Here is a 115,343-nt window from a genome sequence, read left to right on the forward strand (position 1 = left end):
CGCCGAATTGCAAACCGAAATCGAATGCCTGCGGGCGCTGGTCTATCAGGCCACCGAGCAATACATCAAAGGTCAGGACGTCACGCGTCTGGCGTCGATGGCCAAACTCAAGGCCGGGCGGCTGGGCCGCGAAGTCAGCGACAGTTGCCTGCAATATTGGGGCGGCATGGGCTTCATGTGGGACAACCCGGTGGCCCGCGCTTACCGCGATGTGCGGCTGGTGTCGATTGGCGGCGGCGCCGACGAAATCATGCTGGGGATCATTTGCAAACTCATGGGCATCCTGCCGGGGAAAAAGAAATGAGCACCCTGCCGGTTTGTCAGACGTTACTGCTCGAATCGCATAACGGCGTGCTGCACATTACCCTCAACCGCCCGGAAAGCCGCAACGCCATGAGCCTGCTGATGGTCGCCGAACTGCGCGCGGTGTTGTTGGCTGTGCGCGACGACCGTGCGATTCGGGCCTTGGTGATCGGCGGTGCCGGTGGACATTTCTGTGCCGGTGGCGACATCAAGGACATGGCCAACGCCCGTGCTCAGGGCGCGGGCGCCTATCGCGATCTGAACCGCGCGTTCGGCGCGCTGCTGCAAGAGGTGCAACATGCGCCGCAAGTGGTGATCACCGTGCTGCACGGCGCGGTGCTGGGCGGCGGTTTGGGGCTGGCCTGCGTCAGCGATGTCGCCCTGGCGGATCACCAGGCGCAATTCGGCCTGCCGGAAACCAGCCTCGGCGTGCTGCCCGCGCAGATTGCGCCGTTTGTGGTTCAACGCATCGGTTTGACTCAGGCCCGGCGCTTGGCGCTGACGGCGGCGCGGTTCGATGGCACCCAGGCGCGGCGCATGGGGCTGGTGCATTTTGTCGAGCATGACGCGCAAGCCTTGGCCGAGCGTCTCGGTGAAATTCTGGCCCATGTGCTGTGCTGCGCACCGGGGGCCAATGCGACGACCAAAAAGTTGTTGCTGGCAAGTGCCGGACAGCCTTCGGGGGCGCTGCTGGATGAAGCGGCCGAGTGGTTCAGCGAAGCGGTGACCGGGACGGAAGGCATTGAGGGCACGATGGCTTTTGTGCAAAAGCGTAAACCGGGGTGGGCCATTTAAAAGCATCGCTGGCAAGCCAGCGCCTACAAGGGTCTGCGTCGTTCACAACCCCTGTAGGAGCTGGCTTGCCAGCGATGAGGCCATCACTTTCACCGCAATCCCAAGGGAATAAACCATGCCCGCCCTGAAAAAAATCCTGATCGCCAATCGCGGTGAAATCGCCTGCCGTATCCAGAGCACCGCCCAAGCGTTGGGCTATCGCACCGTCGCCGTCTTCAGCGATGCAGACGCCAACGCCCTGCACGTGCAAATGGCCGACGAAGCCGTCAACATCGGCCCGCCCCCGGTGCAGCAGTCGTACCTGAACATCCCGGCCATCCTCGACGCCGCCCGACGCACCGGTGCCGATTCGATCCACCCCGGCTACGGCTTCCTTTCGGAAAACGCCGAATTCGCCCGCGCCTGCCACCACGCCGGCCTCACCTTCATCGGCCCCAGCCCCGAAGCCATCGAATTGATGGGCAGCAAACGCCTGTCGAAACTCGCCATGCTCGAGGCCAATGTGCCCTGCATCAAAGGCTATCAAGGCACCGCGCAGGACGACGCGACCCTGAGCCGCGAAGCCGAGCGCATCGGCTTTCCGCTGATGATCAAGGCCAGTGCCGGCGGTGGTGGGCGCGGTATGCGTCTGGTGCACGACGCCGGGGAATTGCTCGCGCAGATTCGCACCGCGCGCTCCGAGGCATTGCACGGGTTTGGCAGTGACGAACTGATCCTCGAACAAGCGCTGATCGACCCGCGTCACGTTGAGGTTCAGCTGTTCGGCGACCAACACGGCAACCTGATCTACCTCGGCGAACGCGACTGTTCGATCCAGCGCCGCCATCAGAAAGTCATCGAAGAAGCGCCCTGCCCGGTGATGACCGCCGAACTGCGTCAGGCAATGGGCGAAGCGGCGCTCAAGGCCGGTCGCGCAGTGAATTATGTGGGTGCTGGCACTGTGGAGTTTCTGCTGGATGCACACGGAAAATTCTACTTTCTGGAAATGAACACGCGGTTGCAGGTGGAACACCCGGTGACCGAACTGATCACCGGCCTCGACCTGGTGGCGTGGCAGTTGCACGTTGCCGAAGGTCTGCCGTTGCCGCTGCGTCAGGAACAGGTGCACCTCAACGGCCACGCCATGGAAGTGCGCCTGTATGCCGAAGACCCGACCCAGGAATTTCTCCCGCAGACCGGACGCATCACCACCTGGGAACCGGCCATGCAGAGCGGAGCGCGGATCGACCATGGGCTGATCGAAGGTCAACACGTCAGCCCGTTCTATGACCCGATGCTGGGCAAGATCATCGCCCACGGCGCCACCCGTGAAGAAGCCCGGCGCAAGTTGTTGCGCGCGGTGCAGGACAGTGTGCTGCTGGGCCTGCCGAGCAATCAGCGCTTGCTCGCCAGCCTGCTGGAACATCCACGCTTCATCAGTGGTGAGTTCAGCACCGGGTTCATCCCGACGCATTTCGCCGACCATCCTTGTTTGCATCCGCATAACCCGAGCGCTGAAGAACTGGCGATTGCGGCGGCGCTGTTCTATCAGGCTTCAGCACAGGTTCATCCCGCCGCGCTGGCCGGTTGGCGCAACAACGCCAGTGTGCCGCTGCACTATCGCATCGGCCTGGAGGATCGGGACTGGCCGGTGCAATTGAACGCGGTACCAGGCGAACCGTACCGGATTGAAGTCGCGACTCAGGCCCTCGTACTGAACCTCATCCAGTGCGACGGACGCTGGGTCACTCTGGAGATCGACGGCATCCGCCAGCGTCAGGCCTATCGTCTGGAGGCCGGACAACTCTGCCTGTTCACCCGCCCCGGCAGCCTGCGTCTGGAGGACCGCACGCAAGCGCTGGTCAACGGACAGGCCAGCATCAGCTCCGGCACGCTGAAGGCGCCGATGGACGGCGCCATCGTCGACGTGCTGGTCGCGGAAGGCAGCCCGGTCCGTAAAGGCCAACTGCTGGTAGTGCTGGAAGCAATGAAAATGGAGCATCCGCTCAAGTCCGGCATCGACGGCGTGCTCAAACGCTTGCAAGTCAGGGTCGGCGATCAGGTAAAAAATCGGCAGATTTTGTTGGAGGTCGAATAAGCCGCTAGGCGGATCCGTCGGGTTTGGCTACGCTCAAGCCCTATCAGGATGCGGATACCGGGAAACCTTCAATGCCTCACTGGCTGGTGATTGATCTGGAAGCCACCACCGATGAGGGTGGCTGGCCAGTTACGGAAATGGAAATCATCGAAATCGGCGCCACGCTGGTGGACCGAAAAGGGCGTGAGCAGGACCATTTCCAGCGCTTCGTGCGACCGTTGCGACGGCCCCTGCTCACGTCGTTTTGTCGCGAGCTGACCCACATCACCCAGGCCAATATCGACTCCGCGCAGCCGTTGACCGAAGTCTGGACGGCCTTCGAACGCTGGCTCGCGCAGCATCACTCACGCCTGGAAGGCTGGGCCAGTTGGGGCGATTACGACCGCAAACAACTGTTGCAGGAATGGCAGAAGTTGCAACTCGACAGCCAACTGAGCCGCGTTCCACACATGAACCTCAAGCAACGCTTTGCCAAGGCCCGGCGGCTGGAACGCCCGCTGGGGCTCAACGGCGCCCTGCAACTGGCCGGCATGCAGTTCACCGGCCAGCAGCACCGGGCGCTGGAGGATGCGCGCAATACAGCGCGTCTGTTACCGCTGATTCTCCCGCTCTAGAGAGGTGACGGCGCCAAGGGCCTTGTGCATACTGGCCGGCCCTTTTTAGCCCTTTTCGAGGAATCGCCCATGTTTAAAGTCAACGAGTACTTCGACGGCACCGTCAAGTCGATCGCCTTTGGCACCGCTGAAGGTCCGGCGACCATTGGCGTCATGGCTCCGGGCGAATACGAATTCGGCACCAGCCAGCGTGAAATCATGCACGTGGTGACCGGCGCCCTGACCGTGAAACTGCCAGACAGCACCGACTGGGAAACTTTCGCCGCCGGCAGCCAGTTCAACGTGCCAGCCAACAGCAAGTTCCAACTGAAAGTGGCCGGCGACACCGCTTACCTGTGCGAATACCGCGGCTAAAACCGCGGGTTTTCATAGCGCAAAAAAATGCCCGTGTCCTTTTGGATACGGGCATTTTTCATTCCAGGGCGCTTACTCCAGGATCGTGACCGGCATGCCGACTTCGAGTTGGCCGTTGCCGTCATTGACCAGATTCTGGCCAAACATCGCACCGTCTTCCTGGGCACGATACTTCTGCAAGGTTGCGAGCGGCTCACGATCATCGCTACGTTCGCCGGTTTGCGGATCGATGGTGGTAAGAATGCAACGCGAGCACGACTTGACCACGCGGAACTCGACGTCGCCGATACGGATGCGCTTCCAGCCATCCTCGGCATAGGCTTCGCTGCCCTCGATCACCAGATTCGGTCGAAAACGCAGCATCTCCAACGAACGCCCGACTCTTTGCGAAAGATCTTCAAGGGACGCCTGCCCGATCAGCAGCAACGGGAAGCCATCGGCAAAGGCCACCTTGTCGTCGTCCTTGCCATACCCTGACTGAGTGGTCCGTGCGCGATCAACCGGCACTTGCACCAGGCGAGTCGGCTTGCCAATGAACTCACTGACCCAGGCCCCGGCCGCATCGCCGGCATCAGGCACACGCAAGGTGTCGCGCCAGATAGTCACGCCACGCAGTTCAGCGTCGCTGGCAGGCAAGGCAATATCGATCGGCGTATGACCGGGAGCGCTGAGAGTCAAGCCGCCTTGGGTATTCCACAACGCCGATAGCTGACTCATCTGCGCCACCGCACGCTGAGTCAGGAAGCGCCCGCTGGCCTCGTCCACCAGCATCCAGCGTCGATCCCCGTCCAGCCCCAGTTTGTCGAGACTGACCTGTTGCAGGGGCTCGCCTTTGCCGGATTTCAACGGATAACGATAAAGCGCGCTCAGACGCAGCATGACCAGCTCCCTGGAGGACAAAAACGCCACCCTATACGAGCTTGATCGGCGAATCAAAGATCAAAATCCCTTGTAGGAGAAAGCTTGCTCGCTCCTGCAAGGAGTGCTGTGTATTCACGCAGGCACTTCGTCGAGCATCAGGCGCTGACGCACCACGTCGACCAGTTTGTCCGGCTGGAACTTGGAGAGGAAGTTATCGCAGCCAACCTTCTTGACCATCGAGTCGTTGAAACTGCCGGACAACGAGGTGTGCAATACCACATAGAGTCCGCGCAGACGCGGATCGTTGCGGATCTCGGTGGTCAGGCGATAGCCGTCCATTTCCGGCATCTCGGCGTCGGTGAAGATCATCAGCAGTTTGTCGGTCATGTTCACGCCGGTATCCGCCCAGCCTTTGAGCATGTTCAGCGCTTTCAAGCCATCGCTGGCAATGTGCATCTTCACGCCCAACTGGCCGAGGGTGTCGCGCAACTGCGAGAGCGCCACGTTGGAGTCGTCCACCAGCAGCACCTCACGGCCACGGGCGCGCTCCAGCACCGGATCGTCGAGCTTGTCGCGGGACACCTTGGCGTTGTACGGAACGATTTCGGCGAGGACTTTTTCGACGTCGATAATCTCCACCAACTGGTCATCGACCTTGCTGATGGCCGTCAGGTAGTGCTGGCGGCCGGCGCTGGTCGGCGGCGGCAGGATGGCTTCCCAGTTCATGTTGACGATGCGGTCCACACCACCGACGAGGAACGCCTGCACCGAACGGTTGTATTCGGTGACGATGATCGTGCTGGTAGGGCTTGGCACCAGCGGACGCATGCCGATCGCCTGGGACAGGTCGATCACCGGCAACGTCTGCCCGCGCAAGTTGACCACGCCGCAGACAAACGGATGGCGCTGGGGCATCAGGGTCAGTTTCGGCAGTTGCAGCACTTCCTGCACTTTGAAAACGTTGATCGCGAACAATTGCCGCCCGGCCAAGCGGAACATGAGAATTTCCAGGCGATTCTCACCCACCAGTTGCGTGCGTTGGTCTACCGTGTCGAGAATGCCGGCCATCAATGACTCCTGGTCTTGTTCTGATGAATTCACTAAAGAGGGTTATCGGCTGTTTTTTCCGGACCTTGACCCCGATGCAAAATGCCATGCTCAGGCATTGATGTCACATTAACATCATGCTTTACTGACGCCATCACCTCATCTGCTTCATTCCCTGCGGCGAGACCACGTTTCGTCCGTTAGGTTCCCGCGCGTAAGGGATTCCCCTAGTAACAATCAGGCCCAACCTGATATTCGCAATATCCAATAGCCATTAATGTGACGCCATTCTCATTGCATGAACGGAGTCAGGCTTTTGTGTGCGATCGCAGGTCAGTGGCCATCCACCCTCTCGAACTCGTCAGCCTGCAGACAGCCGGGCTGGAGCGCGATCTCACGACGCCACGGCAACGCCATGGCGCTGATCATCTTCGCCGACACACACAACATTCCCTCACTTGACATGACGTTGTGGAGATAAGCATGCCGAACGACCGTAAAGAGTGGGCCCAACGGCTTCCGGAGTTTCTCGTCGAAGCTGAAACGCTCCTGGCCAAATCCGAGGAATGCCTGAGTCATTTGCAACTGATCAGCAATGACAACGACGCCATCGAATGCATGCTCAGTACTCTGCTCAAGTTGGCCAGCAAGGCCGATGCCCTCGCCCTGGTCGCCGTTTCGGAGTTTTCGCTGCACATTCACGGCTTGCTGAACCATGCCCAAAACCATGTCGACCTGCACGCTCAGGCGCTGGATGCCTTGAAAGACTGCTTCACATTGATAGCCTGGCAACTCGAACTGATCGATCAGACCACTGGCCAACTCAGTCTCGATGACACTGAACAGTCCTCGTTGATCGCAGCCTTTGCCTACCAGGTCGGTCAAAACCAGTTTCAGCCACCGGTTAATTCAAAACCGTTCCGACTCGTTTCCTTTTCGGATCGACAAGCTTAATTTCACCCGCCAACTACACCGTGGTTCGTATTCATATTGCCAAGGTGCCATTTTGTAACTTGAGCACGCTCATGTCGCAATTGAATACTTCATACCTGCCAGCGACAGCCCGATACAAATAACTATTTCCCGCCGAACTTTTCATTGTGGAACAACCGTCCAAAATCTCTTTTTCCTGACTGTATAGACATATATACCGAACGCGACCAACGGTATGTTAAGTGGTATTATGCCGACCATTAGTTGACGTCAATTAATGGCAGAGTGACTCAGACAGAGACCCGTCAGTCAATTGGACCGGTCTGCCCGCAGCGAACATCCATTGGCTCCATCCGCTATGTACGCCAGCCTCAAGTCAATCACCATGTGGCCCCCTTCCCGAGTAAACGCACGTCGGTTCACGCTTTTGCTGTGTACCTGCTCGGCGCTCGGCAGTCTGCTGATCTATGGCCTGTCCACGCGGTTGCCGCTAAGTCTGCTGGTGCTCAATTTTGCAGCGCTGACATGCGTCTGGGTGCAACATCGCCTCTCGCGCAAGTCGATAAAGTTCGAGCCTCAAGAGCTTGCCGACCGCTTATTGAAGGTTCAGGAGAACGAACGCCACCGGCTGAGTCGTGAACTGCATGACGATATTGGTCAGTTATTGACGGCGGCAAAACTTCAAAGTGAATGGCTTAAACGCCGAATGCCTGAAGAACTGCAAGAGCAATGCGTAGCGCTCTGCGACACCTTGGAAGAAACACTGACCAAAGTGCGTGACGTATCGGCCATCCTCAACCCCAGACAGCTGACCAGTCTCGGGCTGGAAGCCAGTCTGCGTGCACATTTGCTCAAGACACTGGGCAACACGCCGGTGCACTGGAGCCTGGAATGCCATTCACGCTTGACCGGCATCCCCGAAGAAATGGCGGTGGCCGCCTTCCGAATCACTCAGGAAGCGGTGACCAACATACTGCGTCACGCCGAGGCGAAAAACCTGTTGGTCCGCCTGCAACGCCAGCCTCAAGGCTTGACGCTGTTGATCAGCGATGACGGCCTGGGTTTCGCGCCGGCGACGGATCCGGGTCGTGAGGGCCAGCGCGGAATGGCCGGGATGTTGGAACGTATCGATCAGTTGGGCGGCACACTCAGCGTCACCAGCGAACCGGGCAAAGGCACTCAAATCGAAGCTCTCTTCCCCTGGGCGCCACGTGCGCTCGAACGGGCCAGTACGAATAAGGTTATGCGTTGACTTGTAACTTACTTCTGGTGGATGACCACTCGCTTATCAGGGCTGGCGTGCGCGCTCTGGTGCTGGATATTCCGGGCTATGCCGTCATCGGCGAGGCCAATGACGGTTCGCAGCTGCTCGAAATGGTTGAGCAGCTGTCTCCAGACATCGTGCTGCTGGATATTTCCATGAAGGAAACCGGTGGCCTTGAAGCCTTGCAACGCCTCAAGCGCGTACGCCCGCAAAGCAAGGTGCTGATTCTGTCGATGCACACCGATCCGGCGCTCATCATGCAGGCTCTGGAATCCGGCGCCCATGGTTACCTGCTCAAGGACACCACGGCCACCGAACTCGAACATGCCCTGGATGCCTTGCGTAATAACGAGCGTTACCTGAGCCCGGCCATTGCCCATACGGTCATCAACCAGGCACTGACCCGGAACCAGAAACATCAGCCTGAACCCGCCGACTCGCACAACCTGACGGCACGTCAGTTGGAAATCCTGCGGCTGATTGTTCGCGGAAAATCCACCCGGGAAATCGCCAACGGACTGGGCTTGAGCATCAAGACGGTCGAAACCCACCGCTCGCAAATCATGAAGCGTTTGCAGATTTACGACGTGGCAGGCCTGGTATTATTCGCCGTGCGCGAGCAGATCATCAGCCTGGACGATTGATCGTTGCCGGAACGCTCAGCAGCGGCGAGCCCTCAGGCAAATGCACCCACAGTGCTGCCGGGCGCGCCGAGAAGCGAAGGCTGTCGCCTTGCAGTGGTTCACCATCGAGATTGATGTAAAGACCTTCCGAGACCTTGATTTCGACCCATGGCAAACGGGCACGCACAAACATGCTGTCGATCCCGAAGCCATCGGCGAGCAAGCTTTTCAACGTACCGACCACTTCCTGCGGTGCAGGCAGAATGCTGATATCCAGCAGACCGTCGTCCGCCAGCGCCTGCGGGCACAGCACGTGACCACCGCCCGCTTGGCGGCCATTGCCGATGCCCAGAGCCAACAGCTCGCCACTCCACTGAAAATCCGGGCCATGCAGCTCGCCATAGGCCGCATGCAATTCACTGAAACGTGATAAACCCGTGAACAGGTAGGCCGCGCCACCGAGCACTTTCTTCAAGTCCTCGGAGGTATTTGCCGTGACCTGACTGCCGAAGCCGCCCGTGGCCATGTTCAGAAACACCTGCCCACCGACCTCCCCCAGATCGATGGCCCGCGGTTCAGTGTCCAGAAGATTCAAAGCTTGGGCGGGTTCCAGAGGCACGCCGGCAGCACGTGCGAAATCATTGGCGGTTCCCAACGGCATCAGCACCAGACTGGCCTGTGTCGACTGCGCAGCCATGGCCTCGGCAATATCACGCAACGTTCCGTCACCGCCCCCAGCGATGACCTGCCTGTAACCCGCCGCCAGCGCCTCATCCACCAGGCGCTGTGCGTCACCGGCCTCCCAAGTCAATCGAACAGCCAACTCCCAACCTTGTGCGCGCTTACCTTCGACCGCCGCACGGACCTCCTCATTGACCGCCTGCTTGCCATGCAGAATCAACAGCGCCTTGCGTTCGCTCATTGTGATCACTCCCATGTTTGCATTCCGTATGGGGGATGTTGACCGCGATGCACACCATAAAAGTCGCAGGAAACTGAATTATTTCAAGGAGCCGCAGATTGAGGTCCTACAAGGTGGGATTTTTTCTTACAAAACCTGAGGAATCGGCTCAATTGACCGACCCGTTTGATTGGTACACCTTGGTGCCTGCGGTTTATCAGTCATCAGCAGGAACTACAGGGACGTACCATGCAAACCCATGACATCAGGCTACCGGGCATTGCGGTTGCACCGCTCGCAGAAAGGCGGGCCAAACAGCGAGCCGAATTCAATGACAACGCAAAATCCACTGGAGAAATTGAAATGGAATCTCGCGTCGTTGAACTGGAAACGCACCTCGAATACATCCGAAGAGACATGGATGAAATCCGTAGTGACGTCAAATCGATCAAACACAGGCTTGCCTATTCAGCGGGTGGAACAGCCGTGATACTCGGCCTTCTGGGCTGGATCGCCAACAGTCGTTTCGACCAGCTCGTAGCACTCGTCGTACATTAAGCGTCAGCCATGAAGGCAAAACCAGGCTTGATCAACCGGGTTCGCGTGGCCCGCGTGAAGCGGGTATCAGCCCAATACTTCGCTCAGCGGGATGAAATACACACTGTCACCTTCGATCAGCGTGCGATCCTCCAGCACTTCAACCAGACCATCGGCCCAGGCTGCACTGCGCAGTACACCTGAACTCTGATTTTTGTAAATGATTGCCCGGCCGTTTTCCAGACGTCCACGCAAGTACTCGCGCCGACTGCCGGCTTTGGGCCAGGCAAACCCTGCCGGCACCTGAAATTTCAGCGGTTCAACCACTTTCACGCCCTGGCGGCGCAAAAGATAGGGCCTTGCCAACAAGGCAAAGGTCACCAGGGTCGACGCCGGGTTGCCGGGCAATCCGATCACTGGAACCCCACGAAAATGTCCGAAGGTCAGCGGTTTTCCCGGTTTGATAGCGAGTTTCCACAATGTCAGCTCGCCCTCTTCCCGTAAGGCAATGCCCAGAAAATCAGCCTCACCCACCGACACGCCACCGGTCGAGAGAATCAGGTCGACGTCTGTCAAACTGGCAAGACGGGCACGAGTGGTCTCGAGGTTATCTGGAAGAATACCGGCGTCGATCACTTCACAACCCAAACGCTGCAACCAGCTACAGAGCAACACACGATTGCTGTTGTAGATCTGGCCAGGCCCCAGCGCCTGACCCGGTTCAACCAATTCATCACCGGTGGACAATACGGCGACACGAACTTTGCGAATCACCTCCAGCTCTGCGCATCCCAGTGATGCAGCCAAGCCCAGCTCAATCGACCCAAGGCGGGTACCCGCTGGCAGAATCAATTCACCGACGGTGGTTTCCTGGCCTTGTGGGCGGATGTTTTGTCCTGGCGCCAAGCCTTCGGTGAAACGGACTCGTTCATCCGCCTGGACTTCGGCGTTTTCCTGCATCTCGACGCAGTCGGCCCCAGCAGGAACCGGCGCACCGGTGAAGATTCGCGCGCAGGTGCCGGGCGTCAAAGGCTCCGGAGCGTTGCCTGCAAAAATCTTTTGGCTGACCACCAACGGCACTCCCGTCCAGTCGGCCGTGCGCAAGGCATAACCATCCATTGCACTGTTGGGCCATGGAGGAAGATCAAGCGTCGAGACCAGGTCGTCGGCCAGAACACGGCCCTCAACCTGCGCCAGGGGCAAGCGCTCACGCTCACGAATCGGCGTGGCTTCCGCCATTTCCAGCAAGCGCGCCAGTGCCGCTTCGACAGCCAAGAGGCTGCCCGTCTTGCCTGGCTTACCCACGGGATTCACAGGGTGCCGCCTGTTTCAGATGAGGGACGAAATTGCATGGGCGATGCCGCGAATCCAGTTGCTCGGCAAGAATACCGTCCCAACCGGTTCGCACTGCGTTGGTCGAGCCGGGCAAGCAGCAGACCAGCGTGCCATTGGCCAAGCCGGCCAAGGCGCGGGACTGAACAGTGGAGGTGCCAATATCCGCCACCGATATCTGCCGAAAAAGCTCGCCAAAACCATCGACCTGTTTGTCCAGCAGGCAGCTCACCGCTTCAGGCGTGCTGTCGCGCCCGGTGAATCCCGTGCCGCCCGTGATCAGAACAACTTGCACCACATCATCGGCAATCCAGTTGGCGACTTGCGCGCGGATTTTGTAGAGGTCATCTTTGAGCAGGACCCGAGAGGCCAGGTTATGGCCAGCAGCGCTCAAGCGGTCAACGAAGACCTGGCCTGACGTGTCAGTTTCCAGAGTACGGGTATCGCTGACAGTCAGCACCGCGATGTTGAGCGGTGCGAAAGGTACATCAGCCTTGGCTTTCATAGGCTCGTCCAGTTGTAGGAGAAACAGCCCGGTGTTATATCACAGCGCCTCCTTTTTTCGCCGCCCCCATGGAGACCTGCCATGACCTCGAATACACATTTGCCACCCTGCTCCATTCTGCTCCTGGCGGGGGGGCGCGGCCAACGCATGGGCGGTCAGGACAAAGGGCTGATAGAGTGGCACGGCGAACCCCTGATCGCGTATCTGCATCGCAAGACCCGACCGTTGAGCGATGACCTGATCATCTCCTGCAACAGGAACCTGGAAAAGTATGCGCCCTACGCCGACCAGTTGGTCCATGACGACGCAGGCGATTTCCCCGGTCCGTTGGCCGGCATGCGTGCTGGCCTGAGGGCTGCTCGTCATGCACATCTGCTGGTATTGCCTTGTGACGTACCCCGCATCGATGCCGCGCTGCTCCACAGCATGCGCGAAACCGCCAGCCAGCATCCGGACAAACCGCTGATGCTGCGCCATGGCGAACACTGGGAACCCTTGCTGTGCATCATTCCGGCGACCCTGCGCGAAGCGTTCGACAGTGCCTGGAATGAAGGCGAACGCAGCCCGGGGCGTCTCATGCGCAAACTGGGTGCTACGGCGCTGCAGTGCCCCGACAACGATCCGCGCCTGGCCAACCTCAATACACCGGAACTGTTAAGTGCCCACAACACTGTGTCAGACTGACACGAGAATGAACTTGCGCGTGTCGCCAACGTCTCAAGCTCAGTTACTAAAAGAATTCACATTCGGAGACACACTCATGACTCAACGGACCCTCGCCGCTTTCATGCTCGCACTCGGCCTCGCTACCCTTGCCGGTTGCGCATCGCCTGCAGTGATCACCTTGAATGATGGTCGCGAAATCCAGGCTGTCGACGCGCCAAAATACGATGAAGAATCGGGTTTCTACGAATTTGAACAGTTGGACGGTAAACAAACCCGCGTCAATAAGGACCAAGTTCGTACCGTCAAAGAGCTGTAATTTTTGCGCCACCCACCGGATACAGAAAAGCCCGCTTTATGCGGGCTTTTTCATGGCTGAAGATCGGCCATCACCATTGCAGGGTGATAGCGCTTTCGAAGTTTCTTTCCTCTCCCGTTACCGGGTCCACAAACCGTAGCCCTTGTGCGAGCAACTTCAAGGGATTGGCATAGTCATCTTCGACGTCCTTGAGCACCTGCGGGTAGAACGGATCATTGCAGATGCTGGCACCCAAAGCCGTCATGTGCACTCGCAACTGATGCTTCTTGCCTGTCACCGGGTAAAGCGCATATCGCCAGAGATCACCGTTCTTCTCCCTGACCTCGACAGCCGTCTCGGTGTTGCAGGCGCCCGGCCCCTCCTGCATGCGGAAGAAAGGCTCGCCATCAACGAGCCGACTCTTATGGACCAAGGGAAAGGCCAGTTCCGGCAATCCCTTGGCAATGGCCTCGTAGCGCTTTTCAATCTGCCGCGTTGGAAACAACGACTGATACGCGGAGCGGCTCTGAGGGTTGGCTGAAAACAGCACAAGCCCCGCCGTATGCCGATCAATGCGATGCAACGGCACCAGATGCGGGTTATCCAGCCGACGGATCAACCGCCGCAACAGCGTCTGCTCGACATATTCACCGGCCGGCGTCACAGGCAGGAAATGCGGCTTGTCTGCCACCACCAGGTGCTCGTCCGCGTACAGAATCGACTCGATTACAGGGATCGGCTTTTCGTCCGGCACTTCCCGAAAATAGTGAATCCGCAGGCCTTCCTTGTAAGGAAGATCAAGGGCGATTGGCGCACCGTGCCCATCGAGGACACGACCCCGGGCGATTCGATCCAGCCATTGCTCGCGACCGATGGCGCTGAAGTGTTCGCACAGGCAATCGAGTACGGTCTGCCACGGGCCAGGCGGCAAGTAGAGCGTACTGGCCTGGCTGTGTGCAGCAGAAAAAGTTGAAGTGGACATACGGAAGTTCTGACCCTCATTGCAGGGCGGCATTATCCAACAGTGGCCGAACCGAACCTAGCAGAGAATCCTCAGGCCGGGATCGACTGCGTGCGCGCCGCCGCTTCGGTGAACTCCTTGAGCCAGCGCAACACATCGACCGCTTCCCAGCGCCCCGGATCATAAATCGCGTACAACAAGCCCTGATAGCCCACGACATCCAGCTGCCGGTGATAACCCGCGCGCTGGAACAGCGCTTCGATTTCGGCGAAACAGGTATTGAAATGCAGCTTGTTGAACGGGGTCTTACCTTCCGTGACCAGGCCATCCAGACGCAATTCGATGACGGCCTCACGCACTACGTCCACCGACATCCGGTTCACGCTGTTCTTCAATTGTTCGACATTGACCAAGATTCATCCCTCTGACTTCCGGGATCGCCTGCCTGAATCCGCAACAAAGAGAACACGACAGGAGATCGGCATAACTGTATGCACATACAGTAACCGAATAACCTCAATTGCGCCAATGACCGAAACGGGAACAGCGACGGGTGGGAATCTCGAAACCTGTCGAGGTCAGCGCAGAAACGCCACGACCTGGTCGGCACTGAATGGCCAGCCCAGATCAGCGCCGGTATCGACTCGCCGTAACACTGGAATACGCAGGCTGTAAGCTTCGAACCATGATTCATCGTCAGCGATATCCACCAGTTCGACCAGCAGACCGCGCTCGACAAACTCCATCAGCATAGCTTCGGCCACTTCGCAGAGATGGCACCCAAGGGTGCCGAAAAGCTGACATTCAGGAAGCATGATCACTAGACCCGGTAATGTGAACGCTTATTCTAGGCCCGCTATCAGGAGCAGTCGAGCCAATGACTCAGACGCCCAGGCAACGGCGCATTTCAAAGTTTTTCGGCAACTCCCTGACTTAAATCATTCAAGCACAATGTCGTTTACGCGATGCTCGCGGCTTTTTTGCCTCTACGCTTGAGTAACTCGCGCCCTGACCGGAGTTTTTTGTGTTCGCCAACCTGTTGATCATCCTCGCCTCCTCCCTGGTGGTCATTGCACTGTTCCAGCGCCTGCGCCTGCCACCGGTGCTGGGTTACCTGTGCGTGGGGTTGATGATCGGACCGACCGCATTCAACTGGGTCCATGAAAGCGAGGAGTTGCCTGACCTCGCCGAGCTGGGCGTGGTGTTCCTGCTGTTCTCCCTCGGGCTGGAGTTTTCCCTGACAAAAATGCTCGCGTTGCGCCACGTCGTGTTCCGGCTGGGCGGCCTGCAAGTACTGGTCACGGCGCTACTGCTCGGGGGGTTACTGATGTTGCTCGGAATGTCGGTAACCCCTGCGCTGCTGCTCGGCGCCGGTCTGTCACTGTCTTCCACCGCTATTGTCAGCAAGGAGCTGGGCAGTCTCGGTGAGATTTTCAGCAGTCACGGCCAGAATGCCATTGCGGTGCTGCTGTTTCAGGACGTCGTGGCGGTGTTGCTGCTGACCCTGGTGCCGGCGTTCGCCGGCAATAGCGATCAGCCTTGGTATTGGGCGCTGCCTCTGACGCTGGGCAAGACCGTTGTGCTATTCGTCGGGCTGTTGCTGACCAGTCGCTGGTTGCTGCCGCGCCTGTTCCATGAAGTGGCGGCGGCGCGCTCCGCCGAGCTGTTTGTGCTGCTCGCGCTGGTCATTGTGTTGCTGACCGCCTGGCTGACTCACCTGCTCGGTCTCTCCCCTGCCCTGGGGGCGTTTCTCGCCGGCATGCTGCTGGGGGAAAGCCATTATCGCCATCAAATCGAAGCCGATATCCGTCCGTTTCGCGACATTCTGCTCGGGGTGTTTTTCGTCAGCATCGGCATGTTGATCGACTTGCAGTTATTCGCCAGCCACGGCCTGCTGATCCTTGGTCTGACCCTTGGTCTGCTGCTGATCAAAGGCTGCGTGGTCGCGCTGTTGGCCAAATGGCACGGCAGCGATGGCGAGACCGCCTGGCGCAGCGGTCTGGCTTTGGCCCAGGGCGGCGAGTTCTGTTTTGCGCTGATGGCGCTGATGCAACAAAACAAACTGATGCCCGCAGATTTTGGTGGCTTGCTGCTGGCCGCGACCTTTTGTTCGATGCTGGTCACGCCGGTGCTGCTGCGCGCGGCGCCTCGCATCGCAACACGTCTGCATCGCAAGCCCAACGAAGAGGCAAAACTCGAGGAAATCAGTGCGCTCAATGCCGGGCTGAACGGCCATGTGGTGATTTGTGGCTACGGCCGGGTCGGTCAGTCTATCGGCCGTTTTCTTCGGCATGCGCAACAACCCTACATCGCGCTGGACAACGATCCGGTACGTGTTCAGGAGGCGGCCGTTGGTGAAAGCTGCGTGCACTATGGCGACTCGCGTCGTGGTGAGTTGCTGGTCGCCGTCGGCCTGGAGCGCGCCAGGCTGCTGGTGATCGCCGTGGACCAGACCGACATCGCGCTGCTGATCCTCAAAGAGGCTCGCCGGTTTAACCCGAGCGTGCCGATCCTGGTCCGCACGCGGGACGACAGCCAACTGACCGAGTTGAAAGAGGCCGGCGCGAGCGAGGTTGTGCCCGAGTTGCTGGAATCCAGCCTGATGCTCGCCTCCCACGCGCTGATCATGCTGGGCTTGCCCGGGCAGCAGGTGCAGGACCGGGTCGATCTGGTCCGACGTGACCGTTATCGTATGCTGCACGGTTTTTATCCCGGTGCCGACGATGAGGAAACCTGACTCAGTCCTGACTCACGGCGCCGATCTTGTGCACCGACAAGTCCGCACCGTAATACTCTTCTTCCTGACTCAGGCGCAGACCATGGAACGCCTTGATCACGCCATACACCGTGAAGCCACCGGCCAGCGCCACGACGACTCCCAGCGTGGTTCCGATCAACTGACTGATCAGGCTCACCCCACCCAGACCACCCAATGCACTCTGACCGAAAATGCCGCAGGCGATTCCGCCCCAGACACCGCACAGACCATGCAATGGCCACACACCCAATACGTCATCGATGTGCCATTTGCCCTGGGCGGCGGTAAAGCACCAGACAAACAGCGCCCCGGCGATGGCGCCGGTGGCCAGCGCGCCAACCGGGTGCATCAGATCGGAACCGGCGCAGATCGCCACCAGCCCGGCCAGTGGGCCGTTATGCAGAAAGCCCGGGTCATTGCGTCCGGCGATCAGTGCCGCCACGGTGCCGCCAACCATGGCCATCAACGAGTTCACCGCGACCAACCCGCTGACGCCCTGCAAGGTTTGCGCGCTCATCACGTTAAAACCGAACCAGCCCACAATGAGAATCCACGACCCCAGGGCCAGGAAGGGAATGCTCGAAGGTGCGAACGCCACCAGGCGTCCATCGCGATAGCGACCTTGCCTCGGCCCGAGCAACAACACTGCCGCCAGCGCCAGCCAGCCACCCATGGCATGGACCACCACCGAGCCGGCGAAATCATGGAAACTGGCGCCAAAGTGCGCCAGCAACCAGGCCTGCAAGCCAAAGTTGCCGTTCCAGATCATGCCCTCGAAAAAGGGATAGATGAACGCCACGATCAACGCCGTCGCACACAACTGCGGAACGAACCGGGCGCGTTCGGCGATGCCGCCGGAAATGATCGCCGGTATCGCTGCGGCAAACGTCAGCAGAAAGAAAAACTTAACCAGGCCATAGCCATGATCGGCATTGATCACCGCCGCCGGTTGCATGAAGGTGACCCCGTAGGAAATCCAGTAGCCTATAAAGAAGTAGGCAAGGGTCGAAATGGCGAAGTCGCTGAGGATCTTCGACAAGGCGTTGACCTGGTTCTTTTGTCGAACCGTGCCGACTTCGAGAAAGGCGAAACCGGCGTGCATGGCCAAGACCATGACGGCGCCGATCAGAATGAACAACGTGTTGGAGCTATGGACCAGACTGTCCACAGCGCTTTGCAGATTTTCCATGGAATTGGCAGACCTGAAGGCTAAAAAAGCACCAAAGCAGTTCGCGCAGACAATTCATGCACCAAGTTGCAACTTCGCCAGATCAATCCATTGATCCCGATGAGCCACTTTGGCGCACAAGGTTGGAACCTTTGCGCGAGTTTTAATTATTTGAGATAAGGTTTCGCTCGATTCTTGCCCAGCAACAGCGCAAACACGCGGGCTGACGCACCACGACATAGCAAAAGTTGTACCAGTCATTTGTACTGAACCTTCGCGCAAGGCTCATACTCGAACGCAACAGAAGCCACTTACGGAGATCACCAATGGCCAGCATCAAGGCAAAGACTGCTCAAGAAATCCTGATGAACGACTTTCAGACTTTGGTCAGCGACACCGAGCGGTTACTGGAACACACCGCCACATTGGCCGGCGATCAGGCGGATGAGTTGCGCGAACAGATCCACGACAGCCTGCTGCGTGCACGCGAAACCTTGAAACTGACTGAAGACTCTCTGCGCGAACGCGGCAAGGCCGCCGTCACCGCCACTGAAGACTATGTTCAGGCCAACCCATGGCAATCGGTCGGGATCGCGGCCGGCGTGGGTTTCCTGATTGGTCTGCTGGCAACCCGGCGCTGATTATGGCGATCGGCGAATCCGGCTCGTCCGCGACGGGCCCAAGCTCCTCACCGCGGCGCCTGGGTGCCGCTTTCCTCGGCCTGCTGCACAGCCATGTCGAATTGTTCGGCATCGAATTGCAAGAGCAAAAAGCCCGCACCGTCAGCCTGTTGCTGTTCGCAGGCCTGGCGCTGGTGTTTGCCTTGTTGTTGCTGGTGGGGTTGTCGACGCTGGTGTTGATCCTGTTTTGGGACACCTATCGTCTGCCCGCCATCATCGGTCTCTGCGTGTTCTACACCCTCGCAGCCATCTTCTGTGCGATGCGTTTGCGAGCAGCGATTTTCGATGAGTCCTCGCCCTTCCATGGCACCCTGGAAGAACTCGCCAACGATCGGGAGCGCCTGCTGCCATGAGCCTGCCTGAACTGCCTCACAACAGCTCACGCACGGAAATGCGCAAGGCGCTGATCCGCCTGCGCATGGAAATGCATCGCCAGGAAATCCGTCACGAATCCGCGCAACTGCTGCAACCCTTGCAACGTGTGCGCGGGATGACGCAAAACCTGCAAGACGGCTTCGGCATCAAACATGCCCCACTCTGGGGCGTGGCGGCCGTGACCCTGCTGGGCTTTTTGACTGGCAAGGGCGCCAAGAGCGGTGGCGCAAGCAGCCTGACTCGCCTGGTTCGTCTAGGCACCACGCTGGGGCCGCTGATCAAGCTGGTTCTGCAAGGCAACTCGCGCAAACACTGAAGCCACTATCTGGCTGCATTCTTGCAACATCGCCGGGATGAACCTCTTTATCGAGGGGTTCAAACCTGCGCGTCTATCGGGCCATCAGGTTTCATCCAGAACAAGACCTTACTAAGGAGGCCTCGTGATCGACGGGCAACCGCTCGCCTGCTTTCAGCCGTTCATCGATACCGCCACCGGCCGTATCGCCGGCGTCGAAGCACTGGGCCGACTGCGTCAGGCCGACGGTCAATTGGCGTCGGTGGGCCCACTGTTCGCCGACCCGAGGACTCCCGCCATCGCCCTGCGTCGTCTGGATCGCCAGATCCGCGATAACGCCCTGAGCCGTTTGCATGACGCGCCCTCAGAGTGGTTTCTCAGCCTGAACATGTCACCACGCTGGATCAGCCGCTTGCGCCCGGACCAAGCCTTGCCGAGCCTCAAGCAACTGAGCCGGCATGGCGTCGACCCGCAGCGAATCGTTTTCGAAATCACCGAACTGGGCGGCGACATCCAGCGTCTGGCCGACGTGGTAGCGAGATACCGGCTCGCCGGCGCGCGAATTGCCATCGATGATTTCGGTGCCGGTTACTCGCAGCTCGATCGCGTACTGGCCCTGCAACCGGACATTCTCAAGCTCGACATGCGCCTGTTCCAGGCCGCTGCGTTGGGTGGTCCCAGCAGCGACGTGGTCAAGGCACTGGCGCAAATGGCAGAGAAAACCGGCTGCTGGATCATCGCCGAAGGCGTGGAAACCGATGCCCAACTGAATTTTGCCCTGGAGTGCGGATCGCGCTATGTGCAGGGTTTTCTGTTCGCCCGCGCGCAAGCGGACTTCTTCGCCGCAGACGCCTTCGTCGAGCGCTTCGCCCAGTTGCGTCAGCGCTACGTACAGCAAAAACTGGCTGAGCGCGGTCGCCTGATGATCATGCGCCAGCAACTGTGCGAGTTGATGGCGATTCTGCAAGCCTGGGCCCAGGCCCACGCGCCGCTAAGCGCCTTGCCACAACTGGACGCCTTTCCCTGGCTATTGCGTTTCTATCAATGCGATCGCCATGGCACCCAACTGACACCCAACCTTGAGTGGCGCAACAACGGCTGGGAAGCCGACAATCGCTACCTGGGCCACAACTGGTCATGGCGCCCGTACTTCTATCATCTGCTGGCGGAGGGTTGGGGTGAGCGCCGGCTGACGCTGTCCAATACTTACCGCGACGCCACCAGCAACCAGTACTGCCTCACCGCCGGGCAGTTTTTCGCCAACGGCGAGCGACTGCTGCTCATCGATATCGACGCCGCGGGGCTGTAGGAGCCGCGCTTGCTCGCGATGCCGGCAGTTCATTCGATATTGCAATGCCTGACACGCCGTCATCACCGGCAAGCCGTGATCCTACAGCTGTGTGTATGTTTTTCCCTTGCAGGCCATGACGCGAACCGGGAAGCTTAAGGCATCAGTCACTTGACGGAGAGATACAGCCTTGGATTGGCAAACCCTGCTCACCCGCGAACGCCTCGGAAAGCCTCTGCACAGCCCGGAAGAACTCGGCCGTAGCCCTTTCCACAAAGACCACGACCGCATCATTTTCTCGGGAGCGTTTCGCCGCCTCGGACGCAAGACCCAAGTCCATCCGGTCACCAGCAACGATCACATCCACACACGCCTGACCCACTCGCTGGAGGTCAGTTGTGTCGGCCGCTCGCTGGGCATGCGCGTCGGCGAAACCATCCGCAGCGCGCTGCCCGACTGGTGCGAACCCAGTGACCTGGGCATGGTGGTGCAATCGGCTTGCCTGGCCCACGACATCGGCAACCCGCCCTTCGGTCACTCCGGCGAAGACGCGATCCGCCACTGGTTCCAACAGGCTGCCGGCCGCGGTTGGCTGGATGCGATGAGCGAAGCCGAACGCAATGACTTCCTCAACTTCGAGGGCAATGCCCAAGGTTTCCGGGTGCTCACCCAGCTTGAGTACCATCAGTTCGATGGCGGTACCCGGCTGACCTACGCCACGCTGGGTACTTACCTGAAATACCCATGGACGGCCATGCACGCCGACTCGCTGGGTTACAAGAAGCACAAGTTCGGCTGCTACCAGAGTGAACTGCCGCTGCTGGAGCAGATCGCTCATAAACTCGGCCTGCCGCAACTCGAAGAGCAGCGCTGGGCCCGTCATCCGCTGGTCTATCTGATGGAGGCCGCCGATGACATCTGCTACGCGCTGATCGATCTGGAAGACGGCCTGGAAATGGAGTTGCTGGAGTACGCGGAAGTCGAGTCCCTGTTACTGGACCTGGTCGGCGACGATCTGCCGGAAACCTATCGCCAACTCGGCCCGCGGGATTCGCGGCGACGCAAACTGGCGATCCTGCGCGGCAAAGCCATCGAGCACCTGACCAACGCCGCTGCCCGGGCCTTTGTCGAGCAACAGGACGCGTTGCTGGCCGGCACATTGCCCGGAGATCTGGTGGAGCACATGCACGGTCCGGCCAAGCGCTGCGTACTGAATGCCAAGGACATGGCGCGCAAGAAAATCTTTCAGGACAAGCGCAAGACCCTGCACGAAATCGGTGCCTATACCACGCTGGAAATCCTCCTCAACGCCTTCTGCGGCGCAGCGCTGGAGCAGCACAACGGGCGCACGCCTTCATTCAAGAGCCGTCGCATCCTCGATCTGCTGGGTAACAACGCGCCAGACCCTCACGGGCCGTTGCACACGTCGTTCCTGCGCATGATTGACTTCATCGCCGGCATGACCGACAGCTATGCCAGCGAAATGGCCCTGGAGATGACCGGTCGATCGAGCCACTGATGAGAGCAGGTTGATCAGCTATTACTCAGTCTGAAATGGCTGATCAGCCTCAAAACGTCCAAAGGCACTCAACCTCCGCTGAATCGCCCTACACCTCACGTCGAGCAAGCTGATCGATTGCTCGTCCTACTCACGAAATAATCACGCGTCCAGAGACGAAGCGTGAGTAATCCCATGTTCAAAGACGACCTGCGCATCCTGCTGGTGGAAGACCACCCCTTTCAACTCAGGGCGACTCAGTTTCTGCTTGAAAGTTATGGCTTCACCCAACTCACCACCACCGACAGTGCCAAAGGCGCGTTGCAACTAATGCTCAAGGCCACACAACCGTTCGATATTCTATTGTGCGATCAATGTTTGCCCGACCTTCTCGGACTTGATCTTGTCCAGTTCGCCAGTCATCGCGGGATGATCAGGCAGGCCATACTGCTAAGCAGCCTGAGTTGCACAGAACTTGATGAACTTGAGAAAACAGCCAACGAACAGCGACTGCCCTTACTTGGCTATTTGATTAAACCGTTGAAACAATCAGAATTCAGAAATTTATTGACCTTGGCACCATTGTAAAAAATTGCAAAACTGCAAAACCTGTTTATCTATACGCAACTTGAAAACAACAAACAAAAAACTTCCAACAGCCTGACTAACCACACGCAACTTCCAGCCATCCTCATCAAAAACCTAGTTGATTCGTAGCCTCTTTCCTCTTCATTTGTAGGACTATTCCTATATTGCTGCTTGAGGTCCGTCAGTTCATGCGTCCCCTTAACTATCTGAGCTAAGGTGCGCGCTTTATTTGAGCTCGCATGGGATTTGATTATGAACTCCGTTTTTATTGTCGACGATCACCCCGTCATCCGCCTCGCCGTCCGAATGTTGCTGGAGCACGAAGGCTACAAAGTCGTCGGCGAAACCGACAATGGGGTCGATGCCATGCAGATGGTTCGCGAATGCATGCCCGACCTGGTCATTCTCGACATCAGCATTCCGAAACTGGACGGTCTCGAAGTTCTCGCCCGTTTCAACGCAATGAGTACACCGCTGAAAACACTGGTATTAACTGCACAGTGCCCGACACTTTTCGGCATTCGCTGCATGCAATCCGGTGCTTCAGGTTATGTATGCAAACAAGAAGACCTGAGTGAACTGGTAAGTGCTATCAAAGCAGTATTGTCCGGATACAACTACTTCCCGAGTCAGGCCTTGAACCCTGTCCGCGGTGATGAGGTGCGTTGCGCGGAACTGGAACTTTTCAAGTCAGTCAACGACCGAGAGCTGATGGTATTGCAACTTTTTGCCCAAGGCCGCACCAACAAGGAAATTGCCAAGGGCATGTTTCTCAGCAACAAGACTGTCAGCACCTACAAAAAAACGACTCATGCAAAAACTCAAAGCCAAATCCCTGGTTGAACTCATCGAGATGGCAAAACGTAACGCACTAGTGTGAGACACAGGATGCCAAGTCGCATAAAGGATTATCTGCTACTCATGGCCACCGGTTTATGCCTGACCACCTCAGTGCCTGCCGCACAGCCTGCCAGCGAGCACTACAATCTGCTCAGTCGTTCAACGGCCGGACATCTGGACGTCCAACTGGATCAATCACAACAACAATGGATAACGAGTAAACGGCAACTGATTCTCGGCACGTCAGCGCCGGACTACCCGCCTTTCGACCTGACCGTCAGCGGCCAGGACTACGAAGGTTTCACCGCCGACTACGCGGGTATCCTCGGCAAGACCATCGGTTTGCCGATCAAGGTGCAGCGCTTCGCGTCCCGGGGGGCTGCGATCAAGGCACTCGAAAAAGGCGAGGTCGATTTGCTCGGCACCGCCAATGGCTTCGAGGCTCACAACGCCGACATTGTGCTTTCCACCCCCTATGCCGTGGACCAACCGGTTCTGGTGACGCGAGAAGGAGAAACCCGACCCCTGACCGATGGCCTCGCCGGCCTGCGGCTGAGCATGGTGTATCACTATTTGCCGCTGGAGGAAGTCAGGGCCCTGTATCCCAAAGCCATCATCACGTCTTACCCGTCCTACCAGAATGCAATCAATGCCGTGGCTTTCGACCAGGCCGACGTCTTCCTCGGAGACACCATCTCGACCCATTACATGATCAACAAGGGTTACCTGAACAATATCCGCATGGCCAACTTCGGCAAACACGAAGCCCATGGTTTCAGTTTTGCCGTGCACAAAAACAACCCGGAACTGCTCGCAATCATCAACGCCATGCTCATGGCCATCCCGGCCGGCGAGCGGGTAAACATCGCCGAACGCTGGAGTGCCGGCAGCGACATTCTGCTCACCGACCAGAAACTGCAGCTCACCCACCTCGAAGAACGCTGGCTGGCGCAACATCCTTTAGTGCGCGTGGTGGTCAATGAAGCCTATGCGCCGCTGACGTTTTTCGACAGTGATGGCAACTTTCGCGGCGTTACCGCAGACCTCCTCGAACTAATCAGATTGCGTACCGGTCTGCGCTTCGACATCCGTCGCAGCCGAAGCGACGACGAGATGATCAAACAGATCAAAGACCATCAAGCCGACGTAATCGCCGCACTGCTCCCCAGCGCCGAACGTGAAACGACCCTGAACTTCACCCGCCCCTATCTGCAAAATTCCTTCGTGCTGCTGACGCGCAAAGCCGCCGACAGCCCGACCAACCTTGAGCAACTCCAAGACAAGCGCCTGACCATCGCCCAAGGCAACCCACTGCTCGATTACCTGCGCCGTGAGTTCCCGCGGATCAAGCTGATTGAAACGCCGGACACATTCAGCGCGGTAGAATTGCTCGCCGACGGCAAAGCAGAAGGTGCGGTGAACTCACTGGTGATCGCCAACTACTTCATGTCATCGCGGCTCTTCGAGCACACTCTTCAGATCAGCACCACCATCGGCACCCGGCAGGCCGCGTTCTCCCTGGCGACCGGGAAAGATGCCAAAGAACTCAACGCCATCCTCAACAAGGCGCTGCTGAGCATCGCACCGGAAGAGCTTGGCATCATCAACAGCCGCTGGCGTGGCTATTCGGCGTCGTCGCAAAGTACCTGGCGCAACTACCAACGATTGTTCTATCAGATCCTTATCGGTGCCGGCGTGCTGCTGCTGATTTCCGCTGCCTGGAACGCTTATATGCGTCGCCAGATCAAACAACGTCAGGTGGCCGAGCGTGCGTTGAACGATCAATTGCGCGAACGGCGGCAACTGTTCGACGAGCTGCGCTGTGCGAAAGATCGCGCCGATGAAGCCAATCGGGCCAAAAGCACGTTCCTGGCGACCATGAGCCATGAGATCCGCACCCCGATGAATGCAGTCATCGGCATGCTCGAACTGACGCTGAAGCGCATTGATCGCAACCACCCGGACCGCCCGGCCATTGACGTCGCGTACAACTCGGCGAAGGACCTGCTGGCACTGATCGGGGACATTCTCGACATCGCCCGTATCGAATCCGGGCGCCTGAGCCTGAGCCCGGAACGTGTCAATCCGAGTGAAATCGTAAGCTCGGTGGTACGGATCTTCGATGGGCTGGCTCGCCAGAAAAACCTCGATCTGCGGCTGGAGTTCAACCCAGCCAACCCGCCCGTCGGAGTCCTGCTGGACCCGATGCGCTTCAAACAGGTGCTGTCGAATCTGGTCAGCAACGCTATCAAGTTCACGGAGCAAGGCGAGGTCAGAATCACCGTTGAGTTGCTCCCGAGCACCGAACCCGAGCACATCCGGATGTTGTTGCAAGTGGAGGACAGCGGCATCGGCATCAGCGAAGAGGATCAGCAACGGCTGTTCGAACCTTTCGCCCAGGCCAATGACAACGGGCAGTCTGGCAGAGGCGCCGGGCTGGGTCTGGTGATCAGCCGGAGCCTATGCGAAATGATGGGCGGCAGTCTGCATTTGAGCAGTCAACCCGGGGTAGGCACGCAGGTTCAGGTTTCGTTGCACCTGGCCACCCTGCCCGTTGAACAGGTGCCGAAAGCCGCCGAAGTGCCCATCCACACGACGACGCCGTTGAACGTCCTGGTGGTCGACGATCACCCGGCCAATCGCTTGCTGATGTGTCAGCAACTGGAATTTATGGGGCATCGATTCAGCGTCGCAGAAGAGGGCGAAGCAGGACTGGAGGCATGGAAAACCGGGCTGTTCGATCTGGTGATTGTCGATTGCAACATGCCTATCATGAACGGCTACGAGCTGACCCGCGCCATTCGCCGCCATGAACAGCACTCGATGCCACCGCCCTGCACCATTCTCGGTTTTACCGCCAACGCACAACCCGAAGAAATTCTGCGCTGCAAACAAGCCGGGATGGACGACTGCCTGTTCAAGCCATTGACGCTGACCGCGTTGAGCGAATGGGTGGCAGGTATCAAACCGCCCGCTCGCGATCCCGCCTTCAGTCTGCAAGGGCTGCACCTGTTGACCGGTGGCAATCCGCTGATGGACCGGCGATTGTTGACCGAGCTGCTGAGCAGTAACCGCCAGGACCTGCAAGCGCTCCGGGCGCTGTCGCGGTCAAAAGACCCGCAGGCATTTCTCGATGTTGCCCACAAAATCAAGGGCGCCGCGCGCATCGTCCAGGCCACCCGCTTGATGGACAGCTGTGAGGCGCTCGAACAGGTCTGCCATGGCGCCTTCCATCACGACGAAGTGGCTGAATGCAGCAAAGCCATGGAGCGCACCATGCTCGAACTGGAGCAGGCATTGCAGCAACAAATTGGGCAAAACGACAAAAGCAGAATGACGGAGCCTTAACTATGCTTGGTCGCTGAGCAGTGTGTTAAACATCATGGAGAGACGCCGCAATGCCCAGCCCACTGCGCCCGGACCAACGGCGATTGCCCCTGCACGTCCATATCAGCGTGATGTTCACCCTCCTCTTGCTACTGACTGGCGTGGTGCTGGGCATTTTCAATTATCGGCAAACCACGCGAATCATTCTTTCCAGCAGTGAAAAGCTCTTCGAACGCATCGAGCAGGACGTCCGCCAGGACCTGCACGCCACTTATGAGCCTATTCGCCATCTGTTGAGCCTGTTGGTGTACAACCCCGCCGCCCAGGCGCCTGACCTGGAGCAGCGCCTGGCATTGCTCAAACCCTTCAGCCAGTCGCTCAAGGACAATCCTGACCTGGCCTCGCTGTATCTGGGCTACGACAACGGGGATTTCTTCATGGTTCGCCCCCTGCGAACCGCCGCCCTGAAATCGCTGCTTGAGGCCCCGGAGACTGCGGCTTATCAAGTCTGGAGCATTGAGCAAAACGGCGGCCCGCTGCATTCCCAATCATTGTTTTTCGATCAGGACCTGAACCTCGTCAGCCGTCAGGAAAACCTCGACGACACCTACGATCCGCGTACCCGCGCCTGGTTCTCCAGCGCTCGCCACGACAGTGATCAGATCACCACCGAGCCCTACCTCTTTTTCTCCACCCACCATGTTGGCACCACCCTCGCCCGGCGCAGCGGCGAGCACGCCATCATGGGCGCCGACCTGACCCTGGCGGAGCTGTCCGCGACGCTGGCCAAACACGTTGTCACCCCCAGTACCGAAATCGTGCTGTTCGATGCCCAGGGCAACGCCATCGCTTATCCCGACAGCAGCAAACTGATCGTCGACGATCAGACCGCGCGCCTGAGCAAGGCCGCCGACCTGAGTCCCGGCCTCGGCGCATTGCTGAACAATCCACCCACTGGCAACCGGCTGAAGGCCGCCGGTCGGCAGTGGATCGTCGCCCGCAGCAGCCTGCAGGAAGGGGGTCCGCAGGGACTGCAGCTGGCGCTGCTGGTGCCGGAAGACGAATTGCTTGCCGATGCTTACCGCATGCGCTGGCAAGGCGCGCTGATTACGCTGGCCACGTTGCTGCTGTGCCTGCCCTTGGGCTGGTTGACCTCGAGAATTCTGGTCAAGCCCCTGCGTGCACTGGTGCAGGAAGCCGATGCGATTCGCAGTTTCAATTTCAATTTTCCGGCCTCCCGTCACTCTCCGGTGCTCGAAGTCGACCAACTGAGCGTGTCGATGGTGCGCATGAAAGACACCCTGGCCAGTTTTTTCCAGATCACCGACAGCCTGAGCGCCGAAACCCGGTTTGCGCCCTTGCTGGAACGGGTGTTGTTCGAAACCGTAAAAATCGGCCAGGCCCAGGCAGGCCTGATCTATCTACGGCACAATGACGGCGATCGCATGGAGCCCCACGGTCTGGTCATCAACGACATTTCACAGGCATTGCCCCCGTTCGACATTCGCGGCCACGAACTCCAGGATCCGCAGAGCCCTGCCTGGCTGCAGAAACTGTCGCATGCCGACAATGTGGTCATCAGTCTCGGTTTCGAACAGGTGGGGGATTTGCAGAAAGTGTTGCTGGCGATGGAATGCCCACGGGTGCATCTGATCGGCATCCGCCTGCACAATCGCCATAACGAAACCGTGGGCCTGCTGATCTTGCTATTGGCGGACAGTGGCGATCAACGTGATCTGGAGAAGCTTCGTCCGGATCGTATCGCGTTCCTTCAAGCCGTGTCCGGCGCGGCCGCAGTGAGTATTGAAAGTCAGCGCCTGCAAACCAAACAGAAACAGCTGCTGGACGCGTTCATTCAACTGCTGGCCGGCGCAATAGACGCGAAAAGCCCCTACACCGGCGGCCATTGCCAGCGAGTGCCAGCGCTGACATTGATGCTCGCCCAGGCTGCCGCGGCCAGCCAAGACCCGGCCTTCAGCGGTTATCAACCAACCGAGGACGAGTGGGAGGCGCTGCATATCGCCGCCTGGCTACATGACTGCGGCAAGGTCACCACCCCGGAATACGTGGTCGATAAAGCCACCAAGCTGGAAACCCTGAACGACCGCATCCACGAAATCCGCACCCGCTTTGAAGTGCTCAAGCGCGATGCCTGGATCAATTACTGGCAAGCCATTGCTCTGGGCGGTGACGAGCGACCTCTGGCGGAACTGCGCAATGCGACCCTGGCGGCGCTGGACGATGATTTCGCGTTTGTTGCCCGCTGCAATCTGGGCGGCGAGGCGATGGCCGAGTCCGACCTGCAACGCCTGCGTAACCTGGCCCAGCTTACCTGGACCCGAACCCTCGATGACCGGCTGGGCGTTTCCTGGGAAGAGAACCGGCGACAGGCGCAAACATCGGCGCCGACCCTGCCGGTGAGCGAGCCGCTACTGGCGGACAAACCGGAGCACCTGTTCGAACGCGCCGAAGGCGAGCTGATTCCCGAAGACAATCCCTGGGGTTTCAAACTCGATGTGCCCCGCTACAAGTACAACCGGGGCGAGCTCTACAATTTGAGCATCGCCCGAGGCACGCTGACGCGCGAGGAGCGTTACATCATCAATCACCACATGGTGCAGACGATCCTGATGCTCAGCCACCTGCCGTTCCCCAGCCACCTCAACAACGTCGCGGAGATTGCTGGCGGCCACCACGAAAAAATGGACGGCACCGGTTATCCCAAACAGTTGAAGCGCGAGGAAATGAGCCTGCCGGCGCGGATGATGGCGATTGCCGATATTTTCGAAGCGCTGACCGCCGCCGATCGCCCCTACAAGAAAGCCAAGTCATTGAGCGAAGCGCTGGGCATCATGGCCACCATGTGCCGTGACGCCCACATCGACCCGGAACTGTTCGGACTGTTCATCAACGCCGAAATCTACCGGCAATACGCCGAGCGATTTCTCGACCCACAACAGATCGATGCCGTAGACCCGCCGGGCCTGCTGGCCAAGGCAGGCTTGCGGGCGTAATCAGCAATCGGTCAGGCGCAGGAAGATGGCCGCCAGTTTTTCAATCCCGGCTTGATCATGTTCGGTGAAGCGCGCCAGTTTCGGGCTGTCGAGGTCCAGCACGCCGATCAGGCGGCCGTCCTTGACCAGCGGCACGACCAGCTCGCTGTTCGACGCGCTGTCGCAGGCGATGTGCCCGGGAAAGGCATGCACGTCTTCGACCAACTGAGTCTGCAACGTCGCCGCCGCTGCCCCGCACACACCACGACCGAACGGAATGCGCACGCAGGCGATCTGCCCCTGGAACGGGCCCAGCACCAGCTCTTCGTTGCGGTTGAGGTAGAAACCAGCCCAATTCAAATCATCGAGCTGGTTGTACAGGAACGCCGAAAACTGCGCGGCGTTGGCGATGAAATCGCGCTCGTCCGCCAGCAAGGATTCCAGCTGTGCGTGCAACATGCCGTAGCCTTCGAGGCCTTGGCCGCTTTGTTGTAAATCGATCATGCCTTGTGCTCCAACAGCTTCAGCCCGACCCAGTAGCGGGCAAATTGATAGGCGCAACGCCCGTTGCGATTACCCCGGCCGGTGGCCCAGCGCACCGCGAGGATGTCCAGTTCTTCGTCACGCTGCCACTTCAGGCCGGCCTTGTCGGCCAGTTGACTGATCCAGTGCTCGACCACATTGAGGAAGTGTTCCTGCGTAAACGGATAGAACGACAGCCACAGGCCGAAACGGTCCGACAACGCGATCTTGTCTTCCACGGCCTCGCTGGGATGCAGCTCGCCGTCGACCCTTTTCCAGTTTTCGTTATCGCTTTCCTTTTCCGGCACCAGGTGGCGACGGTTGGAGGTGGCGTACAGCAAGACGTTGTCCGGCGCCTGTTCGAGGGACCCGTCGAGCACGCTCTTGAGCACGCGATAGTCGCCCTCGCCCGCCTCGAACGACAGGTCATCGCAGAACAGCACGAAACGCTGGGGCAGTTTGGCGATTTGCTCGACCACTCGCGGCAAGTCGGCCAGGTGATCGCGTTCAATCTCGATCAGGCGCAGACCGGTCTTGGCGTGTTCGGATAATAATGCGCGCACCAGCGACGATTTACCGGTGCCACGCGAACCCCAGAGCAACGCGTGGTTGGCCGGCATGCCGTCGAGGAATTGTTGAGTGTTTCGCCCCAGTTGCTCAACCTGACGGTCCACACCGATCAGGTCGGACAACCGCGTGTCAAGGCTGACCTGCAGCGGCAGCAGAAAACCGCTGCGCCCCTCACGCTGCCAGCGCGCGGCCAGGCAATGGGTCCAGTCGATGGCTTGCCGAGGTGCGGGCAAGAGCGGTTCGATACGGGCCAGAACGGCATCGGCGCGTTCAAGAAAAGCATTCAATCGGGAATCCACGTCTTCTCCTCGGGCACGTTCACAGTAATGATGGCACTACAGCGACGAAAGACAGCATTCAGTGACCTGTTCATCCCGTGCACAAGGGCTCGCGAGAACATCGGTATCCATGCATGATCGACTATGCTTGAGCAGCGAAGGGAAACGGAAGTGGTTCGACACCCCATGGATATCAAATTCACCAACCGGCTGTCCTACAAGCAAGCCCGGCTTACCGTGCTGGTCGGTTTCATTCTGGGCACGCTGCTCAGCCTGCTGCAAATAGGCATCGATTATGCCAGTGAAGACGCCTCCATCAACCGTGAAATAGTGTCTTTGCTGGAAATCAGCCATAACCCCGCTTCGCGCATCGCCTACAACATCGACGCCGAACTCGCCCAGGAACTGACCCTGGGCCTGCTGCGCTCGCCGGCGATCATCGCGGCGCAATTGACCGACAACAACGGTACGGTGCTGGCCAGTGTCAAGCGCCCGCCATCGCAGAGCGGCTATCGGGTCATCAGCGACTCCCTGTTCGGAGCCAACCGAGCGTTCGAGGACCGGTTGTATCTGGATCACTTGCCGAACGAATCCCTCGGCACCTTGCGCCTGGAAGTCGACACCTATTCTTTCGGCAACCGCTTCCTGCGCCGGGCTGAAGTGACCTTGCTCAATGGCTTTGCCCGCAGCCTGATTCTGACCGGCATCCTGCTGGCGCTGTTCTACGTCATGCTGACCAAACCGCTGGTGCGGGTTATCCGCGAACTCAGCAGCCGCGATCCGCGCAGCGTCGAACCGACCTGGCTGGAGTACCCGAGCGGGCATGAAAACGATGAGATCGGCGTGCTGGTCAAGGTTGCCAACCAGCAATTCGAGAACATTGCCACCGAAATCCAACAGCGGCGCAACGCCGAAAACCGTCTGACCGACTACCTCGGGCAACTGGAAAACATCGTGTCGGCCCGCACCGCCGAACTCAAGGCGATCAACAACCGGCTCAGCCAGTCCAACCAGGAACTGGAAGTTGCGCGCAGCACCGCCCTGGACATGGCCGAGGCACGCTCGGTATTCCTCGCCAACATGAGCCACGAAATCCGCACGCCCCTTAATGGTTTGCTGGGCATGATCGCGCTGTCCCTCGACGGCCCGCTCAATGCCGAGCAACAGCAACAACTGTCCATCGCCCATGACTCGGGCAAAGTGCTGGTGGAGCTGCTCAACGATATTCTCGACCTGTCGAAATTCGACGCCGGTCAGCTCGAACTTGAACACATTCCGTTCGACCTCGGCTCGCTGATCGAGGACACCGCCAACCTGCTGTCGCAGAACGCGGCGCCAAGCGTCGAACTGACGTGCCTGATCGAACCGACATTCCCGGCGCTGGTGCTCGGTGACCCGACCCGGGTCCGGCAGATCGTCAGTAACCTGTTGTCCAATGCCCTCAAATTCACCCGTTTCGGTCGGGTCGATGTGCGCCTGTCGACGTTCGAAGACGGCGTCAGAATCGAAGTCTGCGACACCGGCATCGGCATCGCCCAGGACGCTCAGGTCAAGATTTTCCAGCCATTCACCCAGGCTGGCGCCGGTATTACCCGCCAGTTTGGCGGCACCGGGCTGGGGCTGGCGCTGACGTACAACCTGTGCGAAGCCATGCAGGGGCGGCTCACCATCAGCTCGGAAGCGGGTTTCGGCAGCCAGTTCTGCGCCGATCTGCCGCTGCCGTGCCACACCCGCGCCTTTGCCCCGGCCACGTTGCGCGGCAAGGTGATCGCGATCACCGCCGCCACCAGCGGCCTCGCGGAACTGTTGAAGAATCTGTTAACGGGTTGGGGGCTCGATTATCAGCAGCGTTCGATCGATGACGCGATGATCGGTTTGAAGCCCGACGTGGTCATCACCGATTGTCCGGAATGCCTGTTTCGCCTGCGCCCCCTTTGTCCCGTACCGATTCTGCTGGTAACCGCTTATGGCAGTTTCATGCCCAGCGAACAGGCCAGCGCCCTGGCACCGTTACAACAACAGGCCCGGCCTCTGGCGCGCAATGCGCTGTACCAGACACTGCGGCGAGTGTTGCAGCCGGAAATCAACACCATCAATGATGCACGACTGGAGGCGCTCACTCCCCAACGGCGCGGACGGGTGTTGCTGGTGGAGGACAATCCGGTCAATCAATTGGTGGCCAAGGGCATGCTCGGAAAACTCGGCTGCGAGGTGATTGTCGCCGCTCACGGCGGCGAGGCCCTGGATCAGTTGGAGCAAAGCGAGTTCGATCTGGTGCTGATGGACTGCAACATGCCGGTGATGGACGGCTACGAGGCCAGTCGGCAAATCCGTCGCAGCGGGCGCTGGCCGCAATTGCCCATCGTCGCCCTGACCGCCAACGCCATGTCCGAAGAACGCGAACGCTGCCGTGCGGCGGGCATGAGCGATTACCTGGCCAAACCTTTCCGTCGGGAAGAACTGGCCGCCCTGCTGGATGTGTGGATGCCTGCTACGACAGTGCCTTGATTTGTCCCAACAAGTGATCAAGCCCCTCGCGCAGATCATTCAAACGATCCAGATCGACTCCGCTGTCACACAACAGTCGGGCTTTGAGCGGCCCGACCTGATCGCGCAAAGCCTTGCCCGCTGGCGACAGGCTCAGGTGCACTTCACGCTCATCCCGCGCTGAACGCTGGCGCTGCACCAGTTGCAGTTGCTCAAGACGCTTGAGCAGCGGCGTCAACGTGCCGGAATCCAGCGCCAGGCGCTCGCCCAACGCCTTGACCGTCGGCTGCTCCGGTGCTGCCTCCTGCCATTCCCACAAGACCAGCATCGCCAGGTATTGCGGGTACGTCAGGCCAAGTTGATCGAGCATCGGCTTGTAAGCGCGGATCACCGCTCGGGAAGCGGCGTACAGCTTGAAGCAGAGCTGGCTGTCGAGTTTCAGGGAATCGACGGACAAGGTATTCATTTGAGCAGGGCTTCGATCTCGCGGCTGAGGTCCTGCGGTTTGGTCGCCGGAGCGAAGCGCTTGACCAATTGGCCGTCCTTGCCGATCAGGAACTTGGTGAAGTTCCATTTGATGCCCTGAGAACCCAGGACACCCGGCGCACGTTTTTTCAGCTGCACGAACAGCGGATGGGCGCTGGCACCGTTGACGTCGATCTTTTTGAACAACGGAAAGCTGACCCCGAAGTTCAGTTCACAGAACTCGGAAATCGCGCCTTCATTGCCCGGCTCCTGCTTGCCGAACTGGTTGCACGGGAAGCCGAGCACCACCAGCCCTTGATCCTTGTAGGTCTGCCACAGTTCTTCCAGACCTTTGTACTGCGGGGTGAAGCCGCATTTACTCGCAGTATTGACCACCAGAACGGCTTTGCCGGCGTAATCCGCCAGGGTCTTTTGCTCACCCTTGATGGTGGTGCAGGGGATGCTCAGCAGGTTGTCACTCATGATCTGGACTCTTGAATGAAAAAAGATGAGGTAAACATAGCGAGCAATTGAATTGCGTGCAATTTAATTAATCGATCGTTCATCACGCCACGTGAAGTGTAGGAGCTGGCTTGCCAGCGATGACGTCCTCAAGCGCATCGAAATATTCGAAGGCCTCATCGCTGGCAAGCCAGCTCCTACAAGGATTGCGGTGAACCGACCAATGCGCAGGTTACGAACGTGGCACCAGGTCCAGGCACACCGAATTGATGCAATACCGCAGGCCGGTCGGCGGCGGGCCATCGGGGAACACATGCCCCAGGTGTGCATCGCATTTGGCGCAGACCACTTCGGTGCGGATCATGCCGTGGCTGACGTCTCGAATCTCGACCATGGCGCTGTCGCCGATCGGCGCGTAGAAGCTAGGCCAGCCGCAGCCGGAATCGAACTTGGTCTTGGCGTCGAACAGCGGCTCTTTGCAGCAGATGCAGTGGTAAACACCGTCGACCTTGCTGTCGTTGTATTTGCCGGAGAACGGCCGTTCGGTGCCCTTGAGACGGCAAACGTTGTACTGCTCCGGATCGAGCATCGCCCGCCATTCTTCCAGGGTTCTTTCCAACTTATCCATCATCACACCTCAGCAGCTGAAAAAGCCCGATCTGTACCTTTTCCACGGATCGGGCGGCACGTATGATTGCGCCTCGTCAAACGCCAGTCTGGCAGCCAGACCACGCGCATTCAAACGGATTTATGGGTGCCGCCTCTCAAGGCGCCAGGCCTGTGCGAATACGCAGGATTCCCAGTACGGTAGTTCTTACACCGCCTGGATCGTTCATTTTCGGGAACACATCGCCATGCAGGTCAGCAAATCGAACAAGCTCGCCAACGTCTGCTACGACATTCGCGGCCCAGTGCTCAAGCACGCCAAACGCCTGGAAGAGGAAGGCCATCGCATCCTCAAGCTGAACATCGGCAACCCGGCGCCTTTTGGTTTCGAAGCGCCGGATGAAATCCTCCAGGACGTGATCCGCAACCTGCCGACCGCTCAGGGCTACAGCGATTCCAAAGGCCTGTTCAGTGCGCGTAAAGCCGTCATGCAGTACTACCAGCAAAAGCAGGTGGAAGGCGTCGGCATTGAAGACATTTACCTGGGCAATGGCGTTTCCGAGCTGATCGTGATGTCGATGCAAGCGCTGCTCAACAACGGCGACGAAGTGTTGGTCCCGGCTCCCGACTATCCGCTGTGGACCGCTGCCGTGAGCCTGTCGGGCGGCAATCCGGTGCATTACCTGTGCGACGAGCAGGCCAACTGGTGGCCGGACCTGGCCGACATCAAGGCCAAGATCACCCCGAATACCAAAGCGCTGGTGATCATCAACCCGAACAACCCGACCGGTGCGGTGTACTCGAAAGAAGTCCTGCTGGGCATGCTGGAACTGGCCCGTCAGCACAACCTGGTGGTTTTTTCCGACGAGATCTACGACAAGATCCTGTACGACGATGCCGTGCACATCTGCACCGCCTCCCTGGCGCCAGACCTGCTGTGCCTGACCTTCAATGGTCTATCCAAATCTTATCGCGTGGCCGGTTTCCGTTCCGGATGGATCGCCATTTCCGGTCCGAAACACCACGCGCAAAGCTACATCGAAGGCATCGACATGCTGGCGAACATGCGCCTGTGTGCCAACGTGCCGAGCCAGCATGCGATCCAGACCGCGCTCGGGGGTTATCAGAGCATCAACGATCTGGTATTGCCGCAAGGTCGCCTGCTGGAACAACGCAACCGCACCTGGGAATTGCTCAACGACATTCCCGGTGTGAGCTGCGTCAAGCCGATGGGCGCGCTGTATGCGTTCCCGCGCATCGACCCGAAGGTCTGCCCGATTCACAATGACGAGAAATTCGTGCTCGACCTGCTGCTGTCGGAAAAGCTGCTGGTGGTTCAAGGCACCGCTTTCAACTGGCCATGGCCGGACCACTTCCGCGTCGTGACCCTGCCGCGCGTCGACGACCTGGACATGGCCATCGGACGAATCGGCAACTTCCTCAAATCCTATCGCCAGTAATCGGTCTGGCCGCGTGCGACTTTCCTACGAAAGTCGCACGCGGATTAATTCAGCAACATTTCTTTAAGCCTCGCCGGGCATCCCCACTGCAATCGCTGAGCGGGAGCAGGTTTCGTGAGCGCGTCCAACAATGACGGGCCCCGCGACGCGAATCGGCTGACAAACGCTTCCCCTGTCCACGTCGGAAATGCCCTGCAAGCGGCTAGACTATTGCTGTAGGACACAGTTTGAAATAGTCACCCGGTTGAATAGCCCGTTGCGGCACCTTATATACCCCGCAGTACGCTACATCTTTAGCAAAAGGAGATTTTTACAACCATGATGCGCATCCTGCTGTTTTTGGCCACTAACCTGGCGGTCGTGCTGATTGCCAGCATCACCCTGAGCCTTTTCGGCTTCAACGGGTTCATGACGGCCAATGGGGTTGATCTCAACCTCAATCAGCTGCTGATTTTCTGTGCGGTCTTTGGTTTCGCCGGTTCCCTGTTCTCGCTGTTCATCTCCAAGTGGATGGCGAAGATGAGCACCAGCACCCAAATCATCACCCAGCCGCGCACACGCCACGAGCAATGGCTGCTGCAAACGGTCGAGCAACTGTCTCGCGAAGCCGGGATCAAGATGCCGGAAGTCGGGATTTTCCCGGCCTACGAGGCGAACGCCTTCGCCACTGGCTGGAACAAGAACGACGCGCTGGTCGCGGTCAGCCAGGGCTTGCTCGAGCGATTCTCACCGGATGAAGTAAAAGCCGTTCTGGCCCACGAAATCGGCCACGTGGCCAATGGCGACATGGTCACTCTGGCGCTGATCCAGGGCGTGGTGAACACCTTCGTCATGTTCTTCGCGCGGATCATCGGCAACTTTGTCGACAAAGTGATCTTCAAGAACGAAGAAGGCCAGGGCATCGCCTACTACATCGCGACCATCTTCGCCGAACTGGTGCTGGGTATCCTGGCCAGCTCCATCGTCATGTGGTTCTCGCGCAAACGCGAATTCCGTGCTGACGAAGCCGGTGCACGCCTGGCGGGCACCAACGCGATGATTGGCGCACTGCAACGCTTGCGCGCGGAACAAGGGCTGCCGGTGCATATGCCGGACACCCTGAACGCTTTCGGCATCAACGGTGGCATCAAACAGGGGTTCGCCCGCATGTTCATGAGCCACCCGCCGCTGGAAGAGCGCATCGACGCATTGCGTCGTCGGGGCTGAGAGGTTCCGCACTAAAGAAAAGGCCCGCAGCGATGCGGGCCTTTTTTTGTCTGTCTGAATTGTGTGGTGCTTACTCTGACAGTACAAACAACACACGTTTATCGGCTGGAAACCCGATAAACCCGCTCCTCAAGTCGCGTCACGCCGCTCTCGATAAACTTCCAGCTCTCACCCAGGACATCCTGGTCTTCCAGAATCTTCAGCGACCACACCGCGCCGAACAACCGTTGCACTTCATCATCAAGCACGGCAAACGGCGGCCCGTCTTTTTGCGCCTGGTCGTAATCCAGCGTGATCAAAAGCCCCAAAGAGTCTTTCGGCAGAATCCGGATCAGGTGAGCCGCATATTGCTCTCGCATCTTCGGTGGCAAGGCAATCAACGCTGCGCGGTCGTACAGTGCGCTGCAATCGGCAACATCGCCGGCAGTCAAGGCGAAGAAATCACCACACCAGATCTCGATCGAACCCGCCCGATACACGGTAAAAGGCCCTTGATCGCTGACATCCGGGTCAAATTGGTGCTCATGGAAAAAGTCTTCCACTGCTTTTTCCGACAACTCGACACCCAACACTTCGTGACCGCATTTCGCCAGCCATAGCAAATCCAGGCTTTTCCCACATAACGGCACCAGTACGCGCGCCCCTTCCTCTAGGCCCAACTGAGGCCAGTACCGTTGCAGATATGGATTCACTTCCGGCAGATGAAAGCCTATCTGATTCGACGTCCACCGCTTGTGCCAAAACTCCGGCTGCATAAATAACCCCGAAAATTCGATCAAAACACCCTAAAACTTATATTAGATTTAGATCAATGATCTGACTGAAGATGGACCCATCTTACTCTCAGGAGCTCATTCATGTTCCCCAGCCTTTATATCTCTCATGGCTCACCCATGCTGGCACTCGAACCCGGCGCGAGCGGGCCGGCCCTCGCACGCCTGGCCGCCGAGTTGCCTAAGCCCCGGGCCATCGTGATTGTTTCCGCGCATTGGGAAAGCAATGAGCTGTTGGTCAGCGGCAACCCAAAGCCTGAAACCTGGCATGACTTCGGCGGCTTTCCAAAGGCGTTGTTCGAAGTGCAATACCCTGCGCCCGGCGATCCGCAACTGGCGACAGAGGTTGTCGAGCGGCTGAACGCCGCCGATCTGCCCGCGCGCATCGACACCAGGCGACCATTCGACCACGGTGTCTGGGTGCCGTTGTCGTTGATGTATCCGCAGGCCGATATCCCGGTGGTGCAAGTGTCGTTGCCCACACGCGGCGGTCCTGCGCTGCAAACCCGCGTCGGCCAAGCCCTGAGCAGCTTGCGCGAACACGGCGTGCTGTTGATCGGCTCGGGCAGCATCACCCACAACCTGCGCGAACTGGACTGGCACGCCGGCCCGGAAAGCGTCGAACCGTGGGCAAAGGTGTTTCGCGACTGGATGATCGAGAAACTTGAAGCCAACGACGAAGCCGCGCTTCATGACTATCGCCAGCAAGCACCGAACGCCGTGCGCAACCACCCGAGCGATGAACATCTGTTGCCACTGTACTTTGCCCGCGGTGCCGGCGGCGCCTTCAGTGTCAGCCACCAGGGATTCACCATGGGCGCCCTGGGCATGGACATTTACCGCTTCGGATAATGAAAAAATCGAGACCGGCGGCGGCCAGGCTCAGACCACATCAACGCCGACATGAATCGCATCATGTCGCCAAAACTCCAGGTCACAATCGATCAACCGCTCATGTTGATCGTAATTGACCCTGGCAATGCGCAATCCCGGGCTCCCGACCGACACCCGTAACGCCGCCGCCGCATCCACCGACAAGGCTGTCGGCACGATCTCGAAACGCACTCGCCCGTAGTGCAAGTCGTAATGCCGCGCGTACAGCTCGGTGATCGACTGATTCAGATCAAACTCGAGAATCCCCGGGAAATACTGCGGGTTGAGGTAGTGCTCCACGTACAGCACCAGTCGCTCATCAATTCGCCGCGCGCGGCAGATCTGAATCACGCTCGACAACGCCGGCAACTGCAACCAGGCACAGACCGCCGCCGAAGCAGGTTGCAAGCGTGCCGAAATCACCTCCGTGGACGGCACCCGCCCCTGAGCGCTGACCATCGCGTGAAAGTGGCTGCGTTGCATCAGGTTGTAAGCCAGGCGCGGTGGCGACACGAACCAGCCTCGGCGTTCTTCGCGATAAATCTGCCCTTGGGCCTCCAACTGCAGCAACGCTTCGCGCACGGTAATGCGCGTGGTACCAAACAACTCACTGAGCTTGCGCTCCGCCGGCAACTTGCTACCGGGCGCCAGCAGCCCGTGATCGAGCTGCTCCTGAAGAACCTGCCCGATGGCTGTCACCGCTTTGGTTGTCTCGATGCGCATCAACGTTACCTATCTGGACTAGACCAGCACTGTTTCGGGGCGAAACCGTCATTTGAAACGGCTCCATCAGCTTTCTGCAAGCCTAGGCACTGCAGATGACTGGCAGATGACAAAGGCGCCGAACGGTTCGGTCAGGTGCCTGCAATTTCATGGCCAAGTCCTTTCTTATCAGCTCGTTAGCCATGGTCTACGCTTATCCCGAACCCTGAGCGTTGTTGCACAAAAAATAGAGGAGGACCACTGGTCGACATCAAAATGTCATCAGCGGCGCCTAAATTGGCTCAGGTATTGCTGACCTAGACCAACACCACCGCAATCGCAGCGTTGAAAACGCCCAAAGGAGCTTCGGAATGAAACAGCTTTTCCTGGCATCACTGTTAGGCTCGACCATTGCCATGTGCACCGCCGCCATGGCGGCTGATGATTTGAAAACCCTCGAAGCCGCTGCGAAAGCGGAAGGTGAGGTCAACAGTGTCGGCATGCCCGACAACTGGGCCAACTGGAAAGGCACCTGGGATGACCTGGCCAAGAACTACGGCCTGAAACACATCGACACCGACATGAGCTCGGCCCAGGAAATCGCCAAGTTCAAAGCTGAAAAAGACAACGCCACCGCCGACATCGGCGACGTCGGTGCAGCGTTCGGTCCGATTGCGGTCAAGCAGGACGTTGTCCAGCCTTACAAGCCAAGCACTTGGGACCAGATCCCGAGTTGGGCGAAGGATAAGGATGGCAACTGGGCACTGGCCTACACCGGCACCATCGCGTTCATCATCAACAACAAGCTGCTGCATGGTTCGGATGCACCGACCAAATGGGCTGATCTGAAGACCGGTAAATACAAGATTTCCATCGGTGACGTCAGCACCGCCGCACAAGCCGCCAACGGTGTCCTGGCGGCAGCCCTTGCCAACGGTGGCGATGAGAAGAACCTTCAGCCGGCGTTGTTGCTGTTCGCCGACATCGCCAAGCAAGGTCGCCTGTCCATGGCCAACCCGACGATTGCCACCATGGAAAAGGGCGAGATCGAAGTCGGTGTGGTCTGGGACTTCAACGGTCTGAGCTACAAGGCCAAGATGGCGAACCCGGATGACTACACCGTCCTGATCCCTTCCGACGGCTCGGTGATTTCCGGTTACACCACCATCATCAACAAATACGCCAAGCACCCGAACGCCGCCAAACTGGCACGCGAATACATCTTCAGCGACGCCGGCCAGATCAACCTGGCGCGCGGCAACGCGCGTCCGATTCGCGCCGAGCACCTGAAGTTGCCAGCCGATGTTCAGGCTCAGTTACTGCCTAACGAGCAGTACAAGGGTGTGACGCCGATCAAGGACGCGGATGCGTGGGAAAAAACTTCCAAGGCCCTTCCTCAGAAGTGGAACGAAGAAGTCATCGTCGAGATGAAGTAACACCCGTGTAGGAGCCGGCTTGCTGGCGATTGCATCACCGCGGTGCTCGGACAAACCGCGGCGTATGGATCGACAGCAAGCAGGCTCCTACAAATGTTATCGATCCACCTGTTTCGCGGAGTTCCGCCCCTATGAAGCACAACGTCATCCTGGTCGTGCTCGACGGTCTCAATTACGCGGTTGCGCGCCACGCCATGGGGCACCTGCAGGCTTATGTTGGCGCAGGACGCGCGGCGCTCTACAAACTGGAGTGCGAATTGCCAGCCCTGTCCCGCCCGCTGTATGAATGCATCCTGACCGGCGTCCCGCCGATCGACAGTGGCATCGTCCACAACAACGTCTCGCGCCTGTCCAATCAGCGCAGCATCTATCACTACGCTACTGACGCCGGACTGAAGACTGCCGCTGCGGCCTATCACTGGGTCAGCGAGCTGTATAACCGTGCGCCGTTTGTGCCCGCCCGGGACCGTCACACCGACTCCCCCGATTTGCCGATCCAGCACGGACATTTCTACTGGAGCGACCATTACCCGGATTCGCATCTGTTCGCCGACGCGGAAAACCTGCGCCTGCGCCACGCACCGAATTTCCTGCTGGTGCACCCCATGAACATCGACGACGCCGGGCACAAGCACGGCCTCGACACACCGCAATACCGCAACAGCGCCCGCTCGGCGGACATCATCCTCGCCGACTACCTGCAAGGCTGGCTCGACGCCGGTTACCAGGTGCTGGTGACCGCTGACCACGGCATGAACAATGACCGCTCCCACAACGGCCTGCTGCCGGAAGAGCGCGAAGTGCCGCTGTTCGTGCTCGGTGACGCCTTCAGCTTCAACGCCAACGCTGCACCGAAACAGACAGACATCTGCGGCACCGTCTGCGAACTGCTGGGCGTAGCCCACGACAAACCAGTGTGCCGGGAGTTGCTCAAGTGAATGCCATGACTCGCGGCAAATGGCTGGCGGCCTTGTGCCTGGTGCCCTTCGCGCTGTTCTTTATCGTGTTCGAGATCGCCCCACTGGTATGGGTGATGATCAACAGCCTGCAATCGGAAGAGTTCGGCTGGGGCCTGGCCAACTTCACCAAGATCTTCAATTCGAAGTTCTATCTGCAGGCGATCCAGTACAGCCTCGAGATCAGTTTCTGGTCCAGTGTGTTCGGGATCATCATCGCCGTACTCGGCGCCTACTCCCTGCGTCGGGTCGACTCGAAGCTGCGCAACTTCGTCAACGCCTTCGCCAACATGACCAGCAACTTCTCCGGCGTCCCTTTGGCTTTCGCGTTCATCATCCTGCTGGGTTTCAACGGCAGCATTACCATCATGCTCAAGCAGGCCGGGATCATTCAGGACTTCAACCTGTACTCGAAAACCGGGCTGATCATTCTCTACACCTACTTCCAGATTCCCCTGGGCGTGCTGCTGCTCTACCCGGCCTTCGACGCCCTGCGCGAAGACTGGCGTGAGTCCGCCGAACTGCTCGGCGCCAGCGGCTGGCAATTCTGGCGACACATCGGTTTGCCGGTGCTGACGCCTGCGCTGCTCGGCACGTTTGTGATCCTGCTGGCCAACGCCCTCGGCGCCTACGCCACGGTGTACGCCCTGACCACCGGCAACTTCAACGTGCTGACGATCCGTATTGCAGCGATGGTCTCCGGCGACATTTCCCTGGACCCGAACCTGGCCAGTGCCCTGGCCGTGGTGCTGGTGGCGTTGATGACCCTGGTGACCGTCGTGCATCAGCTGCTGTTGAAGAGGAGTTACCATGTCTCGCGCTGAATTGGGCCCCGCAGGTGTGTACCACCGCGTCGTGGTGTACCTGCTGTTTGCCATTCTGTTACTTCCGCTGGTCGGCACCTTTATCTACTCGATTTCCAGCAGTTGGTCGGCAACCATTCTGCCCAGCGGTTTCAGCATCAAATGGTACGTGCAGCTGTGGAGCGATCCGCGTTTCTTGAGTGCTTTCGGCCAATCGCTGCTGGTCTGCGTCGGCTCGCTGATCCTGGCGGTGGTGTTGATTCTGCCGCTGCTGTTCGTGGTGCATTACCACTTCCCGAAACTCGATGCGCTGATGAACATTCTGATCCTGCTGCCCTTCGCGGTGCCGCCAGTGGTGTCGTCGGTGGGGTTGTTGCAGCTCTACGGGTCGGGGCCGTTCGCGATGGTCGGCACGCCTTGGATTCTGATCGGCTGCTATTTCACTGTGGCGCTGCCGTTCATGTACCGCGCGATCACCAACAACCTGCAAGCGATTAACCTGCGCGACCTGATGGACGCCGCCCAACTGCTCGGTGCCAGCACCTGGCAAGCGGCGTTCCTGGTGGTATTGCCGAACCTGCGCAAGGGTTTGATGGTGGCGCTGCTGCTGTCGTTCTCCTTCCTGTTCGGTGAGTTCGTATTCGCCAACATCCTCGTCGGCACCCGTTACGAAACCCTGCAGGTCTTCCTCAACAACATGCGCAACAGCAGCGGCCATTTCACCAGTGCGCTGGTGATTTCCTATTTCTTCTTTGTGCTGGTTCTGACCTGGGCGGCCAATATCTTGAACAAGGACAAAAGCGAATGAGCTATGTCAGCGTCCAACATCTGCAGAAAAACTACGCCGGCACCACGGTGTTCAGCGACATCAACTGCGAAATCCGGAAGGGTGAATTCGTCACCCTCCTCGGCCCGTCCGGTTGCGGAAAATCCACGCTATTGCGTTGCATCGCCGGGCTCACATCGGTGGATGGCGGCAAGATCCTGCTCGATGGACACGATCTCGTACCACTGAGCCCGCAGAAACGCGGGATCGGCATGGTGTTCCAAAGCTATGCGCTGTTCCCCAACATGACCGTGGAGCAGAACGTCGCCTTCGGTTTGCGCATGCAGAAGGTCAACAGCGACGACAGCCAGAAGCGCGTTGCCGAAGTGTTGAAACTGGTGGAGCTCAACGATTTCGCCGCCCGTTATCCGCACCAACTGTCCGGCGGCCAATGCCAGCGAGTCGCCCTCGCCCGCTCATTGGTGACTCGTCCACGTCTGTTATTGCTGGACGAACCGCTGTCGGCCCTCGATGCGCGGATTCGCAAGCACTTGCGCGAACAGATCCGCCAGATCCAGCGTGAGCTCGGCCTGACTACGATCTTCGTCACACACGATCAGGAAGAAGCGCTGACTATGTCTGACCGGATTTTCCTGATGAATCAGGGAAAAATCGTACAGAGCGGCGACGCCGAAACCCTGTACACCGCGCCCGTGGATGTTTTTGCCGCCGGCTTCATCGGCAACTACAACCTGCTGGACGCCGACAGCGCCACGAAACTGCTGCAACGACCGATCACCCATCGCCTGGCGATTCGCCCGGAAGCCATCGAACTGAGCCTGAATGGCGAGCTCGACGCACAAGTGCGCAGCCATAGCCTGCTGGGCAACGTGATTCGCTATCGGGTTGAAGCTCGCGGCGTGGAATTGGTGGTGGATGTGCTCAACCGCTCGGCGGCCGATCTGCACCCCGATGGTCAGCGCTTGGCGCTTTCCATCGATCCGTCGGCCCTGTGTGAGGTAGCCTGATGACTTTGCTGATGTTGAAGAGAGAACTGCACTGATGGCCCTGGCAATTTTTGATCTGGACGAAACCCTGATCCACGGCGACTGCGCCACCCTCTGGAGCGAACAGATGGGCCGGCTGGGCTGGGTCGACCCCGAATCGTTCATGCGTCAGAACAACGAACTGATGGACGCTTACAGCCACGGCAAGTTGCGCATGGAGGACTACATGACCTTCAGCCTGGAGCCGATGATCGGGCGCACACCCGAAGAGGTCGAGCATCTGGTAGGGCCGTGGGTGGAAGACTTCATCGAGCCGATCATCTTCAGCGACGCGACCAAAACCATCGCGGCCCATCGCAAGGCCGGTGACCGGATTCTGGTGATTTCGGCGTCGGGTACGCACTTGGTCAGGCCGATTGCTGACCGTTTGGGCATCGACGAGATTCTGGGCATCGAGCTGGAAGTGTTGCATGGGGTTTATAGCGGCCACACCGTCGGCACGCTGACTTACCGTGAAGGCAAGATCACACGTTTGCTGGAGTGGATGGATGCAGAAGAGGAAAACCTGGAGGGCGCAAGTTTCTATTCCGACTCGCGTAACGATTTGCCGCTGCTGCTGAAGGTAGATTTCCCACACGTGGTGAACCCGGATCCGGTGTTGCTCGAACACGCCGAAAAAGCCGGCTGGCCAATCCATACCTGGAAATAACGCAGAACCCTGCAGGAGCGAGCTTGCTCGCGATGGGCGTGCACGATAACGCGGCAAACCCGACACACCACGGCGTTATCAGGTTCATCGCGAGCAAGCTCGTTCCTACAAAGGTCAGGTCAGGCTTTCATCGATCACCAACACCAACTTCCCCGCCACCTTGTTCGTCGCCAACTCGGCAAACGCCGCTTCGGCATCCTTGATCGGAAAAGTCTTCGCCAACTGGGGGCTCAATCGCCCCTCGGCAAACAACGGCCAGACATGCTGGCTCAGATCACTGAACAGATCCGCCTTGAACTGATCGTCCCGGCTGCGCAAGGTCGAACCCAGCAACTGCACGCGTTTGGCCAGTACCTGTGCCAGATCCAGTTTTGCCTCACGGCCGCCCATCAGGCCGATCAGCACCCAACGCCCATCACGGGCCAGCAGCTTCAGATTCAGCGCGGCGTAGTGACCGCCGACCGGGTCGAGAATCACATCGAACGGCCCCAGGTCGCTCAAGCTGTCCAGATCGTCGGTGCGCACCACGCCACCCTGTGCGCCCAGCGCTTCGCAATAGACCAGACGCTCGGCAGAACCGACGCTGACCCAGCACGGGTTGCCAAACGCCTTGCACAGCTGAATGGCAGCTGAACCGATTCCACTTGCTCCGGCGTGCAGAAGAACTTTCTCACCCGGTTTGAGCGCAGCCAGTTGAAACAAATTCAGCCAAACGGTCGCATAGACTTCGGGTAGCGCTGCCGCTTCGGCCAGGGACAACCCTTCGGGGACCGGCAGTACATGCCGTCCGTCGACAACCACCTCTTCGGCCATCCCGCCCCCGGCCAGCAAGGCGCATACCCGATCACCGACCTGCCAGGACGAGCCCGGGCCGACCTCACTGATCACCCCGGAACACTCAAGACCCAACACCTGACTGGCCCCCGGCGGTGGCGGATAAAGGCCCGCCTTCTGTAACAAATCGGCGCGATTGAGGCCCGCTGCCGCCACACGAATGCGAACTTGTCCTACATCGCACGTGGGACCGGGCTCTTCAACCCACTCCACCTGACCGTCAACGCCTTGCAATGCTTTCACAGTGCCTCCATAGTGAGTCTGGACTGAGCCCGAAGCTGTAGCGCCGGGCTTTTTGCATTATGCGACCGGCCCTTGTGGAACCGGCGACTTCAAAGACGGCCTAATATGCGTTATCAATTGTCCCCGCGTCGAATCAGCATGAAGCATCTGTTCCCCAGCACCGCCCTCGCCCTATTTATTGGTATCGGCCTGATGCCGATGTCGAGCAATACGTTCGCAGCCAATAGCTGGGACAAGCTTCAGCCAGATCGTGACGAAGTGATCGCCAGTCTGAATGTCGTCGAGTTGCTCAAGCGTCACCATTACAGCAAGCCGCCACTCGACGACGCGCGCTCCGTAATTATCTACGACAGCTACCTCAAGCTGCTGGACCCGTCGCGCAGCTACTTCATGGCCAGCGACATTGCCGAATTCGACAAGTGGAAAACCCAGTTCGACGACTTCCTCAAAAGCGGCGACCTCAACGCCGGGTTCACCATCTACAAGCGCTACCTGGACCGCGTAAAAGCGCGTCTGGACTTTGCCCTTGCGGAGCTGAACAAAGGCGTCGACAAAATCGACTTCAACACCAAGGAAACCTTGCTGATAGATCGCAAGGACGCACCTTGGCTCAAATCCACCGCAGAACTCGATGAGCTGTGGCGCAAACGCGTCAAGGACGAAGTCCTGCGGATGAAGATTGCCGGCAAGGACTCCAAGCAGATTCAGGAAACCCTGACCAAGCGCTACAAGAACCAATTGACGCGCCTGGATCAGACCCGTCCAGAAGACATCTTCCAGGCGTACATCAACACCTTCGCCATGTCCTACGACCCGCACACCAATTACCTGTCGCCGGATAACGCGGAGAATTTCGACATCAACATGAGCCTGTCCCTCGAAGGCATTGGCGCCGTGTTGCAGAGCGACAACGATCAGGTAAAAATCGTGCGCCTGGTGCCTGCCGGCCCGGCCGACAAGACCAAGCAGGTCGCACCGGCCGACAAGATCATCGGCGTTGCCCAGGGCAACAAAGAGATGGTCGACGTAGTCGGCTGGCGCCTCGACGAAGTGGTCAAGCTGATCCGTGGTCCGAAAGGCACCGTGGTGCGTCTGGAAGTCATCCCGGCCAACAATGCGCCGAACGACCAGACCACCAAGATCGTGCCGATCACTCGTGAAGCGGTGAAGCTTGAAGATCAGGCGGTGAAAAAGTCGGTCCTCAACCTGAAACAGGATGGCAAGGACTACAAGCTCGGCGTCATCGAGATCCCGGCTTTCTACCTCGACTTCAAGGCGTTCCGTGCTGGCGATCCGGACTACAAGAGCACCACGCGCGACGTCAAGAAACTGCTGACCGAGTTGCAGAAAGACAAGGTCGACGGCGTGGTCATCGACCTGCGCAACAACGGCGGCGGTTCCCTGCAGGAAGCCACCGAGCTGACCAGTCTGTTCATCGACAAGGGGCCAACCGTACTCGTGCGTAACGCCGATGGCCGGGTCGATGTACTCGAAGATGAAAACCCTGGCGCGTTCTATAAAGGCCCGATGGCGTTGCTGGTCAACCGCTTGTCCGCCTCGGCTTCGGAAATTTTTGCCGGCGCCATGCAGGACTACCACCGCGCGTTGATCATTGGCGGCCAGACCTTTGGCAAAGGCACCGTGCAAACCATTCAGCCGCTGAACCATGGCGAACTGAAACTGACCCTGGCCAAGTTCTACCGGGTTTCCGGCCAGAGCACCCAGCATCAGGGCGTACTGCCGGACATCGATTATCCGTCGATCATCGACACCAAGGAAATCGGCGAGAGCGCCCTGCCGGAAGCCATGCCGTGGGACACCATCCGCGCGGCGATCAAGCCGGCGACCGATCCGTTCAAACCGTACATTGCTCAGCTCAAGTCCGAGCATGACGTACGGTCGGCCAAGGACGCGGAGTTCGTGTTCATCCGCGACAAACTGGACCTGGCGCAGAAACTGATGGCAGAAAAAACCGTCAGCCTCAATGAAGCCGAACGTCGTGCACAACACGCCGATATCGAAGCCAAGCAACTGGCGATGGAAAACATCCGCCGCAAGGCCAAGGGCGAAGAGCCGCTCAAAGAGCTGAAGAAAGAAGACGAAGACGCCCTCGCGGCCGATCCGGACAAAACCAAACCAGAAGACGATGCCTATCTGAGCGAGACCGGTCGGATTCTGTTGGACTACCTGAAACTCAACACCGCGGTTGCCAAGCACTAAGTTGTTACAAGCAAGATGATGGCAATTTAATGCTGACGCCCCCTGGCGTCATCAAACAGTCATCATTCTGTCGTGAAATACAGGACTGAGCGCTTCGGCTCTCAGTCCTTTTTTTTCGCCAGAGATCGCCATGACCACTACCGAACAGCTGAGTGCGTTGAGTTCAATACTGACTCAAAGCGGTTTGCACAGCCTGTTCCAGCCAATCATTTCGCTCTCCGAACGGCGCATTGTCGGTTACGAAGCCCTCAGCCGCGGCCCCTCTAACAGCCCGCTGCACTCGCCCATTGCCTTGTTCGCCGTCGCCCGCCAGGCCGGCCGCTTGAACGAACTGGAAATTGCCTGCCGCGAGAGCGCTTGCCGTCGCTTCAATGAACAGCAACTGCCGGGCAAGCTCTTTCTCAACGTGTCGCCGGAATCGCTGCTCGAAGCGGCTCACCAACCGGGTAGAACCCTGCAACTGCTGCAAGATTTTGGCATACCGCCCAGCCAGGTGGTCATCGAACTGACGGAACAGACGCCGACCGACGACTTTCAACTACTGCAAAACGCGCTGCACCACTATCGGGCGATGGGTTTTTCCATTGCACTGGACGATTTGGGCGCCGGGTATTCGAGCCTGCGCCTGTGGTCCGAGCTGCGGCCGGACTTTGTGAAGATCGATCGGCACTTCATCGACGGTATCCATCAGGATGCACTCAAACGTGAATTTGTCGGATCCATCATGCAAATCGCCAAAGCCTCGCGGGCACAAGTGATTGCAGAAGGTATCGAGCTGCCCGAGGAACTCGCGGTGTTGACCGATATGGGCGTCGACCTGGTCCAGGGTTATTTGCTCTGCCGTCCTCAAGAGCATCCGCCAAGGGATGCACGAAACCTGATGCCCAAACAGGACAGCTCTGCCGTGGCGCTGAACGACGAAGGCAGTGACCTCAGCGCTCTTTTGATTGATCAGCCAGCGGTCGCACGCGATACGCCGACGGCGACGGTTCTGGAAGCTTTCCGGCGCCAGGCCAACCTCAACTCTTTGGCAGTACTCGATGAGCAAGGCCAGCCCTGCGGCATCGTCCATCGGCATTCGCTGTCGGACGCCCTGCTCAAACCCTTTGCCACCGACCTGTTCGCCCGCAAGCCCATCAGCCGTTTGATGAACGACGACTTTCTCGCCGTCGAAATGAGCCAGTCGCTGCAACAAGTCAGCCGCCTGATCACCAGCCGCGCCCGGCAGCGCATCGAGGAAGACTTTATCATCACCCTCAACGGCGGTTATCTGGGCTTGGGTCGGGTCATCGACGTACTGAAGCTGATTACCGAACTGAAAATCCAGCAAGCCCGTTACGCCAACCCGCTGACCCTGCTACCGGGCAACGTGCCGATCCAGCAATGCCTGACGCGCCTACTGCAACAGCAAAGGGAATCGGTGATCTGCTACGTGGACATCGACAGCTTTAAGCCCTTCAACGACATCTACGGCTACGGCCGCGGGGACGAAGTCCTGCTGTGCCTGGCGCAATGTCTGAATGATCGCGTCGACCCGTCCCGCGACTTTGTCGGCCATATCGGCGGTGATGACTTTTTGCTGGTGCTTGGCCCGGAAGACTGGCGCAAACGCCTGACCCAGTTGCTCGACGATTTCCAGAGCCAGTGCCGGCGCTTCTACCGCAGCGAACATCTGGAGGCCGGCTGCTTCATTGCCCCAAACCGCCAGGGTGTGCGGCAGGAATTTCCCCTGTTATCGCTGTCGATCGGTGTGGTGCATTTGCATCCACAGGCCTGTGGACAACTCGATGCGAGCCTGTTGGCGGAGATGGCGTCGCAGGCCAAGCACCACGCGAAGAATGTATCGGGGTATAGCGTACATGTGATTGATAGTTTGGCGGTGCTGGGGCGAGAGGATGAATTGCTGGTCGGGCAGCAGTGATTGAGCGGCCGCCTTCGCGGGCAAGCCACTAATTATCTGAGGGACCACGAGACGCCAATTCTTTCAGTTTGATCTCAGCCAACGGATGTCCAGCCTTGGCAGCCATCGCCCAAAACCGAGCCGCTTCATCCGGATCCGGCGCTTTGCTCGCCGTCCCGGCCAGGCAGATCACGCCCACCTGATACGCCGCCTTGCCATCGCCCGCCAACGCCGCCAGACGCAACAACCGGACACCTTCCTCACGTGCCCCAAGGCCAACGCCGCGAAAGGTCAGGATATGGCCATAGAAGCTCTGGGCACCAACATCACCCAGATTCGCCATGCGCGCGAACTGACCCTCGAGCCATTTCCAGCCACGAGGCTGGCGCACAAACCATGACCAGTGAAACAGCCTACGGGCCAACCAGTAAGAGGCCCGTGCCTTGAGTCGTAAAAACACTCAGGCTTCCGCCGATTCGGGGTATTCGTATTCGAAGACTCGCACCACTTCCGAGGCATGCCACGAGGCGGCGGCGACGCCATCGGACGGACCGGAGAAACGCCCCAGGCGCTCGACACATTCAAAGAAACCGGTACGCGGCAGGCGACTTGCGCCCTGGCTGATCACCAGCGAGCTGCGCAGTGGCTGCTCGGCCTTGGCGTCCAGTGCGGCCAAGTGTTCAAGGGCCGCGGTCAGGGTTTGCATGGCCGGCGTCGGCAATTGCAGACGCTCCAGCAACGCGCGGTAGGTCAGCAGATGACGCTGGCGGCGCGCCTGATCCAGCTCGCCCAGCAACCCGTCCCAATGTTGACGACTGATGCGTACGCTCACGATTCATCCCTCCACCCTGGCACCGTCAATTCCCAGGCCAGGCTGCGGCGAATCGCTGCGTCGGGTTGACGCTCGCCACTTTCGATCAAGGCCAGATAAGACGGGCTGATGCCTACCGTGCGGGCCAGCGCCTCGATGGCGATGCCCTTCCCTTCGCGCAAACTGCGTAGTTGATCCAGACCCGGAAGAATCTGGTCTGGTGTTGCCGCGTGACGCTCCGGGGCGACCCGCGACGGTTGCTGATCGATACCTGCTGCTTTGAGTAGAGCCTGATACTGAGCCCACGGAACAACCGCATACTCGGGCTCGCCTTCGCGTGTGATTATCTGAATATCCATGACTTCCCCGTAGGACAACGACACTTAGCGAGTCGGCGCTTTTCCTTAGAAGTGTAATCCTAACAGCGGCCAAGGTCGCGAGGGTATGAATATAGGGATGATCCTGAATCGACTCAGGTTTTTTTCGGGCCCTGCAACTGAAGTTGCTCTGGGGTATCGGGCAGTCGCTCGACCACCGCGAGTTTCTCCGGCAACTGCCGATTGCGCCAGGCGCGGAAAGCGTTAAGTTCGTCATCCAGAACCTTCATCAGCCAGGCGAGAACCGCGATGTCATCGAGCATGCCGAACACCGGAATGAAATCCGGAATCGCATCCACCGGGCTCAGAAAGTACATCAGGCCTGCCACCACCGAGATCAGCGCTTTAGGGCTGATGGTCCGGTATTCGCCACGCCAGTAGGCCAGGCATAGCGCCTGCAACAGACGCAGGTCCTCTTTGAGCTTGCCCAAACGGTTGCCCTGGCTGGCGCCTTTGCTGGCCACCGCGAACAACAGCGTTGGCAATCGTCCACGGGCAAGCAGACGTCCGGCCAATGGCAAGAAACGAGCGAAATTCCAGGGTGCTTTCATCATTCCTCCCACTGAAATGTTATCCACACAAATTGTGGATAACCTTGTGAACAGAGCTGCATTTCACCGCTGAAAGCCCCGTCTCATAAGGGCTCAACTCAGATCGGGCGTTTTTTACTCACATAAAAAAAACCCAAGATTTCATTGACTTGGCGCTCCGGCGCGGCTAGCGCAGGCCCCCTCAATGGCTATGACTTCAACCTGCAACATCCGTTCGCTTTGTTTACCCTCGCCGGACTCCAGATGCAACAACGCCCCGCATAAGCGAGGCGTTGTTGTCAGGACGGACGCTAATTACTTGGCAGCGTCGTCTTGTTTTGCCGGATCCTTGATCGCCAGCAGCTCCAGGTCGAATACCAGCACCGAGTTGGCTGGAATCGCCGGGCTTGGGCTTTGGGCGCCGTAAGCCAGTTCGCTAGGGATGTACAGTTTGTACTTCTCGCCAACGTGCATCAGTTGCAGACCTTCGACCCAACCCGGAATCACGCCGCTGACCGGCAGATCGATCGGGCTGCCACGCTCGACAGAGCTGTCGAACACGGTGCCGTTGGTCAGGGTGCCGGTGTAGTGAACAGTCACCACGTCAGTCGGCTTAGGCTGTGCGCCATCAGCTTTCTTGACCACTTCATATTGCAGGCCCGAAGCAGTGGTGGTGACACCGGCTTTCTTGGCGTTGTCTTCGAGGAATTTCTTGCCGGCGGCTGCCGACTCTTCACTCATTTTGGCCATACGCTCTTCAGCACGCTTCTGCAGTGCTGCGAAGGCCTCGACCAACTCGTCATCCTTCAGCTTCTGTTCTTTCTTGCCGACGGCATCTTCGATGCCCTGGGCAACGGCTTTGGAGTCCAGATCATCCATGCCTTCCTGAGCCAGGCTCTTGCCCATGTTCAGGCCAATCCCGTAGGAAGCTTTTTGCGCCGGGGTTTTCAGCTCTACGCTGGTCTGCGAGTCACAACCCGCAAGTACCAGGCTAACCAGGGCCACCGCCGCCGCCAACCGATGCTGTTTCATGCTATTTCCTTGTTCATGCGCCTAAAGGGCAATCGAGTAAAGCCGCGAGCTTATCAGGCGGCCACGACCAATGGCTACCGGCATGAGAGCAGGAAACTTCTGATAAGTTCAGGTGTTTTAACGCATTTCCGGAATCGGATGATGAAGCTTCTGTCATCTTCGTCGCACAGCGACAACAGACTCGCCCCACAACAACTGACGTAATGGCCACTTGCCCGCCGATTGCAGCTGAGGCATAAGAGAGCGACAAATCGACAAGGATGTTTAACTTGCGCCTCTTTTATCGCTTGCTGGTTCTGATCTTTGCGCTGCTGGGCCTGGGCCTGGCCGTGATTCTGTATTACGTCGCCAACCCGAAACTGCCGAGCTGGCCGCCTGTACAACAGGTGCATTACCTGGAGCAATGGAGCGCGGCCGACCGCCAGACCTACTACTTCACACCCCAGGGCACTCAGGTCAAAGGCTTGCGCTACGACTGGTTCAACGCGCTCGAACTGCCCTTTTCGCAACAACGGTTTGCTGCACCGGACTACCTCGCGCGCTTCGGTTTTCTGATCGACCCCAGTCAAAAAGCCACGCCGAACAACCCCGGTAACCTGCCCGTGGGTTTCGCCCGCCATCAAAACCCCGGCAGCCAGGAGCAGTTTCTGGACATCACCTGCGCCGCGTGCCACACCGGCGAATTGCGCTTGAACGGTCAAGCGATCCGCATCGATGGTGGTTCGGCGCAGCATGTTCTGCCATCCAGCGTTCCTACACTGCGCGGCGGCAGTTTCGGACAAGCGTTGGTCGCCAGTCTGACCTCGACTTACTACAACCCGTGGAAATTCGAACGATTCGCCCGCAACGTGCTGGGCCAGAATTACGACGCAGAGCATCAACAACTGCGCAAAGACTTCAAAACATCTCTCGATACGTTCCTGAAAGTAGCCTGGAACGACACTCACCGAGGGCTCTACCCGACCGAGGAAGGCCCTGGCCGCACCGACGCGTTCGGGCGCATTGCCAACGCCAGTTTCGGCGACGCAATTTCACCCGCCAACTATCGAGTGGCCAACGCGCCGGTCGACTATCCACAACTGTGGGACATGTGGACCTTCGATTGGGTGCAGTGGAACGGTTCGGCACAGCAGCCAATGGCTCGCAATATCGGTGAGGCCCTGGGGGTAGGCGCTACGCTGAATTTCTTCGACAGCAACGGGCAGCCACTCACGGGCGACAACCGTTATCCGTCCAGCGTGCGGGTGCGTGATTTGCACCAGATCGAAGAAACCCTGCAACGACTCAAACCGCCGGCCTGGCCGGAGGAGTTGCTGGGCGCGGTCGACAAGCCCTTGGCCGCCAAAGGTCGCGCACTGTTCACAGAGAACTGCGCAGGCTGCCACGTTCCGCGGACTACCCAGGAAGGCGAGCGATGGGTGCAGCAGTTACACATGCTGCCCGTTGACGTCATCGGCACTGATCCGACGGCGGCGGACAACATCGCCAACCACCGTTTCGACCTGACCGCACTGCAATGGGACCCGAGGGAGTTGGCACAGTTGGACGTGAAGCTGCACCCGACACCTGAAGAGCCGCTGGACCTGAGTCAGCTTTCGGTGGCCAAGGGACTGGCCTACGTCACGGCATTCGTCGAGGACCGGGCTTACCGGGAGTCCAAGGTCACAGCAGCGGAGAAGCCCCGGCTCGACGGCTTCGGCCTGCCGATCGGCGTTCGTGAAAAAGCGGCCTACAAGGCTCGACCACTATCAGGCGTATGGGCGACCGCACCGTTTCTGCACAACGGCTCGGTGCCGAGTATCTATCAATTGCTCTCGCCCCAGGACGAACGCGCAGCCACCTTCTACAAAGGCACGTTCGAGTACGACCCGAAACACTTGGGCTATCGCACCGAAGCCTTCACCAACGGCTTCCTGTTCGATACGCGCATTACCGGCAACCACAACAGCGGCCATGAGTTCCGCGCTGGCAAGCGCAGCAACGGGGTAATTGGCCGTCTGTTGCAACCCGAGGAACGCTGGGCGCTGCTGGAATACCTTAAAGTGCTGGGCGGCCCGCTGGAGGCGCAATTGCCATGATCATGACCACCTTCAAGAAGGACTTGCCGATGTTTGCCCGGATCTGGCTGTGGCTGGGTCGCCTGCTCGGCAAAACTCTGCTGGTTCTGCTGGGCATCGGCTTGCTTGGCTGGGCGCTGGCCACCGCCTGGTTTGCCTGGCAGCACCGTGGGCCGGTCTCGGCACTGGAGCAGATTCCGGATGGCGAAGCCGCCATGACCCAGGACGTGATCCAGACCGCCGTACGGATTGTCGATCAACACCGTGAAAGCACTCGCTATTTGCGTGACGCGCATGCCAAGGCCCATGGCTGCGTGAAGGCCGAGGTGCAGGTGTTGCCGGATCTGGCGGCAGAGTTGCGTCAAGGTGTGTTCAGTGAGCCGGGCAAGACCTGGCAAGCGACGATGCGCCTGTCCAACGGCAATGCTTACCCGCAATTCGACAGCATCCGCGATGCACGGGGCATGGCGATCAAACTGCTCGATGTGCCAGGCAAACAACTGCTCAGCGATCAACAGCGTCGCGGCGAGCAGGACTTCGTGATGTTCAGCCATCCAAACTTCTTTGTCAGCGATGTCTCCGAATACCGTCAGAATGTCGCTGCCCAGGCGGACGGCAAGAAGGTGATGGCGTTCTTTCCGGGCTGGGACCCGCGTACTTGGCAGGTTCGTCATCTGTTTATTGCCTTGGCGACGCTTTCTCCACCACCACCGAGCCCGACCCAGACGACGTACTTTTCGGTTTCGCCCTACAAGTTCGGTGAGACCAATGCCAAGTTTCGGGTCATGCCCGACCCGGTGAACTGCCCGACCTACGCCCTGCCCGCGCAAAACCAGAAGTTGCCGAACTTTCTGCGCAATGCGCTGAACCAGCAACTGTCGACCGATCGGGTGCCCGCCTGTTTTGTCCTGCAAATCCAGCAGCAAGATGCAGGCAAGTACATGCCGATCGAAGACACCAGCGTTGAATGGAAGGAAAGCGACGCGCCTTTCCAGACGGTGGCGCGGATCAATGTGCCAGCTCAGGACTTCGACACGCCAGCGTTGAACCTGCAATGCGACAACCAGTCGTTCAATCCCTGGTTCGGTGTTGAGGCCCATCGCCCGATTGGCGGCATCAACCGCTTGCGCAAAGCTGTTTACGAGGCAGTCAGCGATTACCGACACAGCCGAAACGCCGAACAGTAAGCAGGCACAAACGAAAAAAGCGACCGGAAGGTCGCTTTTTCAGTGGAAGCCAGTAAAAAAGCCAAACCCCAGACAGCAAAAAGCCCGCTTAAAGCGGGCTTTTCCGTGGTGACCTGGCGTTCAGCATTCCAGGCTACCGAATATGGCGCAGCGGACGGGACTCGAACCCGCGACCCCCGGCGTGACAGGCCGATATTCTAACCGACTGAACTACCGCTGCGCGTAGCGTTGAAAGTAAATGGTGGGTGATGACGGGATCGAACCGCCGACATTCTGCTTGTAAGGCAGACGCTCTCCCAGCTGAGCTAATCACCCTTTACCTTCGTTGCGGGGCGCATTGTGCCACAGATTTTCATAACATGTTGATTTAATTGAAAAATAATCCAAATAAATCTGAAAACCAGTGAAACGATGCATCCAGCAGGAACTTGAGGCAGAAAAAAACCCGCGTTAGCGGGCTTTTCCATGGTGACCTGGCGTTCAGCGTTCCAGGTTACCGAATATGGCGCAGCGGACGGGACTCGAACCCGCGACCCCCGGCGTGACAGGCCGGTATTCTAACCGACTGAACTACCGCTGCGCGTAACACTTGAAGCGAATGGTGGGTGATGACGGGATCGAACCGCCGACATTCTGCTTGTAAGGCAGACGCTCTCCCAGCTGAGCTAATCACCCTTCACTTTCGGTGTGGCGCGCATTCTACGGAGCGACCTCACCTCTGGCAAGCACTTTTTTAAATAATTTTTTCAGGCCTTCCAAAGGCTTAGAGAAGGGTTGGCCTATGGCGCCACGAAGAGAATAATGCCCCACTTTGTATAAAGGAGAGACTCGCCCCATGTGGTTCAAAAACCTGCTTATCTATCGCCTGACCCAAGATCTGCCTTTTGATGCCGAGGCGTTGGAAACTGCACTGGCCACCAAACTGGCGCGTTCATGTGCAAGCCAGGAGTTGACCACCTACGGTTTCGTCGCGCCTTTCGGCAAGGGCGAAGATGCGCCCCTGGTGCACGTCAGCGGCGACTTCCTGCTGATCTCCGCGCGTAAAGAAGAACGCATCCTGCCGGGCAGCGTCGTGCGTGACGCCGTGAAGGAAAAGGTCGAAGAGATAGAAGCCGAACAAATGCGCAAGGTCTACAAAAAGGAACGCGACCAGATCAAGGATGAAATCATCCAGGCCTTCCTGCCGCGCGCCTTTATCCGTCGCTCATCGACCTTTGCAGCCATTGCACCGAAGCAAGGGCTGATTCTGGTCAACTCGGCAAGCCCGAAACGAGCCGAAGACCTGCTGTCGACCCTGCGTGAGGTGATCGGCACCCTCCCGGTGCGTCCGCTGACCGTGAAGATGTCCCCGACCGCCACCATGACGGAATGGGTCACCACTCAGAAAGCCGCGGATGACTTCTTTGTGCTGGACGAGTGCGAACTGCGCGACACCCACGAAGACGGCGGCATCGTACGTTGCAAGCGTCAGGACCTGACCAGCGAAGAAATCCAGTTGCACCTGAGCACCGGCAAAGTGGTCACTCAGCTGTCGCTGGCCTGGCAGGACAAGCTGTCTTTCGTCCTCGATGACAAGATGGTGGTCAAACGCCTGAAGTTCGAAGACCTGCTGCAGGATCAGGCGGAGCAGGACGGCGGCGAAGAAGCCCTCGGCCAGCTGGATGCCAGTTTCACTCTGATGATGCTGACCTTCGGCGATTTCCTCCCTGCGCTGGTTGAAGCGTTGGGCGGTGAAGAGACTCCGCAGGGGATCTAAAACCTTGTGATCGCTACTGCACTGTAGGTGCGGACTTGCTAGGGGTGGCGTTCCGACGATGGTGTGTCAGTCGACACCCATTTGTCTGACACTCCATCGCTGGCAAGCCAGCTCCTACAGGATTTTTGCAGTTCTTATAAAAAGGATCAGGCCATGCGTGCACTGGCTGCATTGAGTCGTTTTGTCGGCAATACCTTCGCTTACTGGGTTCTGATTTTCGCCGTCGTGGCCTTCCTGCAACCGGCGTGGTTCCTCGGCCTGAAAGGTGCCATCGTTCCGCTGCTGGGGCTGGTGATGTTCGGCATGGGCCTGACCCTCAAGCTCGAAGACTTCGCCGAAGTCGCTCGCCATCCGTGGCGCGTGGCGCTGGGCGTAGTTGCGCATTTTGTGATCATGCCCGGTGTGGCGTGGTTGCTCTGCCAGGTGTTCCATCTACCGCCGGAAATCGCCGTCGGTGTCATCCTGGTCGGTTGCTGCCCAAGCGGCACCTCATCAAACGTCATGACCTGGCTGGCCCGTGGCGACCTGGCGCTGTCGGTAGCCATCGCCGCCGTCACCACCCTCCTCGCTCCACTGCTGACGCCAGCGCTGATCTGGCTGCTCGCCTCGGCCTGGCTGCCGGTGTCCTTCATGGAGTTGTTCTGGTCGATCCTGCAAGTAGTGCTGCTGCCGATCGTGCTCGGCGTGGTCGCTCAGCGCCTGCTCGGTGACCGGGTTCGCCACGCGGTGGACGTGTTGCCGCTGGTTTCTGTTATCAGCATCGTGATCATCGTCACGGCTGTCGTGGCTGCCAGCCAGGCGAAGATCTCCGAGTCCGGCCTGTTGATCATGGCGGTGGTGATGCTGCACAACAGCTTCGGCTATCTGCTGGGGTACTTCACCGGACGGCTGTTCAAGTTGCCACTGGCCCAGCGTAAATCCCTGGCGCTGGAGGTCGGCATGCAAAACTCCGGTTTGGGCGCAGCGCTCGCCAGTGCGCACTTCTCGCCGCTGGCCGCGGTGCCGAGCGCGTTGTTCAGTGTGTGGCACAACATTTCCGGGGCGCTGCTCTCGACGTATTTCCGCCGGATGAGCGAGAAAGAAGATCGGGAAACCGCGGCCCGGCAAGTGACTGAATAAGCGGCAAACTTGATCCCCGGGTTAATGATTGGCACCATACTTCGCAACGCGAGGACGACCTCGCGGCTCGATCGAGTCATTAATCTGGGGACGACCCCGTCAATCGATGGAGGTCTCTCATGTCCTGGATCATTCTGTTTTTCGCCGGCCTGTTTGAAGTGGGCTGGGCTGTCGGGCTGAAATACACCGATGGTTTCAGCCGTCCTCTCCCAACTGCGTTGACGGTTGCCGCGATGGCCATCAGCCTTGGCCTGCTCGGCCTGGCGATGAAGGAATTACCCTTGGGCACGGCCTATGCGATCTGGACCGGCGTCGGTGCCGTGGGCACGGTCATCGCCGGGATCATCCTGTTTGGTGAGTCGATGGCACTGTTCAGGCTGGCCAGCGTGGCATTGATCATTGCCGGGTTGATTGGACTGAAAGTCAGCGCCTGACAGCTTGAGGCCAATACGACAAAGCCCGCATCCTCTATCGCTAAACGATAGAGGACGCGGGCTTTTTCAATGGTGACTGTCAGCTTTCGGCCAATGCCCTGCGCTCACGCGCGACCGGCGCCTTTTCCGAATGCTCAAGCTGGATGCAACGCTCCAGGAACAGATACATGTAGTCGTAGCTTTTGCACACGGCCCCGCGCAATTCAGCCTGCAGTGACTTGCTCGGGTTCAGCCCCGCCAACGTGCAGATGATTTCCAGCGCTTCCCACGGATGGGCGTCATCATACTGGGCATGCATCTTCAGCCACTTCATGGCCCGCTTGCGATCTTCTTCGGGGAACGATGCCGCATAGATGCCATTGGAACAGACCAGCGCCGACCACTCGCCGGTCGCGCCTTCAATGGCGTAATTGGTGGCGGCAATGGCAACGATCAGCGAGTCCGCCGAACTGGTGTGCCAGCACCAATGACTCAAGGCGTGAAGTTCAGGAGCCACCTTTTGCGCCTGCAGATCTTCCAGGCTGACACCGTGCGCACGGCTCCAGTGCACCCAGTAATCGGCATGGTTCAATTCCACCCGGATGTTGCGCATCAACCATCGGCGCGCCATATCCTCGCCAGGATGGCGGGCAAAACGGGTCTTGGTCAGGTTCTGGGCCATATACAACGCGAACTGTTCGACCACCGGCCAGCCACCAATCAGGTAGTGACGCATGGTTTTGGCGCTGAGCTTGTTGTCTCGCATGCGCCTGTACAGTTCGTGTTCGACAACCCGGCGTTTACTCTCGCTGCAATCCTGGATCAGTTGCTGAGCCCAGGCGGGATAACTTGCAGCTTCCATGAGGGGGCCGGTTCTGTTGAATGTGTCGATCACTGTCGGGTTCCTTTTGATTGTGATTGTAAGGATCAGCAAGAGATTTCAACGGAACGTGCCAGGCGCCTTGAACAACAACGGCTGAGGCCTGGCAGGACGACTTTGTAAACTATCGCAGGTAAACAGATGCGGGCGCTCAATCACATACCCTTGAGCGTAATCCACCCCGATCTCAAGCAATGCCTGCTCGATCTGGGGTGTTTCAACAAACTCGGCAATCGTACGCTTACCCATTACATGCCCGATGTGATTGATCACTTCGACCATGGCGCGGTTAATCGGGTCGTCCAGCATATCCTTTACGAAACTCCCGTCGATCTTCAGGAAGTCTACAGGCAAATGTTTCAAATAGGCGAATGAGGACATACCGGCGCAAAAGTCATCCAACGAAAAGAGACAACCTAAGCCTTTGAGTTCATTAATAAATCTAATTGCACTTCCAAGATTGGAAATAGCGCTGGTTTCAGTAATTTCAAAACAAATCATTTCAGGCGGTATGGAATAAGTTACGAACTGTTGACGCAGGAAGTCCAGGAACGCCTCATCTCCGATAGTTGTGCCTGACAGATTAATCGCACACATCGCCAACGGACCTTTATGTTTCTCCGCTATACATTGGGCAATGATCTTGAAAACATTCTGCACAACCCAACGATCTAGCGAAGTCATCAGGCCATAACGTTCCGCCGCCGGAATAAAACTGTCGGGCAATATCATGCGGCCGGCTTCGTCATGCAGGCGCAACAGGATTTCGATATGCCCGCCGCCCGTTTCGACATGACCCAAGGCTGCAATTTCCTGGGCATACAGACAAAAGCGGTTCTCTTCCAAGGCCATGTGCAAGCGCTGCACCCAGGCCATTTCGCCAAAGCGCAGGGACAGTTCCGAGTCATCGGCGTGATAGACCTGAACCCGATTGCGGCCCTTTTCCTTGGCCATGTAGCAGGCCATGTCGGCGGCGCGCAGCGATGTTTCGAGGGTGGTCGGGTGCTGATTGATATGCACCAGCCCGATGCTCACGGTGGTCACGAACGGCCGGCCTTTCCAGACGAAGTGCAGGTTCTGCACCGTCTGCCGCAGGCCCTCGGCGATTTTCTCCGCGGCTTCCGGTGCACAATTCTCCAGCAGGATGCCAAATTCGTCGCCACCCAGGCGGGCCAGGGTATCGCCTTCGCGCAAACCGGACTGCAGCAGCGCACAAATGTGCCGCAACAATTCGTCTCCCGCCGCGTGACCGCAGGTGTCGTTGACCAGTTTGAACTGATCCAGGTCGAGGAACATCAGAGCATGGCGCCCCGCCTGCCGCGTCAGGTGATGCAGCACCTGTTCCAACCGATATTCGAATTCGCGGCGGTTGGCGAGGCCGGTCAAGGCGTCATGGGTCGCCTGCCAGGACAAATTGGCAATGTATTGCCGCTCCTGAGTCATGTCATGCAAGACCAGCACAGTACCGCTGACCTTGCCGGCATTACGGATAGGTGCACCGACCAGCGTGACCGAAACCGTGCTGCCATCCAGCCGTTGAATCAATTTGGAATGCTCGCTGCCACCACTGAGCTGACCGCTCAGGATGTACTCGATCAGCGTAAAGCCATCGGCCTGGGCGTTTTCGTCCAGCAGATTGAACAGCGCAGCCAGGGGCAAACCTGTCGCCTGCTCGGCCTTCCAGTGCGTCAACGCCTCGGCGGCGGGGTTCATGTAGGCAATTGCGCCGTCGACATTGGTGGTGATCACGCCATCGCCAATCGATTGCAGGGTGATCTGTGCCCGCTCCTTCTCCAACTGCAACGCGTCAGCGAACGCATGGCGCTGTTTGAGCAGTTTGTGCGTGCGCATCAGGGCCAGGACAATCAAGCCCAGAGCGGTGGCGAGGTTGATCACCAACAACAGCCGCAGGATCCTCCGCGAGCCTTCGCCCAAGGCATCGCTGAAAGCCTTCGCCGCCGGTGTCACATTTTCGTTGATGACAAATATCTGATCTTTCCAGCGCTTGATATCGGCATCGGTGGCCTGGCCGGTGATGACGCGCTGTTGCATCTCCCGCGCAATGTCATCGAGTTGCACCATATAAGCGTCGCCCACCCTCCAGAGGTCAATGGCCTTCTGGTGGTAACTGAAGTGCCTGAAATTCAGGTACAGCCAGATCACACTATTGACGTCATCCGGGTGGTTGCCGCCCTTGAGGACCGCCATGCGCGCGGCGTCGATATTCGGCGGCTGATCATCCAGCGCCACACGCAACTCATGGCCCCCCTGAGGCACGGCAATCGCGTTCTGGTATTTGTTGAATATCGTCTCGTCGTGACTGTCGGCGTAGAGATTGAGGTAATAGATGGCGTCTTTCTGACCCTTGGACCAGAGGCTTTCACCGGCAACATAGCCGCGCACCGCCGAAAGTACATAAAGGCTGACGCCGCCCAGCAAGGCCTGAAACAGCACGACGGCGATAAATGGCCAGACAATGCCCAACAACCGTGGAGTTCCGAGAGTCCGCGTTCGATTCATGAGGTCCCTTGTTTTAGCACTGCCCGATCATCATCCAACGTGATCGCTATAGCTAGACTAGGGTGCGTTCTCGATCCCGGCAAGCGGGAAGCCCTTTCTATGGGCAAGTGCAGGTAAATAACTGTTTTCAGAGAGATGTGGACGCACCTCGCGCGACACTTCCCCGAAAAAACGCCATCACATAACTATGTACCGCCCCCTCTTGCTCATTTTCTCTTGAAATCGGTCCACGGCTCCATTGCGTTGAGCGATGCGCCAATCCACTGACATTTAAGAGAAGTTCTCAAATGCAAACACCAGAATATTCCGAAACCATGAAATACGAAGGCGTTCTATCGGACTACAACGCCCTACTCGCCTATCTAAAAAAGCCAGAAAGTTCAACAGCCGATTTTGAAAAAATATTAATCCCCCCGGGCACTCACTCCCCGCTTTTACAATTTAGCGCCCAGGGACGCGCACTCTTGCAACCCCTCCTGACGGACCCAGGGTACCGCGCACATTGCCTGAACTCAGGTAATGACCCGGTCACACTGGAGTTGACGGTAAAAGATGATGCAGTGAAGTATGAAATCCTCACGACAGACAAAAAACGCAAATCGATTCTGAACCTCCCCACCCAACAACTTAAATTTGAACACGACAACAACGGCAACCCGGTGCTTGTCACAAGTGCTCCGAAATGGCTCAACCTGATGACTGCCATCAACCAGGATGCAATAAAAATCGGGGGAATCATTCGGGCCGACGGCGCAGTCAAGCTGGTGCAGATGACTACTTACTACGGAATTCTCCCCTGGCACGCGGGAAACGCAAACGAACATCTCGCGGCAATCCACGCACTGGAAGAGAAACTCGCTCGACATACGTTGCGACTGGACAGTGGCCTTGATATCAACGTGTTGAATCGCGCGCCCACCCCTGCGGACCGAAAAATCCTCAGACGCCTGCACCAAAACAATCTGACCGCTTCAATGACAATGGACGCACTGATCACCCAACTTAGAAACAGGGACATCAACGACATCGTCAAACGATTCCTTCCTCCAACGGAAACTTCGCTGTTTAGTCACCTTGAAAAAAATGCACTTCCCAGAACCACTACCGAGCAAGCCCGAGCGACACCCACCGTATTTCTTGAAAAAATCTTGCGTTCTGCCGAGTCCGTGCGCCTGGGTAACGCTTTACTGAAAGGTCTGAAATGGTATGGCGGCAATACAGACGAAGACAGCTCACCTGAAATCCGGATAAAACTGGTCAGCAAAGCGATCCGTTTATGGACAGCAGTGGCGCACGATAACAAGCCTGAAGATATCGCCGGCTACCCTTGGCAGCAGCGTTCAAACTGGGGAAAGAGTTACCAGACTATCTGGGCCGCATTCGAACAACATTTAAGGGAATCCAAACGAGCGTCGTCAATGACGGAGTCAATCTTGCTCGCTCGTCTGTTCCAACCTGAGTTTCCGAGGGAATTCCAGGTTCCCCATATCCCGCCCGACCTGACTTACAGAAGCTCGGTTGTGTGGGTGAACTTCGTTCATGGCGTAACGCTTGCAGATGCCATGGCACCAGACTTGATCCAGCGCCTGTCCTTCCAGCAACTCGTGGATCTCCCACTTCAGCAGTCGATGCAAGCGACTTCGCAAGAGCTGGGGCTTATAGCGTTGGCTCGAATGCCCCCAGCCCTGGAATGGGCAATCACCAACGGCGTGATTCTTGAGAGGCGCGACTCGGATTACACGTCTGAGGAAAAAGCCCAATCCATAAAAGCACTCGACGAGCAAACAGACGCCTTGAAAAAGGCCATTATTCAACTGGACGTCAGTTATCCCGAAAGAAAGGTCATCGCCGAGCAAGAAATCAAAAAATACTTCAGAGACGCGTTGCAACTAAACGCTGAAGGAAAACTGGTACAACCCTTTTTATTGGCGTCCTCCGTGTTCATCTCCGACGGGCGAAAATTGATCGAGGACTTTGGAGACATCGATGCGGGCGGTGTCCTTCAAACACCGCCTCTAAAAGACAAGGCGTACTCCTTCCTGGATGTTTATACGTCAGGAGGACTGACCCCAGAAAGAAACTGGTTCATAACAATGAAGGACGGGATACGCAAAACATCCCACCGAATCAGCATCAACAGTGATCGCACGGTAAAAACCACAGCCCCGTGGCTTCCCCCAACAGTGACGCAAAAACCCTTGCCGGATATCGGAAAACTATTTGAATCAGCATTCAAAAACCACCTTGATCTGAGCAAGAGCGCGTATCAAACACTGCTAAAAAGTCAGCTTTCTTCGCTCCCCCATGATGATCGACAAGGCATCGAGCTGGGAGAAGTAAAGATCTACACCTTGAGGAGGTCCACCGATGAAATCGCGTTTGACGAGGAGACGCCGGACATCACGCGACCACTGCGGCTTCGCATGGGCTTCATTCTAAAAATCACTTATGAGTCCAACGTTGCCTATTACGAATGTTTACCAAGAGCCGGCATCATTCGAAAGCGCACGGATTTTTCATCAGCCATGCTTAATGGAGTTCATCAAGCTCGCGAGGTCCAAGGGACGATCTTTGGGGAGGCCAATATCATCAAGGTGATACGCGGCAAACGTGTTCCATTTGATTGGGAGGCTCATGAGAGGGGTAGTTTCCCAAGAGAGAAAGCGGAGTGCACGGCCATCATTGACCAGTTTGGTAAAACATTTACGGCTGCCCCCGACCAAGCTTCGCCCCCCACCGCAACGTTTTCCCGTGCCGCTGAACTTGCCCACTACATCGCCAACAATCTTTTCTTTTTTGACGAAGAATTGCTTGGTAAAGCGGCGAAAGGCGAAACCGGGATTGAACACGCCGCTACCCGCCCTCATTGGCTGGATTCGGTCAAAGGATTCATACCGTTCTGGGGCGGTATCAGCGACCTGCTGTCAGGCGACCCGAAAAAAACGATATGGGCCGTTTTTGGCTTGATTGTCGATGTCGTCTCGTTTGCCTTTCCGCTGGGAAAATTTGTCTCCGGATCAATGAAACTGGTTTCCGCAGCAGTCCGGTCTGGCGTAAGCGCTGCACTTCCCGAGTTCGGTTCACTTTTTCAGAAGCTGACCCTTTCACTCGTACAAAACACAATTCCGTTTTACGGCCTCCCGACCCTGGGTTTCCGGCTCGCACGGGGGTCAATAAAAGGTTTGTACACCGGTGTGAAGAGTGTGCTTAGGCCTGCGTACAAAAGCATTCGGACAGCTGCGGGCAGAACCGCCAGCCACAGCTTTATCGATGGCTTTGCCCACGTGGATAATCCGGGTCGCTGGCGTCCTTTGGTGGAGGGTGATCAATTAGCAAGCTTCAAGGGGTTGCACGACGTACCGGTGCGCAACGTTGCGTCCGCAGGCAGGTCCGACTACCGCTTTGTCGACCCATTGTCGGCAAAACCTTTCGGCCCGGCATTGCGACCCTACTCAAACGAGTTTTCGTTAGGGAAATCCCGCTACGGCACGCTGGAAAAAACCAACCAGCATGTCACCGTCGAGCTCCCCGAAAACACGCGCGTAAGGGAGGTACTTGAAGTGGACGGCCGAACAACGCTGTTCGTCGATGACGTACCGTACCGACTGAAGGGCGACACGCTGCACCGTGCGGACTTGATTGACCCGAGCGATTCGCTGAAGTCGATACCTTGCCGACCGCAACGCGCCCCGGGAGAGATGTGCACGACCCGCTATGTGACGCGAGACCCGGCCCCGGTACCCGCACTGGGCACGTTCGATGAAACCAAGGGATGGGCCACCTGGTTCGGCGATAGTATTTACACACCAGGCGCTGCCGGCGCCCCACTGACAAAGGCTTCGTTGGCCACTCACACAACACTCGACGCGACGATGGAGTTCCGCAAAGGCATTTACGGGCGGGTCAAAATCAGCGTCACGGAAAAGGGTGTGACCGATACTTTCCACTCCGGAGCCATCATCGCCGACTCAATCGACGGTTCGAAACAGTATGTTTTCACACGTCTTGATGCAGGGGATTTTTTCGTTGCCGAGCTGGCGAAAGGGCAAAGCCTGGGTGAGGCACTGGTCTTCAAGCAAGCGTCAACCTTGCCGGCCGAACTGCGGGAGGAGTTGTTGGTGGTGTACACCGGCTCGTTGAATTCCAACAACATGGCGAGGATTTATGGTGTGGATCGGGTTGAGCGCGCGCTAAACACGATGGAAGAGATCGCCATACCAATAGGTGGCCATGCCAACCCACCCGATACGCTCAAATTGATCAAGGTCGATACCAGCCCAGGCGAGGCGGCCCTGTTCGATCACTCGACTCGCATGATTGTCACCCAGCTGCCGAAAGGTGCAACAAGCTGGTCGCGCAGCAAGGTCGCATCAGAAGCCTTCCGTCAAAGAACCGTGGAAATTTTCGATGCATTGTTCCTTGAGCCGAGCATCGTGCTGAAAAATGCCGACAGCGCATTGAGGATCGACAGCACGATGCAAAAGCTTCACAAGCTTATCCCTCGTCACCAGCGCTCGTTCAATGCCAGAAACATCGCTTATGCCGAAGTAGTCACCAGCACCGGGACGCGGGAAGTTTATGTAAGTGTTTCGGGAGCACAGGGGGCGACGGGATATCTGCCTTTGTTCAGACAAAATCTTGGCGCAGATCAGGTCAAGGTCGGCGCAACGACCTACTTCAATGTTGATATGAACAAAGATTTTCCCAGCACATCACTCCATGTGTCTGATGAAGGCAAATTACTCGCTGTGCCAGAGACAATAAAAGATATTGAAAGCTATCGTCCGACACTGACTCTCAAGCCCACGTCACTGGACAGCGAAAGCAAGTTGATCAGCGTGATTCGCGAAAAATACCCCGATCCCGGATCGATCGAAACGGTTAACGTCGCCACCACCATGCCACCCTGCGAATCCTGTGCGGTTGTAATCAAGGAATTCGGTTTCGACGGTGGTGAAAATGCGCTGAACGTCCTGTGGCACTGATCTAGTGTTGTTGCAAATGCCCATACAGCTTGGCGTACAAACCACCCTCGGCAATCAGTTGCTGATGGTCGCCATCCTCGGCAATCTGCCCGCCGTCAAACACCAGCACCCGGTCGGCTTGCTTCACGGCTGACAAGCGGTGCGCAATGATCAGGGTGGTGCGGTGACTCAGGAACCGCGCCAATGCCTGGTGCAGGTTGTATTCGGTGGCGGCATCCAGTGCTGAAGTAGCCTCGTCGAGGATCACCACTTTCGGTTCGGCCAGCACCATTCGGGCGATTGCCAGGCGTTGGCGCTGACCGCCAGACAAGCGCACGCCGGACCGACCGACGATGCTGTCCAGGCCGTTGGGCAATTCCCGAACCGTGTTGTGCAGTTGCGCAATTTCCAGTGCCTGCCAGCAAGCTTCGTCGCTGCGCTCACGGCCCATGGTCAGGTTGGCGCGGATGGTGTCGTTGAACAGCGCCGGGTGTTGCAGGACCACGGCGACGTTTTCCCGCACCGTTTCCAGACCGATATCCTGTTGCGTCGAACCGCCGAAGCGGATCGTCCCGGCCAGCGGTGTGTACAAGCCCAACAGCAACTGCACCAACGTACTTTTGCCACCGCCGCTGGCGCCGACAATCGCGACTTTTTCACCGGGAGCGATCGACAGGTTCATCTGATTCAAGACCAGCTCGTCGCCGTAACCGAAACTCAATCCCTGGACTTCGATACCCACGGTTTCGCGACCGTGGAACGGGTCGACCCCGCCCGGGTACTCAGGCTCGTCGGCCCGGGCCAGCAGCTCGTTGATCCGCGACAGCGCGCCACCCGCCGCGTAATAAGCGTATTGCAGATTCAGCAGCTGTTCCACCGGACCGATCATGAACCACAGATAGCTGAACACCGCGAGCATCTGGCCAATGGACAGGTCGGAAAACAGCACGGTGAGCATCGCCGCAGCGCGGAAAATGTCGATGCCGAACTGGAAGAGCAAACCGCTGGCCCGGTTCGAGGCATCTGTTTTCCACTGCGAAGTCACCGCGTAATCGCGTACCTCACGCGCACGCTGGCCGAGGCGCCCGAGGAAAAAGCCCTGACGGTTGCCAGCGCGCACTTCCTGGATGGAATCGAGTGTTTCGGTTAACGCTTGAGTGAAGCGCGAAGTGCTGTCGTTCTCGAGTCTCTTCAGGTGTTTGACCCGCTTGCCCAGCAGCACCGTGGCGTAGATCACCAACGGGTTGAACAGCATGATCAGCAGCGCCAGCTTCCAGTGCATCCAGATCAGAATGCTCGCGGTACCGACCAGGGTCAGCATGGCGACGAGGAAACGGCTGAGGGTTTCGCCGACGAATTTGTCCACCGTGTCCAGATCGGTGACCAGGTGTGTGGTCACCGTGCCGCTGCCCAGGCTTTCGTATTCACCCAAGGAGATGCGCTTGAGGCGTTCGATCAGCCGCAGGCGAATGCGGTACACGATGTCTTTGGCCAATGCCGCGAACAACTTTGCCTGCACCACGTTGAACAGCAAGGCACCGCAGCGCAGTAACAAGGTCACCAGCAGCATCAGGCCGATGTACCCCGCCGCTTTCTGCCAGCCTTCGGGCAGTGCGTGGTTCATGACTTTCAGCGCGGCGTCGCCGTGGCCCAGCAGCACTTCATCGACCAGCAACGGCAAGAGCAAGGGAATCGGCACGCTGCACAAGGTCGCCAGCACGGCCACGCCGTTGGCGATCCACAGGGCTTTTTTGTGATGCAGGGCCAGGCGGCGGATTTCCGCCCAGCTCAGACGGTCGACACGGGGAGCGGTTGGAGCGTCGTCGGGTAGATCATGCACAGGCAGCGCGCTCCAGCCAGCGGCCGAGCAGCGGTGACAGGACGCTGAGAGGCTGATAGCCATTGGTCAACAACGCCAATTGACCATCGCGCTCGGCCAGCAAGGTGGGGAACCCGGCGATGCCGAGGTCCTGCACCCAAGTGAAATCGGCCGCTGTCGCAGCATGTTGATCGGCGCGGTCGAACGCAGCCGCGAACTCGATGCGCGGCAGACCGGCCTGCTCCGCCAGCTCCACCAGCACACTGGCGTGGGTGACATCGCGCCCTTCTGCGTAAAACGCATGCTGGATCAGACCGAGCAGTTTCCACGCACAATCCGGTGCCAGGCTGCGCGCCGTCACCAACGCCCGACAGGCGGGTTCGGTGTCGTACACAAAGCCTTCGGGCAATGCGCCTTCGGTCTTGAAGGGTTGGCCGGTGGCCTCGGTGACCGCCTGCCAATGTTCAAGAATGTAGCGTCGGGTGGTCGGCTCCAACGCCGAACCACTGCCGGTGCGCAAGCCGCCCACTACCAAATGCACATCCACCCCCGCCGCCTGCGCCTGTTCGACCAGCGCATTGGCCACCGGCGCAAAGCCCCAGCACCAGGAACACATCGGGTCCATCACATAGAGCAGGCGGCGTGCAGACATGGTTCAAGCCTCGGAAGGGGTTTGCTTGTAGTTGTAGCCGATCGGGTGAGGCATGTTGCGGGCCTTGGCCAGTTCGATCTGCTTCTGCCGATCGATGGCACTGCGACGGGTTTTCTCGCTCAGCTTATCCCAGCAATGCGGGCAACTGATGCCGGCCACGTAGTGCTCGGACGCGCGGTCTTCGACACTGACCGGTGTACGACAGGCGTGACATTGATCGTAGTCACCTTCGCTAAGGTCATGACGCACAGTCACGCGGTTATCGAAGACGAAGCAGTCGCCCTGCCATTTGGTTTCTTCCTGCGGCACCTCTTCGAGGTACTTCAGAATGCCGCCCTTGAGGTGATAGACCTCATCGAAACCCTGGCTGAGCATGTAGCTCGAAGCCTTTTCGCAACGAATGCCGCCGGTGCAGAACATCGCGACTTTCTTGTGCACGGCCGGGTCGAAGTTGGCTTTGATGTAGTCGGGGAATTCGCGAAAACTGGTGGTCTTCGGATCGATGGCGCCTTCGAAAGTGCCGATCGAGACTTCGTAGTCGTTGCGCGTGTCGATCAGCAGCACTTCCGGATCGCTGATCAGCGCGTTCCAGTTCTCTGGATCAACGTAGGTGCCGACCTTTTTGTTCGGGTCCACGCCTTCGACGCCAAGGGTGACGATTTCTTTCTTGAGTTTGATTTTGGTGCGGTAGAACGGCTGCTCGTCGCAGTACGACTCTTTGTGGTCGATGTCGTCCATGCGCGGATCGTTCTTGAGCCAGGCCATCAGCCCGTCAATGCCTTCGCGGCTGCCGGAGACGGTGCCATTGATGCCTTCTTCGGCGATCAGCAGCGTGCCTTTGATGCCGTTGTCGACCATCGCCTGCTGCAGGGGCTCGCGCAGGTCGACGTAGTTTTCCAGGGTGACGAACTTATACAGTGCCGCCACGACAATCTGTTGTGTCATGGGTGATTCTCCAGGTGGCTACCCTCGTAAGGGGTGAACCGGATTCAAAAAAAACGCGCCGGGTAAGCGGCGCGTTGCGGATTCTAGCAAAAAACCGAGGGTTAATGCTTGCTGCCGCCAGCACAGGTCGGCGAGGCCGGGGCTGCGTCGATCTGTGCCCATTCCTCAGGCGTGTAGGTATGCAGCGCCAACGCATGAAACTCGCCCATCAGCTCGCCGAGCGTGCCGTAGACTTTCTGATGACGCTTGACGCGGTTAAGCCCCTCGAACTGCTGGCTGACCACCACGGCCTTGTAATGGGTCTGCAACCCACGACTGTGCATATGGCTTTCATCCAGCACTTGCAGGTGCTCGGGCTGTAACAGGCCCAGCGTCGATTCGATGCGTTGTTGCATGGTCATACCGAGCTCCGCTTAAGGCTTTTTCTTGGCAGCAGGAGCAGCGGCGCCGGCTTTAGGATCCAGCTCGTTGGTCATGTCAGCCAACAGTTTGTTGACCACAGGCACGGCGCTTTCCAGCTTGGCTTGGGTCATCTGGGCCGATTGCTGAGTCAGCTGCGGCATTTTTTCCAGGACTTTCTTGCCCAGTGGCGACTGGTAGAACGCGACCAGGTCTTTGAGCTCGGACTCGCTGAAGTTGGTGGTGTACAGCTTGACCATGTCCGGCTTCAGCTTGTTCCAGCCAATGGCTGCGTCCAGAGCGGCGTTGGCCTTGGCCTGGTAGGTTTCCAGCAAGGCTTTTTTCGATTCAGGGGCTTTGGTCTGTTCAAAGCGCTGAGCGAACATTTGCTGCACTTGCATGTACACCGGAGTGCCCAATTTGTCAGCGTGCGCCAGGGTCAGGAAAGCTTCGGCACTGGCGTTGTGGCTGGCGGTATCGGCAAAAACAGGGCCGCTGGCGCAAACCAGTGCAACCGCGGTACAGATGGCACGAAGACGAGTCATCGAGTTTCCTTTTCTAGCAGACGAGGTAAAACCCCAAGGGCGTCCATTCTGCGCCTAAAAAAGTGTGTCGCTCAACCCCAAGCCTTGTCGGGCCTGATTTAGAGGGGTTGAATGGTCATAAATCCAGACCGATGGAACCACGGCCGGTGATCACGGCCTAAACTGCGCTATCAGACCGACAGGAGTGTGCATGATGAGCCGTATCGAAACCGACAGCCTTGGCCAGGTGGAAGTGCCGGATGAGGCCTACTGGGGCGCTCAGACGCAACGCTCACTGATTAACTTCGCCATCGGCAACGAGCGAATGCCGCTGGCTATGCTGCATGGTCTGGCGCTGATCAAGAAAGCCGCGGCGCGGGTCAATGACCGTAACGGCGACCTGCCCGCCGACATCGCCCGGTTGATCGAACAGGCCGCCGACGAAGTGCTCGATGGCAGCCACGACGACCAGTTCCCGCTGGTGGTGTGGCAGACCGGCAGCGGCACCCAAAGCAACATGAACGTCAACGAAGTGATCGCCGGGCGTGCCAACGAACTCGCCGGCAACCCGCGCGGCGGCAAGTCGCCGGTGCACCCCAACGATCACGTCAACCGCTCGCAGAGCTCCAACGACTGCTTCCCCACCGCGATGCACATCGCCGCCGTGCAGGCTGTGCAACAGCATTTGCTGCCGGCGATCAGCGAGCTGTCGGGAGGTTTGGCCGAGTTATCTGCGCGGCACATGAAACTGGTGAAGACCGGCCGCACCCACATGATGGATGCGACGCCGATCACTTTCGGTCAGGAACTCTCGGCGTTTATTGCGCAACTGGACTATGCCGAGCGGGCGATCCGCAGCGCCCTGCCCGCCGTGTGTGAACTGGCCCAGGGCGGCACCGCGGTCGGCACCGGGCTGAACTCACCACACGGTTTTGGCGAAGCGATCGCCTCCGAGCTGGCCGCGCTGTCCGGTTTGCCGTTTGTCACCGCACCGAACAAATTCGCCGCACTGGCGGGCCATGAACCGCTGACCACATTGTCCGGCGCGCTGAAAACCCTCGCCGTGACCCTGATGAAAATCGCCAACGACTTGCGCCTTCTGGGCTCCGGGCCGCGTGCCGGTTTTGCCGAAGTGAAACTGCCGGCCAACGAACCCGGCAGTTCGATCATGCCCGGCAAGGTCAACCCGACCCAATGCGAAGCCCTGTCGATGCTCGCGTGTCAGGTGCTGGGCAACGACGTGGCCATCGGGTTCGCCGCGAGTCAGGGCCATCTGCAACTGAACGTGTTCAAACCGGTGATCATCCATAACCTGCTGCAATCGATCCGTTTGCTCGGCGATGGCTGCAGCAACTTCCAGCAGCATTGCATCGCCGGCCTGGAGCCGGATGCCGAGAAAATGGCTGAGCATCTGGAACGTGGATTGATGCTGGTGACGGCGCTTAACCCGCATATCGGCTATGACAAGTCGGCGGAGATTGCCAAGAAGGCGTATGCCGAAGGGCTGACGTTGCGGGAGGCGGCGTTGCAGTTGGGGTATCTGACCGATGAGCAGTTTGATGCGTGGGTAAGGCCGGAGAATATGCTGGAGGCCGGGGCCAAGGGCTGAGTTTTTTAACGCCTGTCAGTCAGTCATCGCCGGCGAGCCCGCTCCCACCGGTTTTGGGTCGCTCACAGATAGTGTGACAGACACAAAACCTATGGGAGCGGGCTTGGTCTGGGCGGCATTCCGACGATGAACGATAACGCGGTCTAACTGGCCGCCATCCGAACCTTCCGCGCCTTTAGCCCCGCAATCAACGACGGCCCCAACGCCACCAGCGCCGACCCCAATACCACCAGCACCGCCCCGCCATACCCCAGACCATTGATCGTCTCGGCATGCACATACTCGGGCCACAACCAGGCGGCCATGGCCACCGCCGCGAACGTCACCAACGGCGTGATCGCCAGCGTCGCGCTCACCCGCGAGGCTTCCCAGTGCGCCAGCGCTTCGGCAAACGCGCCATACGCAATCAGGGTGTTCATGCAGCATGCCAGCAACAGCCAGCCTTGCAGCGGACTCAGTTGCAGCGCTTCCAGCGGATGCACCCACGGCGTCAGCAGCAACCCGCAGAACAGGTAAATCACCATCATCACCTGCAACGAATTCCACACCGTCAGCAATTGCTTCTGCCCCAGGGCGTAGAAGGTCCAGACCGTGGACGCCAACAACACCAAGAGCACGCCCGCGGTGTAGTCGGTCAGCGAGGTGAGCAACTCAGCCAGGCGCTGATTGAAAAACAGCCCGAAACCGATCAGCAGCACCAGCAGGCCAATCCCCTGCCCCACGCTGAAGCGTTCCTTGAACACAAACAGGCTGGCGATCAGCAACATGATCGGGCCCATCTGCACCACCAGCTGCGCGGTGCCGGGGCTGAGCAGGTTCAAGCCCATCAAATACAGGACGTAGTTGCCCACCAGACCAAGCACCGCCATCAACACCAGCCAGCCACCGCGCGGGCCAAGCACTTTGCGGCTCGGCAGGCGTCGGGTCGCCGCCAGGTAAATGAACAGGCAGCCGCCGGACACCATCAGGCGAAACCAGGTGACGGTGACCGGGTCCATCACCAGCAGCACTTGCTTGAGTTTGATCGGCAGGATTCCCCACAACAACGCGGTCAACAAGGCAAGGGACAGACCATAAACCCAGCGACCCGATGAAATGTGCATGCGTACCCCAAAGCCCGATGGCAAGAATCATCATTCTAGGCTCAGCGCCGGCCAGCACACAGGGACAGTTGACGGCGGGCCGCGAATGAAACTGTGCAGGTCGCACCATTAAATTGGCGATGTGCCGCTGATCGGCTGGCCAGGCGTTGCAAGTGGTTCATGCATAAGCTCATTGGATCCGCCAACAGCATCCCCCTCAGGAGACTGCCATGTACGGCATGCGCGCCCAGGACAACGCCCCCGCCACGCACTTTCGCTGTGACCGGATGTGTCGGGTGAATGGAGAGTTGTATTTCAGCACCCGGGAAAACACGCTGGAGGGGCCGTTTGAAAACCAGGAAGCGGCTGCGCGGGAGATTGAGGCTTATATTGCGCGGATGCAGCTATTGAGCGCCAGTCGATAGGCCGAGGCGCCTGCATCGCGGGCAAGCCCGCTCCCACAGTGATCTTCGGTGTTCACAATTTTTGTGCCCATCAAAAAACCTGTGGGAGCGGGCTTGCCCGCGATAGCAATTTGAGATTCACCAAAAATCTCAAGGCTTTTAGCGCACCGCTTCAAACAACCCGGTCGCGCCCATCCCGCCCCCCACACACATGGTCACAACACCGTAACGCAAATTCCGTCGCTGCAATTCCCGCACAAGATGCCCGACCTGACGCGAACCGGTCATACCGAACGGGTGGCCAATGGAAATCGAGCCGCCATTGACGTTGTACTTGTCGTTATCAATCCCCAGCCGGTTGCGGCTGTACAGGCATTGCGAGGCGAACGCTTCGTTGAGTTCCCACAGGTCGATGTCGGCCACCTGCAACCCCTTGGCCTTGAGCAACTTCGGCACCGAGAACACCGGGCCGATGCCCATTTCATCTGGCTCGCAACCCGCCACGGTGAAACCACGGAAGAACGCCTTCGGCTTCAACCCCAATTCCAGCGCTTTTTCCAGGCTCATCACCAAGGTCATGGACGCACCGTCGGACAGCTGCGACGAGTTGCCCGCCGTCACCGAACCGTCCTCGGCAAACACCGGTTTCAACCCCGCCAGACTTTCCAGGGTCGTGTCCGGACGGTTGCAGTCGTCGCGATCAACGACGCCATCAAGGATCTGCACTTGGCCGGAGGCCTTGTCTTCAACCCGATACTTCACCGCCATCGGTACGATTTCGTCGTCGAACAGCCCGGTGGCCTGCGCCTGAGCGGTGCGCTGCTGACTTTGCAACGCGTACAGGTCCTGTTCTTCACGGCTGACGTTGTAACGACGCGCAACGATTTCGGCAGTCTGGCCCATGGGGAAGTAGATGCCCGGCACCTGCTCCTTCAGCAGCGGGTTGATCAGGTTGTCGGTGTTGACGCTTTTCATGGTCAGGCTGATGGATTCGACGCCACCGGCGACGATGATGTCGCTGCAGCCCGAAGCGATCTGGTTGGCGGCGATGGCAATCGCCTGCAAGCCCGATGAGCAGAAACGGTTGAGGGTCATGCCGGCGGTGCCGGTGCCCAGACGCGAGAGCACCGCAACGTTGCGACCGATGTTGTAGCCCTGGGCGCCTTCGTTGGAGCCGGCGCCGACGATGCAATCCTCGACGCTGGCCGGGTCAATGCCCGAGCGCGCCAGCAGCGCATTGACGCAGTGAGCCGCCATGTCGTCCGGACGGGTCTGGTTGAACTTGCCGCGAAAGGACTTGGCCAGGCCGGTCCGCACGCTGTCGACGATCACCACTTCACGCATGGCATACCTCATTATTGTTGTCGGTTGAGAGTGGAACGAGCATAAGTCCACCCGTAACCGGTCGCGACAATCATTCACCCCGCGTATGCGTCACCATCGGCTCACTTCTTCAACTTTTTCAGCTTTTTCTCGTGCTTGTCGGACTTTTCGAACGCCGCTTCCAGCGCCTGGTTGAGCGTGCGCAAAACCTTGACCCGCGCCCAGCGCTTGTCGTTGGCTTCCACCAGCGTCCAAGGGGAAATTTCGGTGCTGGTACGGTCGACCATGTCGCCGACTGCAGCGCGATAGGCATCCCACTTTTCGCGATTGCGCCAGTCATCTTCGGTGATCTTGAAGCGCTTGAAGGGGATCTGCTCGCGTTCTTCGAAGCGCTCCAGTTGCGTCTGTTTATCGATGGCCAGCCAGAACTTGACCACGATCACACCGGCATCGGCGATCTGCTCTTCGAAATCGTTGATCTCACTGTAAGCGCGCAGCCAGTCGGCCGGACTGCAAAAGCCTTCGATACGCTCCACCAGCACCCGGCCATACCAGGAACGGTCGAACACGGTGAATTTGGACCGCGCCGGAATATGCCGCCAGAACCGCCACAGGTACGGATGTGCCCTCTCTTCTTCGGTGGGCGCGGCGATCGGCACGATGCTGTATTGCCGAGGATCGAGCGCGGCGGCCACCCGACGAATCGCCCCGCCTTTGCCCGCCGCATCGTTGCCTTCAAACACGGCGATCAAGGCGTGCTGGCGCATGCGCTTGTCGCGCATCAACCCGGAAAAACGCGCCTGCTCAGTGATCAGTTGCTCTTCGTAGTCTTCCTTCTCCAAGTGTTGGCTCAGGTCGAGGCTGTCGAGCAAGGTCACCCGATCGACGCTACTGGCCAATGGCGCGGCGCTGACTTTATCCGGGTGAATCTTCGGTCTTTTCAAGGCTTCTTGCAGGCCGTCAAGCAGAATCCTGCCGACCGCCAGGCTGCGATAGCGCGGGTCCATCCCGGCGATCACATGCCACGGCGCATAGTCGCGGCTGGTGCGGCGCAGAATGCGTTCGCCGTACTTGACGAACTTGTCGTAAGTCTCCGATTGCTGCCAGTCCAGCGGGCTGATGCGCCAGCTGTGCAACGGGTCGTCGGCCAGGGCCTTGAGGCGGTCCTTCATTTGCTTCTTGGAGAGGTGGAACCAGAACTTGAAGATCAGCGCGCCTTCGTCGCACAACATCTTCTCCAGGCGTTCGGCACCGTTGATGCTCTGATCGAGCCGGGGATCCTTGATCACGCCATGAACCCGCCCCTGCAACATCTGGCTGTACCAGTTACCGAAAAAAATCCCCATGCGCCCTGTGGCCGGCAGCATCCGCCAGTAGCGCCAGGCCGGTGGTCGCGCCAGTTCTTCGTCGGTCTGCTGATCGAACGTGCGCACCTCGATCAGTCGCGGGTCCATCCATTCATTGAGCAACTTCACCGTCTCGCCCTTGCCGGCGCCTTCGATGCCGTTGATCAAAACAATCACCGGAAAGCGTTTTTGCTGCTGCAGTTCGAACTGCGCCTCGAGCAACGCTTCACGCAGCGCCGGCACTTCGGCTTCATAGGTTTCTTTGTCGATGACGTGACCGATTTCGGCAGATTCGAACATTGAACAGCTCCTTCCAGGATTGAACAAGACTAGCGGATAGACCTCTCCTGTGTGGGAGAAATCCCATTTTCACTGCCCGGCCCGTTCCGCACGTTGCCATGGATCAAGCAGCGACTCGGCGATCGGCTAGAATGGCCGCCTTGCCGTTGCCGAGCCTGCCATGAAACCTGTATTGCCCCACGCCCAGCTCGACTGGGACGACCAAGGGCTCCCGCGCTCGCGGGTGTTCGATGATGTGTATTTTTCCGACCTGTCCGGGCTGGATGAAACCCGCTACGTCTTCCTCGAACAGAATGCGCTGCGTGAACGTTTTGCGGCGTTGCCGGTAGGCGGGAGGCTGGTGATTGGCGAGACCGGTTTTGGTACCGGGTTGAATTTCCTCTGCGCCTGGCAGTTGTTCGAGCAGCACGCGGTGGCCGGTGCGCGGTTGCATTTTGTCAGTGTCGAAAAGTACCCGCTGAGCCTGCCCGACTTGCAGCGGGCGCTGGCCTTGTGGCCGGAGCTCAAGCCGTTTGCCGATCAACTGTTGGCGCAATACGTGGCAATTCATCAAGGCTTTCAGCGTCTGGTTCTGGACCACGGGCGCATCACCCTGACGCTGCTGATTGGCGATGCGCTAGAACAGTTGCCACAACTGGACGCGCAGATCGATGCGTGGTTTCTCGACGGTTTCGCCCCAGCGAAAAACCCCGACATGTGGACCGCCGAACTGTTTGCCGAACTGGCCCGACTGGCGGCGCCCGGCTCGACCATCAGCACCTTCACCAGCACCGGGTGGGTGCGTCGTCTGTTGAATGGCGCAGGCTTCAAGATGAAGCGCACGCCCGGCATCGGCCACAAATGGGAAATCCTGCGCGGAGTGTTCCTCGGCTGGCCTGAGGAAGTTCCGGTGCCCGCCGTGGCTAAACCATGGTTCGCGCGCCCGATGCCACTAAAAGGTGAACGTCGTGCCCTGGTGATCGGCGCCGGCCTCGCCGGTTGCGCGACGGCCGCCAGCCTGGCCGCACGGGGTTGGCAAGTCAGTCTGCTGGAGCGTCACGCAGCAGTGGCGCAGGAAGCCTCGGGCAATCCTCAAGGGGTTTTGTACCTCAAGCTTTCCGCACATGGCACCGCATTGTCGCAATTGATCGTCAGTGGTTTCGGCCACACCCGACGCGTGCTTGAGCATTTGCATCGAGGTCTCGACTGGGACGATTGCGGTGTGTTGCAACTGGCGTTCAATGCCAAGGAAGCGCAGCGTCAGGGGCAATTGGCCGCGGCGTTTCCCGAGGACTTGCTGCACACGCTCGATCGAGCGCAGGCCGAGATCCGTGCCGGTATCGCGCTGCAATCGGGTGGCCTGTTCTACCCCGAAGGCGGCTGGGTGCATCCGCCCGCCCTGTGCCAATGGCAAGCTGCGCACCCGAACATACAGGTCCTGACCCATCACGAGGTGCTGGAGTTGCGTCGAGCGCACGGGCACTGGCAAGCCCTGGATGGCGAAACCGTGCTGGCCGATGCCCCGGTGGTGGTGCTGGCCGGCGCCGCCGAGATCAAGCGTTTCTCCTACAGCTGCGAACTGCCGCTCAAACGCATTCGTGGACAAATCACTCGGCTGCCACAGACGCCTGAAAGCCAGGCGCTGGGCACTGTCGTCTGCGCCGAAGGTTATGTCGCTCCAGCGCGTTTGGGTGAACACACCTTGGGCGCCAGTTTCGATTTCAACTCCGATGACCTGACCCCTACCGCTGCCGAACATGCAGGCAATCTGCTGATGCTCGAAGAAATCTCGGTCGACCTGGTCGCTCGGCTCGGCACGAATGCATTGCAGCCTGAAGCACTTGAAGGGCGCGCAGCGTTTCGTTGCACCAGCCCGGATTACTTGCCGATTGTCGGTCCACTGGCCGACGGTCAGGCGTTCGCCGACGCCTACAGCGCCTTGAGCAAGGATGCCCGGCAAACCCCGGACGTCCCATGCCCATGGCTGGACGGCCTGTACGTCAACAGCGGCCACGGTTCCCGAGGTTTGATCACCGCTCCGTTGTCAGGCGAGTTGCTGGCGGCGTGGCTGGATAACGAGCCGCTGCCCTTGCCCAGAGCCGTCGCCGAGGCATGTCATCCGAACCGCTTTGCCTTGCGACGGCTGATTCGGGGCAAGGCCTGAGGCGCTCAATCCAGCGCGAAGCAAGTCCTTGACTCGTCAGCCGTCATGGCCGCCTCGGTCAGACGCGTCAGCAAAGCCGTCTCGGCTTGCTTCAACTCATCGGCGATACCGTCAACCTGCGGACGATAGTCCGCGCCAAGTGTCGCCTCATTTTCGAAGGCTGTTTCCATCCGCACGTGAAAGGGTGCCGTCAGGTCGGTGAACTGTTGGCCATGATGCTGTCGCAAAAAGTCGCTCCAGAACGTGCGGCCACTGATGTAAGTCGATAGTTCAGGTGAGACTTCTGCGGCGATGACCTTGTTGTAGGCAACCTCCAGATCATTTGCTTTGACGCCACTGAGCGATGCATAACGCATGTGCCGGGGCTGGCCGACCAGTTCGAGCCGGTCGGCCAGGCCGGTGCGATAAGCCAGCTCCACTTCCACCGCATCGAGCGCAGGATTGGCCTGGGCCTGTTCCCGGGCAATTCGGCCAAGATAATCCAGACGGAACAGGCTTCGCCCAAGTCTCAACAGCCGAGCAGCCTGATCATGGGCATTCGCGGACTGCCGAACCACCCTGTCGATCTCGACGGCGACCTCAAGATTGCTGAAGATCGTCGCCGCGTGATCAGCGCAGTTGGCTTTCACTGCCATCGACAGCAATTGAGTGCATAACGCCGAGTCCGTCCGAGTCGCCTCAATGACACTCCAGACGCGCCGGGTCATGTCTTCGTTCACAAAGCGGCTATCCGCCGAGCTCCCGACTTCTGCCAGCAGTTCAAAGAATTCTTTCGAACGGGGTTCGTTCTTCAGCGCCAGCCATGCACGATTACGACTGGCATAGATCTCTTCAGCCGGTTTTGGCATCCACAGGTCTCGAGCCCTTTGATCATTGAGCACCACAGTTTCATTCTGCAGCAGCCCCATCCCGATCCCCGTGCGGCTCCGGTAGGCCTCCAGACTCGTTCGGCTCGTCGCGGAGATGGGGTTATGGCGCAGGTTGATCGCCAGCGCGAATCGCTGAGGAAGCTGGAACAGCCATTGGGGCAACTCCCGAATCTGGTTTCCTCGCAGGTCCACGAAGTCCAGATATGGCAAGCGGGAAAGCCCGACAGGCAGTTCCGTCGCGTGTGTATCGCGCAGCAGCAGTTCTTTCAGATTGAGCATTTTGCTGACATCAATCGTGGCTCCCAAGCGATTGCCGCTCAGCCCCAACGTGCGCAAATTGCGCATGTCGGCCAGTTTGCGCAAGGTGTGTTCAGTCAGTTGAAGCTGATTACCCTGCAGGCTTAAGTACTGGAGGTCGGGCATGTACGACAGCGCCTCAGGCAATCGTGTGAGTTGATTGCGGTCCAGTTCCAGAGTGACCAGCCCTTTGAACGGTCTAAGGAAATACGCCAGCTCATCGCCCGCCTGCATGTCCCTGATTGAAAGGCGGCGCACATGCGCGACATCCGGTTCGGTCAGCGTTGGCAATGGGCCTACAGGGTTGTGCTCCAGCGCGAGCGTTGTAGAAGGCGGGTTTTGCCGAGCGACCCGGCGCCAGCAGTTTTCGATGGCATTGGCCACCTGACGACGGCTGACCCGGATATCGTTGAGCGCCCCCGGTAGCGTCTTCATTTGCGCTTCATCGTCACGCCAGGTGTGCAACACGCCGAGCAGTTTCTTCAGTTGCTGCTGCAGCTCCTTGATGCGATTCACCCGCTGCATCTGGGTGGTGCCGGCGTTGTCGAGAAACGACGAAACCTGAGCATCCGTGAACAGCGGATAGAGCTTTCTGACTTGACGAATCAAGCCCCTTGCATAAGTGCCCGCAGCGGGAGGATCCGCCTGGACACAGGCAGTAAGGTGTTGGGGTGTATCACTGCGCTCCCCCCGTAACACCCGCCGGGTACGCGCCGGATCGTCAGCGGCGGCCCTCAACAGCCGTGATCGTAATGTCGGGACATCCGGCGTATTGTCGCCGGTGAGATGTGTGCGGGCGCTGTCAGGCAATGCATCCAGTATCGACTGAAGCAGGGTCTCGCTTGTCAGCGTGGAAGACACATTGCCGTTGGTTTGGGTGACCTTGTACCCGCTGGACGTCTTGACAATCACCTCGCGCGACGGCGCATCCGCTTCGCCCACGCTCTCCAGCAAGGTGCCGGTCGCTGAACCCTGTCGCACTTCTAGTCGACAGCGGTCATCCCAGCCTTGCACCCTGTCCATCAACCCGAGCGTCAGTCTGTCGGTGTCGGCATTCGCCAGTTGCGGCAGATGCAACCCGGTGAGCGCACGGTCCTGCCTGATCAGCGCCTGTGCCTCACTGACCTGCCGAGCGAGATCCATTCCGAGGATCTTGCGGTCACGCAGAAAGCTGCGATCGCTGCCAGAGGCGTTATCCAGCAATTCCTGACAGACCTGCGTGGGAAGGTCTGCGGCGTGTTCGCGCAGGATCGCCACGTCACCAGTGGCGGTGCCGTCCCAGGTTTTATAGAGCCACTGAAACAGCGGCTGGCGATTGCGCTTGAGCGTTGCCGCGATCTTCTTTGCCAGCAACTGCGATTTCGATTCAGTGGTCGTGCGACCCACGATGCCCTCCACTTCTGCCGGATAGAGGCCATTGATGACGGCATCGAGCAGTGTCCCCGACTCCAGATCCGACTCAGAGACCTGCACGCTGTTGACGTCATCATCGTGTGACGCGGTTTCGGGGAAGCGGGAAACGACCAGGCCCTCCTCGTCGCGCACTTCAATGAAGCGCTCGACCGGCCAGCCGCGCAGCCTCGGCAGCGTATGCAGTTGCTCCTGAATGAAGTTCTTGTTCGCGGTCTCTCCCCGTTCCATTGCCGCGACCATCGCGGTGATGCGCCGGTCAATCCTGAAACGCTCGACACAATCATTCAGCCGCTGCGGTAGCTTGAGGTGGCTTTCATGCAACTGGTGCAACGTGTCAGGCGTCATGTCGGTGATGTCGGCAATCGCTTCCAGATCACTGCCGAGATCGCTCAGGCGCGGGTCCGTGCGCCCCAACGCATAGGCGCCGTCGCGCCACTCGTGCGCATGCTCATAGACATGCCGCCAGCCACCGTCCAAATGTCGCTCGACGGCAGGCGCAAAGGCGTCAGTGCGCACAGGATGATTGAGGGTCCATGCCGATCCCGCGGCGTTACGGGTGACGCGATAGGTCGCGCCCTCCATGACGATCGACGTCTGTCCGGCATGCCGGTAAAGCTCTTGCGAATCAGGTTGCATGCCGACTGGCAGTGTCGCGGTCTGTTTGTAAGGAGCAAGGTCGGGCTTCCACAGTTTTCTTTGACCATCAGCGCGATTGATGGCTACGAAACCGTCGAAAAACACCTCCTGCTCCTTCGCGCCCTTACCGATAGCTGTCGCGATGATTTTTCCACCGACGGCAAACGCTGCCAGCTGCGCGACGTTTTCCACGACCCTCAGCAAATGGCCCAACGCCTCGGCCCGCTCGCCGTGTGTCCAGTCAGCCACACCTTCATAGACCTCACTGACGATGTCGACGACCGCCGCAGCCAGCATGAATTGGCCGATCACCGGTACGAAAAAAGCGGCTGCGTTCAACAGCAGAAGCCCACCTTCGAGCAATGCCTGAAGGGTTTTTTCCCGCTGTTGCTCATCGACGTCTTCTGTCGGCACGGCAAGTACTCGTGCGTCTTTTTGAGTCTTACTGACAAAATCACTGAAGAAAAAATCGCCAAGGCAAGTGCTGACGGGAGCAGCAGCGAGCGCGCCCAAGGTCTTGCCCTTGTCAAACCGGGTAAAAAACCCGGTTTTGTCGTGGCCATGCAGGTACTGCTCTGCGAAAGATTTTCGGTAGCTTTTGCTTTGCAAATGGAGGGTCAGGTAGACCTTGAACTCATCCAGCGAGGCGTATTCATACAGCGGTCGTCGGGGTTCGTTCGGCATGTAAACCACACACCGGGCCTTCGGCGCGGTATCGATGGAGACTTTGCTAAACACCAGGGCGCCCCAGATGCAGGTGTCATGAATCATCAAGCCCTGCCAATGCACCGGCCCGCCATCAAACAGCGCGCCTCTGGTTTGAGCTGCCGGGAGATCCTGATCGATCACACTCAGCAGCATGGTGTAGACCGCAGGCGTGATGTTCTTTTTCAGGGAGGCCATGTGGAGGGCGACTCGCATGTCCAGCACCTTCAACCGCTGGATGTCCGCGACGCTGGCCCGATCATCGACAGGCGCACCCCTTGCGGGTCTGGCCGGCAATGCCAAGGCCTCGTCGATATGGCGCTGATAGCGGGCACCGAGGTCGAGTTCACGACACAGTGCAGCGAATTTTTCAGGGCTTGTTTCAGGGCCTGATTGGGCCTGTTCATTGATTCGTATTACCGAGTCCGGAATACCGCCGCTCCTCGCTTCCGCAGAGGTGAAGTTCTCCATGGCCGCCTGGAGCAGGCTGCGCGAGGTGGTGGTTTCTTTATCCTTGCCGCCAAGGACCGGGAGCACCCCTGTTGAGGTGTAGATTTTTTTGGTGATGTCCAGCGTGTCCCGCTCGACGTCGAAATCGATCGTCCATTTGCCCTTGAGGAACCCGGTCAGTTGCTCTTTGCAGAACTCGTCCAGCGGCTTGAGCTTTTTGAGCGCCTCCGTGACTTTGCCTTGGGCAACAAAAGACTGCTCGAACGCAGCCTTCAGCGCCTGCACCCCATTCAGATCCGCCGTCGCCAACCATTGCGGAACAGACACTTGCAGCACCTGCGCTTTGTCCAGGTCGCCGGTGTGCTCCAACAACGCTTCGAGGCGTTGTGCCGATGTCATGGGCACCGTCACGGGGGCGGCTTTGGAAGTCGTAGCCAACATGAGCAATATCCTTATTGCGTTGAGAGGCCCTCAGTTTATGAAGCTCGACAGGCATTTAATAATTCGAATAACGGGTCGAACGGGCGTGCATCCCAACAGCTACTCGTATGTATCACAGCAATAATTACCACCACCGCAATGCACATTTCTGCCTTGGCTGCCGTTCCCCCGGCAGCGTCTGCTTATTACTTATCGATCTAAAACTCCCACGATCCCAGCGGGTCAGTTTCTGAGTACCCGTCGTTTTAGCCGGGTATCGATTGACCCTCCCCAACGGAAAAACCGGTAAGGACTTTATGTGCGGATTAGCTGGCGAGTTACGCTTTGATCATCAACCTGCGGACCTTGCAGCCGTTGAACGAATCACCCATCACCTGGCGCCTCGCGGCCCTGACGCGTGGGGTTTTCATAGCCAGGGGCCGATTGCCCTGGGCCATCGTCGCCTGAAAATCATGGACCTGTCGGACGGCTCGGCGCAGCCGATGGTCGACAATCAACTGGGCCTGTCCCTGGCCTTCAACGGCGCGATCTACAACTTCCCGGAACTGCGCACCGAGCTCGAAAGCCTCGGTTACGCCTTCTATTCCGGCGGCGACACCGAAGTGCTGCTCAAGGGCTATCACGCCTGGGGCGAAGCGCTGTTACCCAAGCTCAACGGCATGTTCGCCTTCGCCATCTGGGAGCGCGACGCCAAGCGCCTGTTCATCGCCCGCGACCGTCTCGGCGTAAAGCCGCTGTACCTGTCGCGAACCGGCCAGCGCCTGCGCTTCGCTTCCGCTTTGCCGGCGTTGCTCAAGGGCGGCGACATCAACCCGATCCTCGACCCGGTGGCGCTCAATCATTATCTGAACTTCCACGCGGTGGTCCCGGCGCCGCGCACCTTGCTGGCCGGCATCGAAAAGCTGCCACCCGCCACCTGGATGCGCATCGAAGCGGACGGCACCACCGAGCAGAAAACCTGGTGGACCCTGCCCTACGGCCCACACGCCGACGAGCTCAATCTGACCCTCGAAGACTGGCGCGACCGCGTACTCGACAGCACCCGCGATGCCGTAGCGATTCGCCAACGGGCGGCCGTGGACGTCGGCGTGCTGCTGTCGGGCGGTGTCGACTCGAGCATGCTCGTCGGTCTGTTGCGTGAGGTTGGCGTGGAAAACCTGTCGACCTTCTCCATCGGTTTCCAGGATGCCGGCGGCGAACGCGGTGACGAGTTCCAGTATTCGGACCTGATCGCCAAACACTACAACACGCAACACCATCAACTGCGCATCGACGAAAAGGAGATCATCGAGCAACTGCCCGCAGCCTTCCGCGCGATGAGCGAGCCGATGGTCAGCCATGACTGCATCGCGTTCTATCTGTTGTCCCGCGAAGTGGCCAAGCACTGCAAAGTGGTGCAAAGCGGCCAGGGTGCCGACGAACTGTTCGCCGGCTATCACTGGTATCCGCAGGTCGATGGCGCGGCCGATCCGTACGCGGCGTACCGAGAGGCGTTTTTTGACCGCAGCTACGAGGATTACGCCGCCACCGTGCAACCGAAATGGCTGACCGCGAATGACGCCGCCGGCGACTTCGTGAAGGAACATTTCGCACAACCCGGCGCCGATGCGGCGGTGGACAAAGCCTTGCGTCTGGACAGCACGGTGATGCTGGTGGACGACCCGGTCAAACGCGTCGACAACATGACCATGGCCTGGGGCCTGGAGGCGCGCACGCCGTTTCTCGACTATCGCCTGGTGGAATTGTCAGCACGGGTGCCGGGCAAATTCAAACTGCCGGACGGCGGCAAGCAGGTGCTGAAAGAAGCCGCGCGATTGGTGATTCCGAGCGAAGTCATCGACCGCAAGAAAGGCTACTTCCCGGTGCCAGGCCTCAAACACTTACAGGGCGACACGCTGAACTGGGTGCGCGAACTGCTGCTGGACCCGAGCCAGGATCGCGGCCTGTTCAACCCAGCGATGCTCGACCGCCTGCTGACCGATCCACAAGGCCAATTGACCCCGTTGCGCGGCTCCAAGCTGTGGCAACTGGCGGCGCTGAACCTGTGGCTCAGTGAACAAGGAATCTGATCGATGAAACCTCACGCCACGGCGTATAGCCAACGCCTGTTGCGCGGTCAGGCGCCCTCTTACGAACGCTTGCAGGCGCGTCTGGCCGAAGACGGCAGTGAACTGGGCGCCGCACCGATTGCCGTGCATTGCGGCTGGGGCCGGTTGTTGATCGGGCATACATTCCCCGATCCGGCCAGCCTCGCCCAGGAATTGCTCAATGAGCAGCCGGGCGAGCGCGACATCGCCCTGTATGTCGCCGCGCCCCAGCAAGTGCTAGGGCTGGAGCCGGCACAACTGTTTCTTGATCCGTCGGATACCTTGCGGTTGTGGTTCAGCGATTACCGTCAGGCGACCCGCGTGTTTCGCGGCTTTCGCATTCGTCGTGCGCAAAGCGATGCCGACTGGCAGGCGATCAATCAGTTGTATCAGGCACGCGGCATGTTGCCGATCGATGCCAGCCTGCTGACCCCGCGTCATCAGGGCGGCCCCGTGTACTGGCTGGCCGAAGACGAGGACAGCGGCGCGATCATCGGCAGCGTCATGGGCCTCAATCATCACAAGGCATTCAACGATCCGGAAAACGGCAGCAGCCTCTGGTGCCTGGCGGTCGATCCACACTGTTCGCGGCCCGGCGTTGGTGAAGTGTTGGTGCGGCATCTGATCGAACACTTCATGAGCCGTGGGCTGAGTTACCTGGACCTGTCCGTGCTGCACGACAATCTCCAGGCAAAAAGTCTTTACGCCAAGCTCGGTTTTCGCAACCTGTCGACCTTTGCGATCAAACGCAAGAACGGCATCAATCAACCGTTGTTTCTCGGCCCCGGTCCTGAAGCCGAGTTCAACCCCTACGCGCGGATCATCGTCGAGGAAGCCCATCGTCGCGGCATCGATGTGCAGGTCGATGATGCCGAGGCCGGGATGTTTACCCTCAGCCACGGTGGGCGGCGAGTGCGTTGCCGTGAGTCGCTGAGTGACCTGACCAGCGCCATCAGCATGAGCCTGTGTCAGGACAAAAGCCTGACGCACAAGGTGTTGAAGGCGGCCGGGCTGAATCTGCCGACCCAGCAACTGGCCGGCAACGCCGATGACAATCTGGCGTTTCTCGACGAGCACGAGCGGGTGGTGGTCAAACCGCTGGATGGCGAGCAGGGGCAAGGGGTGGCGGTGGATTTGCGGACCATCGAAGACGTCCAGCTAGCCATTGAATCAGCCCGCCAGTTCGACAGCCGCGTGCTGCTGGAAAGCTTTCACGAAGGCCTCGACCTGCGGATTCTGGTGATCGGGTTTGAGGTGGTGGCGGCGGCGATTCGTCGGCCGGCCGAAGTGGTGGGCGACGGTCAGCATTCCATCGGAGCGCTGATCGAAGCCCAGAGTCGCCGACGTCAGGCGGCCACCAGCGGTGAAAGCAAAATCCCGCTGGACCACGAGACCGAACGCACTGTGCAGACAGCGGGTTACGACTACAGCAGCATTCTGCCGGCCGGTGAGCATTTGTTCGTACGGCGTACGGCGAATCTTCATACCGGCGGTGTGCTGGAAGATGTCACGGCGATCCTGCATCCGACACTGGTGGACGCAGCCGTGCGCGCGGCGCGGGCGCTGGACATTCCGATGGTCGGGCTCGACCTGATGGTGCTCGCGGCGGATCAAGCGCAGTACGTGTTTATCGAAGCCAATGAACGCGCCGGTCTGGCCAACCATGAACCGCAGCCGACGGCCGAACGGTTTGTGGATCTGTTGTTTCCGCACAGTCAGCCAGCGGTTTCTTAGTGATGCGGTGCCTGTTGGGCCGCCATCGCTGGCAAGCCAGCGCCTACAAGTCATGCGACAACCCTGTAGGAGCTAGCTTGCCAGCGATAGCGGCCTGACAGGCAACACACACCTTCTTTTCTCTCATCGAAACCATCGATGTTCGTGACTCATCAGGAGTTTCCATGACCCGTAAAATTCCGGAACCGGACCTCAACTATCTACAAAAAGTCTTGCTGGAAATGCTCGCCATTCCCAGCCCCACCGGCTTCACCGACACCATCGTGCGCTACGTCGCCGAGCGGCTTGAAGAGCTGGGCATTCCTTTCGAGATGACCCGCCGTGGCACCATCCGCGCCACGCTCAAAGGCAAGAAAAACAGCCCCGACCGCGCCGTCTCCGCCCACCTCGACACCATCGGCGCCGCCGTTCGCGCAGTGAAAGACAACGGTCGCCTGACCCTGGCACCGGTCGGCTGCTGGTCCAGCCGTTTTGCCGAGGGCAGCCGCGTCAGCCTGTTTACCGACAACGGCGTGATCCGTGGCAGCGTGTTGCCGTTGATGGCGTCCGGGCATGCGTTCAACACGGCAGTGGACGAGATGCCGATCAGTTGGGATCACATCGAACTGCGCCTCGACGCGTACTGCGCGACCCGCGCCGACTGCGATTCGCTGGGGATCAGCGTTGGCGATTTCGTCGCGTTCGACCCGCTGCCGGAGTTCACCGAAAGCGGCCACATCAGCGCCCGGCACCTCGACGACAAGGCCGGTGTTGCCGCGTTGCTGGCGGCGCTGAAAGCGATCGTCGACAGTGGCGAAGAACTGATGATCGACTGCCATCCGCTGTTCACCATCACCGAGGAAACCGGCAGCGGCGCGGCGGCGGCATTACCGTGGGACGTCAGCGAATTCGTCGGCATCGACATTGCGCCGGTCGCGCCCGGCCAGCATTCCAGCGAACACGCGGTCAGCGTGGCGATGCAGGATTCCGGCGGGCCTTACGACTATCACTTGTCTCGGCACCTGCTGCGGCTGGCCAGCGACAACGAGTTGCCGGTGCGTCGCGACCTGTTTCGCTACTACTTCAGTGACGCGCATTCGGCGGTCACCGCCGGCCATGACATTCGCACCGCCCTGCTCGCCTTCGGCTGCGACGCGACTCACGGCTACGAACGCACCCACATCGACAGCCTCGCAGCGCTCAGTCGCCTGCTCGGCGCCTACATCCTCAGCCCGCCAGTGTTCGCCAGCGATGCGCAGCCGGCCAAGGGATCGTTGGACCGGTTCAGTCATCAGATCGAACATGACACGCAGATGGAAAGCGATACGCGGGTGCCGTCGGTGGACAGTCTGGTGGGGCAACGGTCCGATAGCTGATCCGGATTTTTGGTTGTCAGACAGATCGCCATCGCCGGCAAGCCAGCTCCTACAGGAGTTGTGTCGTACAAAATACTCCGAACGACACAACTCCTGTAGGAGCTGGCTTGCCGGCGATGGCGACGGCTCAGTCAACCCATCATTCCCAGGCTAGCCGCAACCGCCCATTCGCCGTAGCATCGCGCCATTGTTTAGCCGAGGTGCCTATGCTGATTCCCCACGACCAACTTGAAGTCGACACCCTGACCCGCCTGATCGAGGATTTCGTGACCCGTGACGGCACCGACAACGGCGATGACACGCCGCTGGAAACCCGCGTATTGCGGGTACGCCAGGCCTTGACCAAAGGTCAGGCGCTGATTGTCTTCGACCCGGAAAGCGAGCAATGCCAGTTGATGCTCAAGCACGACGTGCCCAAGCATCTGTTCGACTGACGCCTTCATCGCCCTTTGGTTTTTTCCAGTTTGACCTGGATGCGCTTGTAGACTTCGGCCCGGTGCACATTGACGCTCTGCGGCGCTTCGACGCCAAAGCGCACGGTGTTGCCGCTGACGCCGACAATACGCACCGAAATCTCGTCACCGATGGAAATCATTTCGCCCACAACGCGGCTGAGTACAAGCATGGCATTCGTCCTTCAGGGTTATCGAACCCTGAAGATGCCCGGCGCCCGACGGGCCTTCAATGCGACGAGCGCAAAACAGTCCCGCCCTACAGCACAAGACGAACACCTCTTAAGGAAACGTCTTACAAACTGTGGTTTTGCCTCAGGAGGCGGAGAAACGCGGGCCGAACAGGATGATGCTTGCGCCGATCACACACAACGCCACGCCGATCCAGTCCGAGCCGAGCGGACGAATCCGTTCGACCACCGCCAGCCAGCCAATCGACGCAATGATGTAGATGCCACCGTAGGCGGCATAAGCACGCCCCGCATAGCTCGCCTCGACACGGGTCAGCAGCAACGCGAACAAGGTCAGGCTGAGCAGCGCCGGCACCACCCACCAGACGCTTTTGCCTTGACGCAGCCACATCCAGAAGGCAAAGCAGCCGGCGATTTCAAACAGCGCGGCAAGAAAAAACCACAGGTAATTGAGCATGCGAACGTCTCGTGAGGCTGACCGATTGCGGCCACCCTAACGACGACGTTGTACGCGGGCAAGTTCAGCCTGCGGTTTGTTTGGCCTTGGCGCGCATTTTATCGGCCATGAGGGTCATTTCGTTGTAGAGCAGTTGCGGGTTCTTCTGCTTGAGCGCCCAGGCCATACGGCCCTGTTCGTGGGGCAAGATCATGAATTCGCCGGCGGCGACGTGCTGATAGATGTAGTCGGCAATGTCCGTCGCACTAATCGGCGAACTTTCCAGCAACTTGCCAACCTGCGCTTTCATGGCAGGCGTCGGACCACGGAAAGAGTCCAGCAGGTTGGTCTGGAAGAACGACGGGCACACCACATGAACACCGATTTCCTGGTGCGCCAGTTCGATCAGCAGGCTTTCGGACAACGCCACCACACCGGCCTTGGCCACGTTGTAGTTGCTCATGGCCGGGCCTTGCATCAAAGCCGCCATCGACGCGATGTTGATGATCTTGCCTTTGCTTTTTTCCAGCAGCGGCAAGAACGCCTTGCACCCCTTGACCACGCCCATCAGGTTGATCGCGATCTGCCAGTCCCAGTCTTCCAGGGACAGTTCGCTGAAGAACCCGCCCGAGGCGACACCGGCGTTGTTGACGATGACATCGATGCCGCCGAGTTTGACTTCACAGGCCTGGGCGAACGCGGTCAACTGACTGTAATCGCGCACATCGCACCGCTGGATAAAACCGTCACCGCCGGCTTCGCGAACCAGTTTCAGGGTTTCCTGCAGACCAGGCTCGCTGACATCGGACAAGGCCAGTTGCCAGCCTTCACGCGCCCAGCGCAGCGCGATTTCGCGACCCAGGCCCGAGCCCGCGCCAGTGATCATCATGCGATTTTGCATAGCAAACAGCCTTGTTGTTCCGGGGAAGATGCATCGAGTGTAGCGAAGGACATTGCCCGACCCACGCTCCATCAGATTGCTGAATGGCGCGAGCAAACCGCGAGCGCGCCTGAACCCACTAGCCCCCTGAGAACGAAATAAGCCTTTCTTCGAAAAACATTAAAAAAACTTGGAATTTTCTTTCATGTACAACAGTCGGATTTTGTAAGCAGCTCGGGTTAATTGCAGTCCAGCTGACAATTAATCACCCGAAAATTCCAGAACACTTCCAACAAGGAAATAGACATGGGCACAATTCTAATTATTATTTTGATCCTCCTGCTGGTAGGTGGTCTGCCGGTCTTCCCTCACTCCAGAAGTTGGGGTTATGGCCCGTCGGGTATCATCGGCGTGGTGTTGGTGGTGCTGTTGATTCTGCTGTTACTCGGCAAAATATAAAGAGCTGACAGGCAAAAAAAAGAGGCCCTTGAAGGGCCTCTTTTTTATTGCGTCAACTTTCAGTCCGGCTTGCCGTCAACGACACCGGCGGTGTTGTCGATCAGGCTCTTGGTTGCCGTTTGCAGGAACGCTTCGAGCTTGAGTTTCAGCTCGGCAGTACGCGGGGCATCCGGAACGATCTCGGCGTGAGGCGTTGCGCCCAGTTCGTACTGGTACATCTTCGGCGCCATTTCCTTTTCTTTCGGCAAGACCAGAATCTGATCGGCCGTGATAATGGCAGTGGTCTGTTCGCTACCCGACGGTTTGATCACGCCAAAACCGGTGTCGCCTTCCGGCAGGTCAAGCAGGTCACGCCCCCAGCACTGATGACGCACTTCGCCACCGATACGACCCATGATAGTCGGCACGATGTCGATCTGAGTGCCCACCGTGTGGTCAAGTTTGCCGAATTTTTCCTGGATGCCCGGTGCGATCATCAGCATCGGCACGTTGAAGCGGCCGAGGTCCATTTCGGTGATCTGGCGCTCGTTGCCGAAACCGTGGTCGCCGACGATGACAAACAGGGTTTCCTTGAAGTAAGGCTCCTTGCGGGCCTTTTCAAAGAACTGGCCGAGTGCCCAGTCCGCGTAACGCATGGCGGTCAAATGCTCGTTCAGACTGCCACGATCGGTCACGCGCTCGACCGGCAATGGCGTCGGCAAGGCATAGGGTGTGTGGTTGGACAGGGTTTGCAGCAAGGCATAGAACGGCTTGCCGTTTTCCCGCGCCTTGAGCTCGACCAGGCCTCGGTCGAACATGTCCTGATCGGACACGCCCCAGGTCGGATCGGAGAACACCGGGTTGACGAAGTCGTTACGACCGATGAAGTTGGTCATGCCTTGGTTGCTGAAGAAGCCAGACTGGTTGTCCCAGGCGAAGTCACCGTTGTAGACGTACACATCGTCATACTTACGCGCACTGAGCAATTGCGGGAGGCCGGACAATTTGTGGCTGCCTTCCGGGGTCTGCATCAAGTATTCGAAACCCGGCAGGTTCGGGAAGCAGGCCATGGTGGCGAACATACCCTGGTGGGTGTGAGTGCCGTTGGAGAAGAACCGGTCGAACAACAAGCCTTCCTTCGACAACTTGTCGAGGTACGGCGTGATGTTGCCCGGTGCGCCGAGAGCGCCGACCGAGTGACCGGCCATGCTTTCCATCAGGATGACGACGACGTTCTTGATCGGCAGGGTCTTGTCGGCTGGCGGCGTGTAATCGCGACGCACCGCTGCGGTCTCGGCATCCACCAGTTTGTCGTTCGGCATCACCAGCATGTCACGCACGATTTGCTGGGCTTGCGGCTGCGGCAGTGTGGCTTTCCAGATGTTGTCGCGATCTTCCGACATCCGGCTCTTGGCTGCCGCAACCAGCGACAGGGTACCGTTGAGGCCCAACTGGTTGGCGAAGTTGGAGTCAGTGGTGTAGACGTCACCCCAACGCAGCGGCGGGCCTTGACGCAGAGTGCCACGAGCCGCGACCACGCAGATCATCAGGCACACCACGAACACCATGATGCGCGCATACCACGGGGCGATCTGACGCGTGCCGATGCTGCCGCCGCTGAAGGGGCCGCGAGGACGGGTGGCGCGGTCGGCGCCCTTGAACGCCAAGGTCAGGATCAAGGTGCCCACAGCCCAGGCCAGCAGGTAGCGCACCACCGGGAATCCGTACCAGAGCATGCTCATGACGGTTTTCGGGTCTTCCTTTACATACTGGAAGACCAGGCCGTTGAGGCGCTGGTGGAACTCGCGGTAGAAGTCCATTTCCATCAGGCCGAGGAACAGCGCGATGCTCGAAGCAATGGTCAGCCAGAAACGGAAGAATCCGCGAGCCGCCATGGCCCGGGCACTGAACAGTGCCAGCAGCAATGGAATGCTGAGGTAGACCACCAAGCGCAAGTCGAAACGCAGGCCGTTGGCGAATGCTTCGAGAAAGGTCGAGGCCGGGGTGTCGAGGATCATCTCGCGGTTGTAGACCAGCAGCGCGACGCGCAGCAGGCTGAACATGACCATCATGACCAGGGCACACAACAGCGTGTAGGCCAGATGCGATTTGACGGTCGGTTGCAGCAGGCGACTAGAAGCTCGCTGCTGACTCAGGGCGTCCGGGATTGCCATGTCGTTTTAGGACCCATTGGAAGTTGAAGTTTCAAAATTACGGCTGCGCCTTGCCCTCTGTTGGCCAGTTCTCGGCCCCGGGGTTTGCGCGGTGCGCAAATGTTGCACGATCAACCGCGGCATTGCCATTGATTACTGCCTGACAATGTTGGCGCGGGCGAATTGTCTTGGAGACTTTGTGAAAATTTTGTGCAACGCATATTCGGAAACACAATAAAGCCCCCCAAACTCTAAAAGTTGAATGTGCTCATATCCGGTTATGCGGTAACGGCAACGGCAACGGCAACGGCAACGGCCATTTCAGCGAACCCTTGACTGGGGTGTTACACGATCAACTGTAGGAGCTGGCTTGCCGGCGATAGCGGTGGGTCAGCCAACCTGTTTATTGAATGGACGGACGCCAGCGCCGGCAAGCCAGCTCCTACAGGGAACTGCCAGGCCGGGCGGCGTTGCGTTTTTCCAAGTGGCCCGCTGGAAGAGCGGAACCATAAGTCGCCGAGCCCCCAACAACGGAGGTACACCCATCAAACACACCGCCTCACCCAAAAAAATGCCCCGATCAAGTCAGGGCGTTTTATAAAAGGAACGGGGCGATTATTTCTCGGCGCGTTCTTTCAGAGCTTTCAAAGTATTGAACGGCGCATCAACCACAAACTTGTTGGCAATCATCGAAGGCACGCTACCACCTGGCTCGGTGTGTACCTGATAAGTCACTTCAACCTGATCACCCTTGGGCACCAACTTCCAGAAACCCTCGACCTTGACGACCCGCACAAAACCTTTTTCTTCTGGAATGTACTTCGGTACGCCCTCGAGCTTGCGGGTCAGGCTGCCATCCGCGCCTTCGGTGGTCGTGATGTGCAACACCGAATCACGCGCGGTCACTGGCCATGGAGTATTGAACTGGGTGTAGGTCCAGCTCTGATCGCCTTCGTGCTTGAGTAGCTTCTGCTGTTTGCATTCGTGAATCCACGAGCACGCGCCCGCCACGTCTTCCTGGAGCGCGCGCAATTTGGCCATGGTGGTTTTCATCAGGGTAACGCCCTGATAAGCCTTGTAGTCAGAGCCGGCCACTTCACTCAAGGACACTTTGATGCCGTCTTCGTTCTTGGCCACCTTCCAGTCTTCGGCCTGTGCGGCGGCAGTCGCCAGCAAAACCGTCAAACCACACAGCACAGCCATTCGATGCAGCGAACCCATAGTCTTATTCCTTATTGTTGAAGTTCCGTTCGTAGAACACATCACGCCGCCGTCATCTGCTCCCACCATCCCAGCAATTTGATCGCCTCGTCACTGCTGCTTCCGCAGACTTCAACGTCGGCCTCGAACGCCGAACAAACGGCAGGACGCTCCGGGTTGCCGAAAATATTGCACAGGTTTTCGACAGAAAGTTGTACGCAACGTTCTCCGGCGGCTTTGCCATTGGGCATGCCGGGAATCGGTGAACTGATGGAAGGGGCAATGCAACAGGCGCCACAGCCTTCACGGCATTTCATGACGACGAGCTCCTCGCGACGGGTGATGTGTTAAAGGACGGGGCACAGAGTAACCGCTAAAACAGTTGTTTTAAATTACCTGCTACCGGGTTTTTACGCTCAAACCAGCGTGACTGACCAGTCTCCGACAAAGCGTCTGGCCTGCGGGTCACGCCAAGGAAGGATTTACTGCTTGAACTCGAATTCCAGCGCCGCGCCATCGACGTCCCGACGCTCTTCGTTACGCAGTTGCAACTTCATTTCGTTGCTGATCAGTCGCCCGTTGAGCTGAAAAGGAGAGCTGCCGGCCTTCTCTCCAAACATTTTTGGCAACACGGCGTCGTGCCGGGGCAGCGCGACTGTACCGATCGGCTTCAACTCTTCGGCCATGTCCTCGGGCAAGCTCAAATCCAGGTCAGCCGAAGGCAGCTTGGTTTTCACCACTTCGCTGGCCGATTTCGATTTTGAGGCAACGGGCGGACGTTTTTTCAGCACAGCCGCTTTCTTTTTGACCGGCGTGGCTTTCTTTGTCGGTGCCGGTTTTTTCGACGTCGCGCTGGCCGCCGGTTTTTCCTGAGCGGATGCCGCCATGACGCCTTCCGAGTTGAAGGTCAACAACAGGCAGATCGACAACCAGGCGGCAGGAAAAATCGGTTTCATGGACCCAACGGGGATAACGGCATTATCGGCAGAGGGCATATGCTCGCTTGTTGGACGCAACATGACAAGCTCGGGCAGGGATTACCCGCCCGCCCCCTCACATTCCGCCGGCCATCTCCTGGCAGAGCTGGGTAGCCAGCATGCCCAGGGTCATCAACGCACGCTCGGCCTCGCGATTCCAGGGAATGCCGCAGTTCAGCCGAATGCAGTGATTGAACTGCTCGGTGTTACTGAAAATCAGCCCCGGCGCAATGCTGATGCCTTGCTGCAACGCTCGCACATGAAGTTCTTGTGTATTGACCCGTCCCGGCAGACTCACCCACAGAATGAAGCCGCCGGTAGGCCGGGTCATCTGCGTGCCTTCCGGAAAATACTGCTGCACCGCGAGCTGGAAAGCGCTGAGGTTCTTGCGGTACTCCTGACGGATGAAGCGCAAATGCCGGTCGTAACCGCCATTTTCCAGATACGCCGCAATCCCCATCTGCGTGACGCTGCAAGCCGAATGCGTGCTGAAGGTCTGCAAGCGCTGGATTTCCTGCTGGTACTTGCCGGCAATCATCCAGCCAATCCGCACACCCGGGGACAGGGTCTTGGAGAAGCTTGAGCAGTAGATCACCCGATCCAGCCGGTCGTAGGCCTTGAGTGCCTTGGTGCGGCCCTGCTCGAACATCAGTTCGCCGTAGATGTCGTCTTCGACCACCTGAATATCGAAATCCGAGGCCAGGCGCAGCAGTTGTTTCTGCCGCTCTTCGGGCATGGTGCCGCCCAGCGGATTGCTCAGGCGCGTGGTCAGCACCAGTGCTTTGATCGACCACTGATTCGCTGCCAGTTGCAGGGCTTCCAGGCTCATGCCGGTCGCCGGATCGCTAGGGATTTCGATGACTTTCAGGCCCAGCAGATCGGCCAGTTGCAGCAAACCGTAATAGGTCGGCGACTCGGCGGCGATCAGGTCGCCCGGCCGGGTCAGAACGCGCAGGGACATCTGCAGGGCATCGACGCAGCCGTGGGTGATCACCACTTCCGACGGATCGACCACCACGCCGGCATCGCGCATGCGAATCGCCACTTGCCGCCGCAACGGTTCAAAACCGGGGCTGAACATGTAGCTGAATGCCCGTGGGCTATGGAATCGGGTGACTTTGGCCAACTGCTGATGCAGCGCTCGCACTGGCAGGTAATCGACGCTCGGTACCGCCGCGCCCAGGGGAAACACGCCCTCGCGACGGGATTCGACCAACACTTGTTGAATGATGCTGCTGCGAGTGACCAGGCCGGGCCGTTCGACCCGGGCGATGTCCGGTGTCGGCGCAGTCAGGGCCGGCGTCTGATGCACGTAGTAACCCGACTGCGGCCGGGCACGGATCAGCCCCTGATCCTCGAGATTGGCATACGCCTGCAACACCGTTGCATGGCTGACATTGAGCTGCGAGCTCATCTTGCGCACCGAAGGCACGCGCTCCCCCGGTTGATAGACACCACGACGGATGTCTTCGGCCAGTTGTTGAGCAATACGTTGGTAGAGCAAAAGATTGGTCATGACGCAGCACTCGATTTCACGGGCATTTTATTCTTGTGTGAAACAATACCGGAACAGTTTAGAAGTGTACGGGGACAGTTGCCACATTAGTCGACCGTACAGTGCAGTGTCAGCAAAATCTGTACTGCTATTTATGAAGAATGTGGGGGAATTGGCAGACACAAAAAAACCCGGCGCTGTCTGGCAGGCCGGGTTTTCCAGTGACGCAGCCCTTAGCGGGCAGCGCCGAGCTGGCCTTTTTCGTCGGAGAACACAATTTCCACCCGACGGTTCTGCGCCCGCCCCCGTTCAGAGGCATTCGCGTCCACCGGGTATTCGTCACCATAACCTTCGACCTGGATACGCTTGTCGTCGATGCCCAGATCCATCAGCACGTCGGCCACCGATTGCGCACGGTCACGGGACAGTTTGAGGTTTTCCTGCTTGCCGCCGGTGCTGTCGGCGTAGCCTTCGATGCGCACGACGCGCTTGGGATTGAGCTGCAGGAACTGCACGATCTTCAATACCACGCGGTTCGCCGAGTTTTTCAGCTCCGCTTCGCCGGTATCGAACAGCACATCGCCGAGGGTCATCACCAGGCCACGATCAGTCTGAGTCGTCGCCAGCGCAACAATCTGTTCTTCGAGCCACTTGCCTTGCTGCTGCACACTCAGCAGTTTGGATTCGCGCAGGGCCAGTTGCAGCCGCTGACGCTCCAGTTCGAGCTTGGCCGCGCGCTCTTCGTTGAGTACCTGGTTGGTGTGCTCCCGAGCGATTTCGCTGTAGCGCTGGCTCAGGTAGGCGTAATGCACCACGTCGGATCCGCTGCCCCAGTAGCTGGACAGGCGATCGGCGCGGGCCAGGGATTCACCGGCACGGATCACGTCTTTCGGCGCGATTCGCAGCACGTTGGAATCTTCTTTCACCTTCTGAAAGTCGGCACCCGCTTCTTGCAACGCGGCTTCACTGTGCTGACCAGCGCAGCCATAGAGGCTGGCACAGCCCAGGAGGATCAACCCGCCGATAGCTTTGGACGTAAGGTTCATTGGGCATCTCCCACTTGCTTGCGCAATCGAGTGATGCGGGTGTTGAGAAGATCCAGCTTCTCTTCACTTTTGAGCGTCAGGACCTTGGCTTCGGCCAGACGAGCGTCCAGTTCGGCCTGTTCGGCGCGCATGCGTGCATGTTTGTAAGACTGATCGGCCATATCACCTTGGGCACGGGCGAATTTTTCTTCGGCCAGTTTCATTTCCGGCACATCGTCCGCGGTGGCACCCACGGCTTTGGCTTGCACGAGTACCTGTTCGGTCAGGCGTATTTGTTCATTCGGCGCCGGATCGGCTGCACAACCCGCCAGAGCCAGAACGGCCAGGGCAGCGAAAAGAGGTCGAATACTCACTAAAAATCCCTACTGTTTTGGGGTACTGACGGGTTGTTGCGGCGGCTGCTGTTGCTGCGCTTTCCAGCGCTCGATGTTACGTTGGAGCACGGCTTCCGTCAGTCCGGACGCGGGCAATTCTGTCATCTTTTTGGCCAGCTGTCCGCGCAACCACGGATCGTTGCAGGCAGAGTTATGGGAAACCGCGAGGAACAGGCCGGGTTTGTCGACCGGTTGTGAGCGCGCGACGAGGTCATTGGCCATGCTCAGGGCCTGCGCGGCCGCCATGCCCGAATAGCGTCCAGCAAGGACAAATTCCACTTCCCCCAACAGCAATTTCTGAAAAGCCTGGGTCAGGTTTGGCGTGCGTACGAGGGTCAATTGCTGCTCAGCGAACGTACCAAATGCCGGGGTCATTCGAGATTTTTCCGACAACGCGCCGGGATGACCGTGAAGGTCCTGCGTCTGGTTGTAAACCAGTGGCGAGTCTTTTCGGGTCCAGACCAGGTAATCGTTTTCCAGCAACGGCGGATGAATGTAATCCAGGGTGTCCGGTTCACTGACCGTCAACGGTGCGTCGGCCAGCATGTCCATGCGCCCACTGCGCACTTCCTCCAGCGCCTGAGCGCGTTTCCCTGCATAGAGCATCTCGACTTTGATGCCCAACTGCCCTGCTACTTGTTGCAACAGGTCGGCACTGGCACCGATCAGGTGCTTGGGGTTTTGCGGGTCTTGCCACAGATACGGCGGCGCATCCGGGCTACCGGTGACCACCAGGCGTTCGCACTTGCCTGCCGCAGTGGACAGCGTTGGCAACAGCGTCAAACCCAGCAGCAATGACCAGCGATACACAGGGTGCAGATCCATGGCGACAATCTCCCACTCAAATCCTGAACAAAAAAAAGCCCGACCAAATGGTCGGGCTCTTTATAGGTCAAGCGGCTGGATTAGACCAGCTTCTCGAACTCAGGGATGGCTTCGAACAGGTCCGCCACCAGGCCGTAATCGGCCACCTGGAAGATCGGCGCTTCTTCGTCCTTGTTGATCGCAACGATCACCTTGGAGTCTTTCATGCCGGCCAGGTGCTGGATCGCACCGGAGATACCGACCGCGATGTACAGCTGTGGAGCAACGATCTTGCCGGTCTGACCGACCTGCATGTCGTTGGGTACAAAACCTGCGTCAACCGCGGCGCGGGAAGCACCAACAGCAGCGCCCAGCTTGTCGGCCAGGGCGTACAGGTGTTTGAAGTTGTCGCCGTTCTGCATGCCACGACCGCCGGAAACGACGATTTTGGCAGCGGTCAGTTCCGGACGATCGGACTTGGCCAGTTCTTCACCGACGAAGCTCGACGTGCCGGCGTTGTGCGCAGCAGCAACGGCTTCAACGGCAGCCGAACCACCTTCAGCGGCAACCGGGTCGAAACCGGTGGCACGCACGGTGATCACTTTGACCGCAGCGTTCGACTGAACGGTAGCGATGGCGTTACCGGCGTAGATCGGGCGCTTGAAGGTGTCAGCGCTTTCAACCGAGATGATCTCGGATATCTGGTCAACGTCCAGCTGAGCGGCAACGCGCGGCAGGATGTTTTTGCCGTTGGAAGTCGCGGCAGCCAGTATGTGGCTGTATCCAGCGCCCAGCTCGGCAACCAATGGCGCAACATTTTCCGGCAGTTGGTGAGCGTAGGCAGCGTTGTCAGCCACCAGCACTTTAGCCACGCCAGCGATTTTCGCAGCGGCTTCAGCCACGGCGCCAGCGCCCTGACCGGCAACCAGCACGTGGACGTCGCCGCCGATTTTGGCAGCAGCGGCCACGGTGTTCAGCGTGGCCGGGGCCAGCACTTTGTTGTCGTGTTCAGCAATAACCAAGATAGTCATTTAGATTACCTTCGCTTCGTTTTTCAGTTTCTCGACCAGTTCAGCCACCGATTTGACCTTGATACCCGCGCTGCGTGCAGCTGGCGCTTCGACTTTCACGGTCTTGTTGGTGGAGGCGGTGGAAACGCCCAAAGCGTCCGGAGTCAGCACTTCGAGAGGCTTCTTCTTGGCTTTCATGATGTTTGGCAGGGACGCGTAGCGCGGCTCGTTCAAACGCAGGTCGGTGGTGACGATGGCCGGCAGTTTCAGGGAAACTGTCTGCGCGCCGCCGTCGATTTCGCGGGTCACGGCAACCGAGTCGCCGGTCACTTCGACTTTCGAAGCGAAGGTGCCCTGACCGTAGCCGCTCAATGCAGCGAGCATTTGGCCAGTCTGGTTGTTGTCGCTGTCGATGGCTTGTTTGCCGAGGATCACCAGCTGAGGCTGTTCCTTGTCGACAACGGCTTTGAGCAGCTTGGCAACGGCCAGGGAAGTCAGATCTTCAGCGGATTCGACGAGGATGGCGCGGTCGGCACCCAGAGCCAGCGCGGTGCGCAGTTGCTCTTGAGCGGTGGACGGGCCGATGGAGACGACGACGATTTCAGTCGCAACGCCTTTCTCTTTCAGGCGTACGGCTTCTTCCACTGCGATTTCGCAGAACGGGTTCATCGACATCTTGACGTTGGCGAGGTCGACGCCGGAATTGTCCGCCTTGACGCGAACCTTGACGTTGTAATCCACAACGCGTTTGACAGCTACAAGAACCTTCATGGATTCCTCGTTACTCTCCGGTGAAAAGAAAGTCGCCTAGGCGAACCTGGCGGTTGATGCTCATCGGGCGCAAGGGCACCTCTAAAAACGCCGGCATAAGTCTCAAGTGACCATCGCTCATGATGTTGATGACCGTTCGTCAGTGGTGACCGACAAGTCATTCAATATCGCGGCGTGTAGACTGCGCGCCATCACTGCGCCGCGCATCACCTTGTACTGCCATCGCCCTGTCTTTAGAGGTGCTCTTGAAACCAACAGTCAGCCTACGGCGAGCGCAAAACCGACCGTATCTTGACCGGAACGCCTATTCCGGTCAATACGGCAAAATGGCCAGTCATAAGCCGCGTGACTTTGATTTCTCTGGCTTTGAGCCGATTCAAACAAACGTTTGTATTGGACGCTAAGAGTGGTGTAGATATAATGCGCCACCCAAAGAGAAAGGTGGTTCATCGATTGTCCTCTTCCTGCCTCGCGCAGGATTTCATGGATGCGACACCAAACCTCCAATTAGAAAAAAAACTGTTGAGCCTTGAGTAGGAGATAACCTGTGGAACGCGAATACATGGAATTCGACGTGGTCATCGTCGGTGCCGGCCCCGCTGGTCTTTCCGCCGCCTGCCGTTTGAAGCAGAAGGCTGCTGAAGCCGGTAAGGAAATCAGCGTCTGCGTGGTCGAAAAAGGCTCCGAAGTGGGTGCTCACATCCTGTCCGGTGCCGTGTTCGAACCACGCGCCCTGAACGAATTGTTCCCGGACTGGAAAGAACTTGGCGCGCCGCTGAATACGCCGGTCACACGCGATGACATCTTCGTGCTGAAAAACGCCGAGAGCGCGCAAAAGATTCCTGACCTCTTTGTGCCCAAGACCATGCACAACGAAGGCAACTACATCATCTCCCTCGGCAACCTGTGCCGCTGGCTGGCCCAACAGGCCGAAAACCTGGGCGTGGAAATCTACCCCGGCTTCGCCGCTCAGGAAGCACTGTTCGACGAGAACGGCGTAGTGCGCGGGATCATCACCGGCGATCTGGGTGTTGACCGCGAAGGTAACCCAAAAGAAGGCCTGTATACCCCGGGCATGGAACTGCGTGGCAAGTACACGCTGTTCGCCGAAGGTTGCCGTGGCCACATCGGCAAGCAGTTGATCAAGCGCTTCAACCTCGACAGCGATGCCGACGCCCAGCACTACGGTATCGGCCTGAAGGAAATCTGGGAAATCGACCCGGCCAAGCATCAGCCAGGCCTGGTGGTGCACACCGCCGGCTGGCCGCTGGACATCATGGGCACCGAGAACACCGGTGGCTCCTTCCTCTATCACCTGGAAAACAATCAGGTGGTGGTCGGTCTGATCGTCGACCTTTCCTACAGCAACACCTACCTGTCGCCGTTCGACGAGTTCCAGCGCCTCAAGCATCACCCGGTGCTCAAGCAATACCTGGAAGGCGGCAAGCGCATCAGTTACGGCGCCCGCGCCATCTGCAAGGGCGGCCTGAACTCGCTGCCGAAAATGGTCTTCAAGGGCGGTGCGCTGATCGGTTGCGACCTCGGAACCCTGAACTTCGCCAAGATCAAAGGCAGCCACACCGCGATGAAGTCCGGCATGCTCGCCGCTGAATCCGTGGCCGAAGCGCTGTTCGCTGAAAAGGACGGCACCGAAGAACTGACCACTTACGTCGACGCCTTCAAGAAGAGCTGGCTCTACGACGAACTGTTCGCCAGCCGCAACTTCGGCCCGGCGATCCACAAGTTCGGCGCAATCGTTGGTGGTGGTTTCAACTGGCTCGACCAGAACATCTTCGGCGGCAAACTGCCGTTCACCTTGCACGACACCAAGCCGGATTACGCTTGCTTGAAGCTGGCAGCCGACTGCAAGAAGATCGACTACCCGAAACCGGACGGCAAGATCAGCTTCGACAAGCTCAGCTCGGTGTTCATCTCCGGTACCAACCACGAAGAAGAGCAGCCTTGTCACTTGAAGCTGACCGACCCGAGCATCCCGATCAGCAAGAACCTGCCGCTGTACGATGAACCCGCCCAGCGTTACTGCCCGGCTGGCGTGTATGAGGTGGTGACCAAGGAAGACGGCGAGAAGCGTTTCCAGATCAACGCCCAGAACTGCGTTCACTGCAAGACCTGCGACATCAAGGACCCTGCACAGAACATCACCTGGGTGGCGCCGGAAGGTGCTGGCGGCCCGACTTACCCGAACATGTAAGTTGAATCGCTGAACAACAAGGCTCCCGAAATGGGGGCCTTTTTGTTGCCTGCAGATTTTGTTGACTGGAATGCCGCCTTCGTTGGCAAGCCAGCTCCTACAGGATCTCGTTTCACCCCTATCCTTGTAGGAGCTGGCTTGCCAGCGATCACCGCGAAGCGGTGCCTGGCATCAGGCAGCGCGCTCATCCCCAGGATTACGCTCAAAGTAGCGCTTGTACTCGCGACTGAACTGCGACGTGCTCTGATACCCGACCCGATGCGCCACCTGCGCCACACCCAATCCTTCCGCCACCAGCAACGTCTGCGCCTTGAGCAAGCGCAAGCGCTTCAGATACTGCACCGGCGACAACAACGTGCTGCGCTTGAAATGCTCATGAAAGGTCGACGCACTCATGTTCGCGCAACTGGCCAGGGTCTCGACGTTCAAGGGTTCGGCGTAGTGCGCATGCAGATGACTGATCGACGCCGCGACACGGGCGAACTGCCCCTGCTGCTCCACCAGCGCACGCAATACATCCGCTTGCGGCCCGCGCAACGCGACGAACAACAACTCGCGCAAGTGTGACGGCCCCATGATCCGCGCTTCCAGTGGATCGTGCAGACAACGCAACAGCCGTTCCACGCAGCCGCGCATACCGTCGTCAAGCACCACCGAGGTCATCGACTCCGGCGTCTGCGCCGCAATGTGCCGACCCGGCGCCAGCCCCATGGCCAGCACCAGTTCCCCCAGCAACACGCGGTCGATGGCCACGGAAACCCCGAGCAGCGGCGCATTCGGCGCGGCAAAGGTTTCGCACTCGAACGGCACCGGCAACGCCTGGATCAGGTAATGCCCGGCGCCGTATTCCATAGTCCGCGGCCCCAGATACGCCAGTTTGCTGCCTTGAGCGATGATCATCAGGCTCGGTTCATAAATATGCGGGCCCCGCGCAACATCGCAACTCGCGCGCAAGACTTGCACACCGGGCAACGCGGTCTGAGTGAAACCATCGCGGGTCGCCAGTGGCTCAATCAGCGAAACCAGCGTGGCATTGGCATCGAGATGACGGGTCAGCAACATGAGAGCTCTTCACAAAAAAAATCACGGAAAAAGGGATGAAAGCATCATCGCAGGTCTGATCGCCCATTTGACCAAACGAACGCCGATGCCGGAGGAATAGGCATGACACCCGGAGGAATCGCCATGGCCGCGCAAAGGTGCGGCGCCCAGAATGCGCCACCTCACCTGTCACTGCTTTTGCGAGGCCCACCATGTACACCGCCATCGGATACGCCGCCCAGTCGGCCACCACTCCCCTTGCCCCGGTAAAATTCGAACGCCGCAGCCCACGCGCCGACGACGTAGCAATCGAAATTCTGTACTGCGGCGTCTGCCATTCCGACATCCATCAGGCACGCAACGAGTGGGGCATTGCCGTTTACCCGCTGATGCCCGGCCACGAGATCGTAGGCAAAGTTACCGCCATCGGTGCGAATGTCACACGGCATAACGTCGGCGATTTGGTCGGCGTCGGTTGCATGGTCGACTCTTGCCGTAGCTGCGAAGCCTGCCAGGCCAATCTCGAGCAGTATTGCCTCGAAGGTCCGACCATGACCTACGCCACACCGGACCGCGTGGATGGCAGCAACACCATGGGCGGTTACTCCGACAGCATCGTGGTCAGCGAGCACTTTGTAGTGCGCATCCCGGAAAAACTTGCACTGGCCAGTGCCGCGCCGATCCTCTGCGCCGGCATCACCACCTACTCGCCGCTCAAGCACTACGGCGTCAAGGCTGGTGACAAGGTCGGAATTCTCGGCATGGGCGGCCTCGGCCACATGGGCATCAAGTTTGCCAAGGCAATGGGCGCGGAAGTCACACTGTTCACCCGCTCGGCGAGCAAGGCTGAAGAAGGTCGTCGTCAGGGTGCGGACCATGTGATCGTGTCCACCGATGCCGAACAAATGAAGGCTGCGGCGGGGTATTTCGACTTCCTGCTGGACACCATTCCGGTACAGCACGACCTTAATCCCTACCTCGACACCCTGCGTTTCGACGGTGTGCACATACTCGTGGGTTTGATTGAACCGGTTGATCCACCGGTCCACGCGGCAAAACTGGTGTTGGGCCGTCGCGTGCTGGCCGGCTCACTGATCGGCGGCATCGCAGAAACCCAGGAAGTGCTGGATTTCTGCGCCGAGCACAACATCACTTGTGACATTGAAATGCTCGACATCCGCCAGATCAACGAAGCTTACGCCCGCATGATTGCCGGTGACGTTAAGTACCGCTTCGTCATCGACATGGCGACGCTGAAAGTCTGATCAGACCTTAGCGCCAAGCTCTGCCGACAGCCGCGCTGTGACCCCTTTGATCAGGGGAATCAGCTCGGCCATTTTTTCCAGCGGCATGTACGGCACGGTGCTGGCGATGCTGATACCGGCAACGATGCGCTTGCTCGCATCACGGATCGGCGCCGCCACGCAGCGGATCGACGGTTCGTTGTCTTCCAGATCGAAGGCGTAACCACCCGCCACGTACTCGACCATGCGCTGCTGAAACTGCTCCCAGGATTGCTCCGGGTGCTGCGGCCAGAACTGATTTTTCCCACCTGCAGGCAGGCTGACTTCGTACAGCCGTTGCCATTCTTCCTGCGTGTCATCGAGCATCAGCGCCTTGCCGATCCCGGTGCGCGCCAACGGCATGCGGTGGCCGACCCGTGAGCGCATTTCCGGGCCATTGCGCCCCGGATTCTTGTGCAGGTACAGCACCTCGTCGCCCTCGCGAATCGCCAGGTGAATGGTGTCGCCGGTCAACGCCGACAACTCATCCAGATATGGCCCGGCCAACGTCACCAGCGGCAGTTCCTCGCGCGCCTGAAAGCCCAACTCGATCAGCTTCGGCCCCAACAGATACCCGACTTGCGGCACCACGCGCAGATAACGCTCGTCCACCAGGCAACTGGCCAGACGATGGGTGGTGCTGCGCGTCGTACCGATCAGCCGGGCGATTTCCTTGAGATCGCGGGCGCCACTGGCCACAGCCTGAACCACACCCAGACCGCGAAGCAGGGTCTGGGTGCCGGTCGGCGCGGCGTCCTTGGCGATTTTTGGGGCGTCTTCCTGCATATCCAGCCTTTACCGTTGAGCGAGGGAACGGGCGGCATTATGGTCGCCCGACGGCTGCGACTACAACTTGATACGCTCGACCTTCCCGACCAGCAGAATGTAGGAAAGCGCACCGATCAACGCCAGAACCGAGATGTAGGTGATCGCCGGAGCGAACGAATCACCGGTGGCGAGGAAACCGATGACAATCGGCGTGGTGATCGCCGACAGGTTGCCGATGAAATTAAACACGCCGCCGGTCAGCCCCAACAAGCGGGCCGGTGCCAGCGTTGAAACCAGCGACCAAGTGATCGAAGCCAACCCGTTACCGAAGAACGCCAACGCGAGGAAGGCAATCACCAGTGGCGTCGACTCGACGAAGTTGGCGCCGATGATCGAGGTGGAAATCAGCAAACCACCAATGATCGGCAGCTTGCGGGCGAAACCCACCGTGTAACCGCGACGGATCAGGAAGTCGGAAAAGAACCCGGAACAGAGCACGCCGACGAAAGCCGCGAGAAACGGCAACGACGCCAGCAGGCCGGACTTGATGAAGTCCATGCCGCGATATTTCACCAGGTAGGTCGGGAACCACGTCAGGAAAAACCACAACGTCGAGTTGAGGCAGAACTGACCGAGGTAGATGCCCCACAACTTGCGTTTGGTCAGGACGATGCCGAGGTCGGTCCAGCTGAATTTCGCCTTGATCTTCGCTTGCTCAGCCTGGATATCCACCAGCCCGCCACCTTCGCGGATCAGGTCGATTTCGGCGTCATTGGCGCCTTTGAAATCCCGTGGCTCGCGATACACCGCGTACCAGATCACCGCCCAGAGAATGCCCACCGCACCGGTGCTGACAAACACCATGTGCCAGCCAAATTCATGCTGCAACCAGGCGAGTACCGGCGTCAGGAACGCCAACCCGACGAACTGGCCGGAGGTGTAGAAACCAATAGCCGTGGCGCGCTCCCGCTCGGGAAACCAGGTCGTAACCACGCGGCTGTTGATCGGATACGCCGGCGCTTCCAGGGCACCGACCGCCATGCGCAAGACGAACAGCGCGATGAAGCTGGCGGCGAAACCGAGCATCACCGTGGCGATCGACCACAGCAACAACGCGATGCTGTAGAGAATGCGCGGCGGGACGCGATCCACCAGCCAGCCGCCGGGGATTTGCATGGCGGCGTAGGTCCAGCCGAACGCGGAGAAGATCAATCCGACGTGGATCGGGTCGATGCCCAGTTCGCTGGTCAGCGCCGGGGCGGCGATAGAGAGGTTGCTGCGGTCCAGGTAGTTGATCACCACGGTGATGAACAGCAGGACCATGATGAAAAAACGCTTGCGGCTGGGCGCCACCAACGACGCCTGCCCGGTGAGGGTTTGCGGTTGCATGGGGAATGCCTCTTCTTATGTTTATTGAGGTCGTTCGAAAGACTTGCACTGCCCCCTGTAAGAGCTGGCTTGCCAGCGATGGGGTTCTGTCAGTCACATCAATGCTGGATGTGATGCCGCTATCGCTGGCAAGCCAGCTCCTACAGGGATGCGTGATGGGTCAGACAGGACTCACCACTCGGCAAAACTGCCATCGGCATGGCGCCAGATCGGGTTGCGCCAGCGATGCCCGACCGCGGCGCGTTCGATCACGTATTCCTCGTTGATCTCGATGCCCAGGCCCGGACCGTTCGGAATCTTCACGAAGCCTTTGTCGTAATCGAACACCTGCGGATCCTTGACGTAATCCAGCAGATCGTTGCTCTCGTTGTAGTGGATGCCCAGGCTCTGTTCCTGGATGAAAGCGTTGTAGCAAACCGCGTCCAGTTGCAGACACGCCGCCAGGGCAATCGGCCCCAACGGGCAATGCAGCGCCAGCGCCACGTCGTAGGCTTCGGCCATGTTGGCGATCTTGCGGGTTTCGGTGATGCCTCCCGCGTGGGAAGCATCGGGCTGGATGATGTCGACGTAACCTTCGCTGAGCACGCGCTTGAAATCCCAGCGCGAGAACAGGCGCTCACCCAGGGCAATCGGCGTGCTGGTCAATGGCGCCAGTTCCTTCAGCGCTTCATAGTTTTCGCTGAGCACCGGCTCTTCGATGAACATCAGTTTGTACGGATCGAGTTCCTTCATCAGCACCTTGGCCATGGGCTTGTGCACCCGGCCATGGAAGTCGACGCCAATGCCGACATTCGGCCCGACCGCGTCACGCACGGCAGCGACGTTGGCCAGCGCCAAGTCGACTTTGTCGAAGGAGTCGAGGAATTGCAGCTCTTCGGTGCCGTTCATTTTCACCGCAGTGAAACCACGCTCCACCGCTTCTTTCGCTGCACGCGCGGTGTCTGCCGGACGGTCACCGCCGATCCACGAATAGACACGAATCTTGTCGCGCACCTGACCACCGAGCAGATCGCTGACCGACACCCCCAACGCCTTGCCCTTGATGTCCCACAACGCCTGGTCGATACCGGCCAGCGCACTCATGTGGATCGCACCGCCCCGGTAGAAACCACCGCGATAGAGCACGGTCCAGATGTCTTCGATGTTGCGTGGGTCTTTGCCGATCAGGTAGTCGGACAATTCTTCAACGGCGGCTGCCACCGTGTGGGCGCGGCCTTCGACCACGGGCTCGCCCCAACCGGTCACGCCCTCGTCGGTTTCGACCTTGAGGAAACACCAGCGTGGCGGAACGATGAAGGTGGTCAGTTTGGTGATTTTCATCTCTTTTTTCTCTTGTTAGATGCAGCGCGCTCGGCGCCAAAAAGTCTTAACGCAGAGCGTTCCATGCAGCGACGTAGGCCTTGGCGTTGGACGCCACTTGCTCCGCAGTCATGCCCGGTTTGAACAACCCGGACCCGAGGCCAAAACCTTTGACGCCCGCGTCGATAAACACCTGCATGTTCTCCGGGGTGATCCCGCCCACCGGCGCCAGAATCGTCCCGGCGGGCAGTACCGCTAGCCAGGCTTTTACAACCGCCGGGCCCATTTGCTCGGCCGGAAACATCTTCAGCACGTCCGCGCCTTCGGCCAGTGCGGCGAAGGCTTCGGTCGGCGTCGCTACACCCGGCGAAAGGAACAGCCCCGCCGCTTTCGCTGCGCGCAACACTTTAGGATCGCTGTGCGGCATGACGATCACTTGCCCGCCGGCGGCTTTCACTTGCTCGACCTGTTCCGGCGTCAACACCGTGCCGGCGCCGATCAGGCAATCGGCAGGCAAGGTATTGCGCAGGATGCGGATACTTTCGTACGGCTCGGGGGAATTGAGCGGCACTTCGATGACGCGAAATCCGGCGGCGTAAAGGACTTCTCCGATAGCCGCCGCTTCCTGCGGGCGCAGGCCACGCAGGATTGCGATCAAACCGTTTTGCGCCAATGCTTGTTTGAGCATGTCAGACCTCCAGTCAGGTTTAACGGGATGGGTTGGGAGCGATCAGCCCGGCGGCGAGCGCCAACAGCCACAACCCGCGTTCGGTGGCGTGTTCGGCGAGCGTCACGCGAGCAAAACCGCAGGCGTCGAGCGCCCGGCTGTAGCGGGCACAGAGTTGGGAATTACCGATGAGGATGATCGACGGCAGATCGACGCTGTTGCGCCGGCGCCGCTGAACCGTGGCCAGCGCCGACAGCTCATGGCCGATCAGCAGTCCGGACAAATAGTCCGGTTGCGCGCTGCCGCTCAGTTCGCCGGTCAGCCCGAGGCTGCGGGCACTGAACAGCGTCGATAGCGGGCCGATCTCGCCCTCCACCGACAAGGCCACTTGCACCCCACGGTCAAACGCGTCGCCATCAAAAGACGCGCCCCGCTGCTGGGTGCGCCCCAGAATGCTGTGTTCGCTGAGCACGGCGAAGACTTCACCGGTCATGAAGGTATCGAAATGCACGATGCAACCGTCGGCCACTTCCACCCATTTCGAATGACTGCCCGGCAGGCCGATCAACCAATCGCTGCCCGCCCCGTCCGGGAGGTTTTGCAGCACGCCAAGGACTTGGGTTTCTTCACCGCGCATCACGTTCGGCAAGCGCGAACGCTGGATCACGCCCGGCACGATGTGCACATCGACACCACGAAGACTGCGAATGGTTTGTAGGGAAGTTCCAAGATTGGCAACGTTTGCCGGGGTGTCGCGGTAGGCCGCTTCGCGCCAGCCTTGCGCGCTGCCAACCATGCCGCAGGCAATCACCGGCAAAGCGGGTTGCGCGTCGAGCCAGTCACCGCAGGCCTCGTCAAAGGCCAGTTCAAAACCGTCGGTGCATGCCTGGCCATTAATGATTCGCGGCGTCCGGGGTAGCTGCATGATTCCCGATGACAGCGAACGCTGTTCGAGCACCTGGCCACCCGCGGCGAGTTTGTAAGCACGTAATGAGGTTGTCCCCCAATCGAGCGCGATCAATTGCGCCAGCATCGCTTCACCTGTTTTGTTTATTGGCAGTGAGTGAGCTGAACTATAAACCCGGGCGAGCACAAATCTCAATATATAAATACACATCCCATATTTTGGGATGTGTCAAAAAAAACGCAGCCGGCGGCAGCTCCCTCTGTCGGAGCTGCTGAAGGCTGCGATTCTTTAAGCGATCAATGGCCCGCAGCAAAATCCCTTAACACCGCGCCATCCATCCGATACCGCACCCACTCTTCCTGTGGCTGGGCACCCAAGGATTCATAGAACTCGATAGCTGGCTTGTTCCAGTCCAGCACGCTCCACTCAAAACGCCCGCAATCATTGGCGCAGGCAATTTTCGCCAAGTGGCGCAGCAGTGTTTTACCGGCGCCGCCACCGCGCTGCTCGGGGGTGATGTAGAGGTCTTCGAGGTACAGGCAATTGCTGCCGAGCCAGGTGGAATAGCTGAAGAAGAACACCGCAAAGCCGATCGGCAAACCGTCCCGCAGGCAGATCAGGCCGTGGGCGGTGGCGCCTTCGCTGAACAGGCTGCGCTCGATGTCGGCGACGCTGGCGATGACTTCGTGGCGGGCACGTTCGTAATCGGCCAGTTCTGTGATGAACCCGAGGATTTGCGGTGCATCGCTGGGGGTCGCCGGGCGGATCTCGATCGTCATGGACGTGCCTTCGTCAAAAGTGGAAAACGCCATACTAAGTCGGCGCGGTGCGCGCGTCACAGGGATTATTGTGGCGCGCCGAGGACATTACTCCGCCCACCACTAACCCTGGAATCGATAACCTCAGACCTAACATCGGCGCCTTGCATGATAGATAGATGACATCACCGTTATCGGGTCAAGGAACCGCGTCATGTCTAGCGCACCACCTCAAGTCTGCAGCAAACTGTTCGGCCTGTTTTGCCTCGCCAGTTATTTGCTGTCGCTGTCCTACGGATCGACGTTTTTGCTGTCGCTGTTGATCGGCTCGCGCGGCGGTAATGAACACGATGCCGGCAGCGTGATCTCCGCGGCGATGCTCAGTACATTTGCCGCGGTAATGGTCTCGGGACACTTGGCCGATTTGCTCGGTGCGGCGCGCTCGATCGCGTTGTTCGGCGTGCTGCTGGTGGCGGCCAGCCTGGGCTTTGCACTGACGCCGGGGTTCGGCAATCTGCTGCTGTTTTTCGGACTGCTGCTGGGGTTGGGCTGGGGTGTTTTTTACACGCTCGGGCCGATCATCGTCGCGAGCCTGGTGACGCCCGCCCAACGCGCGAAATACTTTGCGCTGCTGTCGGGCAGCATGATGACCGGCATCGGCACTGGACCGTTGCTGGGCCGTGCGGCCAGTGCGCTCGGCTATCCGGTGACGGCGGCGTTTTACCTCGCGGCACTGGCCAGCCTGATCGGCGTTTTGCTGTTCTGGCGCCTAGATTCGCAGCTGAAAAAATCGCCCTCAGCCACCGCCGCCGTCGCGCGCATTTCCTGGCGCGCAACGGCTCAGGTGTTGTCCTCCAGAGCGCTGTTCCCGATCATCATGGTCGGCCTCGGCGGTTGCGTGTTCGGCGGTCTGTCGAGCTTTCAAACCAGCTACGCGGCGGCTCGTTCGCTGGACTACTCGCTGTTCTTTTTCGGTTTCATGGGCGCGGCGATCAGCAGTCGGATGGTGATCGCCGGGTTCGTGGTCAAGCGCGATCCGTTCCGCGCGTCTTGCCTGTTGTCGGGGCTGATGGCAGGCTCGATCGTGATGTTCGGTTTCGTGGTCGACAGCGGCTTCAGCTACGTGCTGGCGGCGATGATGCTGGGCGTCGGTTACGGGCTGACGTATTCGGTGATCAACGGCCTGGCCGCGAATGAAGCACCGGGCGGCACCACCGCGCAAGCCTTGCTGTTGTTCAGTCTGTCGTACTTCATCGGCGTGTTCGGTTTTCCGTGGCTGGCCGGGAAGATCATCGTCGAGCACGGGATGGCGACACTTTTGCTTACGGTTCTCGCCGTCGCGCTGTTGAACTGGCTGATCACCGTGGGCCGCTTGCTCTGGCGGCGCTACACGGTCAAAACGTTACAACGGGCCTGAACCGTTCGTCGTTCATCAGGCACCAAACCAAATCGGGGGC

Annotated in this window: 102 protein-coding genes, 4 tRNA genes and 1 pseudogene (1 of these 107 only partly in view); 50 read left to right on the forward strand and 57 right to left on the reverse strand. The window is 58.9% G+C overall.

Going from position 1 to position 115,343, the window contains the following annotated elements; genetic code table 11:
* The 5 genes from atuD to ACI77H_RS13855 all read left to right on the forward strand — a co-directional run.
* A protein-coding gene (gene atuD, locus ACI77H_RS13835) for a citronellyl-CoA dehydrogenase (protein ID WP_407012386.1) crosses the window boundary here: on the forward strand, positions 1-304 show its end. The gene continues 854 nt to the left of window position 1, outside the view; only the last 304 of its 1,158 coding nucleotides appear in the window; the start codon falls outside the window, past its left edge; the stop codon is at positions 302-304.
* Positions 301-1,098 (forward strand): enoyl-CoA hydratase/isomerase family protein, encoded by a 798-nt coding sequence (locus ACI77H_RS13840; protein ID WP_407012387.1) that lies wholly within the window; start codon positions 301-303, stop codon positions 1,096-1,098. Before atuD ends, ACI77H_RS13840 begins: the two co-directional genes overlap by 4 nt.
* Before the next feature lie 115 nt (positions 1,099-1,213).
* Positions 1,214-3,175 (forward strand): acetyl-CoA carboxylase biotin carboxylase subunit, encoded by a 1,962-nt coding sequence (locus ACI77H_RS13845; RefSeq protein ID WP_407012388.1) that lies wholly within the window; start codon positions 1,214-1,216, stop codon positions 3,173-3,175.
* A 71-nt stretch (positions 3,176-3,246) separates the two neighbouring features.
* Positions 3,247-3,789, forward strand: coding sequence for an exonuclease domain-containing protein (locus ACI77H_RS13850; protein ID WP_407012389.1), 543 nt, complete (start codon positions 3,247-3,249; stop codon positions 3,787-3,789).
* A gap of 69 nt (positions 3,790-3,858) precedes the next feature.
* Positions 3,859-4,143: a pyrimidine/purine nucleoside phosphorylase gene (locus ACI77H_RS13855; protein ID WP_407012390.1), complete on the forward strand. Its 285-nt coding sequence runs from the start codon at positions 3,859-3,861 to the stop codon at positions 4,141-4,143.
* Between the two features lie 72 nt (positions 4,144-4,215).
* Here the strand turns inward: ACI77H_RS13855 and ACI77H_RS13860 are convergent, their stop codons facing one another.
* Both ACI77H_RS13860 and ACI77H_RS13865 read right to left on the reverse strand, forming a co-directional pair.
* Positions 4,216-5,022, reverse strand: a complete 807-nt coding sequence (locus ACI77H_RS13860; protein WP_407012391.1) for an MOSC domain-containing protein — start codon at positions 5,020-5,022, stop codon at positions 4,216-4,218.
* Positions 5,023-5,136: 114 nt separating this feature from the next.
* Positions 5,137-6,072 (reverse strand): chemotaxis protein CheV, encoded by a 936-nt coding sequence (locus tag ACI77H_RS13865; RefSeq protein WP_008030297.1) that lies wholly within the window; start codon positions 6,070-6,072, stop codon positions 5,137-5,139.
* 462 nt (positions 6,073-6,534) lie between these two features.
* On the opposite strand from ACI77H_RS13865, the gene ACI77H_RS13870 reads away from it, so the two are divergent.
* The 3 genes from ACI77H_RS13870 (at position 6,535) to ACI77H_RS13880 (ending at position 8,892) form a co-directional block, all read left to right on the forward strand.
* Positions 6,535-7,005: a hypothetical protein gene (locus ACI77H_RS13870; RefSeq protein ID WP_407012392.1), complete on the forward strand. Its 471-nt coding sequence runs from the start codon at positions 6,535-6,537 to the stop codon at positions 7,003-7,005.
* A gap of 337 nt (positions 7,006-7,342) precedes the next feature.
* Positions 7,343-8,236: a sensor histidine kinase gene (locus tag ACI77H_RS13875; protein ID WP_407012708.1), complete on the forward strand. Its 894-nt coding sequence runs from the start codon at positions 7,343-7,345 to the stop codon at positions 8,234-8,236.
* Positions 8,233-8,892 (forward strand): response regulator transcription factor, encoded by a 660-nt coding sequence (locus ACI77H_RS13880; protein WP_150632209.1) that lies wholly within the window; start codon positions 8,233-8,235, stop codon positions 8,890-8,892. Before ACI77H_RS13875 ends, ACI77H_RS13880 begins: the two co-directional genes overlap by 4 nt.
* Here ACI77H_RS13880 and yegS read toward each other — a convergent pair.
* Positions 8,876-9,793, reverse strand: a complete 918-nt coding sequence (yegS, locus tag ACI77H_RS13885; protein ID WP_407012709.1) for a lipid kinase YegS — start codon at positions 9,791-9,793, stop codon at positions 8,876-8,878. The two genes, ACI77H_RS13880 and yegS, sit on opposite strands and share 17 nt — an antisense overlap.
* 228 nt (positions 9,794-10,021) lie before the next feature.
* Between yegS and ACI77H_RS13890 the strand changes: the two genes are divergently transcribed.
* On the forward strand, positions 10,022-10,330 hold the full coding sequence (locus tag ACI77H_RS13890) for a hypothetical protein (RefSeq protein WP_407012393.1): 309 nt from the start codon (positions 10,022-10,024) through the stop codon (positions 10,328-10,330).
* 66 nt (positions 10,331-10,396) lie between these two features.
* On the opposite strand, the gene glp is transcribed toward ACI77H_RS13890, so the two are convergent.
* A complete protein-coding gene (gene glp, locus ACI77H_RS13895) occupies positions 10,397-11,623 on the reverse strand; it encodes a gephyrin-like molybdotransferase Glp (protein WP_407012394.1) in 1,227 nt (408 codons plus the stop codon).
* A complete protein-coding gene (moaB, locus tag ACI77H_RS13900; protein ID WP_407012395.1) occupies positions 11,607-12,146 on the reverse strand; it encodes a molybdenum cofactor biosynthesis protein B in 540 nt (179 codons plus the stop codon). Before moaB ends, glp begins: the two co-directional genes overlap by 17 nt.
* Positions 12,147-12,227: 81 nt before the next feature.
* On the opposite strand from moaB, the gene mobA reads away from it, so the two are divergent.
* Both mobA and ACI77H_RS13910 read left to right on the forward strand, forming a co-directional pair.
* Positions 12,228-12,830 (forward strand): molybdenum cofactor guanylyltransferase MobA, encoded by a 603-nt coding sequence (gene mobA, locus ACI77H_RS13905; protein WP_407012396.1) that lies wholly within the window; start codon positions 12,228-12,230, stop codon positions 12,828-12,830.
* Between the two features lie 76 nt (positions 12,831-12,906).
* A complete protein-coding gene (locus ACI77H_RS13910; RefSeq protein WP_407012397.1) occupies positions 12,907-13,128 on the forward strand; it encodes a YgdI/YgdR family lipoprotein in 222 nt (73 codons plus the stop codon).
* A 70-nt stretch (positions 13,129-13,198) separates the two neighbouring features.
* Here the strand turns inward: ACI77H_RS13910 and ACI77H_RS13915 are convergent, their stop codons facing one another.
* From ACI77H_RS13915 to ACI77H_RS13925, 3 genes are all read right to left on the reverse strand, one after another.
* A complete protein-coding gene (locus tag ACI77H_RS13915; protein WP_407012398.1) occupies positions 13,199-14,089 on the reverse strand; it encodes a pseudouridine synthase in 891 nt (296 codons plus the stop codon).
* Between the two features lie 71 nt (positions 14,090-14,160).
* Complete coding sequence (locus ACI77H_RS13920) at positions 14,161-14,481, reverse strand: transcriptional regulator (RefSeq protein WP_407012399.1); 321 nt, start codon at positions 14,479-14,481, stop codon at positions 14,161-14,163.
* 165 nt (positions 14,482-14,646) lie between these two features.
* Positions 14,647-14,883 carry a glutaredoxin family protein gene (locus ACI77H_RS13925; protein WP_407012400.1) on the reverse strand — a complete coding sequence of 79 codons (237 nt, stop codon included), beginning with the start codon at positions 14,881-14,883 and terminating at the stop codon, positions 14,647-14,649.
* Positions 14,884-15,092: 209 nt separating this feature from the next.
* Here ACI77H_RS13925 and ACI77H_RS13930 point away from each other — a divergent pair, with 209 nt between their 5' ends.
* Positions 15,093-16,805 carry a cation:proton antiporter gene (locus tag ACI77H_RS13930; RefSeq protein ID WP_407012401.1) on the forward strand — a complete coding sequence of 571 codons (1,713 nt, stop codon included), beginning with the start codon at positions 15,093-15,095 and terminating at the stop codon, positions 16,803-16,805.
* A gap of 1 nt (position 16,806) precedes the next feature.
* On the opposite strand, the gene ACI77H_RS13935 is transcribed toward ACI77H_RS13930, so the two are convergent.
* Entirely contained in the window at positions 16,807-18,015 is a 1,209-nt protein-coding gene (locus ACI77H_RS13935; protein ID WP_407012402.1) for an ammonium transporter, read from the reverse strand.
* A 305-nt stretch (positions 18,016-18,320) separates the two neighbouring features.
* Between ACI77H_RS13935 and ACI77H_RS13940 the strand changes: the two genes are divergently transcribed.
* The 9 genes and pseudogenes from ACI77H_RS13940 to ACI77H_RS13980 all read left to right on the forward strand — a co-directional run bounded on the left by ACI77H_RS13940 (position 18,321) and on the right by ACI77H_RS13980 (position 29,899).
* Positions 18,321-18,635 carry a YqjD family protein gene (locus ACI77H_RS13940; RefSeq protein ID WP_008030332.1) on the forward strand — a complete coding sequence of 105 codons (315 nt, stop codon included), beginning with the start codon at positions 18,321-18,323 and terminating at the stop codon, positions 18,633-18,635.
* 2 nt (positions 18,636-18,637) lie between these two features.
* Complete coding sequence (locus ACI77H_RS13945; RefSeq protein WP_407012403.1) at positions 18,638-19,027, forward strand: phage holin family protein; 390 nt, start codon at positions 18,638-18,640, stop codon at positions 19,025-19,027.
* Positions 19,024-19,365: a hypothetical protein gene (locus tag ACI77H_RS13950; RefSeq protein ID WP_407012404.1), complete on the forward strand. Its 342-nt coding sequence runs from the start codon at positions 19,024-19,026 to the stop codon at positions 19,363-19,365. The genes ACI77H_RS13945 and ACI77H_RS13950 overlap by 4 nt, the downstream gene beginning before the upstream one ends.
* A 124-nt stretch (positions 19,366-19,489) precedes the next feature.
* Positions 19,490-20,653, forward strand: a complete 1,164-nt coding sequence (locus ACI77H_RS13955; protein ID WP_407012405.1) for an EAL domain-containing protein — start codon at positions 19,490-19,492, stop codon at positions 20,651-20,653.
* A gap of 169 nt (positions 20,654-20,822) precedes the next feature.
* Positions 20,823-22,151 (forward strand): deoxyguanosinetriphosphate triphosphohydrolase, encoded by a 1,329-nt coding sequence (locus tag ACI77H_RS13960; RefSeq protein WP_008030339.1) that lies wholly within the window; start codon positions 20,823-20,825, stop codon positions 22,149-22,151.
* 174 nt (positions 22,152-22,325) lie between these two features.
* The gene (locus ACI77H_RS13965) at positions 22,326-22,718 is read left to right on the forward strand and encodes a response regulator (protein WP_407012406.1); all 393 of its coding nucleotides are present in this window, start codon (positions 22,326-22,328) and stop codon (positions 22,716-22,718) included.
* Positions 22,719-22,970: 252 nt separating this feature from the next.
* A pseudogene (locus ACI77H_RS13970) lies at positions 22,971-23,598 on the forward strand (response regulator).
* An 8-nt stretch (positions 23,599-23,606) separates the two neighbouring features.
* Positions 23,607-26,906, forward strand: a complete 3,300-nt coding sequence (locus tag ACI77H_RS13975; protein WP_407012407.1) for a transporter substrate-binding domain-containing protein — start codon at positions 23,607-23,609, stop codon at positions 26,904-26,906.
* 50 nt (positions 26,907-26,956) lie between these two features.
* Entirely contained in the window at positions 26,957-29,899 is a 2,943-nt protein-coding gene (locus ACI77H_RS13980) for an HD domain-containing phosphohydrolase (RefSeq protein WP_407012408.1), read from the forward strand.
* On the opposite strand, the gene ACI77H_RS13985 is transcribed toward ACI77H_RS13980, so the two are convergent.
* Both ACI77H_RS13985 and ACI77H_RS13990 read right to left on the reverse strand, forming a co-directional pair.
* Entirely contained in the window at positions 29,900-30,382 is a 483-nt protein-coding gene (locus tag ACI77H_RS13985) for a GAF domain-containing protein (protein ID WP_407012409.1), read from the reverse strand.
* The gene (locus ACI77H_RS13990) at positions 30,379-31,269 is read right to left on the reverse strand and encodes an ATP-binding protein (protein ID WP_407012410.1); all 891 of its coding nucleotides are present in this window, start codon (positions 31,267-31,269) and stop codon (positions 30,379-30,381) included. Before ACI77H_RS13990 ends, ACI77H_RS13985 begins: the two co-directional genes overlap by 4 nt.
* A gap of 165 nt (positions 31,270-31,434) precedes the next feature.
* Between ACI77H_RS13990 and ACI77H_RS13995 the strand changes: the two genes are divergently transcribed.
* Positions 31,435-33,756 carry a response regulator gene (locus tag ACI77H_RS13995; protein ID WP_407012411.1) on the forward strand — a complete coding sequence of 774 codons (2,322 nt, stop codon included), beginning with the start codon at positions 31,435-31,437 and terminating at the stop codon, positions 33,754-33,756.
* Here the strand turns inward: ACI77H_RS13995 and ACI77H_RS14000 are convergent.
* The 3 genes from ACI77H_RS14000 to msrB form a co-directional block, all read right to left on the reverse strand.
* Entirely contained in the window at positions 33,740-34,201 is a 462-nt protein-coding gene (locus tag ACI77H_RS14000) for a MarR family winged helix-turn-helix transcriptional regulator (RefSeq protein ID WP_407012412.1), read from the reverse strand. The genes ACI77H_RS13995 and ACI77H_RS14000 overlap by 17 nt on opposite strands.
* On the reverse strand, positions 34,198-34,683 hold the full coding sequence (locus ACI77H_RS14005; protein WP_407012413.1) for a glutathione peroxidase: 486 nt from the start codon (positions 34,681-34,683) through the stop codon (positions 34,198-34,200). The genes ACI77H_RS14000 and ACI77H_RS14005 overlap by 4 nt, the downstream gene beginning before the upstream one ends.
* A gap of 211 nt (positions 34,684-34,894) precedes the next feature.
* Complete coding sequence (gene msrB, locus ACI77H_RS14010) at positions 34,895-35,290, reverse strand: peptide-methionine (R)-S-oxide reductase MsrB (RefSeq protein WP_407012414.1); 396 nt, start codon at positions 35,288-35,290, stop codon at positions 34,895-34,897.
* A 226-nt stretch (positions 35,291-35,516) separates the two neighbouring features.
* Here msrB and ACI77H_RS14015 point away from each other — a divergent pair, with 226 nt between their 5' ends.
* Positions 35,517-36,728, forward strand: a complete 1,212-nt coding sequence (locus ACI77H_RS14015) for a pyridoxal phosphate-dependent aminotransferase (RefSeq protein ID WP_008030363.1) — start codon at positions 35,517-35,519, stop codon at positions 36,726-36,728.
* 318 nt (positions 36,729-37,046) lie between these two features.
* On the forward strand, positions 37,047-37,934 hold the full coding sequence (htpX, locus tag ACI77H_RS14020; RefSeq protein WP_407012415.1) for a protease HtpX: 888 nt from the start codon (positions 37,047-37,049) through the stop codon (positions 37,932-37,934).
* Between the two features lie 98 nt (positions 37,935-38,032).
* On the opposite strand, the gene ACI77H_RS14025 is transcribed toward htpX, so the two are convergent.
* Positions 38,033-38,689, reverse strand: coding sequence for a thiopurine S-methyltransferase (locus ACI77H_RS14025; protein WP_150632232.1), 657 nt, complete (start codon positions 38,687-38,689; stop codon positions 38,033-38,035).
* A gap of 102 nt (positions 38,690-38,791) precedes the next feature.
* Between ACI77H_RS14025 and ACI77H_RS14030 the strand changes: the two genes are divergently transcribed.
* A complete protein-coding gene (locus tag ACI77H_RS14030; protein WP_407012416.1) occupies positions 38,792-39,559 on the forward strand; it encodes a DODA-type extradiol aromatic ring-opening family dioxygenase in 768 nt (255 codons plus the stop codon).
* 30 nt (positions 39,560-39,589) lie between these two features.
* Here ACI77H_RS14030 and ACI77H_RS14035 read toward each other — a convergent pair whose 3' ends face one another.
* Positions 39,590-40,303 (reverse strand): UTRA domain-containing protein, encoded by a 714-nt coding sequence (locus ACI77H_RS14035; protein WP_008030372.1) that lies wholly within the window; start codon positions 40,301-40,303, stop codon positions 39,590-39,592.
* 350 nt (positions 40,304-40,653) lie between these two features.
* Between ACI77H_RS14035 and ACI77H_RS14040 the strand changes: the two genes are divergently transcribed.
* The 6 genes from ACI77H_RS14040 (at position 40,654) to ACI77H_RS14065 (ending at position 45,959) form a co-directional block, all read left to right on the forward strand.
* Positions 40,654-41,718, forward strand: a complete 1,065-nt coding sequence (locus tag ACI77H_RS14040; protein WP_407012417.1) for an ABC transporter substrate-binding protein — start codon at positions 40,654-40,656, stop codon at positions 41,716-41,718.
* A gap of 131 nt (positions 41,719-41,849) precedes the next feature.
* Positions 41,850-42,656, forward strand: a complete 807-nt coding sequence (locus ACI77H_RS14045) for an alkaline phosphatase family protein (protein ID WP_407012418.1) — start codon at positions 41,850-41,852, stop codon at positions 42,654-42,656.
* A gap of 5 nt (positions 42,657-42,661) precedes the next feature.
* On the forward strand, positions 42,662-43,498 hold the full coding sequence (locus ACI77H_RS14050; protein WP_407012710.1) for an ABC transporter permease: 837 nt from the start codon (positions 42,662-42,664) through the stop codon (positions 43,496-43,498).
* Positions 43,485-44,285 carry an ABC transporter permease gene (locus ACI77H_RS14055; RefSeq protein ID WP_407012419.1) on the forward strand — a complete coding sequence of 267 codons (801 nt, stop codon included), beginning with the start codon at positions 43,485-43,487 and terminating at the stop codon, positions 44,283-44,285. The genes ACI77H_RS14050 and ACI77H_RS14055 overlap by 14 nt, the downstream gene beginning before the upstream one ends.
* Positions 44,282-45,271, forward strand: a complete 990-nt coding sequence (locus ACI77H_RS14060; protein ID WP_407012420.1) for an ABC transporter ATP-binding protein — start codon at positions 44,282-44,284, stop codon at positions 45,269-45,271. The genes ACI77H_RS14055 and ACI77H_RS14060 overlap by 4 nt, the downstream gene beginning before the upstream one ends.
* Before the next feature lie 34 nt (positions 45,272-45,305).
* Positions 45,306-45,959, forward strand: coding sequence for an HAD family hydrolase (locus tag ACI77H_RS14065; protein WP_407012421.1), 654 nt, complete (start codon positions 45,306-45,308; stop codon positions 45,957-45,959).
* 114 nt (positions 45,960-46,073) lie between these two features.
* On the opposite strand, the gene ACI77H_RS14070 is transcribed toward ACI77H_RS14065, so the two are convergent.
* A complete protein-coding gene (locus ACI77H_RS14070) occupies positions 46,074-47,036 on the reverse strand; it encodes a zinc-binding dehydrogenase (RefSeq protein ID WP_407012422.1) in 963 nt (320 codons plus the stop codon).
* Positions 47,037-47,174: 138 nt separating this feature from the next.
* Here ACI77H_RS14070 and ACI77H_RS14075 point away from each other — a divergent pair, with 138 nt between their 5' ends.
* Together ACI77H_RS14075 and ACI77H_RS14080 are read left to right on the forward strand one after the other, a co-directional pair.
* On the forward strand, positions 47,175-49,256 hold the full coding sequence (locus ACI77H_RS14075; protein ID WP_407012711.1) for a carboxy terminal-processing peptidase: 2,082 nt from the start codon (positions 47,175-47,177) through the stop codon (positions 49,254-49,256).
* 130 nt (positions 49,257-49,386) lie between these two features.
* Positions 49,387-51,177: a bifunctional diguanylate cyclase/phosphodiesterase gene (locus ACI77H_RS14080; RefSeq protein ID WP_407012423.1), complete on the forward strand. Its 1,791-nt coding sequence runs from the start codon at positions 49,387-49,389 to the stop codon at positions 51,175-51,177.
* Positions 51,178-51,205: 28 nt separating this feature from the next.
* Here ACI77H_RS14080 and ACI77H_RS14085 read toward each other — a convergent pair whose 3' ends face one another.
* The 5 genes from ACI77H_RS14085 to ACI77H_RS14105 form a co-directional block, all read right to left on the reverse strand.
* A complete protein-coding gene (locus ACI77H_RS14085; RefSeq protein WP_407012424.1) occupies positions 51,206-51,616 on the reverse strand; it encodes a sel1 repeat family protein in 411 nt (136 codons plus the stop codon).
* Entirely contained in the window at positions 51,617-51,988 is a 372-nt protein-coding gene (locus ACI77H_RS14090) for a hypothetical protein (protein ID WP_003223109.1), read from the reverse strand.
* Entirely contained in the window at positions 51,985-52,326 is a 342-nt protein-coding gene (locus tag ACI77H_RS14095) for a helix-turn-helix domain-containing protein (RefSeq protein WP_150631666.1), read from the reverse strand. Before ACI77H_RS14095 ends, ACI77H_RS14090 begins: the two co-directional genes overlap by 4 nt.
* Before the next feature lie 113 nt (positions 52,327-52,439).
* Positions 52,440-52,895, reverse strand: coding sequence for a YkvA family protein (locus ACI77H_RS14100; protein ID WP_407012425.1), 456 nt, complete (start codon positions 52,893-52,895; stop codon positions 52,440-52,442).
* A 294-nt stretch (positions 52,896-53,189) separates the two neighbouring features.
* Entirely contained in the window at positions 53,190-53,906 is a 717-nt protein-coding gene (locus ACI77H_RS14105; protein WP_059401927.1) for an FKBP-type peptidyl-prolyl cis-trans isomerase, read from the reverse strand.
* A 269-nt stretch (positions 53,907-54,175) separates the two neighbouring features.
* Here ACI77H_RS14105 and ACI77H_RS14110 point away from each other — a divergent pair, with 269 nt between their 5' ends.
* Both ACI77H_RS14110 and ACI77H_RS14115 read left to right on the forward strand, forming a co-directional pair.
* Positions 54,176-55,984, forward strand: a complete 1,809-nt coding sequence (locus tag ACI77H_RS14110; protein ID WP_407012426.1) for a di-heme-cytochrome C peroxidase — start codon at positions 54,176-54,178, stop codon at positions 55,982-55,984.
* On the forward strand, positions 55,981-57,150 hold the full coding sequence (locus ACI77H_RS14115) for a catalase family protein (protein WP_407012427.1): 1,170 nt from the start codon (positions 55,981-55,983) through the stop codon (positions 57,148-57,150). The genes ACI77H_RS14110 and ACI77H_RS14115 overlap by 4 nt, the downstream gene beginning before the upstream one ends.
* A 143-nt stretch (positions 57,151-57,293) precedes the next feature.
* Here ACI77H_RS14115 and ACI77H_RS14120 read toward each other — a convergent pair.
* The 4 genes from ACI77H_RS14120 to ACI77H_RS14135 form a co-directional block, all read right to left on the reverse strand.
* Positions 57,294-57,370: transfer RNA gene (locus ACI77H_RS14120), tRNA-Asp, on the reverse strand.
* Between the two features lie 19 nt (positions 57,371-57,389).
* Positions 57,390-57,465, reverse strand: a tRNA-Val gene (locus ACI77H_RS14125).
* Positions 57,466-57,653: 188 nt separating this feature from the next.
* Positions 57,654-57,730: transfer RNA gene (locus ACI77H_RS14130), tRNA-Asp, on the reverse strand.
* Between the two features lie 19 nt (positions 57,731-57,749).
* Positions 57,750-57,825 (reverse strand) — tRNA-Val (locus ACI77H_RS14135).
* Positions 57,826-57,985: 160 nt separating this feature from the next.
* Between ACI77H_RS14135 and rdgC the strand changes: the two genes are divergently transcribed.
* The 3 genes from rdgC to sugE all read left to right on the forward strand — a co-directional run bounded on the left by rdgC (position 57,986) and on the right by sugE (position 60,459).
* Positions 57,986-58,906: a recombination-associated protein RdgC gene (gene rdgC / locus ACI77H_RS14140; protein WP_008035659.1), complete on the forward strand. Its 921-nt coding sequence runs from the start codon at positions 57,986-57,988 to the stop codon at positions 58,904-58,906.
* 153 nt (positions 58,907-59,059) lie between these two features.
* The gene (locus ACI77H_RS14145) at positions 59,060-60,025 is read left to right on the forward strand and encodes a bile acid:sodium symporter family protein (RefSeq protein WP_407012428.1); all 966 of its coding nucleotides are present in this window, start codon (positions 59,060-59,062) and stop codon (positions 60,023-60,025) included.
* 119 nt (positions 60,026-60,144) lie between these two features.
* Complete coding sequence (sugE, locus tag ACI77H_RS14150; protein ID WP_010456757.1) at positions 60,145-60,459, forward strand: quaternary ammonium compound efflux SMR transporter SugE; 315 nt, start codon at positions 60,145-60,147, stop codon at positions 60,457-60,459.
* 79 nt (positions 60,460-60,538) lie between these two features.
* Here sugE and ACI77H_RS14155 read toward each other — a convergent pair whose 3' ends face one another.
* Together ACI77H_RS14155 and ACI77H_RS14160 are read right to left on the reverse strand one after the other, a co-directional pair.
* Positions 60,539-61,300 carry a TenA family transcriptional regulator gene (locus ACI77H_RS14155; protein WP_407012429.1) on the reverse strand — a complete coding sequence of 254 codons (762 nt, stop codon included), beginning with the start codon at positions 61,298-61,300 and terminating at the stop codon, positions 60,539-60,541.
* Positions 61,301-61,378: 78 nt separating this feature from the next.
* A complete protein-coding gene (locus ACI77H_RS14160) occupies positions 61,379-63,838 on the reverse strand; it encodes an EAL domain-containing protein (protein WP_407012430.1) in 2,460 nt (819 codons plus the stop codon).
* A gap of 287 nt (positions 63,839-64,125) precedes the next feature.
* Here ACI77H_RS14160 and ACI77H_RS14165 point away from each other — a divergent pair, with 287 nt between their 5' ends.
* Positions 64,126-68,823 carry a hypothetical protein gene (locus ACI77H_RS14165; protein WP_407012431.1) on the forward strand — a complete coding sequence of 1,566 codons (4,698 nt, stop codon included), beginning with the start codon at positions 64,126-64,128 and terminating at the stop codon, positions 68,821-68,823.
* A gap of 1 nt (position 68,824) precedes the next feature.
* Here the strand turns inward: ACI77H_RS14165 and ACI77H_RS14170 are convergent, their stop codons facing one another.
* From ACI77H_RS14170 to ACI77H_RS14190, 5 genes are all read right to left on the reverse strand, one after another.
* Positions 68,825-70,642: an ABC transporter ATP-binding protein gene (locus ACI77H_RS14170; protein ID WP_407012432.1), complete on the reverse strand. Its 1,818-nt coding sequence runs from the start codon at positions 70,640-70,642 to the stop codon at positions 68,825-68,827.
* On the reverse strand, positions 70,635-71,273 hold the full coding sequence (locus tag ACI77H_RS14175) for a DsbA family protein (RefSeq protein ID WP_214377598.1): 639 nt from the start codon (positions 71,271-71,273) through the stop codon (positions 70,635-70,637). Before ACI77H_RS14175 ends, ACI77H_RS14170 begins: the two co-directional genes overlap by 8 nt.
* A gap of 3 nt (positions 71,274-71,276) precedes the next feature.
* Positions 71,277-72,218 carry a rhodanese-related sulfurtransferase gene (locus ACI77H_RS14180; RefSeq protein ID WP_407012433.1) on the reverse strand — a complete coding sequence of 314 codons (942 nt, stop codon included), beginning with the start codon at positions 72,216-72,218 and terminating at the stop codon, positions 71,277-71,279.
* A 101-nt stretch (positions 72,219-72,319) separates the two neighbouring features.
* The gene (locus ACI77H_RS14185; protein ID WP_017340055.1) at positions 72,320-72,619 is read right to left on the reverse strand and encodes a BolA family transcriptional regulator; all 300 of its coding nucleotides are present in this window, start codon (positions 72,617-72,619) and stop codon (positions 72,320-72,322) included.
* Between the two features lie 12 nt (positions 72,620-72,631).
* The gene (locus ACI77H_RS14190) at positions 72,632-73,162 is read right to left on the reverse strand and encodes a DUF2059 domain-containing protein (RefSeq protein ID WP_214377600.1); all 531 of its coding nucleotides are present in this window, start codon (positions 73,160-73,162) and stop codon (positions 72,632-72,634) included.
* Positions 73,163-73,355: 193 nt separating this feature from the next.
* Here ACI77H_RS14190 and ACI77H_RS14195 point away from each other — a divergent pair, with 193 nt between their 5' ends.
* Positions 73,356-74,750 (forward strand): class II fumarate hydratase, encoded by a 1,395-nt coding sequence (locus ACI77H_RS14195; RefSeq protein ID WP_407012434.1) that lies wholly within the window; start codon positions 73,356-73,358, stop codon positions 74,748-74,750.
* A gap of 143 nt (positions 74,751-74,893) precedes the next feature.
* Here the strand turns inward: ACI77H_RS14195 and ACI77H_RS14200 are convergent, their stop codons facing one another.
* Positions 74,894-75,853 (reverse strand): DMT family transporter, encoded by a 960-nt coding sequence (locus tag ACI77H_RS14200; protein ID WP_407012435.1) that lies wholly within the window; start codon positions 75,851-75,853, stop codon positions 74,894-74,896.
* A gap of 209 nt (positions 75,854-76,062) precedes the next feature.
* Between ACI77H_RS14200 and ACI77H_RS14205 the strand changes: the two genes are divergently transcribed.
* Positions 76,063-76,257: a DUF6316 family protein gene (locus tag ACI77H_RS14205; protein ID WP_407012436.1), complete on the forward strand. Its 195-nt coding sequence runs from the start codon at positions 76,063-76,065 to the stop codon at positions 76,255-76,257.
* Between the two features lie 138 nt (positions 76,258-76,395).
* Here the strand turns inward: ACI77H_RS14205 and ACI77H_RS14210 are convergent, their stop codons facing one another.
* Both ACI77H_RS14210 and pap read right to left on the reverse strand, forming a co-directional pair.
* Positions 76,396-77,580, reverse strand: coding sequence for a thiolase family protein (locus tag ACI77H_RS14210; protein ID WP_407012437.1), 1,185 nt, complete (start codon positions 77,578-77,580; stop codon positions 76,396-76,398).
* Between the two features lie 101 nt (positions 77,581-77,681).
* The gene (gene pap, locus ACI77H_RS14215) at positions 77,682-79,205 is read right to left on the reverse strand and encodes a polyphosphate:AMP phosphotransferase (protein WP_407012438.1); all 1,524 of its coding nucleotides are present in this window, start codon (positions 79,203-79,205) and stop codon (positions 77,682-77,684) included.
* 160 nt (positions 79,206-79,365) lie between these two features.
* On the opposite strand from pap, the gene mnmC reads away from it, so the two are divergent.
* Positions 79,366-81,348 carry a bifunctional tRNA (5-methylaminomethyl-2-thiouridine)(34)-methyltransferase MnmD/FAD-dependent 5-carboxymethylaminomethyl-2-thiouridine(34) oxidoreductase MnmC gene (gene mnmC, locus ACI77H_RS14220; protein WP_407012439.1) on the forward strand — a complete coding sequence of 661 codons (1,983 nt, stop codon included), beginning with the start codon at positions 79,366-79,368 and terminating at the stop codon, positions 81,346-81,348.
* A gap of 5 nt (positions 81,349-81,353) precedes the next feature.
* Here the strand turns inward: mnmC and ACI77H_RS14225 are convergent, their stop codons facing one another.
* Positions 81,354-86,159, reverse strand: a complete 4,806-nt coding sequence (locus ACI77H_RS14225; RefSeq protein WP_407012440.1) for an NEL-type E3 ubiquitin ligase domain-containing protein — start codon at positions 86,157-86,159, stop codon at positions 81,354-81,356.
* Positions 86,160-86,455: 296 nt separating this feature from the next.
* Between ACI77H_RS14225 and ACI77H_RS14230 the strand changes: the two genes are divergently transcribed.
* The 4 genes from ACI77H_RS14230 (at position 86,456) to ACI77H_RS14245 (ending at position 91,769) form a co-directional block, all read left to right on the forward strand.
* On the forward strand, positions 86,456-88,228 hold the full coding sequence (locus ACI77H_RS14230; RefSeq protein WP_407012441.1) for an N-acetylglutaminylglutamine amidotransferase: 1,773 nt from the start codon (positions 86,456-86,458) through the stop codon (positions 88,226-88,228).
* A 3-nt stretch (positions 88,229-88,231) separates the two neighbouring features.
* On the forward strand, positions 88,232-89,980 hold the full coding sequence (gene ngg / locus ACI77H_RS14235) for an N-acetylglutaminylglutamine synthetase (protein WP_407012442.1): 1,749 nt from the start codon (positions 88,232-88,234) through the stop codon (positions 89,978-89,980).
* A 164-nt stretch (positions 89,981-90,144) separates the two neighbouring features.
* Positions 90,145-91,335 (forward strand): osmoprotectant NAGGN system M42 family peptidase, encoded by a 1,191-nt coding sequence (locus ACI77H_RS14240; protein WP_407012443.1) that lies wholly within the window; start codon positions 90,145-90,147, stop codon positions 91,333-91,335.
* A gap of 206 nt (positions 91,336-91,541) precedes the next feature.
* Entirely contained in the window at positions 91,542-91,769 is a 228-nt protein-coding gene (locus tag ACI77H_RS14245) for a YheU family protein (protein ID WP_003199186.1), read from the forward strand.
* Between the two features lie 5 nt (positions 91,770-91,774).
* Here ACI77H_RS14245 and csrA read toward each other — a convergent pair whose 3' ends face one another.
* From csrA to ACI77H_RS14260, 3 genes are all read right to left on the reverse strand, one after another.
* Complete coding sequence (csrA, locus tag ACI77H_RS14250) at positions 91,775-91,960, reverse strand: carbon storage regulator CsrA (protein ID WP_407012444.1); 186 nt, start codon at positions 91,958-91,960, stop codon at positions 91,775-91,777.
* Between the two features lie 142 nt (positions 91,961-92,102).
* On the reverse strand, positions 92,103-92,435 hold the full coding sequence (locus ACI77H_RS14255; RefSeq protein ID WP_407012445.1) for a YnfA family protein: 333 nt from the start codon (positions 92,433-92,435) through the stop codon (positions 92,103-92,105).
* A gap of 64 nt (positions 92,436-92,499) precedes the next feature.
* Entirely contained in the window at positions 92,500-93,315 is an 816-nt protein-coding gene (locus ACI77H_RS14260) for an SDR family oxidoreductase (protein ID WP_407012446.1), read from the reverse strand.
* Positions 93,316-93,594: 279 nt separating this feature from the next.
* Between ACI77H_RS14260 and ACI77H_RS14265 the strand changes: the two genes are divergently transcribed.
* Positions 93,595-93,753 (forward strand): DUF3309 family protein, encoded by a 159-nt coding sequence (locus ACI77H_RS14265; protein ID WP_174602692.1) that lies wholly within the window; start codon positions 93,595-93,597, stop codon positions 93,751-93,753.
* 59 nt (positions 93,754-93,812) lie between these two features.
* On the opposite strand, the gene ACI77H_RS14270 is transcribed toward ACI77H_RS14265, so the two are convergent.
* The 10 genes from ACI77H_RS14270 to ACI77H_RS14315 form a co-directional block, all read right to left on the reverse strand.
* A complete protein-coding gene (locus tag ACI77H_RS14270; protein ID WP_407012447.1) occupies positions 93,813-95,906 on the reverse strand; it encodes an LTA synthase family protein in 2,094 nt (697 codons plus the stop codon).
* Positions 95,907-96,500: 594 nt separating this feature from the next.
* Complete coding sequence (locus ACI77H_RS14275; RefSeq protein ID WP_407012448.1) at positions 96,501-97,106, reverse strand: START domain-containing protein; 606 nt, start codon at positions 97,104-97,106, stop codon at positions 96,501-96,503.
* Between the two features lie 41 nt (positions 97,107-97,147).
* A complete protein-coding gene (locus tag ACI77H_RS14280) occupies positions 97,148-97,402 on the reverse strand; it encodes a YkgJ family cysteine cluster protein (protein WP_407012449.1) in 255 nt (84 codons plus the stop codon).
* Positions 97,403-97,567: 165 nt separating this feature from the next.
* Positions 97,568-98,041 (reverse strand): translation initiation factor 2, encoded by a 474-nt coding sequence (locus ACI77H_RS14285; RefSeq protein ID WP_407012450.1) that lies wholly within the window; start codon positions 98,039-98,041, stop codon positions 97,568-97,570.
* Positions 98,042-98,138: 97 nt separating this feature from the next.
* The gene (locus ACI77H_RS14290) at positions 98,139-99,578 is read right to left on the reverse strand and encodes a PLP-dependent aminotransferase family protein (protein WP_407012451.1); all 1,440 of its coding nucleotides are present in this window, start codon (positions 99,576-99,578) and stop codon (positions 98,139-98,141) included.
* A 212-nt stretch (positions 99,579-99,790) separates the two neighbouring features.
* Positions 99,791-100,603, reverse strand: coding sequence for an OmpA family protein (locus ACI77H_RS14295; protein WP_407012452.1), 813 nt, complete (start codon positions 100,601-100,603; stop codon positions 99,791-99,793).
* Positions 100,600-100,956, reverse strand: coding sequence for a DUF4398 domain-containing protein (locus ACI77H_RS14300; RefSeq protein ID WP_407012453.1), 357 nt, complete (start codon positions 100,954-100,956; stop codon positions 100,600-100,602). The genes ACI77H_RS14295 and ACI77H_RS14300 overlap by 4 nt, the downstream gene beginning before the upstream one ends.
* Before the next feature lie 9 nt (positions 100,957-100,965).
* Positions 100,966-101,802, reverse strand: a complete 837-nt coding sequence (locus tag ACI77H_RS14305; protein WP_407012454.1) for a substrate-binding periplasmic protein — start codon at positions 101,800-101,802, stop codon at positions 100,966-100,968.
* Positions 101,803-101,882: 80 nt separating this feature from the next.
* Positions 101,883-102,812, reverse strand: a complete 930-nt coding sequence (locus ACI77H_RS14310; RefSeq protein ID WP_407012455.1) for an electron transfer flavoprotein subunit alpha/FixB family protein — start codon at positions 102,810-102,812, stop codon at positions 101,883-101,885.
* Complete coding sequence (locus tag ACI77H_RS14315; protein ID WP_407012456.1) at positions 102,813-103,562, reverse strand: electron transfer flavoprotein subunit beta/FixA family protein; 750 nt, start codon at positions 103,560-103,562, stop codon at positions 102,813-102,815.
* Between the two features lie 547 nt (positions 103,563-104,109).
* On the opposite strand from ACI77H_RS14315, the gene ACI77H_RS14320 reads away from it, so the two are divergent.
* The gene (locus ACI77H_RS14320; protein ID WP_407012457.1) at positions 104,110-105,774 is read left to right on the forward strand and encodes an electron transfer flavoprotein-ubiquinone oxidoreductase; all 1,665 of its coding nucleotides are present in this window, start codon (positions 104,110-104,112) and stop codon (positions 105,772-105,774) included.
* A 171-nt stretch (positions 105,775-105,945) separates the two neighbouring features.
* On the opposite strand, the gene ACI77H_RS14325 is transcribed toward ACI77H_RS14320, so the two are convergent.
* On the reverse strand, positions 105,946-106,836 hold the full coding sequence (locus ACI77H_RS14325) for an AraC family transcriptional regulator N-terminal domain-containing protein (RefSeq protein ID WP_407012458.1): 891 nt from the start codon (positions 106,834-106,836) through the stop codon (positions 105,946-105,948).
* Between the two features lie 191 nt (positions 106,837-107,027).
* Here ACI77H_RS14325 and ACI77H_RS14330 point away from each other — a divergent pair, with 191 nt between their 5' ends.
* Positions 107,028-108,080 carry an NAD(P)-dependent alcohol dehydrogenase gene (locus ACI77H_RS14330; protein ID WP_407012459.1) on the forward strand — a complete coding sequence of 351 codons (1,053 nt, stop codon included), beginning with the start codon at positions 107,028-107,030 and terminating at the stop codon, positions 108,078-108,080.
* On the opposite strand, the gene ACI77H_RS14335 is transcribed toward ACI77H_RS14330, so the two are convergent.
* The 6 genes from ACI77H_RS14335 to ACI77H_RS14360 all read right to left on the reverse strand — a co-directional run bounded on the left by ACI77H_RS14335 (position 108,081) and on the right by ACI77H_RS14360 (position 113,907).
* On the reverse strand, positions 108,081-108,884 hold the full coding sequence (locus ACI77H_RS14335) for an IclR family transcriptional regulator (RefSeq protein ID WP_008152270.1): 804 nt from the start codon (positions 108,882-108,884) through the stop codon (positions 108,081-108,083).
* Between the two features lie 60 nt (positions 108,885-108,944).
* The gene (locus tag ACI77H_RS14340) at positions 108,945-110,255 is read right to left on the reverse strand and encodes an MFS transporter (protein WP_407012460.1); all 1,311 of its coding nucleotides are present in this window, start codon (positions 110,253-110,255) and stop codon (positions 108,945-108,947) included.
* A 171-nt stretch (positions 110,256-110,426) separates the two neighbouring features.
* Positions 110,427-111,575: a galactonate dehydratase gene (dgoD, locus tag ACI77H_RS14345; RefSeq protein ID WP_407012461.1), complete on the reverse strand. Its 1,149-nt coding sequence runs from the start codon at positions 111,573-111,575 to the stop codon at positions 110,427-110,429.
* 46 nt (positions 111,576-111,621) lie between these two features.
* Positions 111,622-112,242 carry a 2-dehydro-3-deoxy-6-phosphogalactonate aldolase gene (locus ACI77H_RS14350; protein ID WP_407012462.1) on the reverse strand — a complete coding sequence of 207 codons (621 nt, stop codon included), beginning with the start codon at positions 112,240-112,242 and terminating at the stop codon, positions 111,622-111,624.
* A gap of 19 nt (positions 112,243-112,261) precedes the next feature.
* Positions 112,262-113,254 carry a 2-dehydro-3-deoxygalactonokinase gene (locus ACI77H_RS14355; RefSeq protein ID WP_407012463.1) on the reverse strand — a complete coding sequence of 331 codons (993 nt, stop codon included), beginning with the start codon at positions 113,252-113,254 and terminating at the stop codon, positions 112,262-112,264.
* A gap of 170 nt (positions 113,255-113,424) precedes the next feature.
* Positions 113,425-113,907, reverse strand: a complete 483-nt coding sequence (locus tag ACI77H_RS14360) for an N-acetyltransferase family protein (RefSeq protein ID WP_407012464.1) — start codon at positions 113,905-113,907, stop codon at positions 113,425-113,427.
* Between the two features lie 193 nt (positions 113,908-114,100).
* On the opposite strand from ACI77H_RS14360, the gene ACI77H_RS14365 reads away from it, so the two are divergent.
* The gene (locus tag ACI77H_RS14365; protein WP_407012465.1) at positions 114,101-115,303 is read left to right on the forward strand and encodes an MFS transporter; all 1,203 of its coding nucleotides are present in this window, start codon (positions 114,101-114,103) and stop codon (positions 115,301-115,303) included.
* The last annotated feature ends 40 nt before the right edge of the window (positions 115,304-115,343 follow it).

This window comes from Pseudomonas sp. O230, from assembly GCF_045447035.1.
GTDB lineage: Bacteria > Pseudomonadota > Gammaproteobacteria > Pseudomonadales > Pseudomonadaceae > Aquipseudomonas.

What these genes read in the sequence shown, in the direction of transcription:
- ACI77H_RS14025 (WP_150632232.1), bottom strand. Translation starts at nt 38,689, where the DNA reads ATGCAGCCGGAGTTTTGGCACAAGCGGTGGACGTCGAATCAGATAGGC.
- ACI77H_RS14290 (WP_407012451.1), bottom strand. Translation starts at nt 99,578, where the DNA reads ATGACCAATCTTTTGCTCTACCAACGTATTGCTCAACAACTGGCCGAA.
- ACI77H_RS14365 (WP_407012465.1), top strand. Translation starts at nt 114,101, where the DNA reads ATGTCTAGCGCACCACCTCAAGTCTGCAGCAAACTGTTCGGCCTGTTT.
- ACI77H_RS14260 (WP_407012446.1), bottom strand. Translation starts at nt 93,315, where the DNA reads ATGCAAAATCGCATGATGATCACTGGCGCGGGCTCGGGCCTGGGTCGC.
- ACI77H_RS14100 (WP_407012425.1), bottom strand. Translation starts at nt 52,895, where the DNA reads ATGAAAGCACCCTGGAATTTCGCTCGTTTCTTGCCATTGGCCGGACGT.
- ACI77H_RS14195 (WP_407012434.1), top strand. Translation starts at nt 73,356, where the DNA reads ATGAGCCGTATCGAAACCGACAGCCTTGGCCAGGTGGAAGTGCCGGAT.
- ACI77H_RS14255 (WP_407012445.1), bottom strand. Translation starts at nt 92,435, where the DNA reads ATGCTCAATTACCTGTGGTTTTTTCTTGCCGCGCTGTTTGAAATCGCC.
- ACI77H_RS14145 (WP_407012428.1), top strand. Translation starts at nt 59,060, where the DNA reads ATGCGTGCACTGGCTGCATTGAGTCGTTTTGTCGGCAATACCTTCGCT.
- ACI77H_RS13975 (WP_407012407.1), top strand. Translation starts at nt 23,607, where the DNA reads ATGCCAAGTCGCATAAAGGATTATCTGCTACTCATGGCCACCGGTTTA.
- ACI77H_RS13855 (WP_407012390.1), top strand. Translation starts at nt 3,859, where the DNA reads ATGTTTAAAGTCAACGAGTACTTCGACGGCACCGTCAAGTCGATCGCC.
- ACI77H_RS13925 (WP_407012400.1), bottom strand. Translation starts at nt 14,883, where the DNA reads ATGCTTCCTGAATGTCAGCTTTTCGGCACCCTTGGGTGCCATCTCTGC.
- ACI77H_RS14030 (WP_407012416.1), top strand. Translation starts at nt 38,792, where the DNA reads ATGTTCCCCAGCCTTTATATCTCTCATGGCTCACCCATGCTGGCACTC.
- ACI77H_RS14060 (WP_407012420.1), top strand. Translation starts at nt 44,282, where the DNA reads ATGAGCTATGTCAGCGTCCAACATCTGCAGAAAAACTACGCCGGCACC.
- ACI77H_RS14115 (WP_407012427.1), top strand. Translation starts at nt 55,981, where the DNA reads ATGATCATGACCACCTTCAAGAAGGACTTGCCGATGTTTGCCCGGATC.
- ACI77H_RS14045 (WP_407012418.1), top strand. Translation starts at nt 41,850, where the DNA reads ATGAAGCACAACGTCATCCTGGTCGTGCTCGACGGTCTCAATTACGCG.
- ACI77H_RS14275 (WP_407012448.1), bottom strand. Translation starts at nt 97,106, where the DNA reads ATGGGTTCGCTGCATCGAATGGCTGTGCTGTGTGGTTTGACGGTTTTG.
- ACI77H_RS13965 (WP_407012406.1), top strand. Translation starts at nt 22,326, where the DNA reads ATGTTCAAAGACGACCTGCGCATCCTGCTGGTGGAAGACCACCCCTTT.
- ACI77H_RS14175 (WP_214377598.1), bottom strand. Translation starts at nt 71,273, where the DNA reads ATGTCTGCACGCCGCCTGCTCTATGTGATGGACCCGATGTGTTCCTGG.
- rdgC (WP_008035659.1), top strand. Translation starts at nt 57,986, where the DNA reads ATGTGGTTCAAAAACCTGCTTATCTATCGCCTGACCCAAGATCTGCCT.
- ACI77H_RS14240 (WP_407012443.1), top strand. Translation starts at nt 90,145, where the DNA reads ATGACCCGTAAAATTCCGGAACCGGACCTCAACTATCTACAAAAAGTC.
- ACI77H_RS13940 (WP_008030332.1), top strand. Translation starts at nt 18,321, where the DNA reads ATGGCCAGCATCAAGGCAAAGACTGCTCAAGAAATCCTGATGAACGAC.
- ACI77H_RS13980 (WP_407012408.1), top strand. Translation starts at nt 26,957, where the DNA reads ATGCCCAGCCCACTGCGCCCGGACCAACGGCGATTGCCCCTGCACGTC.
- msrB (WP_407012414.1), bottom strand. Translation starts at nt 35,290, where the DNA reads ATGGATAAGTTGGAAAGAACCCTGGAAGAATGGCGGGCGATGCTCGAT.
- ACI77H_RS13860 (WP_407012391.1), bottom strand. Translation starts at nt 5,022, where the DNA reads ATGCTGCGTCTGAGCGCGCTTTATCGTTATCCGTTGAAATCCGGCAAA.
- ACI77H_RS14350 (WP_407012462.1), bottom strand. Translation starts at nt 112,242, where the DNA reads ATGCTCAAACAAGCATTGGCGCAAAACGGTTTGATCGCAATCCTGCGT.
- ACI77H_RS13945 (WP_407012403.1), top strand. Translation starts at nt 18,638, where the DNA reads ATGGCGATCGGCGAATCCGGCTCGTCCGCGACGGGCCCAAGCTCCTCA.
- ACI77H_RS13915 (WP_407012398.1), bottom strand. Translation starts at nt 14,089, where the DNA reads ATGTCCACTTCAACTTTTTCTGCTGCACACAGCCAGGCCAGTACGCTC.
- ACI77H_RS14360 (WP_407012464.1), bottom strand. Translation starts at nt 113,907, where the DNA reads ATGACGATCGAGATCCGCCCGGCGACCCCCAGCGATGCACCGCAAATC.
- ACI77H_RS14165 (WP_407012431.1), top strand. Translation starts at nt 64,126, where the DNA reads ATGCAAACACCAGAATATTCCGAAACCATGAAATACGAAGGCGTTCTA.
- ACI77H_RS13865 (WP_008030297.1), bottom strand. Translation starts at nt 6,072, where the DNA reads ATGGCCGGCATTCTCGACACGGTAGACCAACGCACGCAACTGGTGGGT.
- moaB (WP_407012395.1), bottom strand. Translation starts at nt 12,146, where the DNA reads ATGAAAGCCAAGGCTGATGTACCTTTCGCACCGCTCAACATCGCGGTG.
- ACI77H_RS14000 (WP_407012412.1), bottom strand. Translation starts at nt 34,201, where the DNA reads ATGAATACCTTGTCCGTCGATTCCCTGAAACTCGACAGCCAGCTCTGC.
- ACI77H_RS14205 (WP_407012436.1), top strand. Translation starts at nt 76,063, where the DNA reads ATGTACGGCATGCGCGCCCAGGACAACGCCCCCGCCACGCACTTTCGC.
- ACI77H_RS14280 (WP_407012449.1), bottom strand. Translation starts at nt 97,402, where the DNA reads ATGAAATGCCGTGAAGGCTGTGGCGCCTGTTGCATTGCCCCTTCCATC.
- ACI77H_RS13845 (WP_407012388.1), top strand. Translation starts at nt 1,214, where the DNA reads ATGCCCGCCCTGAAAAAAATCCTGATCGCCAATCGCGGTGAAATCGCC.
- ACI77H_RS14230 (WP_407012441.1), top strand. Translation starts at nt 86,456, where the DNA reads ATGTGCGGATTAGCTGGCGAGTTACGCTTTGATCATCAACCTGCGGAC.
- ngg (WP_407012442.1), top strand. Translation starts at nt 88,232, where the DNA reads ATGAAACCTCACGCCACGGCGTATAGCCAACGCCTGTTGCGCGGTCAG.
- ACI77H_RS13910 (WP_407012397.1), top strand. Translation starts at nt 12,907, where the DNA reads ATGACTCAACGGACCCTCGCCGCTTTCATGCTCGCACTCGGCCTCGCT.
- ACI77H_RS14335 (WP_008152270.1), bottom strand. Translation starts at nt 108,884, where the DNA reads ATGCAGGAAGACGCCCCAAAAATCGCCAAGGACGCCGCGCCGACCGGC.
- ACI77H_RS14065 (WP_407012421.1), top strand. Translation starts at nt 45,306, where the DNA reads ATGGCCCTGGCAATTTTTGATCTGGACGAAACCCTGATCCACGGCGAC.
- ACI77H_RS13950 (WP_407012404.1), top strand. Translation starts at nt 19,024, where the DNA reads ATGAGCCTGCCTGAACTGCCTCACAACAGCTCACGCACGGAAATGCGC.
- ACI77H_RS14225 (WP_407012440.1), bottom strand. Translation starts at nt 86,159, where the DNA reads ATGTTGGCTACGACTTCCAAAGCCGCCCCCGTGACGGTGCCCATGACA.
- ACI77H_RS14210 (WP_407012437.1), bottom strand. Translation starts at nt 77,580, where the DNA reads ATGCGTGAAGTGGTGATCGTCGACAGCGTGCGGACCGGCCTGGCCAAG.
- ACI77H_RS14310 (WP_407012455.1), bottom strand. Translation starts at nt 102,812, where the DNA reads ATGACTATCTTGGTTATTGCTGAACACGACAACAAAGTGCTGGCCCCG.
- ACI77H_RS14180 (WP_407012433.1), bottom strand. Translation starts at nt 72,218, where the DNA reads ATGACACAACAGATTGTCGTGGCGGCACTGTATAAGTTCGTCACCCTG.
- ACI77H_RS14295 (WP_407012452.1), bottom strand. Translation starts at nt 100,603, where the DNA reads ATGAACCTTACGTCCAAAGCTATCGGCGGGTTGATCCTCCTGGGCTGT.
- ACI77H_RS14315 (WP_407012456.1), bottom strand. Translation starts at nt 103,562, where the DNA reads ATGAAGGTTCTTGTAGCTGTCAAACGCGTTGTGGATTACAACGTCAAG.
- ACI77H_RS13850 (WP_407012389.1), top strand. Translation starts at nt 3,247, where the DNA reads ATGCCTCACTGGCTGGTGATTGATCTGGAAGCCACCACCGATGAGGGT.
- ACI77H_RS14095 (WP_150631666.1), bottom strand. Translation starts at nt 52,326, where the DNA reads ATGGATATTCAGATAATCACACGCGAAGGCGAGCCCGAGTATGCGGTT.
- ACI77H_RS14050 (WP_407012710.1), top strand. Translation starts at nt 42,662, where the DNA reads ATGACTCGCGGCAAATGGCTGGCGGCCTTGTGCCTGGTGCCCTTCGCG.
- ACI77H_RS14035 (WP_008030372.1), bottom strand. Translation starts at nt 40,303, where the DNA reads ATGCGCATCGAGACAACCAAAGCGGTGACAGCCATCGGGCAGGTTCTT.
- mnmC (WP_407012439.1), top strand. Translation starts at nt 79,366, where the DNA reads ATGAAACCTGTATTGCCCCACGCCCAGCTCGACTGGGACGACCAAGGG.
- ACI77H_RS14005 (WP_407012413.1), bottom strand. Translation starts at nt 34,683, where the DNA reads ATGAGTGACAACCTGCTGAGCATCCCCTGCACCACCATCAAGGGTGAG.
- ACI77H_RS14355 (WP_407012463.1), bottom strand. Translation starts at nt 113,254, where the DNA reads ATGCTGGCGCAATTGATCGCGCTCGATTGGGGGACAACCTCATTACGT.
- ACI77H_RS13870 (WP_407012392.1), top strand. Translation starts at nt 6,535, where the DNA reads ATGCCGAACGACCGTAAAGAGTGGGCCCAACGGCTTCCGGAGTTTCTC.
- ACI77H_RS14155 (WP_407012429.1), bottom strand. Translation starts at nt 61,300, where the DNA reads ATGGAAGCTGCAAGTTATCCCGCCTGGGCTCAGCAACTGATCCAGGAT.
- pap (WP_407012438.1), bottom strand. Translation starts at nt 79,205, where the DNA reads ATGTTCGAATCTGCCGAAATCGGTCACGTCATCGACAAAGAAACCTAT.
- ACI77H_RS14305 (WP_407012454.1), bottom strand. Translation starts at nt 101,802, where the DNA reads ATGGATCTGCACCCTGTGTATCGCTGGTCATTGCTGCTGGGTTTGACG.
- ACI77H_RS14105 (WP_059401927.1), bottom strand. Translation starts at nt 53,906, where the DNA reads ATGAAACAGCATCGGTTGGCGGCGGCGGTGGCCCTGGTTAGCCTGGTA.
- ACI77H_RS13840 (WP_407012387.1), top strand. Translation starts at nt 301, where the DNA reads ATGAGCACCCTGCCGGTTTGTCAGACGTTACTGCTCGAATCGCATAAC.
- ACI77H_RS14270 (WP_407012447.1), bottom strand. Translation starts at nt 95,906, where the DNA reads ATGGCAATCCCGGACGCCCTGAGTCAGCAGCGAGCTTCTAGTCGCCTG.
- mobA (WP_407012396.1), top strand. Translation starts at nt 12,228, where the DNA reads ATGACCTCGAATACACATTTGCCACCCTGCTCCATTCTGCTCCTGGCG.
- ACI77H_RS13995 (WP_407012411.1), top strand. Translation starts at nt 31,435, where the DNA reads ATGGATATCAAATTCACCAACCGGCTGTCCTACAAGCAAGCCCGGCTT.
- ACI77H_RS14015 (WP_008030363.1), top strand. Translation starts at nt 35,517, where the DNA reads ATGCAGGTCAGCAAATCGAACAAGCTCGCCAACGTCTGCTACGACATT.
- ACI77H_RS14075 (WP_407012711.1), top strand. Translation starts at nt 47,175, where the DNA reads ATGAAGCATCTGTTCCCCAGCACCGCCCTCGCCCTATTTATTGGTATC.
- ACI77H_RS14200 (WP_407012435.1), bottom strand. Translation starts at nt 75,853, where the DNA reads ATGCACATTTCATCGGGTCGCTGGGTTTATGGTCTGTCCCTTGCCTTG.
- ACI77H_RS14340 (WP_407012460.1), bottom strand. Translation starts at nt 110,255, where the DNA reads ATGCAACCGCAAACCCTCACCGGGCAGGCGTCGTTGGTGGCGCCCAGC.
- ACI77H_RS14160 (WP_407012430.1), bottom strand. Translation starts at nt 63,838, where the DNA reads ATGAATCGAACGCGGACTCTCGGAACTCCACGGTTGTTGGGCATTGTC.
- ACI77H_RS14055 (WP_407012419.1), top strand. Translation starts at nt 43,485, where the DNA reads ATGTCTCGCGCTGAATTGGGCCCCGCAGGTGTGTACCACCGCGTCGTG.
- htpX (WP_407012415.1), top strand. Translation starts at nt 37,047, where the DNA reads ATGATGCGCATCCTGCTGTTTTTGGCCACTAACCTGGCGGTCGTGCTG.
- yegS (WP_407012709.1), bottom strand. Translation starts at nt 9,793, where the DNA reads ATGAGCGAACGCAAGGCGCTGTTGATTCTGCATGGCAAGCAGGCGGTC.
- ACI77H_RS13875 (WP_407012708.1), top strand. Translation starts at nt 7,343, where the DNA reads ATGTACGCCAGCCTCAAGTCAATCACCATGTGGCCCCCTTCCCGAGTA.
- ACI77H_RS14080 (WP_407012423.1), top strand. Translation starts at nt 49,387, where the DNA reads ATGACCACTACCGAACAGCTGAGTGCGTTGAGTTCAATACTGACTCAA.
- csrA (WP_407012444.1), bottom strand. Translation starts at nt 91,960, where the DNA reads ATGCTTGTACTCAGCCGCGTTGTGGGCGAAATGATTTCCATCGGTGAC.
- ACI77H_RS14325 (WP_407012458.1), bottom strand. Translation starts at nt 106,836, where the DNA reads ATGTTGCTGACCCGTCATCTCGATGCCAATGCCACGCTGGTTTCGCTG.
- ACI77H_RS13985 (WP_407012409.1), bottom strand. Translation starts at nt 30,382, where the DNA reads ATGATCGATTTACAACAAAGCGGCCAAGGCCTCGAAGGCTACGGCATG.
- ACI77H_RS14285 (WP_407012450.1), bottom strand. Translation starts at nt 98,041, where the DNA reads ATGAAACCGATTTTTCCTGCCGCCTGGTTGTCGATCTGCCTGTTGTTG.
- ACI77H_RS14245 (WP_003199186.1), top strand. Translation starts at nt 91,542, where the DNA reads ATGCTGATTCCCCACGACCAACTTGAAGTCGACACCCTGACCCGCCTG.
- ACI77H_RS14190 (WP_214377600.1), bottom strand. Translation starts at nt 73,162, where the DNA reads ATGACTCGTCTTCGTGCCATCTGTACCGCGGTTGCACTGGTTTGCGCC.
- ACI77H_RS13890 (WP_407012393.1), top strand. Translation starts at nt 10,022, where the DNA reads ATGCAAACCCATGACATCAGGCTACCGGGCATTGCGGTTGCACCGCTC.
- ACI77H_RS14185 (WP_017340055.1), bottom strand. Translation starts at nt 72,619, where the DNA reads ATGACCATGCAACAACGCATCGAATCGACGCTGGGCCTGTTACAGCCC.
- ACI77H_RS14040 (WP_407012417.1), top strand. Translation starts at nt 40,654, where the DNA reads ATGAAACAGCTTTTCCTGGCATCACTGTTAGGCTCGACCATTGCCATG.
- ACI77H_RS14330 (WP_407012459.1), top strand. Translation starts at nt 107,028, where the DNA reads ATGTACACCGCCATCGGATACGCCGCCCAGTCGGCCACCACTCCCCTT.
- ACI77H_RS13935 (WP_407012402.1), bottom strand. Translation starts at nt 18,015, where the DNA reads ATGGAAAATCTGCAAAGCGCTGTGGACAGTCTGGTCCATAGCTCCAAC.
- sugE (WP_010456757.1), top strand. Translation starts at nt 60,145, where the DNA reads ATGTCCTGGATCATTCTGTTTTTCGCCGGCCTGTTTGAAGTGGGCTGG.
- dgoD (WP_407012461.1), bottom strand. Translation starts at nt 111,575, where the DNA reads ATGAAAATCACCAAACTGACCACCTTCATCGTTCCGCCACGCTGGTGT.